The organism is Prosthecobacter fusiformis (genome assembly GCF_004364345.1).
Lineage (GTDB): Bacteria > Verrucomicrobiota > Verrucomicrobiia > Verrucomicrobiales > Verrucomicrobiaceae > Prosthecobacter > Prosthecobacter fusiformis.
Map to the genome: position 1 here is coordinate 461370 of NZ_SOCA01000001.1, position 115343 is coordinate 576712.

General features: G+C 56.8%; 106 protein-coding genes (2 of these 106 cut by a window edge). 45 read left to right on the plus strand and 61 right to left on the minus strand.

The window, feature by feature from the left end:
* From argS to EI77_RS01600, 3 genes are all read right to left on the minus strand, one after another.
* Positions 1–850, minus strand: partial view of an arginine--tRNA ligase gene (gene argS, locus EI77_RS01590; protein WP_133793001.1) — the 5' portion only. Its footprint begins 911 nt before the window's first position; only the first 850 of its 1761 coding nucleotides appear in the window; its start codon is at positions 848–850; the stop codon falls past the left edge of the window.
* 62 nt (positions 851–912) lie between these two features.
* On the minus strand, positions 913–1284 hold the full coding sequence (locus EI77_RS01595) for a metallopeptidase family protein (protein ID WP_133793002.1): 372 nt from the start codon (positions 1282–1284) through the stop codon (positions 913–915).
* 11 nt (positions 1285–1295) lie between these two features.
* The gene (locus tag EI77_RS01600; protein ID WP_133793003.1) at positions 1296–1757 is read right to left on the minus strand and encodes a hypothetical protein; all 462 of its coding nucleotides are present in this window, start codon (positions 1755–1757) and stop codon (positions 1296–1298) included.
* A gap of 88 nt (positions 1758–1845) precedes the next feature.
* On the opposite strand from EI77_RS01600, the gene EI77_RS01605 reads away from it, so the two are divergent.
* The 4 genes from EI77_RS01605 to EI77_RS23950 all read left to right on the plus strand — a co-directional run bounded on the left by EI77_RS01605 (position 1846) and on the right by EI77_RS23950 (position 10877).
* Entirely contained in the window at positions 1846–2283 is a 438-nt protein-coding gene (locus EI77_RS01605) for a DUF2452 domain-containing protein (protein WP_166646960.1), read from the plus strand.
* A gap of 72 nt (positions 2284–2355) precedes the next feature.
* A complete protein-coding gene (locus EI77_RS01610) occupies positions 2356–3606 on the plus strand; it encodes a valine--pyruvate transaminase (protein ID WP_243838635.1) in 1251 nt (416 codons plus the stop codon).
* A gap of 55 nt (positions 3607–3661) precedes the next feature.
* Positions 3662–5335 carry an FMN-binding protein gene (locus EI77_RS01615; RefSeq protein ID WP_133793005.1) on the plus strand — a complete coding sequence of 558 codons (1674 nt, stop codon included), beginning with the start codon at positions 3662–3664 and terminating at the stop codon, positions 5333–5335.
* A gap of 121 nt (positions 5336–5456) precedes the next feature.
* Positions 5457–10877: a S8 family peptidase gene (locus EI77_RS23950; protein WP_133793006.1), complete on the plus strand. Its 5421-nt coding sequence runs from the start codon at positions 5457–5459 to the stop codon at positions 10875–10877.
* 346 nt (positions 10878–11223) lie between these two features.
* Here the strand turns inward: EI77_RS23950 and EI77_RS01625 are convergent, their stop codons facing one another.
* The 4 genes from EI77_RS01625 to EI77_RS01640 all read right to left on the minus strand — a co-directional run bounded on the left by EI77_RS01625 (position 11224) and on the right by EI77_RS01640 (position 16418).
* Positions 11224–12306 (minus strand): transporter substrate-binding domain-containing protein, encoded by a 1083-nt coding sequence (locus tag EI77_RS01625; RefSeq protein WP_166646961.1) that lies wholly within the window; start codon positions 12304–12306, stop codon positions 11224–11226.
* A gap of 905 nt (positions 12307–13211) precedes the next feature.
* On the minus strand, positions 13212–14951 hold the full coding sequence (gene ilvD, locus EI77_RS01630; RefSeq protein ID WP_243838636.1) for a dihydroxy-acid dehydratase: 1740 nt from the start codon (positions 14949–14951) through the stop codon (positions 13212–13214).
* A gap of 69 nt (positions 14952–15020) precedes the next feature.
* On the minus strand, positions 15021–15623 hold the full coding sequence (locus EI77_RS01635) for a class I SAM-dependent methyltransferase (protein ID WP_166646962.1): 603 nt from the start codon (positions 15621–15623) through the stop codon (positions 15021–15023).
* A 147-nt stretch (positions 15624–15770) separates the two neighbouring features.
* Positions 15771–16418, minus strand: a complete 648-nt coding sequence (locus EI77_RS01640; RefSeq protein WP_133793009.1) for a LamG domain-containing protein — start codon at positions 16416–16418, stop codon at positions 15771–15773.
* Positions 16419–16496: 78 nt separating this feature from the next.
* Here EI77_RS01640 and EI77_RS01645 point away from each other — a divergent pair, with 78 nt between their 5' ends.
* The 7 genes from EI77_RS01645 to EI77_RS01675 all read left to right on the plus strand — a co-directional run bounded on the left by EI77_RS01645 (position 16497) and on the right by EI77_RS01675 (position 22064).
* A complete protein-coding gene (locus tag EI77_RS01645; RefSeq protein ID WP_133793010.1) occupies positions 16497–16841 on the plus strand; it encodes a nucleotide pyrophosphohydrolase in 345 nt (114 codons plus the stop codon).
* Positions 16831–17901 carry a 16S rRNA (cytosine(1402)-N(4))-methyltransferase RsmH gene (gene rsmH, locus EI77_RS01650; RefSeq protein WP_133793011.1) on the plus strand — a complete coding sequence of 357 codons (1071 nt, stop codon included), beginning with the start codon at positions 16831–16833 and terminating at the stop codon, positions 17899–17901. Before EI77_RS01645 ends, rsmH begins: the two co-directional genes overlap by 11 nt.
* A 34-nt stretch (positions 17902–17935) precedes the next feature.
* A complete protein-coding gene (locus EI77_RS01655) occupies positions 17936–18550 on the plus strand; it encodes a redox-sensing transcriptional repressor Rex (RefSeq protein ID WP_133793012.1) in 615 nt (204 codons plus the stop codon).
* A 97-nt stretch (positions 18551–18647) separates the two neighbouring features.
* Positions 18648–18992 (plus strand): hypothetical protein, encoded by a 345-nt coding sequence (locus EI77_RS01660; protein ID WP_133793013.1) that lies wholly within the window; start codon positions 18648–18650, stop codon positions 18990–18992.
* A gap of 162 nt (positions 18993–19154) precedes the next feature.
* A complete protein-coding gene (locus EI77_RS01665) occupies positions 19155–19526 on the plus strand; it encodes a hypothetical protein (protein WP_133793014.1) in 372 nt (123 codons plus the stop codon).
* 99 nt (positions 19527–19625) lie between these two features.
* Positions 19626–21776, plus strand: a complete 2151-nt coding sequence (locus EI77_RS01670; protein ID WP_133793015.1) for a multicopper oxidase domain-containing protein — start codon at positions 19626–19628, stop codon at positions 21774–21776.
* Positions 21777–21821: 45 nt separating this feature from the next.
* Complete coding sequence (locus tag EI77_RS01675) at positions 21822–22064, plus strand: hypothetical protein (RefSeq protein WP_133793016.1); 243 nt, start codon at positions 21822–21824, stop codon at positions 22062–22064.
* Positions 22065–22072: 8 nt separating this feature from the next.
* On the opposite strand, the gene EI77_RS01680 is transcribed toward EI77_RS01675, so the two are convergent.
* From EI77_RS01680 to EI77_RS01715, 8 genes are all read right to left on the minus strand, one after another.
* The gene (locus EI77_RS01680; protein ID WP_133793017.1) at positions 22073–22600 is read right to left on the minus strand and encodes a response regulator transcription factor; all 528 of its coding nucleotides are present in this window, start codon (positions 22598–22600) and stop codon (positions 22073–22075) included.
* Positions 22597–23901 carry an ATP-binding protein gene (locus EI77_RS01685; protein ID WP_166646963.1) on the minus strand — a complete coding sequence of 435 codons (1305 nt, stop codon included), beginning with the start codon at positions 23899–23901 and terminating at the stop codon, positions 22597–22599. Before EI77_RS01685 ends, EI77_RS01680 begins: the two co-directional genes overlap by 4 nt.
* A gap of 71 nt (positions 23902–23972) precedes the next feature.
* Positions 23973–25292, minus strand: a complete 1320-nt coding sequence (locus tag EI77_RS01690) for a c-type cytochrome (RefSeq protein ID WP_133793019.1) — start codon at positions 25290–25292, stop codon at positions 23973–23975.
* 11 nt (positions 25293–25303) lie between these two features.
* Entirely contained in the window at positions 25304–26746 is a 1443-nt protein-coding gene (locus EI77_RS01695) for a cytochrome c (RefSeq protein WP_133793020.1), read from the minus strand.
* Positions 26747–27050: 304 nt separating this feature from the next.
* On the minus strand, positions 27051–28376 hold the full coding sequence (locus EI77_RS01700) for a dipeptidase (protein WP_133793021.1): 1326 nt from the start codon (positions 28374–28376) through the stop codon (positions 27051–27053).
* A gap of 28 nt (positions 28377–28404) precedes the next feature.
* Positions 28405–29049: a M50 family metallopeptidase gene (locus tag EI77_RS01705; RefSeq protein WP_133793022.1), complete on the minus strand. Its 645-nt coding sequence runs from the start codon at positions 29047–29049 to the stop codon at positions 28405–28407.
* Between the two features lie 9 nt (positions 29050–29058).
* Complete coding sequence (locus EI77_RS01710) at positions 29059–29505, minus strand: hypothetical protein (RefSeq protein WP_133793023.1); 447 nt, start codon at positions 29503–29505, stop codon at positions 29059–29061.
* Between the two features lie 135 nt (positions 29506–29640).
* Entirely contained in the window at positions 29641–30666 is a 1026-nt protein-coding gene (locus EI77_RS01715) for a lysophospholipid acyltransferase family protein (RefSeq protein WP_133793024.1), read from the minus strand.
* On the opposite strand from EI77_RS01715, the gene EI77_RS01720 reads away from it, so the two are divergent.
* Positions 30667–31671 (plus strand): M20/M25/M40 family metallo-hydrolase, encoded by a 1005-nt coding sequence (locus EI77_RS01720; RefSeq protein ID WP_166646964.1) that lies wholly within the window; start codon positions 30667–30669, stop codon positions 31669–31671.
* 36 nt (positions 31672–31707) lie between these two features.
* Here EI77_RS01720 and EI77_RS01725 read toward each other — a convergent pair whose 3' ends face one another.
* Together EI77_RS01725 and EI77_RS01730 are read right to left on the minus strand one after the other, a co-directional pair.
* Positions 31708–33267: a sulfatase family protein gene (locus EI77_RS01725; protein WP_133793026.1), complete on the minus strand. Its 1560-nt coding sequence runs from the start codon at positions 33265–33267 to the stop codon at positions 31708–31710.
* Between the two features lie 59 nt (positions 33268–33326).
* Complete coding sequence (locus EI77_RS01730) at positions 33327–35774, minus strand: Amuc_1098 family type IV pilus outer membrane protein (RefSeq protein WP_133793027.1); 2448 nt, start codon at positions 35772–35774, stop codon at positions 33327–33329.
* A gap of 267 nt (positions 35775–36041) precedes the next feature.
* On the opposite strand from EI77_RS01730, the gene EI77_RS01735 reads away from it, so the two are divergent.
* Positions 36042–37289: a hypothetical protein gene (locus tag EI77_RS01735; RefSeq protein WP_133793028.1), complete on the plus strand. Its 1248-nt coding sequence runs from the start codon at positions 36042–36044 to the stop codon at positions 37287–37289.
* A gap of 7 nt (positions 37290–37296) precedes the next feature.
* On the opposite strand, the gene EI77_RS01740 is transcribed toward EI77_RS01735, so the two are convergent.
* The 4 genes from EI77_RS01740 to pssA form a co-directional block, all read right to left on the minus strand.
* Positions 37297–37677 (minus strand): RidA family protein, encoded by a 381-nt coding sequence (locus EI77_RS01740; RefSeq protein WP_133793029.1) that lies wholly within the window; start codon positions 37675–37677, stop codon positions 37297–37299.
* Positions 37678–37696: 19 nt separating this feature from the next.
* Positions 37697–38902 (minus strand): glycogen synthase, encoded by a 1206-nt coding sequence (gene glgA, locus EI77_RS01745; RefSeq protein ID WP_133793030.1) that lies wholly within the window; start codon positions 38900–38902, stop codon positions 37697–37699.
* Between the two features lie 102 nt (positions 38903–39004).
* Positions 39005–40216, minus strand: coding sequence for a glycosyltransferase family protein (locus EI77_RS01750; protein WP_133793031.1), 1212 nt, complete (start codon positions 40214–40216; stop codon positions 39005–39007).
* A 38-nt stretch (positions 40217–40254) separates the two neighbouring features.
* A complete protein-coding gene (gene pssA / locus EI77_RS01755; RefSeq protein WP_243838637.1) occupies positions 40255–41121 on the minus strand; it encodes a CDP-diacylglycerol--serine O-phosphatidyltransferase in 867 nt (288 codons plus the stop codon).
* Between the two features lie 84 nt (positions 41122–41205).
* Here pssA and EI77_RS01760 point away from each other — a divergent pair, with 84 nt between their 5' ends.
* Both EI77_RS01760 and EI77_RS01765 read left to right on the plus strand, forming a co-directional pair.
* Positions 41206–41769 carry a rhodanese-like domain-containing protein gene (locus EI77_RS01760; protein WP_133793032.1) on the plus strand — a complete coding sequence of 188 codons (564 nt, stop codon included), beginning with the start codon at positions 41206–41208 and terminating at the stop codon, positions 41767–41769.
* Positions 41766–42659, plus strand: coding sequence for a hypothetical protein (locus tag EI77_RS01765; RefSeq protein WP_133793033.1), 894 nt, complete (start codon positions 41766–41768; stop codon positions 42657–42659). The genes EI77_RS01760 and EI77_RS01765 overlap by 4 nt, the downstream gene beginning before the upstream one ends.
* A 16-nt stretch (positions 42660–42675) precedes the next feature.
* Here the strand turns inward: EI77_RS01765 and proB are convergent, their stop codons facing one another.
* Positions 42676–43458, minus strand: a complete 783-nt coding sequence (gene proB, locus EI77_RS01770; protein WP_133793034.1) for a glutamate 5-kinase — start codon at positions 43456–43458, stop codon at positions 42676–42678.
* Between the two features lie 115 nt (positions 43459–43573).
* Here proB and thiH point away from each other — a divergent pair, with 115 nt between their 5' ends.
* Both thiH and thiS read left to right on the plus strand, forming a co-directional pair.
* Complete coding sequence (thiH, locus tag EI77_RS01775; RefSeq protein WP_133793035.1) at positions 43574–44719, plus strand: 2-iminoacetate synthase ThiH; 1146 nt, start codon at positions 43574–43576, stop codon at positions 44717–44719.
* 19 nt (positions 44720–44738) lie between these two features.
* Positions 44739–44939 (plus strand): sulfur carrier protein ThiS, encoded by a 201-nt coding sequence (gene thiS / locus EI77_RS01780; RefSeq protein ID WP_208300238.1) that lies wholly within the window; start codon positions 44739–44741, stop codon positions 44937–44939.
* A 27-nt stretch (positions 44940–44966) separates the two neighbouring features.
* Here thiS and EI77_RS01785 read toward each other — a convergent pair whose 3' ends face one another.
* The gene (locus EI77_RS01785; protein ID WP_133793037.1) at positions 44967–46583 is read right to left on the minus strand and encodes a formate--tetrahydrofolate ligase; all 1617 of its coding nucleotides are present in this window, start codon (positions 46581–46583) and stop codon (positions 44967–44969) included.
* A 132-nt stretch (positions 46584–46715) separates the two neighbouring features.
* Between EI77_RS01785 and EI77_RS01790 the strand changes: the two genes are divergently transcribed.
* A complete protein-coding gene (locus tag EI77_RS01790; RefSeq protein ID WP_133793038.1) occupies positions 46716–47630 on the plus strand; it encodes a metallophosphoesterase family protein in 915 nt (304 codons plus the stop codon).
* A 48-nt stretch (positions 47631–47678) separates the two neighbouring features.
* Here the strand turns inward: EI77_RS01790 and EI77_RS24070 are convergent, their stop codons facing one another.
* Together EI77_RS24070 and EI77_RS01800 are read right to left on the minus strand one after the other, a co-directional pair.
* Positions 47679–48119 carry an HNH endonuclease gene (locus tag EI77_RS24070; protein WP_133793039.1) on the minus strand — a complete coding sequence of 147 codons (441 nt, stop codon included), beginning with the start codon at positions 48117–48119 and terminating at the stop codon, positions 47679–47681.
* 8 nt (positions 48120–48127) lie between these two features.
* Positions 48128–48373 carry a hypothetical protein gene (locus EI77_RS01800; RefSeq protein WP_133793040.1) on the minus strand — a complete coding sequence of 82 codons (246 nt, stop codon included), beginning with the start codon at positions 48371–48373 and terminating at the stop codon, positions 48128–48130.
* Between the two features lie 108 nt (positions 48374–48481).
* Here EI77_RS01800 and EI77_RS01805 point away from each other — a divergent pair, with 108 nt between their 5' ends.
* Both EI77_RS01805 and EI77_RS01810 read left to right on the plus strand, forming a co-directional pair.
* Positions 48482–49081, plus strand: coding sequence for a nitroreductase family protein (locus EI77_RS01805; RefSeq protein ID WP_133793041.1), 600 nt, complete (start codon positions 48482–48484; stop codon positions 49079–49081).
* A complete protein-coding gene (locus EI77_RS01810) occupies positions 49074–49622 on the plus strand; it encodes a DUF456 domain-containing protein (RefSeq protein ID WP_133793042.1) in 549 nt (182 codons plus the stop codon). Before EI77_RS01805 ends, EI77_RS01810 begins: the two co-directional genes overlap by 8 nt.
* Before the next feature lie 10 nt (positions 49623–49632).
* On the opposite strand, the gene EI77_RS01815 is transcribed toward EI77_RS01810, so the two are convergent.
* Positions 49633–49974: a hypothetical protein gene (locus EI77_RS01815; RefSeq protein WP_133793043.1), complete on the minus strand. Its 342-nt coding sequence runs from the start codon at positions 49972–49974 to the stop codon at positions 49633–49635.
* 181 nt (positions 49975–50155) lie between these two features.
* Between EI77_RS01815 and EI77_RS01820 the strand changes: the two genes are divergently transcribed.
* The 7 genes from EI77_RS01820 to EI77_RS01850 all read left to right on the plus strand — a co-directional run bounded on the left by EI77_RS01820 (position 50156) and on the right by EI77_RS01850 (position 56193).
* Positions 50156–51310: an energy transducer TonB gene (locus tag EI77_RS01820; protein ID WP_133793044.1), complete on the plus strand. Its 1155-nt coding sequence runs from the start codon at positions 50156–50158 to the stop codon at positions 51308–51310.
* Positions 51291–52031, plus strand: coding sequence for a MotA/TolQ/ExbB proton channel family protein (locus EI77_RS01825; RefSeq protein WP_133793045.1), 741 nt, complete (start codon positions 51291–51293; stop codon positions 52029–52031). Before EI77_RS01820 ends, EI77_RS01825 begins: the two co-directional genes overlap by 20 nt.
* Positions 52028–52447, plus strand: coding sequence for an ExbD/TolR family protein (locus tag EI77_RS01830; protein ID WP_133793046.1), 420 nt, complete (start codon positions 52028–52030; stop codon positions 52445–52447). The genes EI77_RS01825 and EI77_RS01830 overlap by 4 nt, the downstream gene beginning before the upstream one ends.
* 83 nt (positions 52448–52530) lie before the next feature.
* Positions 52531–53094, plus strand: a complete 564-nt coding sequence (def, locus tag EI77_RS01835; protein WP_133793047.1) for a peptide deformylase — start codon at positions 52531–52533, stop codon at positions 53092–53094.
* Positions 53095–53186: 92 nt separating this feature from the next.
* Complete coding sequence (locus EI77_RS01840; protein ID WP_133793048.1) at positions 53187–54620, plus strand: neutral/alkaline non-lysosomal ceramidase N-terminal domain-containing protein; 1434 nt, start codon at positions 53187–53189, stop codon at positions 54618–54620.
* Between the two features lie 66 nt (positions 54621–54686).
* Positions 54687–55196: a hypothetical protein gene (locus EI77_RS01845; RefSeq protein WP_133793049.1), complete on the plus strand. Its 510-nt coding sequence runs from the start codon at positions 54687–54689 to the stop codon at positions 55194–55196.
* 52 nt (positions 55197–55248) lie between these two features.
* Positions 55249–56193, plus strand: a complete 945-nt coding sequence (locus EI77_RS01850; protein WP_133793050.1) for a hypothetical protein — start codon at positions 55249–55251, stop codon at positions 56191–56193.
* A 149-nt stretch (positions 56194–56342) separates the two neighbouring features.
* Here EI77_RS01850 and EI77_RS01855 read toward each other — a convergent pair whose 3' ends face one another.
* Positions 56343–57665, minus strand: a complete 1323-nt coding sequence (locus EI77_RS01855; protein ID WP_133793051.1) for a homoserine dehydrogenase — start codon at positions 57663–57665, stop codon at positions 56343–56345.
* A gap of 111 nt (positions 57666–57776) precedes the next feature.
* Positions 57777–58517: a hypothetical protein gene (locus tag EI77_RS01860; RefSeq protein WP_133793052.1), complete on the minus strand. Its 741-nt coding sequence runs from the start codon at positions 58515–58517 to the stop codon at positions 57777–57779.
* A 166-nt stretch (positions 58518–58683) separates the two neighbouring features.
* On the opposite strand from EI77_RS01860, the gene EI77_RS01865 reads away from it, so the two are divergent.
* Entirely contained in the window at positions 58684–59655 is a 972-nt protein-coding gene (locus EI77_RS01865; protein WP_279586895.1) for a lysylphosphatidylglycerol synthase transmembrane domain-containing protein, read from the plus strand.
* Here the strand turns inward: EI77_RS01865 and EI77_RS01870 are convergent.
* Positions 59640–60926, minus strand: a complete 1287-nt coding sequence (locus EI77_RS01870) for an NAD(P)/FAD-dependent oxidoreductase (protein WP_133793054.1) — start codon at positions 60924–60926, stop codon at positions 59640–59642. The two genes, EI77_RS01865 and EI77_RS01870, sit on opposite strands and share 16 nt — an antisense overlap.
* Before the next feature lie 128 nt (positions 60927–61054).
* Between EI77_RS01870 and trpC the strand changes: the two genes are divergently transcribed.
* Entirely contained in the window at positions 61055–61837 is a 783-nt protein-coding gene (trpC, locus tag EI77_RS01875; protein WP_133793055.1) for an indole-3-glycerol phosphate synthase TrpC, read from the plus strand.
* 53 nt (positions 61838–61890) lie between these two features.
* Here trpC and murA read toward each other — a convergent pair whose 3' ends face one another.
* The 8 genes from murA to EI77_RS01915 form a co-directional block, all read right to left on the minus strand.
* A complete protein-coding gene (murA, locus tag EI77_RS01880) occupies positions 61891–63153 on the minus strand; it encodes a UDP-N-acetylglucosamine 1-carboxyvinyltransferase (RefSeq protein WP_133793056.1) in 1263 nt (420 codons plus the stop codon).
* A 193-nt stretch (positions 63154–63346) separates the two neighbouring features.
* Entirely contained in the window at positions 63347–64195 is an 849-nt protein-coding gene (gene prmC / locus EI77_RS01885) for a peptide chain release factor N(5)-glutamine methyltransferase (protein WP_133793057.1), read from the minus strand.
* Positions 64196–64249: 54 nt separating this feature from the next.
* Positions 64250–65326, minus strand: a complete 1077-nt coding sequence (gene prfA / locus EI77_RS01890) for a peptide chain release factor 1 (RefSeq protein ID WP_133793058.1) — start codon at positions 65324–65326, stop codon at positions 64250–64252.
* A 113-nt stretch (positions 65327–65439) separates the two neighbouring features.
* Positions 65440–65682, minus strand: a complete 243-nt coding sequence (gene rpmE / locus EI77_RS01895; protein ID WP_133793059.1) for a 50S ribosomal protein L31 — start codon at positions 65680–65682, stop codon at positions 65440–65442.
* Between the two features lie 125 nt (positions 65683–65807).
* On the minus strand, positions 65808–66443 hold the full coding sequence (locus EI77_RS01900) for an LON peptidase substrate-binding domain-containing protein (RefSeq protein ID WP_133793060.1): 636 nt from the start codon (positions 66441–66443) through the stop codon (positions 65808–65810).
* 184 nt (positions 66444–66627) lie between these two features.
* The gene (locus tag EI77_RS01905; protein ID WP_133793061.1) at positions 66628–67611 is read right to left on the minus strand and encodes a PDZ domain-containing protein; all 984 of its coding nucleotides are present in this window, start codon (positions 67609–67611) and stop codon (positions 66628–66630) included.
* A 21-nt stretch (positions 67612–67632) separates the two neighbouring features.
* On the minus strand, positions 67633–68100 hold the full coding sequence (locus tag EI77_RS01910) for a hypothetical protein (RefSeq protein ID WP_133793062.1): 468 nt from the start codon (positions 68098–68100) through the stop codon (positions 67633–67635).
* Position 68101: 1 nt separating this feature from the next.
* Positions 68102–68677 (minus strand): RNA polymerase sigma factor, encoded by a 576-nt coding sequence (locus EI77_RS01915; RefSeq protein ID WP_133793063.1) that lies wholly within the window; start codon positions 68675–68677, stop codon positions 68102–68104.
* A gap of 193 nt (positions 68678–68870) precedes the next feature.
* Between EI77_RS01915 and EI77_RS01920 the strand changes: the two genes are divergently transcribed.
* Positions 68871–69995 carry an Ldh family oxidoreductase gene (locus EI77_RS01920; protein WP_133793064.1) on the plus strand — a complete coding sequence of 375 codons (1125 nt, stop codon included), beginning with the start codon at positions 68871–68873 and terminating at the stop codon, positions 69993–69995.
* A 12-nt stretch (positions 69996–70007) separates the two neighbouring features.
* A complete protein-coding gene (gene uppS, locus EI77_RS01925; protein WP_133793065.1) occupies positions 70008–70736 on the plus strand; it encodes an undecaprenyl pyrophosphate synthase in 729 nt (242 codons plus the stop codon).
* A gap of 63 nt (positions 70737–70799) precedes the next feature.
* Here uppS and EI77_RS01930 read toward each other — a convergent pair whose 3' ends face one another.
* Positions 70800–71579: a hypothetical protein gene (locus tag EI77_RS01930; RefSeq protein ID WP_133793066.1), complete on the minus strand. Its 780-nt coding sequence runs from the start codon at positions 71577–71579 to the stop codon at positions 70800–70802.
* Between the two features lie 148 nt (positions 71580–71727).
* Here EI77_RS01930 and EI77_RS01935 point away from each other — a divergent pair, with 148 nt between their 5' ends.
* Positions 71728–73197, plus strand: a complete 1470-nt coding sequence (locus EI77_RS01935; RefSeq protein WP_166646967.1) for a glycoside hydrolase family 10-like protein — start codon at positions 71728–71730, stop codon at positions 73195–73197.
* Position 73198: 1 nt separating this feature from the next.
* On the opposite strand, the gene EI77_RS01940 is transcribed toward EI77_RS01935, so the two are convergent.
* From EI77_RS01940 to EI77_RS01950, 3 genes are all read right to left on the minus strand, one after another.
* Positions 73199–74683, minus strand: coding sequence for an endonuclease/exonuclease/phosphatase family protein (locus tag EI77_RS01940; RefSeq protein WP_208300239.1), 1485 nt, complete (start codon positions 74681–74683; stop codon positions 73199–73201).
* A gap of 176 nt (positions 74684–74859) precedes the next feature.
* Positions 74860–76296 (minus strand): efflux transporter outer membrane subunit, encoded by a 1437-nt coding sequence (locus EI77_RS01945; protein WP_166646968.1) that lies wholly within the window; start codon positions 76294–76296, stop codon positions 74860–74862.
* Between the two features lie 132 nt (positions 76297–76428).
* Positions 76429–76698, minus strand: a complete 270-nt coding sequence (locus tag EI77_RS01950) for a hypothetical protein (protein ID WP_133793070.1) — start codon at positions 76696–76698, stop codon at positions 76429–76431.
* A 98-nt stretch (positions 76699–76796) separates the two neighbouring features.
* Between EI77_RS01950 and EI77_RS01955 the strand changes: the two genes are divergently transcribed.
* Both EI77_RS01955 and EI77_RS01960 read left to right on the plus strand, forming a co-directional pair.
* Positions 76797–78305: an alkaline phosphatase D family protein gene (locus tag EI77_RS01955; protein ID WP_133793071.1), complete on the plus strand. Its 1509-nt coding sequence runs from the start codon at positions 76797–76799 to the stop codon at positions 78303–78305.
* A gap of 72 nt (positions 78306–78377) precedes the next feature.
* Entirely contained in the window at positions 78378–79262 is an 885-nt protein-coding gene (locus EI77_RS01960) for an NAD(P)-dependent oxidoreductase (protein WP_133793072.1), read from the plus strand.
* Positions 79263–79290: 28 nt separating this feature from the next.
* On the opposite strand, the gene EI77_RS01965 is transcribed toward EI77_RS01960, so the two are convergent.
* Positions 79291–79638, minus strand: coding sequence for a VOC family protein (locus EI77_RS01965; protein WP_133793073.1), 348 nt, complete (start codon positions 79636–79638; stop codon positions 79291–79293).
* 44 nt (positions 79639–79682) lie between these two features.
* Between EI77_RS01965 and EI77_RS01970 the strand changes: the two genes are divergently transcribed.
* From EI77_RS01970 to EI77_RS01985, 4 genes are all read left to right on the plus strand, one after another.
* Positions 79683–80090: a (deoxy)nucleoside triphosphate pyrophosphohydrolase gene (locus EI77_RS01970; protein WP_133793074.1), complete on the plus strand. Its 408-nt coding sequence runs from the start codon at positions 79683–79685 to the stop codon at positions 80088–80090.
* A 190-nt stretch (positions 80091–80280) separates the two neighbouring features.
* Positions 80281–80796 carry a hypothetical protein gene (locus EI77_RS01975; RefSeq protein WP_133793075.1) on the plus strand — a complete coding sequence of 172 codons (516 nt, stop codon included), beginning with the start codon at positions 80281–80283 and terminating at the stop codon, positions 80794–80796.
* A gap of 63 nt (positions 80797–80859) precedes the next feature.
* Complete coding sequence (gene rfaD / locus EI77_RS01980) at positions 80860–81864, plus strand: ADP-glyceromanno-heptose 6-epimerase (RefSeq protein WP_133793076.1); 1005 nt, start codon at positions 80860–80862, stop codon at positions 81862–81864.
* 378 nt (positions 81865–82242) lie between these two features.
* The gene (locus tag EI77_RS01985) at positions 82243–83631 is read left to right on the plus strand and encodes an MATE family efflux transporter (protein ID WP_133793077.1); all 1389 of its coding nucleotides are present in this window, start codon (positions 82243–82245) and stop codon (positions 83629–83631) included.
* Here EI77_RS01985 and EI77_RS01990 read toward each other — a convergent pair.
* The 4 genes from EI77_RS01990 to EI77_RS02005 are packed head-to-tail and all read right to left on the minus strand — an operon-like array spanning position 83628 to position 88042.
* Positions 83628–83933 (minus strand): hypothetical protein, encoded by a 306-nt coding sequence (locus EI77_RS01990; protein ID WP_133793078.1) that lies wholly within the window; start codon positions 83931–83933, stop codon positions 83628–83630. The genes EI77_RS01985 and EI77_RS01990 overlap by 4 nt on opposite strands.
* Before the next feature lie 49 nt (positions 83934–83982).
* The gene (locus tag EI77_RS01995; protein ID WP_133793079.1) at positions 83983–84918 is read right to left on the minus strand and encodes an ABC transporter permease; all 936 of its coding nucleotides are present in this window, start codon (positions 84916–84918) and stop codon (positions 83983–83985) included.
* Positions 84915–85835 carry an ABC transporter permease gene (locus EI77_RS02000; protein ID WP_133793080.1) on the minus strand — a complete coding sequence of 307 codons (921 nt, stop codon included), beginning with the start codon at positions 85833–85835 and terminating at the stop codon, positions 84915–84917. Before EI77_RS02000 ends, EI77_RS01995 begins: the two co-directional genes overlap by 4 nt.
* A 50-nt stretch (positions 85836–85885) precedes the next feature.
* Positions 85886–88042 carry a thioredoxin domain-containing protein gene (locus tag EI77_RS02005; protein ID WP_133793081.1) on the minus strand — a complete coding sequence of 719 codons (2157 nt, stop codon included), beginning with the start codon at positions 88040–88042 and terminating at the stop codon, positions 85886–85888.
* Positions 88043–88150: 108 nt separating this feature from the next.
* On the opposite strand from EI77_RS02005, the gene EI77_RS02010 reads away from it, so the two are divergent.
* Positions 88151–88849, plus strand: coding sequence for a plastocyanin/azurin family copper-binding protein (locus tag EI77_RS02010; protein ID WP_166646969.1), 699 nt, complete (start codon positions 88151–88153; stop codon positions 88847–88849).
* A gap of 121 nt (positions 88850–88970) precedes the next feature.
* Here the strand turns inward: EI77_RS02010 and EI77_RS02015 are convergent, their stop codons facing one another.
* Positions 88971–90440, minus strand: a complete 1470-nt coding sequence (locus EI77_RS02015) for a DUF1501 domain-containing protein (protein ID WP_133793083.1) — start codon at positions 90438–90440, stop codon at positions 88971–88973.
* A gap of 171 nt (positions 90441–90611) precedes the next feature.
* Here EI77_RS02015 and EI77_RS02020 point away from each other — a divergent pair, with 171 nt between their 5' ends.
* A complete protein-coding gene (locus EI77_RS02020; protein ID WP_243838638.1) occupies positions 90612–91286 on the plus strand; it encodes a DUF1287 domain-containing protein in 675 nt (224 codons plus the stop codon).
* Between the two features lie 9 nt (positions 91287–91295).
* Here the strand turns inward: EI77_RS02020 and EI77_RS02025 are convergent, their stop codons facing one another.
* Entirely contained in the window at positions 91296–92057 is a 762-nt protein-coding gene (locus EI77_RS02025; RefSeq protein ID WP_166646970.1) for a heme-dependent oxidative N-demethylase subunit alpha family protein, read from the minus strand.
* A gap of 89 nt (positions 92058–92146) precedes the next feature.
* On the opposite strand from EI77_RS02025, the gene EI77_RS02030 reads away from it, so the two are divergent.
* Complete coding sequence (locus tag EI77_RS02030) at positions 92147–93775, plus strand: serine hydrolase (protein WP_133793085.1); 1629 nt, start codon at positions 92147–92149, stop codon at positions 93773–93775.
* Between the two features lie 6 nt (positions 93776–93781).
* Here the strand turns inward: EI77_RS02030 and EI77_RS02035 are convergent, their stop codons facing one another.
* From EI77_RS02035 to EI77_RS02090, 12 genes are all read right to left on the minus strand, one after another.
* A complete protein-coding gene (locus EI77_RS02035; RefSeq protein ID WP_133793086.1) occupies positions 93782–95218 on the minus strand; it encodes a sensor histidine kinase in 1437 nt (478 codons plus the stop codon).
* A 4-nt stretch (positions 95219–95222) separates the two neighbouring features.
* Positions 95223–95873, minus strand: a complete 651-nt coding sequence (locus EI77_RS02040; protein WP_133793087.1) for a response regulator transcription factor — start codon at positions 95871–95873, stop codon at positions 95223–95225.
* Between the two features lie 7 nt (positions 95874–95880).
* Complete coding sequence (locus EI77_RS02045; RefSeq protein ID WP_133793088.1) at positions 95881–97089, minus strand: ABC transporter permease; 1209 nt, start codon at positions 97087–97089, stop codon at positions 95881–95883.
* Between the two features lie 13 nt (positions 97090–97102).
* Entirely contained in the window at positions 97103–97807 is a 705-nt protein-coding gene (locus EI77_RS02050) for an ABC transporter ATP-binding protein (RefSeq protein WP_133793089.1), read from the minus strand.
* Positions 97804–99138 (minus strand): efflux RND transporter periplasmic adaptor subunit, encoded by a 1335-nt coding sequence (locus EI77_RS02055; protein WP_133793090.1) that lies wholly within the window; start codon positions 99136–99138, stop codon positions 97804–97806. The genes EI77_RS02050 and EI77_RS02055 overlap by 4 nt, the downstream gene beginning before the upstream one ends.
* A 21-nt stretch (positions 99139–99159) precedes the next feature.
* Positions 99160–100665 (minus strand): efflux transporter outer membrane subunit, encoded by a 1506-nt coding sequence (locus EI77_RS02060; RefSeq protein WP_243838639.1) that lies wholly within the window; start codon positions 100663–100665, stop codon positions 99160–99162.
* A gap of 30 nt (positions 100666–100695) precedes the next feature.
* On the minus strand, positions 100696–101379 hold the full coding sequence (locus EI77_RS02065; RefSeq protein ID WP_133793091.1) for a hypothetical protein: 684 nt from the start codon (positions 101377–101379) through the stop codon (positions 100696–100698).
* A 216-nt stretch (positions 101380–101595) separates the two neighbouring features.
* On the minus strand, positions 101596–102642 hold the full coding sequence (locus EI77_RS02070; RefSeq protein WP_133793092.1) for a Kelch repeat-containing protein: 1047 nt from the start codon (positions 102640–102642) through the stop codon (positions 101596–101598).
* 91 nt (positions 102643–102733) lie between these two features.
* The gene (locus tag EI77_RS02075) at positions 102734–103024 is read right to left on the minus strand and encodes a cupin domain-containing protein (protein WP_133793093.1); all 291 of its coding nucleotides are present in this window, start codon (positions 103022–103024) and stop codon (positions 102734–102736) included.
* A gap of 77 nt (positions 103025–103101) precedes the next feature.
* Positions 103102–104430, minus strand: coding sequence for a GntT/GntP/DsdX family permease (locus tag EI77_RS02080; RefSeq protein WP_166646971.1), 1329 nt, complete (start codon positions 104428–104430; stop codon positions 103102–103104).
* A 32-nt stretch (positions 104431–104462) separates the two neighbouring features.
* Positions 104463–105080, minus strand: coding sequence for a GNAT family N-acetyltransferase (locus EI77_RS02085; protein ID WP_133793095.1), 618 nt, complete (start codon positions 105078–105080; stop codon positions 104463–104465).
* A gap of 71 nt (positions 105081–105151) precedes the next feature.
* Complete coding sequence (locus tag EI77_RS02090; RefSeq protein WP_133793096.1) at positions 105152–110152, minus strand: PVC-type heme-binding CxxCH protein; 5001 nt, start codon at positions 110150–110152, stop codon at positions 105152–105154.
* Positions 110153–110690: 538 nt separating this feature from the next.
* Between EI77_RS02090 and EI77_RS02095 the strand changes: the two genes are divergently transcribed.
* Together EI77_RS02095 and EI77_RS02100 are read left to right on the plus strand one after the other, a co-directional pair.
* Positions 110691–111689 (plus strand): sugar phosphate isomerase/epimerase family protein, encoded by a 999-nt coding sequence (locus EI77_RS02095; protein ID WP_133793097.1) that lies wholly within the window; start codon positions 110691–110693, stop codon positions 111687–111689.
* Positions 111690–111787: 98 nt separating this feature from the next.
* The gene (locus EI77_RS02100; RefSeq protein ID WP_133793098.1) at positions 111788–112231 is read left to right on the plus strand and encodes a hypothetical protein; all 444 of its coding nucleotides are present in this window, start codon (positions 111788–111790) and stop codon (positions 112229–112231) included.
* 38 nt (positions 112232–112269) lie between these two features.
* Here the strand turns inward: EI77_RS02100 and EI77_RS02105 are convergent, their stop codons facing one another.
* Positions 112270–114000: a hypothetical protein gene (locus EI77_RS02105; protein ID WP_208300240.1), complete on the minus strand. Its 1731-nt coding sequence runs from the start codon at positions 113998–114000 to the stop codon at positions 112270–112272.
* A gap of 110 nt (positions 114001–114110) precedes the next feature.
* Here EI77_RS02105 and EI77_RS02110 point away from each other — a divergent pair, with 110 nt between their 5' ends.
* Entirely contained in the window at positions 114111–114407 is a 297-nt protein-coding gene (locus tag EI77_RS02110; RefSeq protein WP_133793100.1) for a pentapeptide repeat-containing protein, read from the plus strand.
* Between the two features lie 27 nt (positions 114408–114434).
* Positions 114435–115343 carry the 5' portion of a class I SAM-dependent RNA methyltransferase gene (locus EI77_RS02115; protein WP_133793101.1) on the plus strand. Its footprint extends 306 nt past the window's final position, so only the first 909 of its 1215 coding nucleotides appear in the window; the start codon lies at positions 114435–114437; its stop codon lies beyond the right edge, outside the window.

Sequence of the window (115343 nt, forward strand, 5' to 3'; positions counted from 1 at the left end):
CTTCGCTCAGGGTCGCGATTTCACGTGCCAGCAGATCCGTCACCAGCGGGGCCAGGGCGTCGTTATAGAAACTCTCACCCAGGTAGTGGTCGAACTCGATGTCCAGGGTGCCATACACCTCCTCAAGCTGCACCAGCGTCAGGCGGACGCATTCCTTCCAGATCTCCAGATTCTCCGCATCACCCTGCTGGAGTTTTACCAGTTCAGTTTTGCACAGGGTAAGCACAGCCTCGTCTTCCTTGGCCTGTGCATTGATGAGCTTATAAGTGCGCACCAGTTCCTGGATCGGGTGCTTTTTCAGTTCCTCATGGTTCAGCTGGGTCTTCCAGCCATGAATGATCATGCCAAACTGCGTGCCCCAGTCCCCCACATGGTTATCCGTGATGACTTGATGCCCCACGAAACGCGAAACACGGGCCAGACAATCCCCAATGAACGTACTCCTGATGTGCCCCACATGCATGGGCTTGGCGATGTTCGGCGCACTGAAGTCGATGACGATGGTCTTCGGCTGTGCGACTTTCACCACATCGCAACCTGCGTCAGCGGTGATAGCCTGCACCTTCGTAGCCAGGGCCACAGGGCTGATGCGGAAATTCAAGAACCCAGGACCTGCGATGCTCACCTCGCTGCACAATTCATCCACCGGCAGCGCCGTCTTGATCTGCTCTGCCAGGGCACGCGGATTCGTCTTGAGCTGTTTGGCCAGGATCATAGCCGCATTGCTCTGGTAATCCCCAAATCGTGTATCGGATGCCAGTTCAACAGAAACGGAAAAGCCTTCTGGCAAAGCAATGCCAGCGGCGGTGAAAGCAGCCTGGAGACGATCAGTGAGAGCAGCGCGAAACATGGGGTGGTGAAGATAGCGACTTCTGGCAAAAGTCGAATACGGATTGCATCCGGCCCATCAGCTCAGCCCAGTCCGCGTTCTTCCACCTGCTCTTCGTCATAGCCCAGATAGTGCCCCAGCTCATGCAGCAGGGTCACGCGCACCTCGTCTTTAAAGGTCTCCGTATTGCCCTCGGTATAATCCCACAGATTATCGAGAAAAAGACGGATGCGCGGCAGTTGATCCGGTGTGCCAGGCTCGCCATCCAGCAAAGAACAACCTTCAAACAGACCCAGCAAGTCATCTTCGATCTCCTCCCTGCAGGCAATGCAGTCGGACATGAAAACCGGCTCAATGACACAGGCCTTCGCGGCCTCCCTCACAGTCGTAGGCAGGCTGTGCAAAGTCTCACTGATCACACTTGCAGCCAGGGTATCCAGCCTTCCGTCACGCATGGCGACGGGGATCACTGGTCGTAAAGAGTGCCTGCCCGGCGTTGATTGAAGTCCGTACCGCCCAGTTCCTGCATCAAATTACCCATGGCCTGATTACCGATGCCGTTCTGGCGTTGGGCATTGTACACGGAGCCCTGAAGGGTGCCCACACCCGGAGGAAGATTCTTCTGAGGCTTGTCGGGCGTTGGGATCGCATGGGCCTTCATATCGCTCTGGACCAGCGCATGCCGACTCCAGGCCATGGTATCCACCCGGTTCTGCACTCGCTTGTCGAGCGCGCTCTTGGCGATGGTGTATTCCTCTCCAGAAAGAGTGCCGGTGCGACGCTGATCCTCCAGCATCACATATTCCTGGCGATACTCCGCACGCACGTTGCGCTCCAGTTCATCCAGCTTTTCAGCCGTGGGTGTACTGGAGATGCAGGCACTGAGCAGGACAGTCAGGCTCAGGCAAAGGGCGGGGCGGAGGGGCATAAATATCAATGTAATATCATCCCGGATTTTTTTCAATTCAAACCGCCATGCCCCTCCGTGTCGTAAAGAAGGGACCACTCCCGATCCCATGGCCCATGACCCTATCGACAGCGACCTCGCCCAGACTGCCCCTCGCGGCAATTTCCTGCACTACCCCTCCTCCCGTCTTGGGGCAAAGATCATTCCCCAGGACCTGACCAATTTTAAAAGCCGGGGCGTCTCCCGCGTGGAGCGGGAACTCCAGCAGGAACTCATCGAACTGCGGGAAAAATACCTCAAGGTCATCGACTCCTTCAATTGGAACAAGCTCATTTACGAGGCCCACTTCGGCTTTGAGCCCGTCATCGGGGAAGTCTATCACCTTTATGCCGTCGAAGGAAAACATCACTTAAGCATGATCGAGCCGGAATCCTGGCATCAGAAATGGATCGGCACCTTCCGCCTCAATGCCGACGGCCGCTGGCAGCTCGAAAAAGTCGCAGACGATTTTGACCTCCGCGGCTGGATTTCCACGCATGTGGAATGACGAATCCACATGTCGAATGACGAATGAACTCGCATGCAGCATCATCCTGCGTTCATCATTCGCCATTCCATCATGTCCATCTTTTCCAACATCGGCCAACGCCTCTCCGGTCCCTGCGGCATCCAGGAACTGATGGATGACCTGGGGGAAGCCCTCTCAGTCACCCCGGATATGCGCATGCTCGGCGGTGGTCAGCCTGCCGCCATTCCTGAGGTCCAGGCCCTCTGGCGCGAGCGCATGCAGGCCATGCTGGATGATGGCAGCCTGGACAAAACCTTGCTGAATTACGATCCCCCAGGAGGCAATCCCCTGTTCAGGGAAATCTTCGCCGCTTTCCTCAAGCGCGAATGCGGCTGGGACGTCACTCGCGAAAACATCGCCGTCATGCCCAGCAGCCAGAGCGCCTTCTTCCTGCTCTTCAATCTGCTGGCAGGCGACACTCCGCAGGGTAAAAAACGCATTCTTTTTCCCCTCCTGCCAGACTACATCGGTTACGCCAACCAGGCACTGACGGAGGGCCAGTTCATCGCCTGCCGCCCGGTCATCACCGAACAGGGGCCTCACGAATTCAAATATCATGTGGACTTTGACCGCCTGCGGCTGACGCCGGACATCGCCGCCATGTGCGTCTCCTGCCCGACCAATCCCACTGGAAACGTCCTCACGGAGGCGGAGTTTAACCAACTCCGTGATCTGGCCCGCCAGCATGGCATTCCCCTCATCATCGACAATGCTTACGGGCACCCTTTCCCGGATGTCATCCATGGCAGCTTTCGTCCCAAGTGGGAACCCGGCATGGTCTTCAGCATCAGTCTGTCCAAAGTCGGCCTGCCCGGTGTGCGCACTTCGGTCATCGTGGCGGATCCCACCATCGTCAAAGCGCTCTCCAACATGAACGCCATCGTCTCCCTGGCCAATGGCAATGTCGGCCAGGCCCTGATCGCGCCGCTGCTCCAGGATGACCGGCTTTTGCGCCTGGGGCGCGAGGTTATCCGCCCATTTTACAAAGAACGCTCGGACACGGCCAAAGCCGCCCTCTCCCACGCATTGGGGGACAAGGTCCCCTGGGCTCTCCATGCCCAGGAAGGAGCCTTCTTCCTGTGGCTCTGGCTCAAAGACCTGCCCATCCCTGCGGCTGAACTCTACCGCCGACTCAAGGCCCGCAAGGTCCTCGTCATCCCTGGCCATTACTTCGCCTTCGGCCTGGATGAAGAGTGGCGGCACCCCCATGAATGCCTGCGCCTCACCTACAGCCAGCCAGCCCACATCGTCCAGGAGGGCCTGGAAATCCTGGCCGATGAGGTGAAAAAACTACGCGCCTGATCTTCTATAGCCAATCGCTCTGCCGATAAAATGGGAGACAAACCCTCTGCCCCGCATGCCTGCACTGCCATATCGTTCCACCCTTATCCGCCTCTGGCGGATTGGGCTGCTGGTGGCTGCGGTATTCGTCATTCGGGAGGCCGTTCAGCAACGGGCCGCTGAGGAAGCTGTCTCCGCATTGGAACCCGAACGCATCCGGGATTTCTTCCCTGCCGCCGCCACCCTCGGAACGCCCCTTCCCACCAGCGGCTGGCGACCCGTCTTGGATACCCAGGAAAAACTGCTCGGCTATGTTGCCACCACCGCGCCAGAATCTGACAAAATCATTGGTTATTCCGGCCCCACCCATTCCCTGCTCGTCTTTAATACTGAGGGCGTGCTTACCGGCATTCGCGTGCTAAAAAGTCACGATACTTCAGACCATCTCGCCGAAGTGATTGCCGACCGGAAATTCTTTAAACAGTTCATTCCCGATCCCAAAACACGCGAGCGCCCCCCAGGCCCCCTCCACATCGTCACCGGAGCCACCCTCACCAGCGCCGCCATTGCACAAGGCGTCATGGGCAAGCTCGGTCAATCCGCAGGCACCTCCCTGCGTTTCCCGGATGAAATCACCCTGGCTGAGGTGCAGTCATTGCTGCCAGAGGCCGCCTCCATGCAGCCTTCCACCGGGTATCCTGGCGGTTTTCAGATTCTCAATGCTGAAGAAAAACCCATCGCTCTGGCCGTCCGCACCTCCCCCGTCACGGATACCTTGATCGGTTATAAAGGCCCGACGGATACCCTCATGCTGCTGGATGCCCAAGGCAGCGTTTTGCAGAAAATCGCCCTCCGCCGCAGTTACGATACTAAACGTTATGTCGGTTACATCACCGGGGATCAATACTTCCTGAATCTATTCAACAACCGTTCCGTGGAAGAACTCGCTACCCTGGATTTCGATAAAGCGAAAATTGAAGGCGTCTCCGGGGCCACCGAAACAAGCTGGTCCATGGCTGAAGGCCTGAAAAAACGCGCTCAAAATCTCCTGGAGCAGCGGTCCGCAGGTTGGCTCCGCCAGGTGCACTGGCGCTGGCAGGACTGGGGACATCTCGCGGTCATCACCTCCGCCTTGATCATGGCCTTCACCCGCCTTCGTGGTCGCACCTGGGTGCGCCACACGCACCACACCCTGCTCGTCATTTACACCGGATTCATTGCGGGCGAGCTTCTTTCCCAGGGCCTGCTCGCAGGCTGGGCCGCCCATGGCACCCCCTGGCGCAGTGCTCCTGGCCTCATGCTCCTCGCAGCCGTCGCCCTGCTCGGCCCCGTATTCACTAGCAAGCAGCTCTATTGTCACCACATCTGCCCGCATGGTGCCCTGCAACAGCTCATGGCCCGGCGGCTGCGCTGGCAGTGGAAAATACCCGCCTGGCTGGACCGAGGGCTATCCCGACTGCCCTTCCTGCTTCTAGCACTGGTATTCCTCATCGTCATTTTTGGTTGGGCCGTCGATCTGAATGATCTGGAACCCTTCGATGCCTATGTCTTCCGCGTCGCCGGTTGGGCCAGCATCGCCATCGCCCTCATCGGCCTGCTTGCCTCTCTCTTTACCCCCTTGGCCTATTGCAAATATGGATGCCCTACCGGAGCCGTCTTTAAACTCATCCGCTTCACCGGTGATGCAGACCGCCTGGGTATGCGAGACTGGATTGCCGCCTGCCTCATTGCGATAGCCGCATTAATTTGAAAGTATAAAATCGGGGCTGCATTTACTGTCTTTACAGACACACCCCAGTTCAAGTAACCTTTTGAAAGCTGGCCTCCACCACTAGCCTAACCACCCTAGACCGTCCCCACTCTCTTCCTGCATGAAAAACTCCGCCAGACGTCTCCTCACGGTGGCGGCCCTGGCGCTTCTGGGCATCGCAGCTTGGCAGACGTGGCCATCCCCACAGCCGGAGCGGAATTTCGCCAGCCAGCTAGTTCAGGGCAAATCATCTACGATGGACCGGCCTACCGATCCCGCCCCACCTCGAACCTCCGTTCCCCCGCTCTTCCCGAAAGCTCAAAACGGCACCGTCAAATTAGAGGAGCCCCCTCAAAAGCAGGATAAATTCGCCAACAACATCGTCCTGGCCCAAAAAGAAACCGTCCAGGAGGTGAATGGCATCCAGCAGGTCAAACGTGTTCGCCTGATCCGCGATCCCTCTTTTAAATACCCCATCCTGCGGGTCGAGGATGAACTGGTCCGTGGCCCTCACGGAGACCGCTTGGTCCGGCAGGTGGCCATGGTCGGAGATCACGTCCTGGTAAAGACTGCCGATCCCAAGATCAGTGAAGCCAGCTTCCTCGCAGCACTCGCCGCCGATGGGGCCACCATCCGCCGGAAAATGCCCGCCTCCGGCACCTGGCTCGTCGCTTTTTCCCAGCCAGACCTTAAGACCGTCCCCCAGCAGGTCGCCCGCCTCAGCCAGATGAAGTCCCTCGTCCTCTATGCCGAGCCGGATTACATCATGAGCGCCAATACCGTCCCTAATGATGCCTCCTTTGGCGATCTCTGGGGCATGAACAACACCGGCCAAAACAGTGGCCTCGCCGATGCAGACATCGATGCCCCCGAAGCCTGGACGCTCTCCACCGGCAGCCATAGCGTTAAAGTCGGCGTCATCGATTCCGGCATCGATCTCACCCATCCAGACCTCCTTACCAATCTCTGGACCAATCCCAACGAAATCGCAGGCAACGGCATTGATGATGATGGCAATGGCTACATTGATGACACCAAAGGCTGGGACTTCGTCAACGACGACGCCATTCCTCAGGATGACAACGGCCACGGCACCCACTGTGCAGGCACCATCGGCGCAGCGGGCAACAATGGCACCGGCGTTGCCGGGGTAAACTGGGCAGTCTCCCTCATCGGCCTTAAATTCCTCAATTCCGCAGGCAACGGCAGCCTTTCCGATGCTGTCGAAGCCATCACTTATTCCACAGCACTCGGCGTCACTCTCACCTCCAATTCCTGGAGCGGCGGGGAATCCTCTCAGGCCATGAAGGCTGCCATTGATGCGGCAGGCACCGCTGGCATCCTATTCATCGCCGCCGCAGGAAACAGCTCCTCCTACGTCGAATACTACCCCGAATACCCGGGCCGGTATAACAGCACCAATCTTATCTCCGTCGTCGCCACCACCCGCCAGGATACCCTCGCGGATTTCTCCAATTACGGCCCCGTCTCCACAGACCTCGGCGCTCCCGGCCAGGACATTTACAGTACCGCGCGCGGCGGCGGATACAAATACGACAGCGGCACCTCCATGGCCTGTCCCCACGTCGCCGGAGCATGTGCCCTGCTCAAGGCTTTCCGTCCTTCGCTCACCGCTCAAAACATCCGCGACCTGATTCTTAAAACCGTCGATGTCATCCCCGCACTTACCGGCAAGACCGCCACCGGTGGCCGGCTCAATCTTCACAGCGCCCTCCTCGCCGCCGATGACATCCTCGTCACCCCCGGCAATAACCTCATCGCCGTCGGTGACCTCGGCGGCCCCTTCACCCCCTCATCAAAAGTTTACACCGTCAGTAATGACACCCAATCCACCGCCACGTGGACAGCCTCCGTCAACCAGCCCTGGGTCACCATCTCCCCACCCACCGGCATCCTTTCGGCAGGTGAAAGAATGTCCCTGACTGTGACCCTCAATGATCTGGCCAATGACCTGCCCTCCGGCACTCAGATCGCCACCCTGACCGTCGCCAACACCGGCACCGGGCGCACTCAGACCCGCAGCATCGTCATTCAGGCAAATTCAGTCCCGGTGTATGACTTTACCCTGGATACAGATCCCGGCTGGACCCGCGATGGCGAATGGCAATTCGGCCCCCCACTGGGCGGCGGCGGCAATTCCTACGGTTATCCAGACCCCAAAAAAGGGGCCACAGGAAACAACGTACTCGGCATCAATCTGGCCGGTGATTACTCCGTCGCTGTCGGCACACCTCAATACCTCACCGCAGGTCCCTTCGACTTCACCGGCCACCGGGATATCCGCCTCCGCTACCAGCGCTGGCTGAATTCCGACTACCAGACCTGGGTCTATGCCACCGTCCAAGTTTCTAACAACGGCAGCACCTGGAATACCGTCTGGTCCAATGGCACCACCGCCTTTGGCGACAACGCATGGACTCTCGCCGAGCATGACCTCTCCAGCTATGCCGATGGCCAGCCTGCCGTTTACATCCGCTGGACTCATCAGGTCGCCAGCAGCGGCACCTACCCCTATTCAGGTTGGAACCTGGATGACATCCAGATGGTCGGCTCCCTCAAGCAGCAGATGGTCCTCACCCTCCCATCCTCCATCACTGAAGGCGGTGCAACAGCCCAGGCCAAGGTCACCCTCACACCCGCCCCCGCCACAGATCTCACCGTTACCCTCACCTCCAGCCGCCCAGGCCAGGAGCTCAGCCTGCCGGATTCCGTCACCATTCCCGCCGGGGAGGAAGAGGCCACTTTTGATGTCTCCGCCATCCAGGATGCACTCGCCGATGGCAGTCAGGCCATCACCCTCACCGCCACGGCCGCTGAGTATCCCACCAGCACCGCCACCATCCTCGTCCATGATGATGAACAGGCCACCCTTTCCCTCGCCCTCCCCACCACCCTTCAGGAAGGCAGTGGCGAGGTCCAGGGCCTGGCCAGCATCAGCCTTCCCGCTCCCGCCGCCGCAGATATCCTCGTCCAACTCCTGTCTAGCGATACCACCGAGCTTCAGGCCCCCGCCTCCATCCGCATCCCCCTCGGCCAGCAGAGCATCTCTTTCCCCCTCACCTTGCCGGATGATGCCATTCTAGATGGCACCCAGTCAGTCACCCTCACCGCCTCCGTCACCGGTTGGCCATCCGCTCAGGCCACCCTGCTCGTTACAGACAATGAGGACACCCTCCTCACCCTCACCCTGCCTGCACAGCGCCTGGAAAGCGCAGGCCTTCTCCCTGCCGCCGCCAGTGTCAGCACCTCCGGCATCCTCGCCGTCCCCCTCACCGTCACCCTCCTCAGCCAGGATACTTCTGAGCTCACCCTCCCCGCCTCCATCATCATCCCCGCAGGCTCCTCTTCAGCAGCCTTTGATCTCATCTTGCAAAACGATGACCTCAATGATGGGGACCAGACCGTCCAGGTCACCGCCAGCAGTCCTGGCTTCACCAGCACCACCTCCTCCATGAGCGTGGCCGATGATGAAGTCCCCGCCCTTCCCGTCCTGCCCAGCCCCGCCGATGGTCAAAACCCCTCCCCGCCCAATACCGGCCTCGCCTGGGAGTATGATCCCCACAGCGGCAGCATCCCAGAAAGTTACCAGGTCTATTTTGGTACCTCGGCTTCCCCCTCAGAGCTCCTCGGCACCACCACTTCTCCCACCTGGCCCCTCCCCCTCCCACGGCTCATCTCCGCCACCACCTATCACTGGCGCGTCATCTCACGCCGTGGCAGCGTCACCCGCACCGGCCCCGTCTGGTCCTTCACCACCCCCGTCGTCGGCCCCCTTCACCATTTCGTCTGGAATCCCACCCCGCCTGCCGTAGCCCGGGGCGTCCCCTTCCCCGTCCGCGTCACGGCCGTGGATGAAAACGACATCCCCCTCGCCCGTTACGAATCACGCACCCCTTTGACCGCCCAGGTGGAGCAGCCAGAGACCCTCACCGGCACCGGCACTTACCCCTGGGTCTTTCCCCTCTCCACCAATTACCACGATGCCCGCACCCAGTGCATCTATACCCCGGCCGAGGCTGGCCCCGCAGGCCGTCTCACCGCCCTCGCCCTGGAGGTCAATCTCCCTCCCGGCCAGACTCTCACCCAGTTCACCATCCGCCTCCGTCACACCACCAAGACGGATTACCTCAACGGCGGCCTCACCTGGGAATCCACAGATTGGACCACCGTCCATACAGGCGATGAAACCCTCACCACCCCCGGCTGGACCTGGTTCGTTTTCTCCACCCCTTTCGACTACGATGGCACCAGCAACCTCATGGTGGACTTCAGTTTCAATAATAGTGACTACAGCACCGATGGCACCACCCGCACCACCATCACTTCTGATTACCGCACCCTCGCCTTCCGCACTGACAGCATCTATGGCGACCCTCAAACCTGGACGGACACCAACCCCGAATCCCTCGCCTACAACGGCCTCCCCAACCTCCGCCTTCAGCGCGCCGATGTCGAAATCCCCTTGAGTCCGGAAACCAGCGGCCCCTACCTCTTTTCAAGTTGGAGCGGACAGATCACCCTGCTGGAAAATGGCCAAGCCCTCCGCCTCAAGGCCAAAGACCCTGACGACCCTTCCATCTTCGGCCTCTCCAGCCTCATCAATGTCGTCGAGGTCGCAGACTTCATGATTGATCCCGAGCCTCCCTTCTCCGGCGGCACCACCAATCAGATCACCGGCTCATCACTTGGGGACGACTATACTTATGAATTTCAGCGCGCCACCAAGTCCGATTTCAGCGATTCAGCTTCCAGCGGATTCCTTTCCACCCCATCGCATACCTTCCCCAACCTCATTGATGGCAAGCTCTACCACTACCGCGCCCGCTCCCGCCTCAGCGGTGCCGCAGGAAAATGGTCCTCTGTCGAGCGCACCACCCAGGATGCCACCCCGCCCAGCATCACCTTCAGCGCGCCCGCCGGCAGCGTCACCTCCCACGCCAATGTCAGCTTAGGCGGCACCGCCAGCGATGCACTCAGCGGCATCAGCAGCCTCACGGTCAATGACATCATCAGCATCTCCACGGAGGCATCCACCACCTGGGCCGCCCCCGCCCTGCCGCTCTCGGAAGGCCTCAATACCTTCACCCTCACGGCGGCGGACAAAGCCATCCCACCCAACATCTACACCACCACCTGGACCGTCACCCGCATCACAGACCCACTGGCGGATACCAACCAAAACGGCCTCTCCTCCCTCCTGGAATACGCCTTCAATGCCTCAGGCAGCACCTCCGGTCAGACCCTTCCCACCCTCTCCTTTGAGAAGCATCCCGAGACAGGTAAAAACCACCTCATTCTCAGCTATCGCCGCCTCATCCTCAATCCCTCCAACATCAGTTACATCATCGAAACCAGCACCCGCATGGATGACTGGCAGCCCCTGGAAAACTCTCCAGAAGTCATCTCCACCACCCCCACCGGCGATACTATGACGGAGCTTGTCAAAGTCCGCATCCATCCCCCCATGGAAGACCACCCCCGCCGCTTCGCCCGCCTCCGCATCGAAGTCCCCACCCCCTGATCACTCCACCTTCTCACCAAGCCCAATGGCTTGATAAAAGAATACGTGGCATCAAATCGCCGGGCCAACACAAGCCACAACTAAAGTACTCCAGAGCTTTAGCTCGCCCATGCCCCGCCATTGATCCGGCTCACGATTTCTCCACACCGGCTGGTGGACTCAAGCCTAAGTCCTCATGAGTTTGATAGGCATTCCCATCCCTCTTTCCCCAGCCGCAGAGCGGCGTCCGCATTTTAGCCGCACCTTTTAAAAGCGCGGTTTCTCCCCCAGCACCGCCTTCACTCATCACGTCGCAGCGCGACGCCCGAACTGCCGCGATTCCACCAGTCCATCACGCTAAATCGTATTACTGGTCCTCACCAAAATACTTCGTCCGCAATTCATTGCTCACCCCACGCTCCTGCAGGGTCAGGATCGCCTGGTTCAGCCGCTCTCTCAACAAGCTGTCCTGCTGCAGGGCGAAGGCATAGTTCTGCCGCTCAAAGACCGGCCCCACCATCATCAGCTTTTCATCCTGCGTCTTTGCCGCCTCATACTGGAGCACCGGTGCATCATACACCACCGCATTCACCTTCCCGTCCTTCAGCGCCGCGATGCATTCGCCGATGGTCGCCTCCGGCTGCACCTTCGCACCTTTGGCGGTCAGCCACGTCTCCGCCGTGCTCCCTTTCACCGTCGCCACTTTCCGGCCCGGCAGGTCCCCTGGTCCATTGATATCCCCCTTCAGCGTATTGATCGTCAGCGTGGTGGTAAAAGAAGCCGTCAACAAAGACACCAGCACGATGCTCAGCAGCATCCACACAATCGCCACGATCCGTCCGCCCACTCCCACGGGCCCTTTGTTGTCCGCCCCGCCCACCAGCAGCGTGCTGATCGTCCACCAAAAGGATTCCCACATGCCCGTACGATAGCTTTCTGGCCACTGGTCCCCGTTTACCGGGTGCTCATAGCGCCAAACCAAATGTGAGATCACGAACATCGTCGCCAGCAGCAGCGCAAACATGCCGATCAGTTCCAGGTTAAACAGATTCGCCAGCATCGGCAGGATATTATCCGCAAAACTTCCCCCGGCTCCAGCAACCAGCACCTGCAAACCCGACTCATAAAACGGCTGCGAAAAATCAATCACCGCCTCACGCTGCGCCGTCACGCTCAGTGCCCCTACGCCCACATCCGCCGTCTTGTTCTTCAGCGCATCAATGATCTCCTGCGCATTGCTGACCACCTTCACCTCATACTGCACGCCCGTCTCCCGCGCCGCCTGGTCCCACAGCTCCGCCGCATATCCCACCCGGCGGCCAGTTTTCTCAAACGAGAACGGCTCCAGATCACGCGTCACCACCCGGATCTTCCCCACAGCACCCGCCGCCCCAGTTTGCACCGCCTCCTGGCCCCTGAGCCCAGAAACCCATCCGATGGAAACCAACACAACCGTTAAAAAAGCAAAGCAATGACGCATATTCCGCCTCTACGCTTTTCAACACTCACGTCAATCACTCCCTAAAGTATTTCCACCCAAAACATAAAGTAAAAGTACGACAGCACCTTTGTCCCCAGAAGCGCAAGCGCCTGTCCCATGGAGCGCGGGCGTCCTCGCCTGCCGTCTTGTGCGTCCCGCGCAAGACCGTTCTAACCGCCCCGTCCGCCATGAAAAGCCCACTTCTCCATCGACATTCAAAAACCCACCATTCAAGCCCATAGGACTCATTAGTCCCATCGGACCTATCCGAAACGCCCCCTCCCAAAAATCCTGTCAATCCTGCCATCTTGTTAATCCTGTAAAAAAGCCCTCTTCCACCCCCAAGCCCGTCCCCCCAAATACCCCTCCACTAAAAGTAGCCCGCTCAGTCCCCTGAGCGGAAGCCACCCCGAAGCCCCTCCAGCCCTCTTACCACCAGCCCACCATCGAAGCCCCCCCAAGCCCCCCAGCCACTCCACCCCCCACTTAGCCCAAGTCGCCCCATCACCCCCTTGCATTCCCCGCCATCCCGCCCCGATGTTTACCCCCATAGCAACCCACACCGCCGTCTTCCTCGCAACCCCAAACATCCAAAAACATCATTAAACATAAACACGCATGCCCATCAACCACCCTGAAATTCAGTCAAAATTACCACTCTTCCCCTCCCCATGGGGACGATGGGGACCTCCATGGGGAAAATCACCCCCATGCCCAACCCACTGATGATCAAGGCTTTACAACCCAAAATCCCCAGATGGGGAAAAAACGCATTTCCTCCCCATCCTGAGATCATCCCGCCTCAATAAAGGCAGCCGTAAATTCCAGAATCACCTCCGTAAAAACTGGAATCTCGATCCGTGACCGCTAAAACCTCAAAACTGCTTATCCGTCACAGCACCTTCACTGGCACTCGTCGTCAGCGCAGCATACTTGGCCAGCACCCCACGGGTATAGCGCGGCTTCGGCTGCTTCCAGCTTTTCAGACGCTCCGCCAGTTCCTTGGCCGGAATGCCCAGAGTGATCGCCCGCTTCTCGGCATCAATGGTGATCTTGTCACCATTCTTGATGACTGCGATCGGACCACCGACAAACGCTTCCGGCGTCACGTGACCCACCACAAAACCGTGGCTGCCACCGCTGAAACGGCCATCCGTGATCAGCGCCACATCCTTGCCCAGGCCCTTGCCCATGATGGCGGAGGTCGGGCTCAGCATCTCGCGCATTCCTGGACCGCCCTTCGGCCCTTCCATGCGGATGACGATGACATGGCCCTTTTTCACCTTGTCATTCAGGATCGCTTCCAGCGCCTTCTCCTCGGATTCAAACACGATGGCCTTGCCCGTAAAGGTCAGACCTTCCTTGCCGCTGATCTTGCCCACGGCGCCTTCAGGGCAAAGGTTGCCTTTGAAGATGACCAGGTGGCTGTCCTTCTTGATCGGGTCGCTCAGCGGCCGCACGATCTGCTGGCTCTTCGGCCACACGATCTTGGACTTCCTGACGTTCTCTTTCATCGTCCGACCTGTCACGGTCAGGCAGTCACCATGCATCAGACCTTCCTCCACCAGGATGCGCATCAACGGCACTGTGCCGCCGATTTTGACCAGGTCATTCATGAAATATTTGCCGCTAGGCTTCAGGTCCGCCAGCACCGGGGTCTTCTTGCCGATGCGGACAAAGTCCTCAATCGTCAGTTTCACGCCCGCGCTGTGGGCCATGGCGATGAGATGCAGCACCGCATTGGTGGAGCCGCCCAGCGTGATGATCAGCGTGATGGCGTTTTCAAAAGCTTCCTTCGTCATGATGTCACGCGGGGTGATGCCCAGCTTGATCATGTTCATGACGGCCGCACCGGCGTCGAAGCAGTCGATCAGTTTGTCATCGCCCACGGCCGATTGCGCACCGGAGTTTGGCAGGGACATGCCCAGGGCCTCAATGGCGCTGGCCATCGTATTCGCCGTATACATGCCGCCGCAGGAGCCTTCACCGGGGATGCTATTCTCTTCGATGTCGATCAGGTCCGCATCCGTGATCTGGCAGTTGGCATGCTTACCCACGGCTTCAAAAACGGTCACAATATCCGCATCCTTTTTCTCATGGCCCACACAACCAGGGAGGATGGTGCCGCCATAGACGAACACGCTCGGGCGATTCAACCGGGCCATCGCCATCACACAGCCTGGCATGTTTTTGTCACAACCGCCGATGGCCACAAAGCCGTCCATACCTTCGCAGCCCACCACCGTTTCAATCGAATCCGCGATCACCTCACGGCTCACCAGGGAATACTTCATCCCTTCAGTCCCCATCGAGATACCGTCGGAAATGGTGATGGTGTTAAAGATCAGGCTTTTGCCGCCAGCCGCATCCACACCCTTGGCCGTTTCCTTGGCCAGCCGGTCGATGTGCATGTTACAGGGCGTGACCATGCTCCAGGTGCTGGCAATACCGATCTGCGATTTCTGAAAGTCTTCCCGCTTAAAGCCAACCGCATGCAGCATGGCGCGGCTCGGTGCCCGCTCCACACCGTCCACGACGATGGCGCTGTGTTTACGATGAAGGGATTCAGGTTTCTTGGATGCTGCTTTCTTGGCCATGATAGGGTGGGCGCGCATACTGCCAGCAGCATCCCCCGCTTGCAAGCAGGGAACCGCAGGGATCATCACACTCGCCGACCTCCGCAATCAGCGCCTGTCAGCCCTGCCCTTGCGGACAGCGATATAGGATTTGGGGAAGATCCCCAGCAGCCTTTCCGTCAGGATTTCACAGTCCGGAAACAGGATGTCCATTTCCTTCCGCGAGATCAGCCGCAGAGTGTGGATCTCCGAGTCAATCTGCTCCTGCGTGGGCCTTTGCACCCAGCCCCAGAGCGTGACCCAGCGGATCAGCCGCCTCTGCCATTTTTTAGGCAGATGATGAATGTAAAGCCCCAGATAGTGCGGCTCAATCGGGCATTCGTAGGCAGGCGTTTGAATCCACAGATCCTTCCCCACACGTCTCGCCTCTCTGGCAAATGCCTGCTGCTCCTCCCAGGTGCGCACATGCTCGATCACGCTGTTCGAAAACAGAATGTCGTATGCCCCATCCTCTGCCGTCAGTGCACAGCCATCTCCGACCAAGACCCGGATCCCATGCTTTGGAAAGCTGGCAGAATCCCACGCCACTTCATGCACATTCAGACAGTCAATCCCGCCTGCGACCGCTTCATACCGCGTCCAAAAGTCAGGATAGCCACCAACATCCAAAATTCGATCTTGGGAATGAGGGTGCAGAGTAGTCCGAAACATCTCAAATCGCCTTCGGCGGAACCGCCTCATAAAGGGGGCAAAGATTTGGTAGATATTCAGACTCATGAAAAAAACGTGGTCGCATTCAAGAGCCTGAGGCAGGGCCTTGCAAGAAAGCCTTTCCTTAAATCAAAAAGCGATCCTTCCTCAAGGAATCGTTTCTATCACAACACGGCGGACTCGCGCCTTCGTCCCCCAAGTGGCAAAACCAAAAGGCAGGCAGTGGTCGATAAATCCAGGCCGCAATGTCACCTGGCGGCCTTTAATGCTGGCATTCACCACGATGCGCCCATCTACCCAGGCTCGAATATCATCTGGGCGCACCTCCACCCGCACTTGATACCAGCGGTTGTTTTCAAAGCGCTGTTCTCCGCGCGTCTGGTTCTCCCCGGCATCTCTAAAATCAATGCTGGATATCCCCGTCACCGTGCCGCCCCAGCCGCCGATGACAAAGGTTGCGTGAGATTGATGGCTGCCCACGGGAAAGGTCACCATGCCAAAGATGTCATCTCCCTCCACGCGCATGGCTTCATATTGGATCGTATAACCCGTCGAAGGCAGGGCGGCATCCCAGCCTGTCCATTTCGCCCCCGTCATCGGCAGCCCCGCATTCAGGATCAGCTCCTCTCCCTTTACTTCCACCTTGCCCTCATCCGGGATGCCCGCCTGCTGCCACTGACCAGCGGAGGCTGCATCCAGGAGATTCCAGGACTGGACTTGCGCCACCTGCGATTGCTTTGCAGGACCGCAGGCACTCAGACTTCCCAGCAGAATAATCAGGCAGAAACGATGCATTCATCTTCCATAACGCCTGCCACTGCTTTTGGCGATGCTTCTGCATGGACTCCGGCTGGATGCGGTGTTTCATGCGCCATGACCATCGAAGCCCTGACTGAACGCATCTGCGCCTTCCGCGATGCCCGCGACTGGCAGCAGTTTCACAATCCCAAGGACATGGCCGTCGCCATCGCCGCTGAGGCAGGTGAACTCATGCAGCATTTCGTCTGGAAAACCCAGGAACAGACCCAGCAGGTCATCACGGATAAACGCGCCGAAATCACCGATGAGATCGCCGATGTCGGCATCCTACTCTTTGAGCTGGCCCACAATCTAAACATCCCCCTGGCCCAGGCCATGCAGGCCAAACTGGAGCGCAACGAACTGCGTTATCCCGCCGACAAAGCCCGCGGCAACAACCTGAAATACAATGAACTCTGAGGCCGACACACCTCCGCCGACACCGGCTGTCCATAAACGCCGACCCCGGTATAGTGGTAAGAATCCGCGCCGCTTTGACCAAAAGTATAAGGAACTGAATGCGGATCAGTATCCTCAGGAAGTGGCCAAAGTCCTGGCCTCAGGCAAGACTCCGGCAGGCCAGCATGTGCCCATCATGGTGACTGAAGTCCTGGAATGCTTGGCACCTCAGCCCGGAGAATTCGCTATCGATTGTACCCTCGGATACGGCGGGCACAGCCGCGCCCTCTGGCAAAGCCTCCAACCGGGTGGCCATCTGCTCTCCCTGGATGCGGACCCGATTGAGCTGGAGCGTACTGAGGCACGACTCCGGGCCGTGGGGATGAATACGGATACCTTCACCGCCCGCCGCTGCAACTTCGCCGGCTTGGCCAAAGCTCTGTCTGATCAAGGCTGGCTTGAGGGTGCCGATGTCATTTTTGCCGACCTGGGACTCTCCTCCATGCAGATCGATAATCCCGCCCGAGGCTTCACCTTTAAGCATGATGGTCCCCTAGATATGCGCCTGAATCCGCAGCGTGGCAAATCTGCCGCCGAATGGCTGGCTGAGATAAGTATAGAGAAACTGACCCAGATTCTCATCGAGAATGCCGATGAACCCCGGGCTGACCTCATCGCCCGGCATTTGTATAAAGCCGGACAGCAATCTCCCATCACCCGCACCAAGGCCCTGGCGGAAACTATACGACAGGCCCTTCCTCGCACCCTTCCCGCAGACGATGCGGATACCACCGTGCGTCGGGTATTCCAGGCCATTCGTATCCTGGTGAATGAAGAATTCACCGTCCTGGATGGTCTTTTGCGCGCCCTTCCCGCAGCCCTCAAACCCGGAGGCCGCGTCGCCATCCTGACCTTTCATTCTGGGGAAGACCGCCGCGTCAAAAAAGCTTTCCAAGAAGGACGGAACACTGGCTTATACGCGGAGGTCACTCGCGAAGTCGTCCGCGCCAGCCTGGAAGAACAGCGTCAGAACCCCCGTTCCTGCCCGGCCAAACTGCGCTGGGCAATCCGCGCACACTGATTGACAAACGAGCCAATAACGTGAAATTTCACGAGTGCCTAGAATAGACATCCCCCGCAAATCTATTTACCGCCTCTCCATTTATCAGCGATGCCTAAGCAAGCTGCGCGAGAATGATGTGGATACGGTATCTTCAGAAGCTTTGTCCAAAGCGGCTGGTGTAAAACCGACCCAACTCCGCAAGGATCTGGCTTACTTTGGCCAGTTTGGCACACGTGGCCTGGGGTATAATGTGGATGTCCTCAGCAGCACCATCTCTGAAGTGCTCGGCCATAACCGCCTGCAACCTGTGATCCTTGTGGGCGTCGGTAATCTCGGCTCCGCTCTGCTGCGCTACGGCGGTTTCCGCAAGGAAGGTTTCGAAGTCGTAGCCGCCTTCGATGTCTCACCCAAACGCCAGCCTGACCTGGCCATCCCGATCCTGGGCATCACCGAAATCGCCGACTTCATCCGCACCAATCAGGTCAAGATGGCCATCCTGGCCGTGCCCGCCAGCGCCGCTCAGAGCGTGACCAACCAGATGGTGGAGGCCGGCATCCAGGCCATCCTTAACTTCTCCCCCTCCGTGCTTGATGTGCCCGAGCATGTGGTTGTCAACAGCGTGGACCTTGCTGTTGAACTTGAAAACTTGAGTTACTTTATCCGATAATCCTTTTTCTCGAACCGGTGATCCGGTTTGAGTAAAACTACGCCTGAGACAGTTCAGGCCATCCAACACCCAGCACCCACCCTCGATAAACCAAACGATGAAATCCACCCTCTTCATCCTGGCCCTGACCGGACTCTCCCTCACCGCTGCTAAAGCCGGCGAAATCGATACCGTCATGAAGGAAGCCATGAAAGGCACCAACAGTCTGCATTCAAAAGTCGCCACAGGCAAAGGCACCCCGGCAGATGCACAGAAGCTACTCGCTTACTTCAAGACCCTTCCTTCCGAAAGTCCCCCAGAAGGCGACGAAGCAAGCTGGAAGGAGAAGACTTCCACCCTCATCGATGCTGCCCAAGGCGTGGTGGATGGCAAGCCTGGTGCCACCAAGACTCTCCAGGAAGCTGGCAACTGCAAAGCCTGCCACAGCGTGCACAAGGGTTAATCCAGTATAGAATCTTGCGGGAGTTCCGGCCCTGAGGAACTCCCGCCTTATACCGGACCGCAAGATGCAGGGAATAAGGCGCAATCGTATACCTCTTATGACTGTGGATTCCAGACAACCACCGCTGGCTTTATCCGTATTGTAGGTTAGACTCTCCTTGTCATGTTCCGGTCACTCATCCTCTTCATCGCGCTACTGGCGCAGGCATTGCCTGTGTTTACGGTGGCCCGTGAGGTAGATACTCCGGCATGCAGCATGAGTTGCTGCGCGACCGTCGCCAAGCTTGAGGCGGATACTTGCGGTTGTGTGGAAGCGCCGGATTCGCCTTCCCTCCCCGCTCCGGCGAATACCCCACCTGCCCATAGTCGGGACCTGCTGGCCCAACCTTTATGGACCGCCCTGGCGGAACCTTTTACTCTTTCCTTTCCCCCAAGGAACGCGACTGTCTCTCCAGTCTGGTATCGGCATGAGCCGCAGGCTTTGACCCAGCCGCACGTCCGGCTGCCGGTCCTGTTTTGCTCATTGCTGACCTGAGTCCGCGTCCTCACAGACGCATTGTGCCCTCATGCCATCCTGCCCTTGGGAGAGACATGCCGGGTATAGGTTCACTGAACCATTCAAGACTCAGCTTTCATGAAGATCCTCCTCTGCCTCGCAGCCTTCTGGCTGCCCCTGGCCATCTACTCCTGCGACGACTGCAAGAAGAAGCGTCCCACCACGGGACCCGTCGTCGAATACGACCTATACATCACTGAACAGACGGTCAGCCCGGCTGGCAAACCTATCCGTGGTCTGACCGTCAATGGGGGTATACCCGGCCCAACCCTGCGCTTCCGCGAGGGGGACTTTGCCCGTATCCGGGTGCATAACCAGCTCAAGGATGAAGAGACCTCCACGCATTGGCACGGCCTGCTGCTGCCCAATGAAATGGATGGAGTACCCCATGTGACCACCCCGCCGATCCTGCCGGGGCAGACGCATACCTTTGAGTTCGAGATGCGGCATAGCGGCACGTATTGGTACCATTCCCATACCCACCTCCAGGAACAGAGTGGCGTCTATGGGTCCATCGTGGTCCTGCCTCGTGGCGGAGAGCCGGTGCAAGCTGACCGCGAGCAAGTCTTGGTCCTGTCGGACTGGACGAACATTGACCCTCATGAAGTCCAGCGGATGCTCATGCGCGGCAGCGATTACTTCGGCCTCATGCGGCGGAACTCGCAGTCCATCCTGGGCGCAGCCAAGCAAGGGATGCTGAAGGATTACTTTAGCCGAGAGTGGTCACGCATGATGCACATGGATGTCTCCGATGTGGGGTATCATGCCTTCCTGATCAATGGCCAGCGCAGCACTGAGATCAGCGGGAAACCGGGTGAACGTATCCGACTGAGGCTGATCAATGCAGCGGCGGCGACATACTTTTACCTGCATTCCTCAGCGGGGCCGATGACCATCGTGGCAGCGGACGGACCCCCTGTCCAACCCGTTCAAGTGGAGCGTCTGTTCATGGCCATTGCCGAGACTTATGACGTGATCATCACCATCCCAGCCAGCGGCCGGTATGAACTGCGGGCGACTACCCAGGATGGCAGCGGACATGCTTCCGCTTTCTTTGGTGAAGGCAAACTGACACCCGCCAATGATCCACCCCGGCCTAACCTTTACCAGATGAATGAAATGCTGAAGCTGGCCCTGGAGGAAAAGGATGATGACCCGCGTGCTTCATTGAATCTGCCGCGTCCAGGCTCGCCCTACCGGCTGCTGAAAGCCACTCACAACACCACCCTGCCCGCCAAGCTGCCGAGGCGGAAAATCACCCTGCATCTGACCGGAGACATGAACCGCTACATCTGGGGATTCGATGGCAAGACCATCTCGCAGGAGCCTTATGTCATGATCAAAAAGGGGGAGATCTTTGAGCTGGAGCTCATCAATGACACGATGATGCATCACCCCATTCACCTGCATGGACATTTCTTCCGCTTGCTGATGGGTCAGGGGGCACGTTCACCTTTAAAACATACGGTGGATGTTCCTCCGATGAGCAGCCGCATGTTCGAGTTCGAGGCGAATGAGGAGAAGGACTGGATGTTCCACTGCCATATTCTGTACCATATGATGAGCGGGATGGCGCGGGTCTTCCGGTATGAGGGTGAGGGGGCATCGGCCCCGTCTTCCAGGAACGCCCACTCGCTGGCGCGAGCAGCTACAGACGGGGACCACTCGCTGGCGCGAGCGGCGACAGGTGAAGACCATAGCCTGCATCATGGGGCGGGGTTGGGAGAGCATAGCCATGACATGGCATATGTGTGGGGTGCGGCCTCGATCCAGAGCCATATGAGCGAAGGACTGCTGACCTGGATGAATCCGAAGAATGATCTTTTGTTAGGCTGGGAAGTTGGCTGGGAAAACGTGGATAAGACCGAGTATGAGGTGGATGCCTTTTATCAGCGTTACTTCAATGCTAATTTCCAGGCCTTCATTGGGGCACGCTTCACCAATGAGGACGCTGTGAAGAACCGGGCCGCCATCGGCTTCAACTACCGGCTGCCGCTGATGGCCTGGGCGGAAGTGAGCCTGGACAGCGAGGGGGATGCCCGGATCGCCCTTTCGAAACGTTTCCAGCTTACCGCCCGATTGGGGGTGTTTGGTGAGGTGGAATATGACACTCACACGCGCTGGGAGTGGTCCGCAGGAGCGGACTATACGCTCACCCGCCATACCTCATTGATCACTCAATACCATTCGGAATACGGCCTCGGGGCCGGTGTTCTCATCCGCTTTTAACAAGACCCTTTCCCTGCCTAACAAAAAACACAAATAAACACCATCATGAAAACAAAAATCACCACCGCCTTTGCCATTGCCCTTTTCAGCCTGGCGATAACCTCCTGCTCCTCCACCAGCGGAGCCAAGGCTTATCCACTGGATACCTGCATCGTTAGCGGCAACAAGCTGGGCAGCATGGGCACCCCGATCACCAAGGTTTACCAAGGGCAGCAGGTCAAATTTTGCTGTGCGCCTTGCGTCGAGGAATTTGATGCCAATCCGGCCAAGTTTATGAGCAAACTTTGAGCCATCCGTCAATCCAACGGCGGCATCTTCCCCAGCTTGCGCTGCAGCGTGCGGCGGTCTATTCCCAGGGCCGCCGCCGCATGGGAAATGTTACCATCATGATCATGCAGCACGCGCTGGATGTGCTCCCACTCCAAGCGGGCGAGGCTGGGCAGATCACTCTCCATCGGAGCAACCTGTGAGCTGCCTTTTCCCAGAATGGCAGCCAGCACCTGGTCTGCGCTGGCAGGCTTGAGCAGGTAATCATCGGCCCCGAGCCGGACCGATTCCAAGGCACTGGGGATGCTGCCGTAACCCGTGAGGATGATGAGGCGGACCTGAGGAAGCAGGTGGCGCAATTCAGAGATGAGCAGCATGCCGTTGCTGCTGCCCAGGCGCATATCCAACACGATGGCACCCGGCATGGAGGCGCGGGCATGGATCAGTGCGGAGGCGGCGTCTGCGGCTTGGAAGACCTCACATCCACGACGTTTCAATGCCATCGCCAAAGTGGTGCGAAAGCTGTCGTCGTCTTCGATGAGGAGGACTTGCGTCATGAGCCTTGGGCAGGTGAAGGTTGCTGTGGCAAGCTGAGTGTCACTGTAGCTCCTCCAGAGGCTCGATTGCTCACATGGACGCTGCCATGCTGCATGGCAGCGAGGCGTCTCACAAAGAACAGGCCCAGCCCCATGCCTGAACCGGACGGGCGGGAACTGCGGAATGGCTCACCCCAGTGACGCAACATCTCTTCACTGAAGCCGGGACCTTCATCTTGCACCGTGAAATTCACGAAGCCATTTTCCAAGACCACCGTCAACCGGACTGGTGAAAGTTCAGAGGAAGAAAGCAGGGAGTTGCGAAGCAATACTAGAATTGCTTCACGAAGTCCGGCACTCATGACTGTGGCATGGCCTTGAGTCTGCTGGATTTGTACACGCTGGCGCTGAGCATGCGGCAATTCATCCAATGCGGTCTGAACGATCGCAGAGGCGGAAACCCGTTCGGCAGAAAGACCAGAAGCTTCCTGCCCCAGCTCACGGAGACGGACGAGGACATGCTGGCAGCGTGCTGCTTCGCGGGCAATGATCCCAGCGGCATCCTCATTGTCCTTTCCCTGCATTTCCTCCGCCGCCAAAGCGATGGTACCCAAGGGGGTGGCCAGCTCATGCGCAAATCCCATTGCCAAAGCAGCCACGGATAGAAAGCGGTCGCGAGACTCCAGCTCGGCACGAAGACGTGCGCGCTCCTTCTGCTGACGATGAGACCAGTGGCGCAAGGAGAGCAGCAACGTGATCATGACAATGCCGACGAATACGATGGCAACGCCCCGCCCCTCCTGAAGCAGCGGCTCGGGGACGGAGGTGCCATCCTGCATCGTCAGCGGTTGCGAATATTGCCAAAGCAAAACACAACAGGCCGCCATGAACGCCCCAAGGCCGATGACGGCCGAGGAGCGCAGCGCTACTGCGGCGAGGGTAAGCTGGACGAGAAAAAAGATCGCAAAGGGATTCTCCAGGCCGCCGGTCCAGTATAACAAGAAGGAGAGCAACATGGCATCCGCCATCAAGACGTGAAAAAAGCCGCCTCGCAGACGCCCGCCTAGAGCACGCATCCACCAGACGAGGACGGCATTTGAAACCAGGGTGATGCCGACAGCGATGCCACAAGGCCACCAGGGCACGTCTACCCCCAGACGGTCCACAATGAGCAGTGTGCTGCATTGCCCCACAGCCGCCAGCCAGCGGAGATGAACCATCCAGCGAGAGGAGAGGTCCACGCCGGACCACACCTCACTCAGGCCAAGCCAGCGTTTCCAGCCGACTCCTTGATGTTTGGAATGGTGTGTGTGCTTATCCATTGCTGAGCCCAAGCTAATGCTGTCATACCCCTTGTCCACCCAAGCGGCGATTGGCCACGGTGGATGCGCCATCACTTCGCCGCCTTGCCTTTTTCCAGCATGAGCTCAGCAATCATACGCAGGCTTTCATCTCCCAGGTGGGCAAAGGGAGGCATTTGCGGCAGCTCAGGACGCTTTTTACCCGGGGTCTTGGCCCAGGCCACGATGCCATCCGGGTTGCCTGCGTAGATCTCAGCGATCTCAGTGAGAGGAGGTCCGACGAGCTTGATGTTCGGGGCATGGCATGCTGCGCAGTTCATGAAGAGCTGATCCGCCGTCTGCTGGACAGGAGGGGTAGATGACAGGTTTTGATTAAATTCCGCCAAGGCTGCGGCATAACGGGATGTGCGTTCCTGAATATCCGCCTGGTGAGGTGCCAGAGCGGCCTGACGATAGACGTGACGACCAGTACCCATGCCAAGCACCACAAAGCTAAACATGATGCAGATGAGCACATAGAAGCGGCCGATGTGTTCATCCCCAGACCGTAACTCTTTAAACAGCACCAGGAGGGTAAGGAAACCGAGTGCGGCCCCCGAGAAGATGATGACATAAAGCCTGGTGGTGATGCCTACAGCCGGAAGAGTGAAGAGAAGCAGAGGACCCAGGACGAACTGGGCAAGGGTGACCCAGGCGGTCACTTTATAAAAAAGACGACGCAGATCCGGCCGACTAAAGCCAGGGGTGTGGCCGATGTCGTGCCCTGCGCGGCCTAACCAACCGGCGAGAAACAGCCCGGTCATCGCGATGCTGGCTGCGAGGAAGTGCAGGTACCGAGGAAGCACATTGCCAATGCGGAGGCTGGAGAAGAAGCCGCGCACTTTTTCCCACTCCCCAGGGAAGAGCATGAGATTGACATTGGCCAGGAAGATCAGAGGCACAAAGAGCAGAAGCAGAGTGGCCGAAAGCCCGACCCACAGATGCAGTGTCTTCCACCCGCCCTGTGACCATGACTCCCATTTATATTTATGAAGATAGGTGAGAAGGAAGGCCACTGTGACCAAGGGAACAATCATGAGCCAGGCATGGCCGGTGAGTGCATTGGCCGAGTACCATTGCATGGTGTACACCAGGTTGATGCACAAAAGAGGCCCGATGCCCATGACCACGGCGAGGCTCTTATTGACCGTTACGGTCTGGGCGATGGAATGAGCAAGGCTGTCCCAGCGGGGTGACTTGCGTCCCAGGCACTCAAAAAAAGTGACCAGCACGGAACCGCCGACCATGAGGTTAACAAAAAGGATGTGAACGAGGAAAAATATCACCAGGAAGCTGATGAGCACCCATTCCGGCAAAGGCAGGGGGAGGGGCAGATCACGAGGGACGGGGGTGGTGGCAAGGAATGCGGTCATGGTGAAGAAAATCAGGGTTGAGCACCTGCGGCTGCAGCCGCCTGAGGAGAGATGGAGATGCCGACGCTCTGCACGCCGGGAAGGGACTGGCGTGTGGAGCGCAGGTGCTGGAGGTAGGCCACGAGAGCGGATGCCTCTTTGTCATTACCCGGGAACGGGGGCATGAAGGTGCGGGTCTGATGCATGCCTTTGATGAAGATCTCCATGCCTGAGCTGTCCCAGTCTTTGTCCACGCCATACATGATGCCGAATTTTTCGATCACGCCATTGAGGCCGGTGGTGCTGTGACAGCGGGAGCACGCGAGCATGAAGATGTCCTGCCCGCACTCCACCTTGTTGGCATCCGTCACCTGACGATGTTTTACATAGGTGGCATGTTTGAGCAGGCCCTCACTCTGCAGGAAGGCGAGCTCGTCTTTGTGAACGCCATTGGAGTACATGTATTCACCGATAACCCAGGGCTTGCGCATGAACTCACGAGCCCGCTCGAAGTGCCCGAGCAGCCAGATGCCCATGAAACTGGGGATGAGGAGCGCCCAGCGAGGGATCATGAAACTGGTGCCCAGCCCACCGATGCCGATGACGGCAAAGGCCAGTACGGTCCAGCCAAGCAAGGTCTCAAACTTCCCATGCCAGCTCATGAACTCCTGGGTGAGCAGGGCCACGGAGCTGTTTGCCTTCATGGCGTCCGGGATGGCGTTCCAATACCAGGTGCCAAAGAGGAAGGTTCCGAGCAAGGCGACGAGTACGACATGGGAGAGGCGGTAAACGATCCAGTGGCGCAGCTTGCGCTGGGGGTCATCACGCGTGCCCTTGCTGACCCTGGTAAAAAAGAAGGTGGCGAACCAGAGGAATACAGCCCCCGTCATGAAGGCGAAGCAGGTGCGGAAGCCAAGCTGGGGGAGGTAGAGAGGATTGGTCATCGCATCCCAAAAGGCACGGGTTTGATTCCACTCTCCCGGCTTCATCATGAAACCCAGGACGGCGACGATCAATGCCATGGTGATCCAGGACATGATGCTGAGGGCGATGCCGATGCGGATATGACTGCGCTTTTTTTCGGGGGTGTTGGCCTTCTTCCAAGTCAAAAACCAAGCCATGATGAGGGCGACCTCACTGATGAACACCAGCCACTCGGCGAACCAGCCCCAAAAGAAAACCCGGAGCAGTGAGCCAATGGCAAAGGGGGCGAATAAGGAGGTGGAAAGCCAGATGCCCACGCCGGTCATGGCACCGACCGTGGTGGTGACAATGAAGACAACGAAGGTGATTTTGTAGGCGAGCTGATCTACATCTGGGCGGTTGTTTTTGTGAGCCCACCACTCCATCCAGGTGAGCAGCGGATACGCCCCGACGGCCAGCGGGTGATTGATCAGCACATGCAAACTGGCGATGAGACCGATGATGAGCCGACCACCGGCGAGGTGGTCCATGTAAAACGAGGGAAAGTCCATGACGCACGAGACTTCGCACGCTGCCGGATTTTAAAAATGTGGCGAAATGCCGCACCTGTCCCGTGGGGGCGAAGCCTTCCGGCGTCCCTCCGGGACGCGGAGGGCTGGGGGTGTGGAGGCGTGGGGGTGTCCGGTGGTTCCCGGACGCTACGCGACCTCCACCACCGGCTCATATCCCTGCTCCCTCCGGGAGCAACGGGGAGGTGCGTCCTTTGAATGGGGGATCGACTATTTGGAAATAGCGGGCCTTATCAAGGCGGGATTTGGGCGAGCTAAAACTCTGGAGTACTTTGGCGGCGGGTGGCTATGCGCCAAGCTCTGCGAGGAGTGCTTGATTGAGGCGGATGCCGGCTTCGAGGTTGGCGATGGGGAAGTTCTCGTTGGGGGCGTGGGCCTGGCAATCTGGAAGAGCGAGGCCGAGGAGCAGGGTATCCGCTTTCAGGACGTCTTTGAAGGCCTGGACGATGGGGATGCTGCCGCCTTCCCGGATGAGGGCGATCTTGCCACCAAAGGTCTTGGTCAATGCACGCTGGGCGGCTTTACCCAGGGGGCCCTGGGGGTCCATGAGATAGGCCTGGCCAGTGTGGCCACGCTTGATCTCCAGCCTGACGCTGGCGGGGGCTTTCGACAGGAGGTAGGCGGTGGCAAGGTCCAGAATCTGTTCGGGATTTTGGTCAGGGACGAGACGGAAAGACAACTTCACGAAGGCTTCACGAGGAATGACGGTTTTAGAACCTTCCCCCTGATAGCCGCCGCCGATGCCGTTCACTTCAGCGGTGGGGCGTGCCCAGCGGCGCTCGCGCTCGGTGAATTCAGGCTCGCCAAAGAGGGCGGGCACTCCGGTGAGGGAGAGGGTCTCGGCATCGCCATCACCAAGCTCAGCCCAGGCGCTGCGTTCCCAACTGGCCAGAGGCTTGACGTCATCATAGAAACCGGGAATGAGCACCCTGCCCTGATCATCATGCAAGGAGGCAGCGAGGCGGGCGGCGATGGTGGCGGGATTGGCCACGGCACCGCCGAAGATGCCAGAATGAAGGTCAATGCTGGGACCGTGGACTTTCAATTCCATGCAGGCGATGCCACGCAGTCCATACGTGAAGGTACCGATGCCGGGGCCAACCATGCCGGTATCCGAAATGGCGACGACATCGCAGGCGAGCTGCTGGCGATGAGCCTCCAGAAAGGGTTTTAAATTGGGACTGCCGATCTCTTCTTCCCCCTCAAAGAGAATGGTGAGATTGACGGGCAGATCTCCATGTTTGGCGAGTGTTTCAGCCAGACCGGAAACGTGGGCGATGAGCTGGCCTTTGTTATCCGTGGCTCCACGGCAGAAGATGACGCCATCGCGGATGGTGGGCTCAAAAGGTGGGGATTTCCATTCAGCGAAGGGCTCAGCCGGCTGGACGTCGTAATGGCCGTAAAGCAGGACGGTACGGCGACCGGCGATGTGCTTGTTTTTTGCGACGATGACAGGGTGCCCGGGGGTCTCATGCAGGGAGGTGGTGAGGCCCATGGAAGTGAGCTTGGCCACGAGCCAGTCTGCACAGGCGCGGGTATCTGCGTTGTGCCGGGAGTCGGTGGAGACGCTGGGGAAACGCAGGCAGGTAAGAAGATCGTCGAGAGCAGACATGGCGGGAGGAATACGTTTGAAAGTGGCTTCAGGGCATCATTGCAGGCGGCTCACCGCGTAGCTGCTTCCAGTTATTGAAAGCGAAGATGGCAAAAAAGATGACGACAAAGATCTGTCCAAAAAACACGGCTAAAATACCAAAGCCGACCGCACAGACGATACTGATGGTGAGGGCGATCTTTTGCCGCTGCGGTCCCAGCAGGGCCTGCATGATGTGGCCGCCATCCAGGGGGATGATGGGGAAAAGATTCAGCACAGCCCAGATGATGCTGACATTCACAAAGGATTTCATGAAGTGCAGCCCAAGCATGTCAGCGGGACGCCAGGCATCCATGATCCACCACATGACGACTCCGGCGGCGATCTGAAGGAATGGCCCGGCAGCGCTGACGAAGAAGCTCTCGCTACGGCCGAAGCGGCGGTCTGGCATGGCGTATCCGCCGAAGCTGTGAAGAACAATTTCCACCCTGCGTGCGCCGTAGTGACGCATGGTCAATGCATGACCTAGCTCATGGATGAAGATGGAGAGGAATCCGGCAACGACCCACACGAGCACCCGCTTCATGGCCTCGGGATCATCGGTGGCGCGGAAGACGCCGCCCAAAAGGGCCATGGTAAGCCAGAAGACCCAATGAATGACGATGGGGAAACCGAGGAAGTTAAAGCGCAGCATGGCGGGGCATCAGGCTGCCTGCCGCACTTCCCAGGTGTGGATGGCGGGATTGCAGATATCGCGAACGAAGGGTTTTGGGTCCGCTTTGTCGCCGAAGACATAGACGCGCTTTCGCAGGGTGAGACGCGTGAGTTGAAAGGATGGGTTTTCCAGGGCGCGGTAGTAATTCAGGATCATTTCCTTTTCCAAATCCAGTGCGCCGCCCTTCATGCCGTATTCCAGGGTGAAGCTGGCTTTTTCAAAAGCGGAGCCTTCACCATCGCGGAGTGTCTGGCTGATGGGATCCAGAAGGACCTGGCGCACAAAGGCTTCCAGGGCAGCTTCATCCCCTTCAAACTCCACTTTATAAACGGTAGTCTCCCGGAAGGTGAGCTTCTGAGGAAGAGGGGCGTAAAGGAGCTTCTGGCAATCGCTTTCGTGATCGAACTGGCCGAGGATTTCGAAGAATTTGGTCATTTGTGATTGAAGAAGTGGGTAGCAAGGAAGAGGCGGGGTGCAACGACGGAGTCACGACGGGGCCGGTTCATTCGCCCGGATTCAGCGATGCCCGGCTATTCATGGCCGAAAGGGCTGGGCATCGTGCCGTGTGCCTCAGCTCACTTTTTCCTGGGCGATTTGGATGTTCATTGCCTCCAGCATGGCCGTGAATTTGCGCGAGGACTTGGCGTATCCCGGGTAATTTGGATACACATCGCGGGTGGGCAGGTAGCGCCAGTGTTTATACATCCAGAGCCAGCATTCGGGGTTTTTACGGATGGCGGCTTCAAAGTGATCCCAGATGCGCTGGGTGATGGCGGTGATATCGTCCTCCGGCTGTGGGCGGATGGCCTCAAAAATGGAGACTTTATACCGGCCATCCGGCAGGGGCTGGCAGACACCGGTCATGATGGAAAGGCCGAGGCGCATGGCGAGCTGGACATGCAGGGTAGGCACGCAGGTGAGGAGGCCAAAACAACGGATGGCGGTAGAAACCTTTCCAGCGGGGATGTTGAGGTCCGTCAAGAGAGCGGCGTGGCCTTGTCGCTTGAGGGCTTTGGTCAGCTTCAGGATGGCATTTTCCTGGGGGATGACGGTATGGCCGGAATGCTCACGAAGGCGTTTAAAGATGGCGGTGAGGCCCACGTTATCAAAATCCTGAGCGACGACGGTGAAAGGTATGCCACGAAATCCCCAGATGAGGCTGACGAGCTCAAAGTTGCCAAAATGGGGGGTGACCCAAACGGCACCGGTTTCCCGAGCCTGGGCCTCGGCGTGGGAATCGCACATTTCGATGGTGATGTGCTGCTGCCAGGTCTGCGAGGTGAGGGAGGTAGCCCAGAAAAGATCCAGGAAAGTGCGGGCGAAGTTTTGGTAGGACAGCCGGGCGATGCGGCGGCGGTCAGCCGGGGTGTATTCGTCTTGGAAGGCGACGCGGAGGTTTTCCAAAGCGGCATAGCGCCCCTTTCGATCCAAATAATAGGCGGCAGAACCGACCCACCGGGCCAGGGCCAGGATGAGAAATCTGGGCAGACGGGGCAGTAACCAGGCCGCAGAAGCGACCAAAACAGTTTCGCAGAAATATCGGAGCTTCTTCACCTTGGCGTTTGTGGGATGGGAAAAGGTCGTTACGGTAAGCACATGGCAGTGCCCAACCTCACAACCATTCTCAAGCGAATTCTAAAGCAGCCAACCGCTCCTTTCCACGAATACCATGTTCGTGCAGAGATCGAAGCCCTGCTGAAGGGATGTCCACACGTCAAAACGAAGCGTGACAAATACGGGAATCTCATCGCCACCTATAAAAACGGCAAAAGCAAAAGCAAACCGACCTGGGTCCTGGGGGCGCATATGGACCACCCGGCCTTCGTGAAAGTACCGGGGAGCAAGGGTAAGGATGAATTTGAATTTCTGGGTGGGGTGCCCAAACCTGAGGTGGAGGCGGGCATCAAGCGTGGCCTGCGAGGCAAAGCCAAGGGCGATATCGCGACCTGGGTTTTCCCGGTGAACGTGACGGACGACAAGATTGAGGCGACTGCCTGTGATGACCTTGTGGGTTGTGCCGTGATTGTGGCGACCTTTTGGGAATTGGCGGAGCTGAACCTGAGCACGACCTTTCATGCGGTCTTTACCCGTGCGGAAGAAGTGGGTTTCCTGGGAGCCTGGCACATTGCGCAAAAGTGGCCGTTTGAGACAGACGATGTTTTCCTTTCCATCGAAACGAGCCGCCCTGTGAATGGTGCGGTGATGAGCGGTGGACCGGTGGTGCGTGTGGGTGACCGCCTTTCCATCTTCGACAGTGAAGGGACGGCGGTGCTGATGACCACGGCCAAGGAGCAGGGCATCCGTGTGCAGCGGTGCCTGCTGGACGCTGGTGCCTGTGAAGCTACGGCGATGCAGGCCGCTGGCATCCGCAGCACGGGCATCTCCATCCCGCTGGGCAATTATCACAACATGGACGCGAACAAAAAGATCGCCCCTGAGTATGTGATGCAAAGCGATGTTCGCGACTTGATCAATCTGCTAAAGGCGCTCGTGGCCACGAAGCATGACGGCATCGGCGAACGCAGCATTCGTGAGCGTGTGGAAATGCGCACCGAAGAATACGCAGCCCACCTGAAGGCTGCCAACAAGCACTTCAAATAAACAAGGCCTGAGGCCGCGCAAGGCGGCTGCAGGAGATTATTCCTTGGCCGCTGCCTGCATCTGCCGGGTAGGCGGCAGGTTATCGGCGTATCCGGCACGGGTGCGACGCAGTTCATCCACGGTGGCAGTACGCAGTTTTTCCAAGGTGGCGCGGTGTGCGGGGCTATCCGCGAGATTGACCAGTTCCTCGGGATCTGCCTGCAGATCGTATAGCTCCTCCGTCTCTCCAGGTGTGAGATAACGGATGTATTTATACCGGCCGTCGTTGAGAGCGGCATACCAGGGAACGTCGTGGTAGGAGGCCTGGGCAGGGTCGGTCTTCATGATCTGGGTGACATCGGAGCCGAATAGATTTCCTGTGGCCTCATAAAAACAGGGGTAGGGCCAAGCCGCGCCGGTGGGATCTTTTAGCAGGGGGGTGAGGTCGCGGCCATGAAGCTCCCAAGGGAGGGTGATTCCAGCAAAGGCACTGAAGGTGGCGACGAGGTCGGTACCATGGACGGGCTTGGTGCAGACTTTTCCTTCCGGCAAGGTACCTGGCATGGAGATGATGAGGGGGCTGCGGTAGGAGGCATCGTAGGGGGCGAGCTTTGTACGGAGGCCATGCTCACCGGTAGCGAAGCCCTGATCCGCCGTGAGGACGACGAGGGTATTTTCAAGCTGGCCACTTTCTTTGAGGGCTTTTAGGACTTCAGCCACGCCTTCATCCAGGGACTGGGTGCAATCATTGAGCTGGTGAATGTGGTCTTCATAGGGACGGGCTTTTTTGGCATTGTCCCCGAAGGTTTCTCCGCTCTTTTGGGGGACGATGCGGCCATCGTTGTCTTTTTTCCAGGCCTGGGTTTTGTCCAGGTATTCGGGCTTGCCAGGACGTGGGGCGAGGATATCGGCAGGAACGGTGACGGGATCGTCCTTATGAAGACCTTTGTGGCGTTTGGCGGGGGTGGTGGGTCCGTGGACGCCACCGTAGCAGAGCCAGAGGAACCAGGGCTTGGCGGGATCACGATGCTGACCACGAATGTATTCAGAGGCCCAACGGGTATAGTTATCGGTGGAGTAGTCTGGGTTGGGAGCATCGGCTTTGACACCATTGATCTCCAAAATCTGGCCCTCGTAATAAGCGCCAGCATTTTCGGGATATTTGGGCCGGTTCCAAACGATCTGATAATCCCAGTCGCGGCCAAAGCCGGAATCTATACCAGTGTGCCACTTGCCAATATGGGCGGTGTTATACCCATGCTGACGGAATACGGCGGGAAAGAAAGGTGTCTGCTGCGGATCATAGACACTGCCGGGGTATTTCCCGCTCATGCGCATGGACTCAATGCCATGTGGATGCCGACCTGTGAGCATTGTGGCCCGGGAGGGCATGCACCAGGCACCCATGTAAGCATGGCTGAAGCGAATGCCTCGTGCTGCGAGCGCATCCATGGCGGGTGTTTTCACCCCAGGCATGGCCTCCGGATAACAAGAGAGTGTCTTGTAGGAGTGGTCGTCCGTGAAGATGAAAAGGATGTTTGGCGGCTGGGGTGCAGCCAATACCGTGCTGGCGGAAAAAAGACAGGCAAGGAGCAGGAGCCAACGGCGGGATTTCATGGACGATTAAACGCGGAAAACCGGTTCACCTCTCATGCCCGCCACGGTTTTCACCGCTTTTACTTTGCCTGCACTTGGTTTACACGGGCACCGGAAGGATCGACAATATGGACCGTAACAAAGAAGACCGCATGGCGCATGCGGCGTTGTTTGACATTGCTCCTGAAGAGGCGGCCAAAAACGGGCATATCTCCAAGAAAAGGCACCTTGTCATTGATGACTTCTTCACGGTCTGTCACCAATCCCCCAAGAACGATGGTGGCACCGTCCCAGACCTTAACGGAGGTCACGACTTTCCGGGAGTCAAAAACGGGTTGGAAAATCAGGTTAGGCGTCAGCTCGTAAAATTCGTTATCGGTGATGGTATTGATGGGGGAGCCGTAATTTACAAAGCCGGAAAATTCGACAAACTCAGGACTCATGGTGAGATCCACGGAACGGTTATCATCTGCAATGACGGGTTCTATGTCCAGAACGATGCCGGTCTTGCGCATTTCAAACGAGGTCGGGGTGCTGGGCGTGACAACCGCCGGAGGCAAAGGCATGGGGATAAGTTCACCCGTTTCTGCATCAACTACGTTGGTATTGCCGACACTGGTGGGGATCTGCGGAGGATCAAACTCAGTCGGATAAATAAGTTCACGGACGATTTCCAGGCTGGCTTTCTGTCCGCTGCGTGTGACCAGGCTGGGCTGGGAGGCCATATCGATGCCCGACTTTTGATCGAGAGACCGAATGACCAGTTGAAACTGGGGACTGGAGAGTACTCCACTGAGGGAGAGAACGCCCGGAGAGCGTCTGGAGGCGGTGGTTTCGGTACCGAAGAGGACTCCATCAATGCCGAGCAGGCCCAGATCCCCGGAAGAACGCAGGCCGGCAGTGACTGGGTTGGACCCAACCGGACCGGCGGCGGTTTGAAATGGAAAATCACCATTCTGGAAAGCACCTGCATTACCCGTGGTACCACCGGCGAGCTGAGCGGCTTGTGAAGAAATACCGAAATTGCCAAGGAGCCAGTCAAAGCCCAGCTCGGACAGGCGGTTATCACCCACTTCCAGGAACTTTACATCAATGATGACCTGCTTAGGAGAGCGGTTTTGAGCCTGCTCGACGAGCATGTCCACGAGCTCCATGTTTTTCGCCGTGTTCCTTACGATCAACATGCTGGTGGTCGGGGTGAAGCTGGCACTGGCCCCCTCTCCAAAAGTTACGCCGTAGCTTTGAAGGAACTCCTGAGCGCCGAGACGGCGCACTTGCAAGCCGCCAGGAGCCGTGGTGGCTTGAGTGCCTGAGGCAAACGGATCTGGCGAAGTGGTGCCAGCGGCATCACCGCCGACGGGGGCATTGGAAATGAAATCGGGGGGGACACGATAGGATTTGGAAATCATGAGGTCCGCATCCTGGGTCAGCGAGATCAACCTCACGGCATACTCTTCGACCCGATAGGTGAGCCCTACCATCTCGGTCACATACCGGAGCACTTCTTCAATCGGCACCAGTTTCAGGTTGAGGGAAATGGGACGCGTCATCTGCTCCGGAGGAACGCTGATGACGAAATCCACCCCTTTGCCGGCAGGATCCAGGTCACGTGAACGAACACGGAGGTATTCCACCACTTCCTCAATGGAAGCACCGCTGAAATCTATGCGATTGATGATGAGGTCCCGCAATTTTTGCTGGATGGCCTCACGACCCACAAGAGCACCTGTGGCACTGATGCCCGACCTGCCACCATCAAAGAGATTGGATAGATCCGCACCGCTAGGAGGAACTGCTTTCTCCCATGCACCACTGACGTCGTTCAGCATTTTGCTACGGGTGTGATCCTTGGCGGCTTCAAAATACTGGGCGCGATTTTGCTCCACTTTTTGAAGGCCACGGCGAGCGGCTGAATTGTAAGCATCCAGGCGAAGGACCTCTTCATAGGTCAAAATAGCCTTATCATATTCGCCGATCTCACGCTGGGAATTGGCAAGCATGAGAAGCTTTTCAACCTCAGCCACTTTGGCGATGTGGCCTGGAGTGAGTGCAGGCGGGTAACGGTCCGGATCTTCAAGCCGCTGCCTTACTTTGGCGATGCGTTTATCATGCTGAGCGACACCGGGCTGGTCCAGTTTTTCAAGGATCACTACGGCAGCAGGGTAATCCCCCGCATTCATCAGTTCCGTCGCGCGGGCGAGGCCGGCGCGCAGATAACCATCCAGAGCGACGGCACGAGTCTCCGCAGCCAAAGGCACATCCGGAATGGCATTGAATGCTGTTTCAAAAATCTTTAAAGCTGCGGCCGTATCGCCATTGCGGAGGAGGGTTTCAGCCTCCTGCATGAGGGCCTGCTGAGTGGTGACCGTGGTGGAACGGCGTTGAATTTCCTTTTCAGCCAGCCCCAGCGTGCCTTCGCCAGCCGATGCAGTGGGCAGGAGGAAATGCAGACTGCCAGCCATGGCCAGACTGAAAACGGCAGTTTTGACTGCGTGCTGGCGGGTGAGACGTGGATTCGGACGATGCATTCGGAGTCTAAGGGGGGCGGGCGAAAGGCGAGGAATATCAACTTTTCAGGTCCAGCCCAAGCATTTTCTCTGCTGACGGTCACTTTCCTGGATTATAAAGATTGTGCTAGTGCACGTGTGAGGATTATTTTTGACTCCCAGCACGAGTCTTTAAACACTGCACAATCCTCGCTGTCATAACCGCCATCCATGTCCCTGTTCCGAGAATCCCCCCTTCTCCATCCATTGTCTGCTTCTTTTCGATGCTTATTCTGCGTTTTGGGGGTCGTGGCAGGCAGTCATGCCCCCTTGGTTCATGGCCAAATCAATGACCTGAATGATCTTCGTCAGCTCCTGTCGCAAAATGAGCGCACGACGACTTCGACTGGCGTCGCTACTCCAGCCGTGGTGCAAAATCCGAACACGTTTTATACGTCACCGGGTCCTTGGGGAAAACTGCGTTGCTCCTATATCTATTTGGAAGCTCCAAAAAGCCTGGTGGACAGCTTTCCCCTGCCCAATACACGTCCGCGCTGGACGTTTCCCGAAGAAGCACTGCCAAAACTTCCTGATTTTTTTCGCAAGGCCTCTCTTTCAGAAGCCTTGATCACACTGCTCCTGGACCCTAGCCAAGTGGTGAAAGAAAATGGGTATGCGCATCTTTTCCCTCCGCTTCCTGATCTGGAGGCCATTTCTGCGGAAACCCGGGCGATTATTTACACGGAGTTGTCCAAATATCCGCCGAATGAATTTTGTGTGGACCCGGTCCTGATCGTCGGACAGACGGTGGCGGAATGGTACCGCACGAGCAAACTGCGCCCTGGTATTATCTCAAAAATCGAGCAACTGTCCTACAAACGCGGGGATACGATCGCCTTCAGCGATGTGGGTGCCATCCTGAACTATGCGGAATCTGACTCCGAAGCGCGCGCGATCTTCAAGGCCTTTACACGTACCCGCTCTCTGATGGTCAAGGTGGAGGTGGATCACAATACCAATGTGGATGAGCTTGTGAGTTACTGGACGCTGGGGATGGGGCTGAGGCGGAAAGACATTGAGCCGCTGGTACAGTCTATCATTGATACAGATGGGGTGGAGGCGCTGCCTCTCTCCCATTTGCTGCCTTCGCTCGTCCGAAAGCTGATGTATACCTACCCTGGGCTGGACCTGGCCAAGCACGGAATGTTGCCTGACTGCCATTGGACATCGCTCAATTTCTTCAATTACGAGCCGCATGAATACCTGCTGGACTCGCGACTGGCCACCAGTGCGGTGTTAGAGAATTTTGAACCCGTGGAACCCCCTTACAAATATGGGGATGTACTGTTCTTCCTGAGCAATTCTACAGGTGATGCATTCCACTCCTGTGTGCATCTGGCGGACGGCATTGTGTTCACCAAAAATGGTCGCAATCTTCTCTCCCCCTGGCTGTTGATGAAGCTGGAGGATGTGAGCAAAATCTATCTTTACCGAGGGGATGGACGCATTCAGGGGTTCCGCCGAAAGAACCCGGACGCATCCATTCCATCGCAGTAGCTGTGGCTTAGGGGAGTTCGACGATCACTTCGATCTCCACCAAAGCGCCGAGGGGCAGTGCTGCCACCTGGATGGTGGAGCGGGCTGGCTTGTGGCCGCTAAAGGCTGCCTCATAGAGAGCATTGACTTTGGGAAAATCGGCCATGCTTTGCAGGAATACGGTGGCTTTTGCCACGTAGGTGAGATCCAGTCCCTGACTGGCGAGCAGGGCTTTGATATTGGCGAGGACCTGCTGGGTCTGGCCTTCGACATCTGTGGCTTCAATCTTGCCGGTGGCGGGATTGATAGGGATCTGGCCGGAGCAAAAGAGGAATCCGTTGGAGCGAACTGCCTGGGAATAAGGGCCGACGGCGGAGGGGACTTCAGGGGCGTTATTGATGAGTTCCATGATGGGGAAAAGAGGGGTGTCAGGCTTTCACAAGGGTTTCATACAGGGCCTTGGTACGCTCAGCGATGCTGGTCCAGCTAAAGCGTTCCACGGCACGTTTGCGACCGGCAAGCCCCATGCGACGGCATTTTTCAGGATCGGCCATGAGGCTGTTGATGCCCTCCGCCAAATCCCGAGCAAAGTGATCAGGATGCAGTGCTTCAAAGGGGCTTTCCGTCTGCTGGTCCAAGGGCACAAGGATGCCTGTTTCACCGGGTACAACGACTTCCTTAATGCCACCCACCGCACTGGCAACGACGGCGGTTTCACAGGCCATGGCTTCGAGGTTGATGATGCCGAAAGGCTCGTAAATGGAGGGGCAGCAGAAGACCTCCGCATGGGAATACATGGCGATTTTTTCCTGCACGGGTAGCATGGCCTGAATCCAGACGATGCCGCCTCTTTTCGTCTGTGCAGCGGTCACCGCAGCCTGCATTTCAGCGGCGATTTCCGGGGTATCCGGTGCACCGGCACAAAGAACGATCTGAAACCCGGGATTCATCTTCTCGATGGCACGCACAAGATAGATGATGCCTTTCTGCCGGGTGATGCGGCCAACGAACAGGACGTATGGCACATCTGGATCCACACCGTGCTTGCGCAGCACCTCAGGAGCTTCCATGCGATGGTATTCATCAGGATCAATGCCATTGTGAATGACGTGAATTTTATGCGGATCCAGCGGGAAAAAGCGCAGAAGGTCGCTCTTGGTTTCCTCCGATACGGCGATGACGGCATCCGCCATTTCCAGAGCGGTCTTTTCCAGCCAGACGGTAAAATCATAACCGCCGCCTAATTGCTCGCGCTTCCAGGGACGAAGAGGCTCCAGAGAATGGACGGTGAGGACCATGGGCAGGCCATAGTTGAGCTTGGCCAGGATGCCGCCGAAGTGGGAATACCAAGTGTGAAGGTGTACGACCTGGGCATCCACATTGCGGGTATTGAAGTCGAGACAGCGCTGCACCGCACCGAAGACAGACTTTAAGTTAGGCGGGGAAGTCCATCCTTCAGCATCCAGACTGACTCCTTTCACACTGAGATGAGGCTCGGAGCTATCCTGGTCGCCAAAGCAGCGAACCTCCACATCCATAAGTTTGGCCAGCTCGCGGGTAAGGTATTCAACATGTACCCCGGCACCTCCGTAAATGTGAGGCGGGTATTCGTTGGTGAGGAAAAGTGACTTCATAGCAGCAAGCTGCTTTCTAGCCCAGTCCTGCCTACTGGCGCAAGAAGAAGAGCGATGCGCTGCCCGTCATGAACATCACCATGCACATTGCATCCCGGCGCTTCACAAGACGGTGGAAGTGATCTGCTCCCCTAAACCAGGAAGCTGCTCAAGGGCGTGGGCAGGCGAGGGCCTCATACCGGGGACATTCAGTCCTTTGGCAGCAATGCTGACCACGAGCTCTTCCAGCGCCTCCGTAAAGGCGCATATGGCCAGGCTTTCTTCCTCATGGTCAAAGATGAGACCATTGAGGAGGGCTACATGCTCATAACGCTGCATCCATTCCTGCGCCCGGTGACTGGAGTAACGCTCCAAAACAGAGCGCATCAGAGACTCTGCGGCATGCTCTTCTGCATCGCGCAAAATTTGATAGGTCAGACAGCGCACGACATCGGCAGCGGCGGCCACGAGACCATGCTCCAGGCCAGGATTGACAAGCTGACGGTGACGATGCTCGAAGTGAAAACCGAGGTCCACCTGGCATTGCTCCGCCGGAGTCAGATGGCGATGGGATTCACAAAGCATGGCGATTTCCAGCCCCCAAGCGGGAGGCAGGCTAAATCCAGCCAGGGTGTCAAGGTCACCCGCAAACTCTCCCGAAAGGGGATAACGAAAACTCTCCAGGTGCTCCAATAGAGGCTTCACCCCGAGGACATCCTGAAAGGCCTGAATAAGGGGAAAAATGAGGAGGCGGGTGACGCGGCCATACAGGCGGTCTGCCACACGGCTGTAATAGCCTTTGGCGAAACGATATCCGAGACGGGGATGAGCGACTGGAAAACACAGCTTGGACAGCATGGAGGTGCTGTAATTCAGGATGTCTGTGTCATGACTGATGACGATGCCTTTGTGCCCGGCTGCCTTTAAGCAGGCCAGACCCATCCAGATATTGGCCCCTTTACCCGTGAGGGTGCCATCCCAGCCTTTTTCCGCCAGGCGATGGTGAGCGGCCTGGAGGGCGGGGCCGTCATTCCAGAGAACGTGCACTTTTTTTCCTCCGGCGGAGTCATTGCAGAGGCGGAGTGCAGACTCGACCTGGCTTTCCTCCATGCCATTCATGGTGAGCAAGATCTCGCTGATGTAGGGGATCTGAGCCACCTGCTCAAGGATGGCGGGCAAAGCAGGGCGCTGAGTCTCAGCGAACAAGGCCGGAAGCAGGAGTACCACCGGGTTATTTTGAGTCAGTGTAACGAGTTCTGCATCTCGCGCCGTCGCGTCTGGCGTGGCGAGATGATGCAGGGTGGGCAGTCGTGCGTGCTGATAAAAATCCGCCATCCTAAGGAGTGTCTGTCAGGGCCGTCACGCGCATGTCGTTAGATCTGGGACGCAGGATCTTCCGGCCCGGCGTCCTTTTTAGGAAGGTCTGTCTGGGTGGTGATGGGATCATCGGGTGTATCCGCAGCTTCGTATTCGATTTCGATTTCCTGCCTCCAGCGGCGAGAAACCCAAGGGCGCACTAACCCATAAAGCAGGTAGCTGACGAACAGAACGGAGGGCATCCACTGCCAGTTCCGCACAGCAAAAGCAACGACGATGATGGAGATGAGCACCCAGGCAGGGGAACGGCGGGTACGCCAATTGATGGACTTGAAGCTCGGGTATTCGAGGTCGCTCATCATGAGCCAGGAAAGCAGGACCATGAGAACGGCCAGACCATATTTCCAAGTGCCGATCTCTTTATTCCCCTCATCCAGCCAGAGCATCAGCAACGTGAGCGAGGCGATGACGCCGGCTGCTGCGGGAATAGGGCAGCCACGAAAGTGCTTGCTGTTAGTCTTGTCATCACTGGCCGCAATGCAATTGAAACGGGCCAAGCGCATGGCTCCGCAGACGAGGTAGGCGCAAGCGATGAGCCAGCCCAGCCCTGCGGGTTTTTCGATGCTGGAAAGCACGATGTCATGCACCAGGAGTGCGGGGGCGACGCCGAAGGAGACAATGTCTGCGATGGAGTCCAGCTCCCGACCAAAGGGAGACTCCTGTCCCCCTAAACGGGCAACGCGACCATCTAAGACATCGAAGAGGCAAGCTGCCAAAATGGCGATGATGGCCCAGTAATAATGCTCGGTAATGGCCCCTTCCCGTCCTTTAAAGATCTGCAAAATCGCGACAAAACCGGCCAGGATATTTCCGGCCGTCATCATCGTGGGGAGCACATAGATGCGAGGTTCGCGTTCGAGCATAAAAGTGGATTGTAGCGCACTGCACGGGATTGCCCACATGAACTTTGCAGTTTCGTCACATCCGGCGTGCGTTATTTATGAACCATGACCGCCCCGGCTCTGCCCCCTCTTTTGCCAGAAACAACCCTTTCCCAGGTACTGCAATCCTATCCGGGGGCCCAGCGTGCACTCTTCGCCCGGTATCACATCGGCGGCTGCAGCAGTTGCGCATTTAGTCCCACGGAGACGCTGGCCCAGCTCTGTGCCCGCAATGAGAACCTGGATGTGCAGGAGGTGATCTCGCACATTCAGGATAGCCACCAGGGGGATGTGACGCTGCAAATTTCCCCCGCTGATTTCGCTGAGCTGCGGCGGGAGACACCGGAACTGAAAGTCCTGGATGTGCGCACCCGCGAGGAACACGAGGCCGTCACTATTCCAGGCTCCCTGCTGATGACGCAGGAGCTGGTGCAGGAGGCTTTTTCAGCGTGGGATAAAAATGCGCCGGTGATTCTCTATGATCATACGGGCTCCCGCTCCCTGGATGCGGTGGCGTATTTTATCGGCCATGGCTTCACAAATGCCCGGTGCCTGGCGGGAGGAATCCATGCTTATAGCCTGGAGGTGGACCCTTCCCTGCCCCGGTATAAGGTGGAGATCGAAGCATGACGGATACGATCTCCAGCAAACGCTGGTCACGCCAGGAGTGGCATGCCCGGCGAGATGCTCACCTGGGCCGCGTGGCGAGCCTGGCGGATGATTTTGTGCAAAGACGGAGCTGCCAGGGGAAGCATCCTGTCCACGATTTCCTCTTTACGTATTACAACTTTTCGCCCGCGAAGCTGAAGCAGTGGATGCCGCCTCTGGGTGTCTCCCTGGAGGTCCATGAAGAGGATATGCAGACCCTGCCATGGCTAGGATCGGAGCGCTTTATCCGGCATGGCGGTGAAATAACTCTGGATGAAACGAAGCTGGGGTCCCACACTCGGGACCTGGCGCGGTGGGTGGGCCAGCTATGCGCGAATGTCCTGGAGCGTGCTCCACGGTTTCGATGCTTTGGCCTGCATGAGTGGGCCATGGTTTATCGCCAGACACGCGAGCAGATCCGCCATCAGGGATATGAGCTGCGGCTGGCCCCGGAGGTGATGGCGCAGTTTATCGAATCCCAAAGCATCGGCTGCTCCCACTACGATGCGTTTCGCTTTTTTACGCCGGAAGCCAAGCCGATGAATGTGCTGCAACCTGTGTTAGAAACACGTCTAGAGATGGAGCAAGGGGCCTGCCTGCATGCCAATATGGACCTGTATAAATGGGCGACGAAACTCTGGCCATGGATCGGCTCGGACCTGGTGGGCAAGGTCTTCGCCCTGGCCTGCGAAGGGCGCGACCTGGATATGCGAGCGAGCCCTTATGACCTGAGACATCTGGGGTATGAACCCGTCTGCATCGAGACGACGGAAGGAAGGCTGCGTTATGAGCAGGAGCAGCGGACGCTGGCTGAGAAAGCGGTGCCGCTGAGAGAGGAACTGAGGATGGCGGCGGGAAGGCTGGTCGCTTGACTTAGCCAGTGCTGGGTTATCGCTTCACCAAAAAGCGGGTACAAACACCGCCGCCGGCAACGACTTCCGGGAGTTGCTCGGCATGGCGGCCGCTGGCGATGATGCACTGGACACCACCGTTAACGGCGTCCTGCACGGCGCGGAGTTTTGAAATCATACCACCGGTACCCAGCTTGGTTTTTTCTTCCTGGGCATGATGGATGACCACATCCACATCATCCACAACGGGGATGGGGCCTTCTTCGGGCTTGGACATATCCCGCAGCAAGCCTGGGGCGCTGGTGAGTAGAATGAGCAGGTCTGCACTCCAAAGGCGGGCCACGCGGGAGGAGAGTTTGTCATTGTCGCCAAAACGGAGTTCCTCAATGGCGACGCTGTCGTTTTCATTGATGACGGGGACGACCTGGGGAAATTCCAGCAGGCGCTCCAGTGTGGTTTTCACACGGCGGGCGCGGTCGTAGTTTTCCAGATCTTCATGAGTGACCAGGAGCTGGGCCACATGGAGGTCGTAGTCTCGCAGCAAATTCTCATAGGCATGCATGAGGTGGGTTTGCCCCACGGCGGCCAATGCCTGGAGGGTGGTCATGTCCGTAGGACGCTCGGTCAGGTCCAGGGGTTTCAAGCCGGAAGCGACGGCCCCGCTGCTGACGACGACGACGCTGTGACCGGCACGTTTCAAAAGAGCAACGGCTTCCACGAGCTTGCGCAGTTGCACAGGGTCAGGCTCCGGAGCATTGAGCTTGGTCAAAATGCCGGTGCCAAATTTAAGGACAATACGCTGAGGAGCCGTCGTGGACATGGAAAGAGGGCGCGCAGTATGACGCAACCTCTTCGGCAGGCAATGGATGTTTTGCCTGATGACAGCATGTTGCACCCCCACCAGACAGGCGTATATGAATGGTCCGACCTTTCTCATGTTGACCACTTTTACCCCCGTCCTCGATGCTCTCCCGGCGCGCAAGTCGCCTCTGATGGAGAGGTTCTGGAGTTTGCTGGAAACGAAATCACCGTCCCAGATCGAGGCCATGGCCCGTGAGTCCCAAGCAGTTACGCGGCGTAATTTTGGCCGAACGATGCGGATGTTTGCCCCGCTGTATGTTTCGAATGAATGCGTGAACAACTGCTCCTACTGCGGTTTTTCCCGTGACAATACGGGCATCATGCGGGTGACGCTGACGGTGGACCAGGTGGTGAAAGAGGCGCGACACCTGACGGCGCAGGGGTTTCGCAATATTCTGCTTGTGGCAGGGGAGCATCCCCGTTTCGTGAGTGAAGGATACCTGGAGGAATGCATCCGGGCCATTCGGGATTTTGTGCCCACCATCGGCATTGAAGTCGGGCCGATGGAGGCTCCCGAATATGAACGCATGGTAAAGGCAGGCTGTGAAGGGCTGGTGGTTTATCATGAGACGTATGACCGGCCGCTGTATGCGGAAATGCACACTGCTGGGCCAAAGAAGGATTTTGAATGGAGGCTGGCGTGCCCTGAGCGCGGTTATGAAGGAGGCTTCCGCCGAATCGGCATTGGGGCTTTGTTCGGCCTGAGTGACTGGAGGCTGGAGGCTCTGCGTCTGGCGGCTCATTTGGAGCACCTGTATAAGCACTGCTGGAAATCCAGCTTCACGGTGGCCTTTCCACGGCTGCGCCCTGCGGCGGGTGGATTTCAGCCGAAGACCGGATTTCCTGACTGGGCGCTGGTGCAGACTCTGTGCGCGTTTCGCCTGACTTTCCCGGAGGTGGGCATCGTGCTGAGCACACGTGAGCCAGCGCCGCTGCGTGATGCCCTGGCCCCGCTCGGCGTGACGACGATGAGTGCAGGCAGCCATACGGAGCCGGGCGGATACACGGGGGCGGGCAATGACGACCTCCACCACACGGTGCGGGGCAAGCGGGTGGACCTGGAAGCAAAAACGGAAGATGCGAAGGCTGAAGGCCAGTTTGGCATAGCCGATGTGCGCACGCCTGCCGAGGTGGCAGCCATGCTAAAAAAACAGGGACTGGATGCCGTGTGGAAAGACTGGGATGCTGCGATCCTGACTGATGGGGCACTGGCAGCCTAACTTTAAGTACTACATAGTCATGACGATCACTCTGAATGGACAAAAGCGGGAAATCCCCGCTTCGATGCCCTTGACCAGTCTTTTAGAGACTCTGGACCTCGCGGGAAAACCGGTGGTGGTGGAGCATAATCAAGTGGCTCTGCTGCCGAAGGAAATCCCGATGGCCCAAGTGAATGACGGCGACGTTATCGAAATCGTACAAATCACCGCTGGAGGCTAAAACGGGAATCTGAAGCGATAAGATGGGTCAAATCCCGCTGATGACGCCGTCGGTGCTGACTTGAATGCGCTCCGCCGCAGGAACTTTAGGCAGCGCGGGCATACGCATCATGGTGCCGGTGAGGGCAACGAGGAAACCGGCGCCATGGGCGATCTCAAAATCACGCACGGTGATGGTAAAGTCACGCGGACGACCAAGCTTTTTGGCATCGTCGGAGAGGGAGTTCTGCGTCTTGGCCATGCACAGGGGCAGATGACCGAGGTTGTTGCGGGAATAGAGGGCCAGTTTCTCCTTCGCGGCGTCCGTGAGAGTGACCCCGGCAGCCCCATAAACACGGGTGACGATGGCATGCAGCTTTTCCTCCACAGGTGCATCGGCCTCGTAAAGGAAGGGTAGAGGTGCGGACTCCGCCGGGAGTGAGGCAAGGAGTTTTTCAGCGAGCTCAATGGCCCCCTCCCCGCCCTGGCCAAAAACATCCGCCGTGGCAGAAGGGACGCCACGGGCTGTGCAGAAATCATGCACCAGGGCGATTTCATCCTCGCTGTCAGTGGTGAATTTATTAATCGCGACAATGACGGGTCGCCCAAACTGGGCAGCGCTGTCCAAGTGTGCCGCGAGGTTTTCTAGTCCCCGAGAGAGAGCGGCGGGATCTGGCTGGGTAAGGCTGTCGAGCTGGACGCCGCCATGCATTTTCAAGGCACGGACGGTGGCGACGATGACGATGGCCTCAGGCTTGAGGCCGGACTGGCGGCACTTGATGTGCATGAATTTCTCTCCACCGAGGTCGAAGGCAAAACCGGCCTCGGTCACGGCGAAGTCGGCATGGGCAAGGGCCATGCGGGTGGCGAGGACGGAATTGCAACCGTGGGCAATATTGGCAAAAGGGCCGCCATGGAGGAAGGCTGGAACACCTTCAACGGACTGGACCAAGTTGGGCTGGAGAGCATCCCGAAGAAGGGCGAGAAGGGCACCTGTAATATTGCATTCTTTAGCAAAAACGGGGGTGCCTTCGGAGGTGAATCCAATGACGATGCGGTCCAGGCGCTCGCGAAGATCGGCGAGGGATTCCGAGAGGCAGAGGATGGCCATGACCTCGGAAGCGGCGGTGATGTCAAAACCTGAACTGCGTTCGGTAGGCTTGCCGACGCTGGTGCGGATGCTGCGGAGGGCACGGTCATTGACATCCAGGACTCGTTTCCAGAGCACGCCATCCGGCTGGAGGCTGGTCTGCTGGTTGAAGAGCTGGTTATCTATCACCGAGGAGAGGAGATTGTGCGCGCTAGTGATGGCATGAAAGTCCCCGGTGAAGTGGAGATTGATGGACTCCGCAGGCTGGACGGTACTGTGCCCGCCGCCTGTGGCCCCTCCTTTGCGCCCGAATACAGGGCCCATGGACGGCTGACGCAGGGCCAGCGCAACGCTTTGGCCGATCTTTTTCAAGCCCTGTGCCAGACCAATGGACATGGTGGTCTTGCCTTCACCCGCAGGGGTGGGGGTGATGGCTGAGACAAGAATCAGCTTGCCCTTTTGGGGACGGTTTTCCAGGGCCTTCAGGGATACCTTGGCCTTGTCCCGGCCATAGAGGGAGAGGTGATCATCCGAGATACCGAGAGAGCGGGCAACTGCTGAGATTTCGTGAGCCATGCGCGGGAGAGAGTGCGGCGATCATGCCAAGCGCAGGGGTAAAAGAAAGGCCGATTTGCAAGATGCGACTGCCATCTTGCCTCTGCAGGAGCCGCTCGCTAACCTGTATGGGAAAATCAATTTCACATCACCATGCCTATCAGCCTTCCAGCCCTCACCCGTCGTCAGTGGATTCAAGGCAGCCTGGCTGCGATGCTGACACCAACCTGGGCTGAGGCGGCGGATAAACAGGCACCGAATGAGACCTGGGCGCTGTTTTCAGACACTCATATCCTGGCCGACCCCAAGGCTGAAGCGCGTGGAGTGATCATGGCGGATAATTTGACGCGCTGCGCTAATCAGGTGCTGAAATTGGCCAGCAAACCCTACGGGGTACTGGTGAATGGCGATTGTGCTTTCCTGAAGGGCGAGCAGCCGGACTACGCCACCTTCATCGGCCTCATCCAGCCATTGCGCGAGGCGGGCATCCCAGTGCACTGCACGCTGGGAAATCATGATGACCGGAAAAACTTCACGGGAGCGATGACGACCGTGCAGGATCCACGTCCGGTCGAGGGCAGGCATGTGAGCGTTTTTTCCAGTGCGACGATGAACTGGGTGCTGCTGGACACCCTCGATCAGGTGAACAAAACGCCTGGTCTGCTGGGTGATTTACAGTTGGGATGGCTGGACCGCACCCTGGCCAGCCTGCCTGCCAAACCGACGGTGGTGATGGCACATCACAATCCGCAACAGCCGCTCACCGCAGAAGGACAGAAGCATACCGGCATGATGGATAGCGAGGCGTTATTCAAAGTGCTGGCGAAGCACAAGCGAGTGAAAGCCTTTGTGTATGGTCACACGCACAACTGGTCCCATACCCGTGATGAGGTGACGGGTATTCATCTTATCAACCTGCCCCCCGTGGCCTATGTCTTTGGACCGGACCGGCCTAATGGCTGGGTGATCGCCCGCGCGTCAGCAGAGAAACTGGAATTCGAACTGCGTGCGCTAAATCCTGCTCACGCACAGCATGGGGAGAAGGTGGAGGTGCTGTGGGAGAGCTGAGGGGTGAATGTCCGAGGAGAAGCTAAGGCACACCGTGCATTACAAACATTATAATTTTGCGAGCCTAGCAAGTGCAGCTTGAGATGGAAATCGGCCAGAATCCACAAGCAACTGCCTGAGTTGCAATCTCGGGCCATCATTAATTCTGAGAAGCTTTAGAGTCCCTGCCGCAGAAAGGCTTTTTGCTCTGATCACAATCCCGTCCAAAGCAAAGTGTTCAGCCCAAATATCAATACGTGGATTGAATAAACGGACCATTTTACCATTCACCAAAGTGGATATGTCACTACCTTTGGCCCTGTTACAGGGAGGACAGCAAAGACACAGATTGTGGTCATCAGTCGGACCATCATGCTTTTCAGCGATTACGTGATCCACGTGGAATCCGTAGGCTGAATCCGTCTCATGTAAAAGACAGTATTCACAAAGTCCAGACGCCCGCGAAGTGACCAGTCGGCGTAGCTCTTCTGATATCCAACTGCCACTCATTCTTTCGTTCAGGCAGCAGTCGTAAATTTCAAATTTTTTCGAGCTCTAGCTTTTGCCAAACTCATCAGTCGCTCAATCTCCATCAGCCGATCCAGCTCTTCGGTTTCTTCAGGAAGTAACCCCTCACACTTTTCTTTCCCGATCAAATGTTCGAACCGGACCAGTGCTTCATGACTGGGCTGAAACGCAATCAGGGACTCTGGCGTGACTCCAGCCGCCAAAAAATCGATGGCTTCGTCATAAGCATTATTCATGTCCAGAATTTAGATAAATTCCGGCGCTGGGTCAACTTCGGATATGAACAGTAATATCCACGCCACTCCGGCAGTGGACGGGGGCTTGTGTCCGCCTTACTCTGGGGCATGAGTTTGCCATCCCTGACTGACACTTCTACCCTGATCCGACATCGACGATCCATCAAACCGGTGGATATGGATGCAGCGCGGACGGTGGAGCCTGAGTTGGTAACGGAGTTGATCGAAAATGCGACTTGGGCACCAAATCATGGGATGACGGAGCCGTGGAAGTTTCACGTGTATAGCGGTGCGGCCAGGCAAGGGCTGGCTGAAGGGCTTAGCTCCATCTATCAGCGCACGACACCAGCGGCTGATTTCCGTGAAGATAAGTTTAAGAAGATGGGTGAAAACCCTCTGCTGGCTCCGGTGATCATCGCTTGTGTGATGGAAAGAAGTGGTGGCGGGAAGATTCCAGAGATGGAGGAGATTGAGGCGGTTTCCTGTGCGATGCAAAATATGATGCTCAGCGCCACGGCGGCGGGCCTGGGTTCTTTTTGGTCATCCCCGCCAGTGCTTGAAACGACTGATTTTCAAAATTGGTTAGGCATTCGCAGTGAGGATCGCTGCATGGGGCTGCTGTATCTCGGCTGGCCAAAACCCGGTCTCGTCTGGCCGCGCAGTATGCGCCAGCCGGTTTCATCCAAAATTACCTGGCATCATGATTGAATGGCTCACCTCCATGTGGGAAGCGGTTTCCCAGGCATTCCAAGGCATCCCGTTTGAGGTGATGGGGGTATGGACGCTGACGGTATGCCTGCTGCTGGCGGGGTTGATCGGCTCAGTGCTGCCTCTCGTTCCCGGTCCGCTGCTGCTTTTCATGGCCGGTATTATCCATACCCTGCTGCTGCCGGAGGCAGGCATGAGCTGGCAGGGCATCGTGCTGCTATCCGTCTGGCTGGTGGTGGCCTATGTGGTGGATTTTGCGGCCGGGGCAATGGGGGCTAGATGGTTTGGGGCCAGTCGCTGGGGGATCGCCGGTGTCTTTGTGGGAGGCATTGTGGGGCTATTTTTTGCTCCCCTGGGATTTATCCTCGGCCCGCTGGCTGGCGGACTGCTTTTTGAGCTGTTGTTTGCCAAAAAGCGAATGGCCCCGGCGGTGAAGTCCACCTGGGGCACACTGCTTGGTACAGGAGTGGGGTTGATCGCACGGCTGGCAATCAGCTTTGCCATGGTGGCGACAGTGCTGATGGACATCCTGTGGTGGTAAGCGGTTCCGCTTACTTCTTGCGGTGGGTGATTTGCACCCCCATGCGGCTCTGGACCGGATTGGCGGACTGACGCCCTGAAACGGTATAGATGACGCCGGGCTCTTCAGGCTTGCGATTACGGTCCAGGAGTCCTGGGGAATCAGGATCGCCAGAGCGGCCAAAGAGGCTGCCATCGGCAGTGCGGGGAGCATCTGTCGTGTCGGACCGGAGGCGCTTATATTGCACACCCATACGGGACTGTACCGGGGTGCTAGCCCCGTAATACTTGCGACCATCTTTCTCCTCTGTGCTGCAACTGGTGCACATCAGGGACAGGGTAAAGAGGACTAAAGAAGAGAGAGTAAGCTTCATGGTCTAGATGATGAGAAGGCTGACGTCTTAGCACAGGACTGCCAGCGTGGAAGAGGAAAGTGCATGACCCAAGCGAATGGAATGATCATTTCTCGCCAGGTGCTTCCGCAGACAAGGTCAGCCATGACATTCCTATTCCCGCGGTTGCTTCCGAGCGTGGCTGCGTCATCATATAGCCTCTGTGACACACGCGCACGACAGGCATCTTCAGACAGGCATCGTCGGCTCTCTGGTGATCCATGCCCTACTGCTGCTTTTTCTGGCGTGGGTGCTGGGGACTCAGAGTGCCCAGGATTTTTTCCGTGCGGAGGAGGCGAGTAAGGAAAAGGAACCGGAGGTCACGCTGATCTTCCCAGATCAGCTCATCATCCCTGTGCCGCCGCCCGTGGAGGAGAAACCGCAGCTTTTTATCCGCACGACACAGAATGAGGAAGCGACGGTGAAACCGCTGAATGCGCCGTTTCAATCTGACCGCAACACAATCGCCGCGAGTGAAAAACCCGCAGTGGCCGGATCCACAGTCCCCATGCCCACCCTAGACGGGACTGCGCCTGACATCCGTGAGCTGGCCAACCGTGACTACAAGGACGGTGAGATCAAAAATGATTCCGCACCCAAGGCTGCAGCCACTCCGCCCACGCCAGCACCAAACGTCCTGAAACCACAGCCCCCCCAACCGCCACCGCAGCCACAGACGGCGATGGCTCAGCCTGCCCCCACTCCGCTGAAAAAGATGATGGAGGAGATGGATAAGGAGATGATTCGGAAAGACGAAAACCGATTACCCTTGGAAGTGCGCAAGCCGGATGATAGTCCGCCGGAAGCACCGCCGGAGCCTCCTACAATGGCTGTGCCGCAGGTGCGCATCCCAGAAGATACGCCGCCACAAATCGTCAAAGCAGTTCCCGTAGAGGAACCGGTGGAGATGAATACACCGAAGCCGGACGAGAAGGCTTTTTCCCCCTTCACGCGGACGAGTAAGACCGATGGTGGCATCAACCGGGAAGGTGCAAACGCCGTGGATGCTGAAGCCACGCCGCTGGGGATTTATATGCGACAGGTCACTGGAGCAGTGGAAAAGAAATGGCATCTCTACGTCCGGCTGGGCAAGGATTCCGTCACCTTTGGCCGGGTGCGTTTTCGTTTTTTCGTGGATAAAAAAGGCACGCCCCAGGATCTCAAAATCCTCTCCGATGCACGTGATGCCGACCCACGCATGAGAGAATTGACCTTGCGTGCTATCCTGGATGCGCAAATACCTCCGATCCCTACCGAGATCCTCCCCACACTCGATGACGGACGAGTGAAGATTGAATATGAAGCCATTATTTACTGACCTGACATCCCTTCTTCCTATCGCTGCTGTAGACGGGCCCAGCGGCTTTTCCTTGATCTGGGATTTCCTGGCTATTGGCGGCTTTGTGATGCTATTCATCGTGCTGTGTTCCATGGCTGCGGTGACCGTCATGATCTCCGCCTGGCTGCGGCTGCGTGACCACTTAGTACTTCCCGCCTCAGTGGCCGCCCACCTGCGCGCGCTACCGGGCTATGCGGCTAAGGGAGACATTAAGCCGCTCCAAGAATTCCTAGAGCGCGACCAATCCCTGCTGGCAAGGCTGGGTGCGCTGGCTATCAGCGGCACTTTTTCAAGCCGTCAGGAGTGTGTGGAAACGATCACTGCCAGGGCCAAGGAGGACCTGCATCATCTGGAGCGCGGGGTCTCCGTTTTGGAGGTCATGGTGACCGTGGCACCGCTGCTGGGCCTGCTAGGCACCACGGCCGGTCTGGTGGGCATGTTTTCCGCCTTTGGCAGCGAAGCTGGCCCGGATACGGCCACCATCGCCAAGGAGATCGGTGTGGCCCTGCGCTGTACCATCGCGGGACTTTTTGTGGCCGTTCCCTCCGTGCTGGCGCACACTTATTTCGTCCGCCGTCTGGATAACATCGCTGTGCGCCTGGAGTCCATCCTGCATGAGACTATCCAGACATTCTTCGCCCACTTTGAGGTCAAGCACACCCACGACGTGCGCACTCCTGAACCCGAACGCCTGCGATGAACCTCCGTCCCCGCCGCAGACCGGTCCCCGCGATCCCCATTGTCTCCTTGATCGATATCATGGTGATCCTGCTGATCTTTTTCATCGCCACGACCAGTTTCAATGAAGAAAAGAAGCAGGTGAAAATCACCCTGCCAGAATCAAAGTCGCTGGGGGAAGCTGTGCCCAAACAGGATGTGCGCAAGACGCTGACTATCACTAAAACACAAGACCTGATCCTGGATGGAAACCCTGTGGATGCGGCCCAACTGGCGGCAGCCATTATCAAACTCAAAGAGCAAAACCCAGGCATCAAACTGGAATTGCAAGCGGATACGGAGACCGCTCTGGGGATGCTGATGAAGGTCTGGGATGCGTTGCGGGAGGCGGGTTATTCGATCAATGACGTGCCGGCCCGCATCCAGAGCACGAAGTAAAACCTGTTTTCCAACGTGCAGTTTGCGTTTAAAACAAGACTTCCGCCTTCTGCGCCCCACCTGATATTTGCTACCGATTTCCCATGGTCCTGCCCATCGTCCGCTATCCAGATCCCGTCCTTCGAGCCAAATGCCGTCCAGTCACGGAGGTGACGGATGAGATACGCAAATTCTCCACGGACATGATTGAAACCATGAAAGCAGCCAACGGCGTGGGCCTGGCAGCGCCCCAGGTGGCCCGTGACATCCAGCTTGCGGTCATTGATGTTTCCCACAATCCACAATGCATCAGCTACCTGCGCATCAATGGTGAAGCGGCGGAAATGCCAGCGCATATGCCGGTCATCTTTCTCAACCCACGTCTGGAACTGGGCAAGGACAAGGAGGTGGATGAAGAAGGCTGCCTCAGCTTTCCCAACCTGCGTGGAGACATCCGCCGCAGTGAGGATGTGAAGGTGACCTTTCAAACCCTGGACGGCGAGACCCAAACCTGGGAAACGGATGGCCTGCTTGCCCGCGCTTTTCAGCACGAGATCGACCACCTCAACGGCATTCTCTTCATCGACCGTCTGTCTGCGACGGCCAAGGTCGGGCTGAAGCGCAAACTGGGGCGCCTGATGCAGGAATGGACCGAGGAAGATGAATAATCCTGCCGCGGGTCTCTAAAGAGGGCAATCACGACGCAAAAGTATCAGATTCCTGCCTTGGAATCTACGCCAGGATTTCGCAGGCTGAGCGAATGCGGTCAATTTTTTCACAGGCGAAATGGTTAGGCGTCATGTTATTTGGCTGGGCCGCCGTGGCCTTGACGGCGGCTGAAAAGGCAGGTTGGAAAGTCGGGGCAGCCAGCGTGGACATCACACCGGAATATCCGGTGCGCCTCAGCGGCTATGGCAGCAGAACGGGACCGCATGAAGGCATTCAAATGCGCCTTCATGCCAAGGCGCTGGCCCTGACCTGGGACGCATCCCCTGCTGCCATCATGCTGACAGTAGACAATTGTGGAGTGCCTGCCACGATGCGTGCTGAGGTGCTGCGTCGGCTCAAAGAGGCAGGGCAGGCCATTGAGGATGCACGCTTTTCCCTGCACTCCAGCCACACGCACTGTGCGCCCGCCCTTCCGGGTTTATTACCCTTTTTGTTTGGCGAAGAACTGCCGGAGGATGAGCAGGCGGCGATCAACCGTTATGGCGAGGAACTGACTGGCAAGCTGGTGAATGTGGTGAAAGAGGCACTGCACAAGCAGGAACCTGCCAGAGTGGAGTGGTCCACAGGAAAGGTCCTCTTTGCCATGAATCGCCGTTTCAAAACGGAAACGGGTTACAGCAATAGCCCCAATCCATATGGCCCGGTGGATCATGCATTGCCAGTGCTGAAGGTGACTGACGCCAGCGGGAAGCTGCGCGCTCTTTTTACCAGCTATGCCTGCCATTGCACCACCCTATCCATCAATAAAACACACCCTGATTGGGCAGGCTGCGCACAGAAGGAACTGGAACTTCGGTTCCCGGGTGTCGTCGCGATGACGGCGATCGGCTGCGGGGCTGACCAAAACCCTTACCCCCGCCGTGACCTAGCCCACGTGGAAAGGCATGGGGTGGATCTGGCAAAGGAAGTGGTGAGGCTGATCAATGAACCGATGAAAGCTGTCCACGGCCCGCTTTCCTGTGCCAACCAGGAGGTAATGCTGCCCTTTGACACGCCCCACGACCGCGCCACCTGGGAGCAAAGCAGCCTGGATAAGAATAAAGCCACGGCACGGCATGCGCGACATTTTCTGGACTGCCTGGACCGTGGGGAGGCGATTCCAGCCGCGCTGGCCTATACGGTACAGGTGTGGAGCTTCAGCGATGACCTGCTGACCATCAATCTACCGGGAGAGGTCGTGGTGGACTATGGGCTGCGTTTCAAAAAGGAATATGATCGCGCAAGGACCTGGGTGAATTCCTATACGAACGACGTGCCCTGCTATATCCCCTCCCAGCGCGTTTGGGAGGAAGGTGGATATGAAGCTGCTGGGGCGATGGTTTATTATGGACGACCGAACCGGTTTGCATCCGGTGTAGAAGAAATCATTGCCCAGGCCGTGAAGGAACTGGTGCCTGCGGGCTTTGTTCATACAGCAGGGGAAAAGATCCCAGACACACCCGCCCCCGTGCCTGCGTCCAAATAAAGGCCAAAAGCCACTTAAAATGGCTGGCCCTTGCTGATAAGAAGGCCGCATGATAGATCCCGGCATATGCAATGTGTAACCGATATCGAGATAGACGCCTGGCTGCATCAGCACTCGATTCCGAAAGATCCATATAGCGGCGATACGTGTCCAGAATTCTACGTTCAATTCTCTGCGCCTTCTACTCACAGGCAGATGGAGGCCTTTGCCCGCCACTATTTTCTGAACATCAGCCCAGATGCAGAATCTCTGATTCACATGACCGATTGGGGGCTCTATGAGCCCAGCCAGATGATCGCAATCACTGGGATACGCGGCAGCCGAGGTGAAGACAGGTGGCTCATTGATGCGCCAGGACATCGTCTGACATCTGAAGAGGTCGAGCTTGGAATCTCTCTGTTTAGCCTCTCCGCTTCATTTGCCTGGAGTTCGTATGTGTATTCACCCTCCCATTGCTCGACCCTTTACAATTGGGAGGGAGACATTTTCGATTTCTGGACTGACAGCGTCGAGGTGTTTGCAGAGATGAAACTCCTCCTTACGCAACATAACCTCACGGAAATAACAAGAGGATAACAATGAGGGTGGAGTACCGGACCGTATTGTTTACCCTCAAACAGTAACCCAAATGAAGACCGCAATTATTTTTTGGCTCATCCTCGTCGCGGGCGTCGTCGCAGCAGATCTGGACCTGGCCAATTTAAAGGACCGGCAAAAGGAGGGAAAGCCTGTCATTCCTGAACGTCTGACTGCGCTTATTGGTGATGCCAACCGGGTGGTGGTGATCGAGGAGGGGCCATCTGGAGAAGAAAGGAAGCTCTATGAATCACGAGAGAGGAAAGATTTGGATGCCTTGTCGAGTGCCCTTGTCGTTATCAAACCGGATGAATGGTTTCACTGCATGTGCTTGGGAAGCCCTACCATCAATCTCTACAAGGATGAGGAGCTTATTGGCCAAATCTCGAATCATCATGGACAATCTGTAAGGTGCTCTCTGTGGAGTAGCGATGCCGTCATCGCAGATGTCGAGAACTGGCTGAAGTGGTTTGACGACCGGAAACTCGACGGTCCAAGAAAAGAAGTGGAGGAAAACCGAGCGAGGCAAGACCAGCATGAGCGTGACTGGAGGAAATGGGTGGCGGCAATTCCCAAGGGCCTTGAACCGGTGTGGGAGGATTCGTTTAGCCAATTCCTAGTTGTAGATACCAAGCCTCTGATCAATGCATTAAAAGTTTCCATCCCCAAGAAGGAAGACCAGATTTTAGCACTGCTGAAATGGTTCGGTTGTGGCGCGGGGCCGTGGTCAGGATTTCCCTCCTACGAATCGGTGGCCGAGGAGTTGCTGCTTACCTATCAGGTTGACGAGATTGTGTCAGCCATCGAGGTCCGCAAGCTGATTCCCGAGCAAGTGGAAGGTGCGGCCAGGCTTTTTGGAGGATGGGATTTCTCACGGAAGCACCCGAAAGGTCTCGCCGAAGTTCCTGACGTGATTAAGCGGACTCTGTGGGATCAGGTTAAGGACACCAACGACAAGGACAAGTTGGAACGTGCTAGACGTGCATTCAAACCTTGAAGCTTTCCCCAGACACACTGCGCCAGAAAGGCCCAGTATAACAAACAACACTCGCACAAAATGCAGATCTGCAATGTGGACTGTCCAGGCGTTCATACCCCTTCCATTCATGTTGCAAAGGAAGATCCTGATCGCAGCCAGTATGTATCTTAACCCTGCAATGTTTCCACCCGCATCCAGCTAGGGTTACCGCGCACACAAGTGAGAGCTTTCAGAGCATCCAGCGCCTGGAGCATATCACTCAGGAGGGCATCATGCAGCATCAGCACCAGGCTGGTGCTACCGCTGGTGTCTTCCAGGTCTTCAGGCTGGATCATGGAGGAGATGCCAATGTTACGCTGACCGAGCACCGTCGCCACCTGGGCGAGCACGCCGGGGACATCATCCACCGTCAGGCGCAGGTAATAATGCGAAACGGTATCCTCAATGGGTTTGCTTTTCCCATACAGGCCATGCGGAACGAAGCCGCTGTGGCGTGAGCCGTACATGAGCACGGCGGCGGCTTCACAGAGGTCGCTGATGACACTGCTGCTGGTCGGGTCCTGCCCGGCACCACGGCCATAAAAGAGGGTCTCACCAACGATGTCCCCGTTTACCAGGAGGGCATTGAAGCTGCCGCTGACATTGGCCAGCACGTGAGAAAGAGGAACCAGGGTAGGCTGAGTGCGGACTTCCACCAGGCCCTGCTGATCGGCCCGGATGACAGAAAGCAGCTTGATGGTGTATCCCAGACGTTTGGCGAATTTAAAATCAAGGATGTCGATTTTATCCACGCCCTCCACATGCACGCAGGAAGTGGGAATCCAAAACCCGTAGCTGAGGGAGGCCAGGATGATGGCTTTGTGAGCGGCATCCCATCCACTGACATCCAGGGTAGGATCAGCCTCGGCGTAACCTTTTTCCTGCGCTTCACCGAGGGCGGCCTCATAGCTCAGCCCGGCCTGGGACATGCGGGTGAGGATGTAATTGCAGGTGCCGTTGATGATGCCGTGAATGGACAGGATGCGATTCCCAACGAGGCCTTCCTGCAGCACCTGAATGATGGGGATGCCCCCTGCCACGGCCGCTTCAAAATAAATCGGTACGCCGCACTGCTCCGCCAGGGCGAAGAGTTCCTGCCCACGCTCAGCCAGAAGGGCCTTGTTTCCAGTCACGACGATTTTTTTCGCTCGCAGGGCAGCGCAGACGAGGTCGTAAGCGGTGGTGGTGCCGCCAATGAGCTCCACAATGACCTGGATGTATGGATCCTCGATCAAGTCCTGCCAGCGGGTGCTGAGCATATCCTCAGGAACAAGCACATCGCGTGCACGGGAGAGATCCCGCACGATGACCTTCTTTACTTGGATATCGGCACCAGTGCGCTGGCGGATGAGATCGCCATTTTGTTCCAGGTTTTTAAACACCCCGGCACCCACATTCCCCAATCCTGCGAGGCCGATGTAAATGGTGCGTGGGGGAATGGAAACGGACATGATTATAGGAAAAGAAAAGGGCAGCTAGAGATGCACGGGGAACACGTCAGGGCAAGGACTTCGACAAAGTCCCTGCAATCCCGAGCTAAAGAACTGATGGGCTGCCAAGCCCTATTGCGCAGGCTTTAACTGACGGGCGGTGTAATACTGGGTGACTGCATAGAGCAGAATGAACAGGGCCAAAAAGGCCTCTTTCAGTTCACCCACTTGCAAACCGAGATAGGTGGGAAGCACGGCATCATAATGGTTGGCAATTTTAGCAGGGATACCCACAGTATTTGCGAGGATACCGACGAAGGCTGAGCTGAGAGAAGGCCAGAGCCAGAACTGCAAATGAAAGGACTTCATGTTGTCACTCACAAAAGTAGGCTTCAGCCGCGTGCAGATCCATGGAATGATCAGTCCACCGACGATGCAACCAGTGGACAGGGCACCCCGAATAACCTTGGTGAAGATGAATTCCACGGTGCCTGACAAGTTATGAATGTTGGTTTCGCGCTGGCGATTGATGCTTTTCCAGTCATCAGGCGTGTCGAATCCAAAAAAGTGCTGCCCCCAACTGATTTCCTCCCCCAGGAAAACAAAGGCCCCTAGGGCCAGGACCAGCAGCCAGCAACCATGGTATTTGCCGATCCTAAGCGGGAAAGTGCGGAGATAGATGACAAATGCAGAGAGCAGGAAAACAGCGGTCAGATTTTCCATCAGCCCGTATTCGCGGTTTAATCCCGCCTCCCAGTTTAATGCAGGAATCAGCAGAAATAACGGGTAAATCAACATCGCAACCGGCATCCCAAAGGCCAACCACTTGGGCAGGGACTGGCCGTAAGAAGCGCGGGGGTAAGTAGGTGACAATGTAGGATCTGTTGTTCCAGTCATATTAATGAATGTGCCAAAATTGCTACAGAGCACTAAAACGCATCCATCTGAAAGCAAAGCAGATTTCATCTTCTACTGTGACAAATCGAGGTCTTGCTCTCTAGGCTTGCACCTTCAGTCGCGAGGTTTTAAAAAGTCTGGTATGCAGCCTGAAGCGGAAAATTCCCCCTGGCGAAGAATTCTGTTCCTGAGTCTCCGGTGCCTCTTTGCAGCAGGGCTGCTTTTTTGGGTGTGGACCCGGCTTGAGAAACAGGGAGCGGGTGATTTTTCCTGGAGCCATGTGGACCTGGGCTGGTTGTCACTGGCCTTTGGGCTGGGAGGAATCTCCGTCCTTGGCTGGGCAGGACGATGGTGGTGGTTTCTCCGCGTTTATGGAGTGCGGGCGCGTTACAGGGAACTGCTGCGGCTGACCCTGTTCGCCGATTTTTTTAATCTTTATTTTCTTGGTCCACTGGGCGCGGATGGCATCCGCCTGTTACTCCTGTCACGGAGCTTTCCAGACAGACGTGGAGCGATCGTGGGCTCTCTCATTCTCGACCATGTGGGAGGCATGTTTGGAGGCGCTGTGCTTTATTTTTGTTATTCGCGCTATGCAGACGTGCCGGGGGCAGTGGCGCAAGCTGCCAATTTCACCCTTATTCTTTCCATCTGTGTGACTTTCCTGGGACTGGGGGTGATCATGGAGCCATGGATTCAGCAGGTAATCTCGCGCATCCCTGGACTGCGGCGGCTTTCCGTCCGGGCGGCTCCGCTCTATGCGGGTAAATTTCGGCATCCATGGCTGTTGGCGGGTTTTGCCGTTTCCATCATCGGCACCGCGTGTGCCTATGCGGCGTATTGGGCGGCTGCCTGCGCCCTGGAAGCCAGGCTGGGCCTGCGCGGCATGTTTGGCCTGATGCCTTTGGTGGATGCCCTGGCCTCATTGCCCATCACCATCAGCGGCATCGGCGTGAGAGAAAGCCTGCTGGTGGAGTGGCTGGGGGACGATCAAGGAATTGGAGCAGCGAAAGCTCTGGCCATCTCCCTGCTGGGCTTTGCCGCCCTGGGCTTGTGGGGGCTCATCGGCGGCATCTGGCTAGCATTCTGGCGGCGCAAAAATCACACCACCGCATAATCTGACGGCTCTTCGCCATAGATGGCGAAACGGGTCATGAAGCGAAGGAGGTTGCGGCTATAAGGATGATTCGTTAGACCGCCGCCGGCCATGCCGGAGATGTTTTTCTCAAAATGCCGCTGCATGATCATGCTGATCTTACCCGGAAACATCTGAGAAATTTTGGTGCCGGTGCGCTGAAGGGCAAAAATGTGGCCGCCGTAGAACATGTCCACCAGTTCCTGCCAAGCACCGAGCATGTCGCGGAACCAGTCCAGGTACTGTTGGAAGGCTTTATCCCAGTCATCCTGGCGGTTCTGAAGGATGGCATCCGCAAGCTGCTCCGCTGAAACCATGGCCATGCAGAGACCTGGGGAAAGCATTGGGTCCACGAAACCAAAGGAATCCCCAACGCATACCCAGCCGTCGCCATGTCCTTGCTCGGAGATGAGCTGGTAATTGGCATATGTCGTGACCGGAGTGATGCGCTTGCGGTTCGGGCAGGCATCGGCCAGGGGCTTATTCTGATCGATGACGGCTTCCAGTTGCTCCTCGGGAGTGCGTCCGTACTGCTTGGCGTGGTCTTTATCGAAGACGACGCCGATGCTCAGCGCGTGACGCAGCGGGATGCGCCAGGACCAGCCATGCTTCAGGCGGGTGATGACTGTCTGACCGGAAGGCACAGGCATGGTGCAATTTTCATAATGGGCGAAGTGGGAGACATCTTTGCGGTCGCCGATGGCTGCACGGATGCCGAGCAGCTTGGCAAACAAACGGCGGCGGCCACTGGCATCCACCAGCAGATCCGGCTGACGACCTTTCCAATCCGGCACCAGGGCCAGTGTTTCTGCGCTGAGGCGCGGCACCTTTTCACCACGCTCCGTCAGGCCCACTTCCAGCTTTACATCGCAAGGGATGAAACGTGCACCGGCATCCAGAGCCGTCTGATGAACCAAGTCATCAAACGGACGACGCGGAACATTGTAAGCATAGGTGGGAAGCACCCCGCGCATGGCGGTGAAGGAAAGCTCCAGCGCATCATTTTCATCAAAAATCCAGGTCACACCTGGTTTGTAGGTGCCCAGTTTAGCGACCTCATCCTCAATGCCGAGGCGGCGGAAGACATTGACCAGCCGGGGAACCAATGACTCACCCACGACCATGTCCGGGCGCTTTCCGTCATCAAAAAAGACTGCATCCACGCCTTCTTTGGCCAGGAGACAAGCAAGGGTGGCACCGGCTGGGCCAGCACCGACAATACCGACACGGAAAGGTTTGGAGGCGATCTTCATAGTGCAGTCGAATGCTTAAAATAGGTGCGCCACCGCCAGGTGCAACCCTGAGAGCATTCTGTCTAACTTTTTAACGCTGAAAGCTGCAACTTGCACCACGCCGGATCGCCCCCATCTTCCGCCCCCCTATGAATAAGCTGGACGAAATCATCGCGCACAAGCGCACCGAAGTGGAGAAACTGCTGCCCCGCATGGAAAAGCTGCGTGCAGCCGCCGCGCTCCGCGATGATTTCCGCTCCCTGGAAGATGCCTTGCGTCTGGACCCGACAAGGCTGGGTATGATCGCCGAAGTGAAACGCGCCTCCCCTTCCGCAGGTACTATCTCGGCAGACTTTGATCCGCTGACCATTGCTCGCGGCTATGAAAAAGCTGGTGCCACCGCGCTGTCCATCCTCACGGATGAAAAGTATTTTCAAGGCCGGCTGGAATACCTTTCTCTGATCCGAGACCAGGTGGACATCCCCTGCCTGCGCAAGGACTTCATCATCCATGAAGCGCAGATCTTTGAAGCCGTCGTGGCGGGAGCCGATGCCATCCTCCTGATCGTCGCCGCGCTGGATCAAAAGACCCTCGTCCACCTGCTGGATGTGGCGCATACCTTTCAACTGGATGTGCTGATGGAAGTCCACGACCTACCGGAACTGGAACGCGCCCTGGATACCGATGTGCGCATCCTCGGCATCAACAACCGCAATTTGAAAAGCTTCACCGTGGACATGGCCACTACTGAAGCCCTGGCCGAAGAAGTCCCGGACGACATCCTCCTCGTCTCCGAAAGCGGCATCAAATCCCCCGCCGACGCCGCCCGCCTAGCCGAAGCCGGCGCTGACGCACTTTTGGTTGGGGAAACGCTGATGCGCAGCCAGAACATCCTCGTGGACCTGCCGCTGCTGAGGGCGATGAAGCCTTGAGGAGGGCGAGTAGCCTCGCTTCGCTCAGCATACTCGTGCTCCATGCATCGATTTCACTCCTTCACCCGCTCCAACTGCGCGCCCAGGGCAGCGAGCTTGTCGTCCAGGTGCTCATAACCACGGTCAATGTGGTAAAGACGGTTGATCTCCGTCTTGCCGCTGGCGATGAGGCCGGCGAGGACAAGAGCGGCTGAGGCGCGGAGGTCGCTGGCCATGACGGGAGCACCTTTGAGGGCATTGCCGCCACGGATGCGGGCGGTGGCTCCCTGGAGGTCAATGTTGGCCCCCATGCGTTTCATTTCCGCCACATGCATGAAGCGCTGCGGGAAGATGGTTTCAGTAATGTTGCTGCTGTCACCAATGGCGCAGGCCAGGGCACAGAACTGGGCCTGCATGTCCGTGGGGAATCCGGGATAACAAAGAGTGGTGAGATCAAATCCCTTGGCTTCAGGATTTGGGGAAATGGTGATGCTGTCCTTGCCGATCTCGATGGGGAAACCGCATTTTTTCAGCATGTCGGTCACGGCCGTCATGTGCTCCGGCATGACGCGCTTGAGGGTGATGCCATCGCCGATCATCGCACCGGCGCAGAGAAAGGTGCCGGCCTCAATCCGGTCCGGGATGACGGTATGCTCAGCGCCGTGTAATTCTTTGACGCCTTCGATGACAATGCGGTTGGTGCCTGCGCCTTCGATCTTGGCACCCATTTTGATGAGGAAATTGGCGAGGTCCTCCACCTCAGGCTCGGCGGCTGCGCCTTCGATGATGGTGGTGCCTTTGGCCAGGGTAGCGGCCATCATGACATTATCCGTGCCCAGGACGGTGGAGCCATGCTTGCCCATGAGGTTCATCGGCCCGCCTTTGAAGCCTTTTTTCGCATTCACGCTGATGTCTCCTCCATCCACAGTGATGACGGCTCCGAGGGCCTCCAGGCCTTTAAGATGCAGATCCACAGGACGGTCACCAATCACACAGCCACCCGGAAGGGAGACGACGCATTTTTTCAGGCGACCTGTAAGCGGGCCCAGCACGCAGATGCTGGCGCGCATCTTCCGCACCAGTTCATAGGGAGCGACGGATTTGATTTTTTCCGCCTTCACCACCACGACGCCGCTGGCGCGCTCCACCTCGGCTCCCAGTTCCCCGAGGATGCGAACCATGTAATTGGTATCGCTCAGATCGGGCACACGACGAATGGTGCAAGTCTCCTTGGTCAGCAGTGTGGCCGCGAGAATAGGCAGAGAGGAGTTCTTGCTGCCGCTGATATTGACGCGGCCTTTGAGAGGGGAACCGCCGTGAACGATGAGTTTTTCCATGTTGCCCGTCTAAGTGCGCCGGGGACGCTCTGGTGCAAGAGGAAGATTCATCTCAATGTGAAAGCGACGCCCACGGGACCTGCCGCCAGAAAAAAGCTACCGTGAAAGCCAGTTCCCAAACGACAGATCCCGCAGACATAGGGCTTTACCGGAAAGGTTTCCGCCAGTTACACATTTTTGGAAAAAAATTAAATCAGACGACTGGGGGTGCGTCAGCAAAGACGAAACGCTCGACTCCGGCTAGGTCGGCCTTCACCTCTGCGGCTCCATAACCGAGTCCACTGGCGTGACTGGCTGTCAGGTGCCCCTGATCATGCCCAACCTCCAACGCTATGAGTGCGCCTGGAGCCAGCCTGGAAGGCGCATCTGCGAGGAACCGACGCACCATGTCCAAGCCGTCGGCACCGCCATCGAGTGCCAGGATGGGATCCCTCCTTACCTCACGACTTAATGAAGGTATTTCTCCAGTCGGTATGTAGGGCAAATTGCTAACCACAAGGTCAAATGTCCCGCTGATTTTTTCGAAAAGATCACTGCGTAAAACCTGTAAACGCTCCAAGCCCAGCCTGCTTGCATTGAGTCGTGCCAGATCCAGCGCCTCCTCAGAAATATCGGCCAAGATCACTTGGCTGTCTTTCCACGCGCTCGCCAAGGTCAGGCCGATGCAGCCGGAGCCAGTGGCCATGTCCAACACGCGGGCCGGAGGTGATTTCCCATAGCGTTTGATCAGCAGATCACAGAGGTATTCTGTTTCCGGCCGAGGAATGAGGGCACGATGATCGCTAATGAGTTCCAGCCCAAGAAAGTCCACTGTTCCCAGCAAATGCTGGAGGGGTTCGCCATCCGCACGTCTTTTGGTGAGTCCACGCAGCTTTTCCAAATCTACCTCCTGCAGGATCTCACCAAAACGCAGGTATAAATCCAGTCTGCGACAACCCAGCACATGTGCCAGCAGGTGCTCCATATTCAGCCGAGCCTCATCCACGCTATGCTTCTCCAGATAACCTGTGCCAGCGCGGAGAGTATCAAGGAGGGGTTTCATCAGGAATACAGAGACCTCGACGTAGTATCGGCTTTGTCTGCTGTCAAAATTTGCTTATTTCAACCCAGCCTCCGCTAGCCGCTCCTGTAGATCACTGGCCAAGAGGCTGTCCACGATCTGGTCCACGCGGCCTTCCATGAACATGTCCAGGTTATAGACGGTCATTTCGATGCGGTGATCGGTCACGCGATTCTGCGGATAGTTATACGTGCGAATTTTTTCTTCGCGACCACCGCTGCCGATGAGGTTGCGGCGGTGGGCGGAATACTTGGCAGCCTCTTCCTGCTGCTTCTTTTCCAGCAGGCGAGAGCGCAGGATGGTGAGGGCTTTTTCTTTGTTTTTGATCTGACTGCGACCGTCCTGGCAGCGAACGATGGTGCCAGTAGGGATGTGCATGACCTGCACAGCGGAGTCCGTGGTATTCACCCCCTGGCCACCGGCACCGGAGGAGCGGCAGACTTCGATACGGACCTCATCCGTTTTGAGTTCAAAATCCACCTCTTCAGCCTCAGGCAGCACGGCCACTGTGGCAGCAGAGGTGTGAATACGCCCCTGTGCTTCTGTGGCAGGCACACGCTGGACGCGATGAACTCCGCTCTCATACTTCAGCACACGGAAGACATCTTCCCCGCCGACTTTCATGACGATTTCTTTAAATCCGCCGACATCCGAAGGACTGGATTCCAGCGTCTCCACCTTCCAGCCACGAGTTTCGGCAAAACGAGAATACATGCGCACAAGATCCGCCGCAAACAGCGAGGCTTCATCCCCTCCCGTGCCAGCGCGGATTTCCACCAGGGCATCTCGGCCTTCCAGGGGATCCGGCGGGAGAATGGAAAACTGTACTGATTTCTCCAGTTCTTCGACGCGCTTTTCAATGAGCGGAATCTCAGCCGCCGCCATCGCTGCAAATTCTTCATCACCGGCTTTCAGCATTTCCTGGCTGTCCGCCAGTTCGGTGAGCTGCTTTTGATATTCATCCCAGCTTTCCAGAAGGTTTCCTAACGTCCGATGTTCCCGGGTAAGTTCCCCCGACTTTTTCGGATCATCAAAGAAGCCCGGCTGGCCCATGAGTTCTTCGAGGAGCTCAAAACGGGTGCGTTTCGTGGCGATGATGGGGGCGTAATCCATGATAGGAAAAGGTCAATAAAGGAACGTCAGTGCGGCGGCGGGCAACGGGAAACAAAAAACGGTGCCGAGCTCGGAGGCACGGGCACCGTTTTCTGGTAAAAAGGAAATGGAGGCTAAGCGGAAACGTCGCTGAGCTTTGGAGCAGCGCGGCGGACGCGGGTGCTGCCGTAACGCTGGGCGAATTTGTCCACACGACCGGCGGTATCAATGAAGCGCTGCTCACCTGTGAAGTAGGGGTGGCAACCGGCGCAAATACCGATCTTCAGGTTCTGCACCGTGGAGATGGTCTGATAAACCGCACCGCAGGTGCAGGTGATCGATGTTTCGTAAACCGTAGGGTGGCCTTGTTCTTTCATGGGGGTAGTGGTCTGATTTCCACGTGGAACTGACGAGGGGCAAGGAGCGCCGCTTTCGCCGGAGCGTGGGGGCTAAGAGATTCGCACAAGCGGGCAAAGGGTCAACTGCATTTTCAGGCTTGTCGTTAGTCCTCGGCCTGCAACCGCTCCAGTTCAGCGATCAGGATATCATAACGTTTTTCCAGCACTGGCTCAATGAGAAGGCTGTGCTGGATGGGCGGACGACGGACAAAATGATAGGCGAGGATATCGCAGACAAGATCCGGGCATTCGATTTTTAATAAGGCTGTGCGGAGGTTGCGCATGGCATCCCCGGCGCAGGAGGTGGCATCCGGCAAAAGATCCAAGGCACGATCTTTTAACTCATCCACATAGCCAGCTTCCGTCTCAATGACCGTGGGCATCGGTTCGATGTCGGCAATCACGAAGGGTTTTTCCTGATGGGTGTTTTTAAAGCGGATCCTACGCATGCCCTGGAGCATGACATGGGAGGTGCCGTCCTCCTGTTTCTTGCAGGCTCTGATCAACCCGGCCGTACTGACGGGTAGCAATTCGTATCCATCCTTGGCCGTGCGCACACGGGTGCCGATGCAAAACATACGATCCGTTTTCAGTGCGTGGGCCAGCATCAAGCGATAGCGCTCTTCAAAAATAAACAAAGGCAGCAGGCAGCCGGGGAAGAGGTAACAATCCCCCAACACCATGACCGGCATGGTATCCGGCAAATGGAAAGAGGGGTGATTCTGGCAATTGACGTCCATAGGGCAGCTTTGATGCGTGAGAGTTACGCATCAAAGTGCAGGTTGGCGCAAACTGTCTTGCAGAGAAAATCAAGACTTGCCGCCATACGAATCCAGGCACCCTAAAGGCGGACGAATCTTGATCTGGCCTCTAAAAAAGCTTGTGCATGAGCTTGGGAACGTGGCCGCACCGGACACCGAGCACTTAATCGCTACCGCGAATTTCCTCCAGTTGCCTCAGCTTTTCCTGCATCGGTGCGGGAATGGAACGACGCTCATCGGGGTTACTGACGTCCCAGCTTGTTTCTACACCTTCCTTGGGCTTGGCGGAAAAAATCATGCGTTCACCTTCCTGGCGAAGACTGTAAATGCCGCTGTCATCACTGCGGGTGACGTTGGCAGATTCACGGGGGCGGCCGGGACTTGGTGGACGGTATGCCGAGTCAGGCACAGTGCGAGGTTCTGTGCGGGAATCGGAGTCACTACGGCGTCTCCCGCCATCCCATAAAGGAGAGGTGGGGGGCGTGCCGTTATTGTCTTCACGACGCCAATCGCGCATCCTTTCCTGATATTCCCGCATCTGCTTCTGATAACGCTCTAGGGAATCGCGCATGTCATTCATGTCAGGGCGGTTGCGGTCACCGCGATAGAAAGGCTGAAAGTAATCATCGCGGGGATCTCTTGATTCCACAGGCATCATCCGCTCCTCAATCCTGACAGTGACTTGTTTTTCCACGCCAGCAGAAATGAGAGTCATCGACACCAGATCATCTTTCTTTTTGCTGCGCACCAGGGTCTGGAGCTGCTCCATATTCACCAGTTTTTGATCTTCAAAACGGATCAGGATGTCGTCATCCTGGATGCCAGCAGCCTGAGCAGGAGTATCCGGCATGACCTCTTGTACGAGAAGGCCAAAACCTTCGGATAGGCCGAAATGAGCGCGTAATTCACGCGGCACATTTGCAGTCAATACTCCAATGTAAGCCGTTGGTTCCTCCTGCCCTTGGCGAAGACCACGGGGGCGACCGCTTGTCGGCGGAGGTTCACGAGAAGGGGGCGGGGATGGATCAATCGCCTTCGGCGCTGATTCGGGTTCAAGAGGCATTGGCTGCTGCTGGGCATTAAGCGGGTTGTTCAAAAGCGCCAGCAGTCCGGCCATGGCCAGCAAAGCTGCATGGAGGGGTTTCATAATATTAATATTGGTTAGTCTTTATTGGAAAGAGACCGGCAGCACGACACTTTCTTCGCGCGGTCTTTCCAAAGTGATGTGAGCACCATCGCGGGGATCGATCCATGCGTGGCGCTCCATGGAGGTTAGCCTCACACGCTGCTCAGGCAGGCGTGAGTTTGAGTTGTACTGGATGCCCTCATTTCGAGCATCCACCACTTCACGAATAGTGGTCACGGGCATCACATAAGGATCGGGGGCGGATGCCACTAAGGCAGATGGGCTGTCAGCATCGTTGCCAGAAAAAACGCTCATCACCAACACCGCCGCAGCGGCACCGGCGGCAGACCAGGATAGAGGAGCCAGCCAGATCGGACGAAGGGTGCGCTCTGACCGGAGCATCCATTCCCGGTCTTGTTCCAGCTCCTTGGCGATGCCCTGGCTCAGAGACGCCGAAGGGCCGCGAGGCTGCAATTCAGAAAGCAGAGTTTCGATTTCGTGTTCGTTCATATCAGGCCTCCTTGGCGAATGGAAAAGGTACGACGTTGGTGGCGGCGGGAGTGGAATCGATCACCAGGTCCCCGCGGCGAGGTGCCAATTTTTTTTGCAAGGACTGGAGTGCATAACGATAACGTCCCGAAACGGTATTGATAGACTCCCCCATGGTCGTGGCGATTTCCGCAAAAGTCAGGCCGCCCCAAAGCTTTAGCGTCACGACTTCACGCTGATCTTCAGGCAGGGTCTGCATGGCCTCCTGGATGATCAGCGCCGTTTCTTTCTGCTCCGGGCTGGTATCGAAGACTGGGGCATCGCCCATAGGCAGGGCCACATTGGACGCAGCCTCACGACGGCTGCGCCGGGTATCACTCCGGCGCTGGTCCAGGGCAATGGTGCGAACAGCCGCATATAGAAGGGGGATGTGCTCCTCATTCCCTTCAGGAAAACGTTTCCACCAGCGTACGAAGGCCATTTGCACGACATCTTCCGCATCTGCCCGGCTGGGGCAGAGCTGGACAGCATAGAGCAACAGCTTCGGAGCGACCTTGTCGAAGCAGTATTTCCAGGCATCTATAGTGGCGGCTTCCATGTGGGGGAGAGTTTCCAGGGGCTTAACGTCACCCCCTCTTGTTTTTGTATGATGAGGGACGTTTTTGCTGAAAGTCTGTTCCGGAATCGTGGAAGATGTGTCAGCAAAGGCTGCTCATTCGGCATTTCTGGGCATCCTCTCCACTTGCACGCCCCCCTGCCCAGTTTTAAAGCACTCTTTCTCCAACCCTGCCATGTCCACCACGTATCACGTCCTTCCCACTGCCGCTCACAACGACCTCGTCCGCGCCGCCTATGTGCATCGCGGTTACACTGCCGCTGAGGCTGAAGACGCCGCCCGTTTTTGCGAAATGGCCTCCGCCCATGGCATCCGCACGCACAATGCCATCAAGGCTCTGCACCTGGACCATCTCTTTGGCAGTGCCACCGGCGGATGCAAACCCGGTGCCGAAGTGAAGGTGATCGAGAAAAAATTCGCTGCCAGTGAGGTCTGGGACGCTCAGCTCAAGCTGGGCCAGAGCGTGGCCTTCAGCGCTATGGAGCGCTGCATGGAAATGGCGGATAAATACGGGATTGGCCAGGTCAGCGTGGACAATGCCTTCCATTACCTTTGGGGTGGTGGTTACGTGATGGATGCGGCCAAAAAAGGTTACATTGCTTATACTAACTGCACTTCCACGCTGGGTGAGGTCGTCCCTTTCGGTGGCAAATTTCCGGTGCTGGGCACCAATCCTCACTCCTGGGGCCTGCCTACCCAGGACGCCTGTGGCTTCCCCATCGTTATTGACTGGGCCACCAGCACCGTCGCCATGGGCCGCGTGCAGCAGCTCAAGCGTGAAGGCAAGCCGCTGCCTCCTGGTGCTGCCGTGGATGCAGAAGGCAATCCGACCACCGACGCCAACGCCGCCCAGTGGCTGCTTCCCTTCGGCGCACACAAAGGCTACGGCCTCTCCCTGCTCATCGAAGTGATGGGGGCCATGATCGGCGGTTCCCTGCCCACCCTGCGCGGCGGCGGTGCCCACCCCACCATCAAAGGCCAGCCCACCCCGGCAGGTGAAAAACGCACTGGCAGCTTTTATTTCCAGGTCATCCACCCGGATGCAATCAGCAGCGGGCTCTTCGCCCAGGGGCGTGACTTCAACAGCAATATGAAGGCGGTCATTGATGACATCCTGGGCCACGGTAACGAAGGATGCATGCTTCCCGGCCAGCCCGAGGCGCAAAACGCTGCTCACACCGCCAAAGCCGGTGGCCTGCTCTTCAGCACCGCTGAAGTCGAAGCGCTCAACGAGATCGCCGATGAAGTCGGTGCCACCCGTTTTGACGCCGCCTCCCTGCCGACCTACGATACGCCGTAATCACGGCCTGCCATGCCTCACGCAACCACTGCTGACGACCTGAAGTCCATCCCGCGTCACATTGCCATCATCATGGATGGCAATGGGCGCTGGGCCAAGGAACGCGGTCTGCCGCGTACTGAAGGCCATCGCGCCGGAGCGGATACTGTAAAACGGGTCACCGAAGGGTGTGGCCAGTTAGGCGTGGAATACCTTACGCTGTATGCGTTTTCTTCAGAAAACTGGAAACGACCCAAGCGGGAAGTGGATGCGCTGATGAAGCTGCTGGAGCAATTTCTCCGTACCAAAACGGCTGAAATGAAGGAGCAAAACATCCGTCTGCAAGCCATTGGCCGCCTCCATGATCTGCCGAAATCTTGCCAGGAACAGCTCCACCGCTCAGTCGAAGCTACATCTCAAAACAACGGCCTCACCCTCATCCTGGCCCTCAGTTACGGCGGGCGGGAAGAGATCATTGATGGCGTCAAAAGTCTGATCGACAGCGTCGAGCGTGGTCACTTGGATAAGGCCATGATTGATGGGGATGTTTTCAGCAAACATCTCTACACACGCTACTATCCGGACCCTGATTTGCTCATTCGTACCAGCGGCGAAATGCGCATCTCGAATTTCCTGCTCTGGCAGCTCAGCTACACGGAGTTTTACGTGACTTCCAAACTTTGGCCTGATTTTGACCAGGAAGACCTCAAGGATGCTATTCGTGATTACAGCAAGCGCCAGCGTCGGTTCGGCGGGGTATAACGGTATTCAACAATGGATGGCCACTGGGACTGAATACGACAGACCGCATACTGCAGCCCCATCTTACACCCCAGGTTTCACCCATGGCGCTGGAGGAGCCTCGGGCTGCTGTAGGGCCTCGGTACGGTGATTTTGCAGCACCGCTTCAGCTTCAGCGGCCTTGAGCATTTCAGAACGGATATTCATCGGCACGGCATTCTCATTGAGGGCGGGCAGGAGTGGATTTGGCCCGGCTGTCCAGGGTCCCGTATCCGGCAAACTGTTCGACAACATCGCATTTGGGTTCGTCACGCGATGCAAACCGATGACTCGTAAACGTGTGCCTAAAAAGTAAAAAACGGTATCGTCAGACAGGCCTTCAATGATGGTACCACCGCGTTGTAAAATGGGCTTACCGCGCAGTACTGCCTCATCACCATTGATGTAGGCCTCCTGGCAAAGGATTTTGGCGGAGTCGTCCGCTCCAGCCTCCAGATAGACTTTTCCCCTGGCCCGCACTTTCCGCGCCCGGCCTTCTTTGTCGGATTTGAGCACCTCAATGCTTTCCGCAGCTACCCGCCCATTGACGCCCAGGTCCAGGTTCTGCCCGGAAATCGTTTTGGCTTCCGCGTAATCCATGCTGAGCAAGAATGCCAGATCCACCGGGGAGGTATCGGTTCCCGGAGCCAGATCTGCCTTGGCCAGCATCAGTTCTCCTGGCTCCTCACTGCTTTCGCTGCGGTTTACTCCCTCAGGTTTAGAGGATTCCGAAGAGGGGTTTTTGAGGCTTTTGCATCCAGATAACAGCAGGATTAGCACGGGCAAGGTGCTAAGCAGCAGAGAACTGGTGGATGAAGCCGACATGGTCGTGACCTAAACGTGTGGTGGAAAAGGGTGCGTAAGATGATACGTCTGAAGTGTCTGATTTGGGGGTACCGAAAGAGCTAACACAGGCGTCTACGCTCCCTATTATATGACTCAGACCGATCCTCGTCGAGATTCTTGTCAGCCCATGCGCAGCCTTTTTTTACTTTTCCTTCTCACCAGCCTACCGGCACTGGCCCAGATCTCCGTCCCCCTGCCCGCACGGGAATTGCGTGGTTCCTGGATCGCCACCGTGCATAACATCAACTGGCCCAGCGAGCCGGGTCTGCCTGCCACGCGACAGAAGGAGCAGCTCCAGCGCCTCATCCAAAGTGCCCATGACCAGGGGCTAAATTGTCTCATTTTTCAGGTCCGTCCTGCGGGGGACGCCCTTTATGAATCCAATATCGAGCCCTGGTCCCCCTACCTCAGCGGACTCATGAGCCTGGCACCGTCACCTAAATGGGACCCTTTGGAATTTGCTATTCAGGAAGCTCATCGCCTGGGGATGGAACTGCACGCCTGGTTCAATCCCTACCGTGCGCTAGCCGGGGACAAACACACCCCCAGTGCCGATCACATCCGCCGGCGTCATCCAGAATGGACTGTCAAATATGGCCGCGACTGGTGGATGAATCCCGGCATCCCTGAGGTGCGCCAGCGTGCTGTGGATGTCATGCTGGATGTGACCCGCCGCTACGATGTGGATGGCATCCACATGGATGACTATTTTTATCCCTACCCCATCCCCGGTGCCGATAAAAAGCCCATCCCCTTCGATGATGCTGCCACTTATGCCCAATACAATGCACTGGGCGGCATGCCGCTAAGCCTCACTGCCTGGCGGCGTCAAAACGTGGACGAAACAGTGCGAGCGACCTATGCCGGTATCAAGGCCATCAAACGGACCGTCAAGTTTGGCATCAGCCCCTTTGGCCTCTGGCGGCCTAACTTCCCCGAAGGCACTGGCGGTGGCCTGGACCCGTATGAGGAACTGGGTGCCGACAGCCGCAAGTGGCTGCAACAAGGGTGGGTGGACTACCTCACCCCCCAGCTCTACTGGACCATCGACCGGCCTAAGCTGGGCTTCACCACCTACTATGACTGGTGGCTGAATGAAAACACGTTAGGCCGCCATATCTGGCCTGGCATGAACAGCAGCAAGGTCGGGGATGACCGCAATGCGGGGGAGATCCTCAAACAGATCAGCGTCCTCCGTGAGCGCGGCCTGCGCATGACACCCGGTCATTTCCACTGGAACTTTGGCGCGCTGGACAAGGACCTGGGCAAGCTCGGCACCCTTACCAAAGAACGCGCTTATAATATCGTCGCACTGCCACCTGCCAGCCCATGGCTGAGCAACGTCGCACTGCCCGCACCGCTCATCGAAAAACTGGCCGAGGGTAAACGCTTCCGCTGGGGATTCAGTGATCCGCGCTGGGAAAATTACAGCCGCTGGTGGGTTATCCAGGCCATGATCGAAGGCAAATGGCGCACCCTTGATATTACATTCAAAGACCAGCACGAGCTTGACTGGCCAGCCAAAGCCACCGCCGTGGCCGTACGAGCGGCGGGGAAATCATGGGAGATTGGTGAAGCCGGGGTGGCCAGGAGATAATCTATTCAATTCCAGGAGGCTCCTGCATCGGAATATCCACCACGCAGGGACTGTGGTCCGAAAGCCTGACTGTCAGCCCCTCAATCATGCCGCTGAGCGTTTCGCCAAAATGCGGTGCCAGCCGGTAGTCGAAATCGTCAGCACCCTGCGCAGAAGGCGGTACCTTGACGAAAATCCAGTCGAGCCGTGACCTTCCGATGGGACCGATGGGACGTTGTACACTGAAGGTGGGAGTTTGGCCTTTGATGGCTTTTTCGTTCGCGTTAGCCAATTTGGCAGAAATGCCGTTGATGGATCGTTCTTTGTCTCCTCTGAAGTCAAACTTTCCGCCGTCCGCAAAACGATATTCCTCGATAAGGTTGAAAAGTCCACGCGTCTTGTTAGGCAGTAAAACGGGAATGTGCGGAGCCAGAGGACTGTGAAAATTTTTGGCCGTATTCAGCAGTACCCGACCAGAATTGACCGCGACAGGTGCAGCCATAAGCAGATTCATGCTCACACCTAACCATGTTTGTGAACTGGAGGTCGTGCGTGAAAAGACCCGCGTGATGGAGGTAGGACTCAGATCCTCATGAGCGGAGTTATGATCCCCGGCCATCACCACGGCATTTGGAATATCGCGCATGTAGGACAGGATTTCCGCCATCTGCGCCTCCCGGTCTCGCGGACGCGCTTTGATCTCCAGATGATTATTGATTACAGAAAGCGTGTTTCCAGGCACGCCAGGAACATCCAGATCCACACGGAAAAACACCCGCCCGCCGATCTTCATCTCACGCACAATCTGATTTTCAAAAACGATCTCGGTGGCCAAACGGCGCATCCCCTCGACAACATCTGTCCCGGCTTTCTCACCTGCATACCAATCGTATGGCTGCACTTTTAGCTGAAAACTATGCGCATTGATGATGGGATACCGGGAGAGAATGGCCAAACCAAACAGCCCCTTGTATCGCGCCTCATCCGGCTGGTGACGCACCTCTCCGCCACGGCCATGCGCGATGGGCTCCAGCCCCAGCATCACCGGATCAATTTCCAGTTGCTGCGGTGCAAACGCGTAGTTCATCCCCAACGCCTTCGCCAACTCACGTGCGGCATCCCGATAACCTGAACGGCTGATGCCGATGTCCATTTCCTGCAGAATGATGACATCCGCAGATGCCAGGCGTGCCCGCTCACGCAGCAGTTCTGTATGCGCCGCACTGCCCTTGGGTGCCATCTTCTCATTCACCAGGGATTCAAAAAAAGACTCGGAGGCCAAGGCTGACGTCACCTCCTTCATGCGCAGGGACTTTTCCACATTCCAGGTGGCTACCCGGAGGAATTCTCCCTGATGTTCATTCCGCAAACGCAACGGCCGTTTCCCCTGATAATAAGCCTCGTTCGAGATGATGGGACTGTTAAGTAATTGATGAACTTTGGCTTCCAACGCGCCACCCGGCCGGGGCTCCTTCACGAGTTGTTGCAACTCAGCAAAGGATAACATATTCACGCCCTTGTAGCGTGGATATGGAGCCTGGGAAAACCGGGTCACGGGGATGAGAGGGCCCGTCACCTGCGTCTGGGCAGCATTTTTTTTGGGATGAGTCCCGCACGAAACCAGCAGGCCACCAGCCAGCATGGAGATGAAAAAAGGCGCCGCTGAAAACTTGGCCGTCATCATTAAAATTCCCCCCCCAGTGCCAGATGCAAATCCGCACGGTTGCGCAAGCGCTGCGCCTGCACACTGATCAAAGCACTGCGGGCGTCGAAAGCTCGCTGGCTGGCATCCAGCAAAGTCAGCACATCTGAGAGGCCCTTTTCATACTGCCCCAAGGCCAGTCGTTCCGAGCGCTCAGCCTCAGTGGAGGCTCGAGCAAGCGCCTCCGCCTGCGCCTGTAAAAAGCGGTCCGCTGCCAGGGCAGTCTCCACTTCCTGAAAAGCCACGAGCGCGCTGCCTTTATAGGTGGCCAGCAACTCTTCATAACGTGCCCGCTCCAGCCGCACTCCAGCTACCAACCGTCCGCCTTGGAAAAGGGTCTGCACACCATTGGCTGCAATGGCCCAGATCGCGGAATCTGGTGCCAGCAAATTGTCCATATCCTGAGAGGTCCGCCCGCTGTCTCCCGTCAGCCGAATGCTCGGCAGGAAAGCTTTTTTCGCAGCACTTTCACGGCGCAGAGCCGCCTCCAGTTGCCGCTCTGCCGCACGCAGGTCTGGCCGACGCAGCAACAGCTCTGACGGCAGCCCGGCTGGAATGCTCCGCGCCAACGTCGGCAAAGCTCCCATACCGGCTTCCGCACCCGCTGGATACCCGCCCAGCAGGACCTCCAGTGCACGCCGGGACTGGTCAACCGTCGCACGGCGTTGCTGGAGGGTGGATTCCGTACGTGCCAGATCCGCCCGTGCCAAGCTCACATCCAGTGCTGCCCGATCAGTATCCAGTCCCCGGTCCAGTTGCTTTTCCAGAATGCCCAGTTGCATCCGCCGGGTCTGCACATTTTGCTCAGCCAGCCGGGTCAGTGCTTGGGCCTCAGCCAGCGTCGTCGCCGTCTGCACCGTATTCGCCGCCAGGGAGAGCCGCGCTGCGTGGAAGTTTTCTTCAATCGCCAGGCGATTTGCCTTCGCCGCGCCCCGCTCATCCGCAATGCGACCCCAGAAATCGATCTCCCAGGACATATTGAAGGTTAGTCGGAAACGATTATTGATCGGTGTCAGGCCAGGAAACCGCTGGTCTCCAGGACTCTGCGAGCGACTGGCATTGTAGGCACCACTTAATGCCGGAAACAGATCCGCCCCCGCCTGGACCGTTTCAGCCCGCGCTTGCTTCACCCGTTCCGCAGCAGCCGCCAGATCTGGATTCGCCGCAATGGCCTGGGCCACCAAGGTACGCAGCCGCGCACTGTTAAAGTCTGCCAACCATCCTATGGAAGCTTTTTCCGGCAAGGAGGGCAGAGCTGTCCAGTTCTCTGGGGCCATTGCATGAATGGCATGCGCATCTTTTTTCAGCCGCTTGCTGCCCAGCGGTGGCAATAGCCCGCAAGAGACAGACAACATCAGGCTCAAGGCCAGCAGTCCCTTTTGCAGGGCAGGCGATGTCCAGGAGGGGGGAAGCGGCATCCGTTCCATTTACCCGCTTTGCATCACGCTTCAACCTCAACACCACGCAGGCTTTTCCTGCACAGCGCTACATGGCCAGAAAAAAGCCCGGCATCACTGCCGGGCTTCTCAAAATGAGGCTATCTCCAGAGCTTAGGCCTTGGCGATGCTGGTGATTTTGCCGTGCTCGCTGTCCACCTTCACGTTTTCACCGACCAGCTTTTCAGCTTCGTCAGCGCCTTTGGTGGAGGGTGTCAGGGTCAGCTTGGCTTCTTTGCCATCTTTGCCTTCCACGACGACAGCCTTGGTGGCGGCGTCGAAGGACTTCAGTTTGCCTTCATTGGTGACGACTTTGCCACAGCCTGCGTAGGCGGAGCCGAGAGCCAGGGAAACGATGGCGAGGGTAGCGAATGCTTTTTTCATATTCGTAGAGGATGCTTGTTGGATGAGTGCAACCACTGGCGTTGCTATTGAGTAAACGATTGTTCATACCTTTGGTTTGCATACAAGCCTGAATTTTCATGAAAACCTGCCTGCGCATCACTGCCGCCTTTTTCCTATTTACCTTTGTGTGGGCTCATCCCGTCCCGGACATCCCGGTGCGCACCTATTTCACCCCGGAGGGTAAATGTACCCTGACTGTTGAGGTGGATCCGCGCTGCTTCGCCGCAGATCCCAATGCTGCGGCTTCTCTCATGCAGCCTATCCTGGCGTCTTTGAGTCCGGCCCGGGTGGCGGAATTGAAGTCCCAGGCTCAGGCGCTGGTAAAAAAATACGTCGAGTTCCATTTCGAGCCGTCCGGCCCCATTCAGCCTGATTTCACCTTCGAATTCACCGGCCATGACCGCGCCCCTCTGGATAGCGAGGATGACATCGTCGTCCTCACCGGCACCTGGGAAACGCAGGTACCCGCAGGCAGCACCGGGTGGCGTATCCGCGCGACCAAGGATACTCCGCTGGCCGTCGTCTTTCGCAATTACCTCTCCGGGGTGGAGCACCCCAAATTTTCCGTTCTGTTCCCAGGTGAGATCAGTTTCCCCTTTGATCTCAATGCTCCGGCCCAGCCTCTCCAGCACATCGTTTTTGGCTCCTGCCTGGACCTCACTGTCCATCCCATGCTGGACCGCACCCTCACCCTGCCCATGGATCTCTTCCTTTTCATGGGGGACAACATCTATGCGGATACCCAGGACATGGCCAAGATGAGGGAGAAATACATCGCCCTCGGCCAGAGCACCTTTTTCCAGGGCCTGCGCAGCCGTGCACCCGTTCTTGCCACCTGGGATGACCACGATTTTGGCGTCAATGACGGCGGGGCGGACTACCCGATGAAAAAGGAATCTCAGAAGGAGTTTCTAGACTGGTTGAATGAACCCGGTGGATCAACCCTCCGCCAGCAGGAAGGCGTGTATCAAGCCCGCACCTTTGGCCCCGCAGGAAAACGCACCCAGGTCATCCTGCTGGACACCCGTTACTTCCGCAACCCGCTGAAACGCGTCCCGAAGGCACAAGGCAGCAATGGTGGTACCGCTATCCCAACGGACGACCTCAGCACCACCCTTTTGGGGGACGCTCAGTGGGCCTGGCTGAAAAAGACACTCCAGGAGCCTGCCGAGCTCCGCCTCATCATCTCCAGCATCCAATTTGCCGCTGAGGCCAGCGGGAGTGAAAGCTGGGCCAATTTTCCTCATGAGCAAAAACGCCTCGTGAAGCTCATCGCCGATACCCAGGCCAAAGGCGTCCTCATCCTCAGTGGTGACCGCCACTGGTGTGAAATGTCCGCTCTCACCCAGGAGGTCCCCTACCCTCTTTATGACTTCACGGCCAGTTCCATGACTCAGATCCACAAGCGCGGCACCCCCACCCCGAATGCGAACCGAGTCCTGCCAAAAACCTTCCACCAGCCTAATGTCGGCACCCTTGATATTGACTGGGCAGCAGCCGATCCCACCCTCACCCTCCGCATCCTTGATGAGCAGGGTGCTGCACAGATCGAAAAAGTGCTGCCTCTCAGCGAGTTGAAACCGTAGCCTGAAGAGCTTGCATCACGAACGGCCAACGCCAAAATCAGCCCACATTTCAACCACCCCTTTCTATTTTATATGAGCAAAACCATCGCCTTTGTCGGAGTCGGACGCATGGGAGCCAACATGGCCCGCCGTCTCAAAGATTGCGGATACAGCATCACCGCCGTCTATGACAGCCACCGCCCCATCGCCACCGCTCTCGCCGATGAACTTGGCTGTTCAGCACCGGAAAAACTGGCGGATGTAGCTGCCGCTGCAGACATCATTTTCACCGTCGTCACCAACGATGAATCCATGCGCAGCATCTTCTTCGGGCCTGGAGACAACCTGCTGAAGGAGCCGACTGGAAAAACCTTCATCAATTGCGCCACCGTCTCCCCAGGAATCCATCGGGAGGTCTATGAGGCCGCGAAAAACGCTGGTGCGCACAGTCTGGAAGCCAGCATGGCCTCCAGCATCAGCCACGCCCGCGAAGGAAAGCTTTATCTCATGATGGCGGGTGATGAATCCGTATATAACGACGTGCTGCCCGTCCTGGAGCAGATGAGCGTGAACCGCCGCTTCATCGGCGGCCCTGGTCGAGCGGCGGAAGTGAAGGCTCTCGTCAACATGGTCATGAACATCAATACCGCAGGCCTTGCCGAAGGTCTCGGCCTCGCTGCCGCGCTGGGGCATGACCTGGACATGGTCCGAGAGGTCTTCAGCCAGACCGGTGCCAACAGCCGCGTCCTGGAAACAGACAGCGCCGATATGGTGGCCCGCGAGCATGATTGCTGGTTCTCCGCTGAGCATGCTGCCAAGGACAGTGGCATCGCCGGAAGCATGGCGGAGGGTGTCGGCCTCAACTTGCCGCTGAATCTGGCCACCATCGCTCAGTATAAAAAAATGGTCAGTCTGGGCCTGGGTGGCCTGGATAAATCCGGCATTGCTGAACTGACCTTCAAAGGCAGGCACGCCTAAATCGGCTGGGTGCAGTCAGGGATTCATCTCACCCGACATATTGGGTGATGAATCCCTCATTTCCCTCAGGATCACGGAAGCGGCCAAGCAGGATTGGCTCCCCTTCCCGCTGCACCGGGCTGTCCAAAATCTTGCCTCCGGCTTTGTCGATCAGCGCGGCCACCTCAAAGACGTCCTCATACTGCAGGCTCAGCCCGGTTGGATTGACGGATCCGTCATGCCCTCCATGCAGTGCCAGGATGGCATCGCCACACGCCAGTTCCGACCAGAATTCACTCACGAATACCTCCTGGAATCCCAGGGTGCTCGTATAGAACCGGACTGCACGGCGCATGTTCACCGCCAGCAGCATGAATTTGACTTTCTCAGGGCGCATTATTCAAGTATGCCCCGCAGCAGCCGGTCGTCAGTCAAAATCATATGTCATCTTCCCTCCCGCCTGTGGATGTTGTCTGCGCCGTGATCCGTCGTGGTGATCTCATCCTGCTGGCCAAGCGCCCACCGGGCAAACGACTTGCGGGAATGTGGGAGTTTCCTGGTGGCAAAGTGGATCCAGGAGAAACGCCGGACCAAGCGCTGCATCGGGAAATCATGGAGGAGCTGGGCTGTGAACTCACGATTTTACAGGCCGGACCTGCCGCGCTGCACGAATACGAATGGGGCTCTATACGACTTTTCCCTTTTTTATGTGAACTCAAAAGCGAGAGTTCAGAACCCTGTCCTCACGAACACAGCGAGCTGATTTGGGTTTTTCAAAAAAAACTTTCCCGCCCCGACATGGCACCGGCGGACGAGCCGGTCATCAGATGGGTGGCGACCTTGGCCTGACTCTTGCGTCATAACACCTTGGTTACAAGAGTGTTGCGCATTTTGCATTACGTCTCTCTGGTTTCACAGCGATAGTGTAAAAGGGCAATGCTTTAGATATATTTATATTAATAATATTTTAAACGTTTTCTATAATTATTTGATATTTAAATAAACCATGACAAAATCCTGACAAGTTTCCACACTCGCCATGCACACTCCCGCCCCCCTCGTTAGTCCAGAAACGGCATTTGCCAGTTATGATCTTGTGAGCTTTGGAAAAGTTCTCGTGCCTGCTCACCCTCTGCGATTTGGTTTCCAAGTGGACATCGTCCCATCCCAGAGCGTCTGTAAACAAGTCGTCTTTGCATTGGTGTCCAGCGAGCTGGAGATCCAAAATGGTGTCAAACGCAGCCACGGATTCGCGGTGAGGGTGGATATAGAAACAGGTGAAATCTGGGATCTGCTCAATGATAGCGGCCTTGTCGGGTGGATCGAACAGCCAATGGACAGCTTTACGGATGAAGAACCCCTGCTGTTAAACTGGGAGATTGAGCACTACGGCGCAGCGCTCATTCCTAAACTCAAGATCGCTAGCGAAGTCTTCCTGTACCCCGCTCTGCGCCATACTCCCGATATGGTGATGGATACGGTCGCCGGAAATGAAACAGGTAAAGGCCCTCTCACGACCTTCATCCATCCGGCTGTGTGGAAAGAATCCCTCTGAGATCACTGAGGAAGAGATAAGTGAAGAGTTGCGGAATCCGTTCCTCCTCGCTATCGCCTTTCAATGTCTCTCACTCCAGAAAGCCGCATTCTTGTCACCGGTGGCGCCGGATTCATCGGCAGCGCCCTTATATGGGAACTCAACCGTCGCGGTTGTGAAAACATCATCGTTTCTGACCGTCTCTGCACCGACGAGAAATGGAAGAATCTCGTCCCGCTTCATTTCCATGATTACGTGGATGGTGGCGACCTGGAAAAACACATCCGCACTGCGCCCGAAAGCCTGGGCCATTTTGATGTCATCCTCCACCTCGGAGCCTGCTCAGCCACTACTGAAAAGGATGCGGACTACCTGATGCGGAACAATTACGAGCTCACCAAGATCCTTTGCCAGTGGGCTCTGGCTAACGGCACCCGCTTTGTTTATGCCTCCTCAGCCGCCACTTATGGCGATGGTGCCCTGGGCATGGATGACCAGCTCGCCGACCTGCACTCTCTACGGCCGCTGAACATGTACGGCTATTCAAAGCATCTGTTTGACCTGCATGCCAAGCGCACGGGCATGCTGAGCAAGATCGTTGGCATGAAATACTTTAATGTCTATGGCCCCAACGAGGACCACAAGGCAGACATGCGCAGCGTCGTCCACAAGGCCTATGGCCAGATCCTGGACAAAGGTAAAGTGCAGCTCTTCAAATCCCATCGTCCCGACTACAAGGACGGTGAACAGATGCGCGATTTCCTCTACGTCAAAGATGCCATCCAGATGACCCTTCACCTGGCGGAGAATACTCAGGCCAATGGTCTCTTTAACCTTGGCTCCGGCCAAGCCCATACCTGGGTCCAGCTCGCTCAGGCCATCTTCGCCGCCCTGGGCAAGGAGCCGAACATTGAATTCGTGGATATGCCTGAACATCTCCAATCGAAATACCAGTACTATACCTGTGCGGACATCACCAAGCTTCGCACTTTCGGGTATACCCAAGAACTGTTTACCCTGAATGAGGCCGTGCGCGATTATGTGCAGGGCTATCTCACGGGCGATAAACGCCTGGGTGACGAAAAATAGAGGCGTAACGAACATTAAAGAATAAAACCGAGCCAGTGGGAGCCGTTTGAGTTCCACTGGCTTCTCGGTTCAGTACTCAGCTAGATGAGTATAAATACTGGGATTCAGCCTCCACCCTTCCAGGGTGCTTGAGGCAGGGGAGAGGTGTCAGGGATTGACATTTAGTTCTTATCATGGAATAGGTGAATACATGATTCTTGTCATCCGCCCCAAATTTAACTCCGTGCCAGGTGATCGCCTGGCAGGAGAAGGGCCGGTGGCAGGCTAAGCGGACGAATCTGACGACGCTTCCAACCACTCCCCTTTTGACCCTGGGGCGGTGGTTTTTTTGTGCCGCTGCCTGTCTGTACTTTTCCAACCTTTCGCGCGGCAGCGTTTATGCACTCTTCCCTTTCCACCCCTTCTGTTTCTTCGACCCCAATTACTTGGCCCAGCTTTGGCCAGGAATGCCGGATCACTCTCAAACTGGCAGTGCCATTGGTCTCAGGACAACTGAGCCAGATGCTCATGGGCGTGGCTGATACGGTCATGATCGGCACTGTGGGTGTGCTGGCTCTCGGCGCATCCACTTTTGCGAATACTTTGTTAGCCGTTCCATACGTGCTGGGTATCGGGCTGCTGAGTTCGGTTTCCGTGCGTGTCTCGCAAGCCCATGGAGCCAAGGCTCCAGAAGAGGCGCGGCAAACGGTGCGGCATGGCACGTGGCTGGCGCTGGGGCTGGGACTGCTGGTGGTCTTGGGCACGGTGGCTCTGATCCCGATGCTACCTCATTTTCAACAGCCTGCAGAAGTGGTGGAGCTAGCGCCGGTCTATCTGCTGACCTGCGCTATTTCACTGATCCCGGCACTGATGATGATGGTGTGGAAGAACCATGCCGATGCACTGAACAAGCCCTGGCCCCCGTTCTGCATCATGGTTGGCAGCGTGCTATTGAATGTGCTGCTGAACTGGCTGTGGATCGAGGGACATGCAGGCTTCCCGGCCATGGGGCTGGAGGGTGCAGGGTATGCGACGCTGACGGCGAGGATCATCGGCGCGCTTGCCCTTTTTATCTGGTTGAACCGGAGTCCGACTGTCCGGGAATGGAGTCCGGTGCGCTGGCTGGTGCGGACGCAGATGCAGGGGTTTTCTTCTTTGCTGAAAATCGGCCTGCCTGCGAGTTTTCATCTCTTAGCCGAGGTCACGGCCTTTGTGATGGCCTCCCTGATGATCGGTTCACTGGGAGTTATTCCTCTAGCAGCGCATCAGGTAGCCATCACCTGCATCGCCACTGCCTTTATGGTGCCGCTGGGAGTGGCCATGGCGACCACCGTGCGCGTGGGCGAAATCGTGGGAGCGAATCAGCGGGCGCGGTTGCACCGAGTACTGGTGGGGAGCTGGCTTTTTGCCACGCTGTTTATGTCAGTATCCATGGGCGTGTTCTTTATCTGGGGTCAGCCCCTGGCAGCGCAATTTGTGAATGATGCCGGGGTCATCGAGGCGGCAGCAGCACTGCTGGTGGTGGGTAGCCTTTTCCAACTTTTTGATGGCCTCCAGGTAGTCTCTGCAGCCGCCCTTCGGGGAGTGGATGATGTGAAAGTGCCCGCATGGATCGCCGTGCTGGCCTACTGGACCATTTCTCTACCTTTAGGCTGGCTGCTAGGCCTCCAGATGGGCTGGGGCGCGACCGGCATCTGGGCAGCCCTGGCCGTGGGCTTGGCGATTGCGGCGGTAATGCTGATGTGGCGGGCTTGGCGGTTGCTTGGGGTATACAATGGGAAAATTTAACCAAAATACCCATAGGCAGTTAACCGATCACGAGCCACCGCCCTCTCATTCGCGGAAAACAAGTCTTCATATTCAGGCTTTAAAACCAATACTTCCATTGAGTTTTCTAATTGACCTTCTTTCTTTAACCGCGCGAAACCGTCCGGAATCATCCTTTTATTTAGCCAAAATTTAGCCGCGTCCACACCACCTGATCGCTTTACTTTGGCGAGAAAACGTTTTGCCCAATAGCCCGTACCACGACCAACTTTTTCGTAAATGCCAAGCATGTCATTGTGAAATGATTCTTTTGTCGCAGCCATTTTAGAAATTACTATCTCGGCATGTTTTATCTAGCCTCGAAATCATTTATTACAAGTTTTCCGATTTCGGATCCAGCGCATCTCTTAAACCATCGCCGATGAGGTTGAGCGCGAGGAGGGTGGCGCTGAAGAAGAGGCCGGGGCCGATGAGCAGCCAGGGGTAGGTTTCCATGCTGTCGGCCCCTTCACGGATGAGGACGCCCCAACTCGCATCGGGGGGCTGGATGCCGAGGCCAAGAAAGCTGAGCATGGCTTCCAGCAGCATGACACCTGGGACGGTGAGGCTAGAGTAAATGATGACCGGACCCATGACATTCGGCAGCATGTGCCTGAACAGGATGTGCCAAAAACCAGCTCCGCTGGCACGGGCAGCGAGGACGAATTCCAGGTTTTTTAAAGCGAGCACCTGTCCTCTTACCACTCGCGCCATGGTGAGCCATTCCACCGCACCGATGGCAATAAAAATGAGCCAGAATTCACGCCCGAAAATGACCACCAGGATGATGACAAAGGTGATGAAGGGAAAAGCGTAGAGGATGTCCACCAGCCGCATCATGAGAGCATCCACCCGGCGACCAGAAAGGCCGGCGATGAGGCCGTAACCGACACCGATGACGGAGGCAACACCCGTGGCCAGAATGCCGACAAGGAGGGAGATGCGTCCGCCCACAAGGATGCGCGTGGCGAGGTCGCGACCTAAGGGATCCGTGCCTAACCAGTGGGCGGCAGAAGGGCCAGTCGCTTGGAGATTAAGGTCTTGATCGTTTTGACCATAAGGGGACAGGAACGGTCCAAAAACGCAGATGGCGACTAGAGCCACCATGAAAAGCATGGCGAAGATTGTGACGCGGTTGCGGGTGAGGCGACGCCAGGCACGCTGTCCGGGGGATTGGGGGGGCAGTGGGAGTGAGGCCGTCCTGGCCTCATATGAGGGCGGGACGCCCTCACTCCTTGTTGGGACCTCGCTTCTTGGGGCTTCACTCATGATTTGAAGCCGATGCGAGGGTTGAGGAGTGCCTGAAGGAAATCCACCAGGAGATTGAAGCCGATGATGAGAACGGCGTAAAAGGCGGCTGTGGCCATGGCGAGCACGAAATCTCGGTTCACAGCCGCCCCCACGAAATGCTGGCCCAGGCCGGGTAGTTGAAAGACTGTTTCGATAATGATTGAACCGGTCATCAACCCCGCAGCGGTAGGGCCAAGATAGTTCAGCACTGGCAAGCAAGCGAGCTTGAAGGAATGACGAAAAACGATGGCCATCTCCGAGGCACCTTTGGCACGGGCAGTGCGGATGAAATCCTGCACCAGGGTTTCCCGCAAGCCACCACGGGTAAGCCGGGCAATGTAGGCGCTGTAAATGATACCTAACGTCAAGGATGGTAAAACCCAGTCATCCCAGTCATACCAGCCGGAGGCATTGAACCAGCGCAGTTTCAAGCCGAGAACCAGCGCAATCAACGGCCCCAGGACCATGCTGGGCGTACAGATGCCCAGTGTAGCGATGACCATGCAGACGCGGTCATCGAAGGTATTGGCACGCACAGCGGCCAGTGCGCCCATGGGAATGCCAAAACCAATGGCAATGACCAGCGCCGCCAGTGCAACCATGGCGGAGACCGGAAAAGCCTGCACGATAATCTCATCCACACCCCGGCCAGGATTCTTCGAGGAGGCGGGGAAATTGAACGTGGCAAAGCTGACCAGATGCCGCCAAAGCTGCACATACACAGGCTTGTCCAGCCCGAGCGCGATGACCTGTTGCTCACGAATGTGCTCGGGGATGTTCCTTTCACTCTGCATCGGTGAACCGGGGGCCATTTTCAGCAACGCAAAGGTGATGCAGAGCACGCCGAAAATAACGACGAGACCCTGCATAAGGCGGCTGATGAGGAAGCTGAGCATTGGGGGAGATTCAACAGGGAAGCGGACGCAGCATCAATGCCAAATCACCTTCAAGCCAGAAGCTTCTCCAAGGCTTCCTTTGTGGTGACCGGAGCCTGGCAGGCATAGTTCTGGCAGACGTAGGCGGCGGCCTGTCCCCCTACCGGTGCCATGGAGGAAACAGCTTCATTTTTTCCACCCAGCCAGGCTTGGCCCGCTCCGCCGTCGGCATGGAGAAGAACGGCATGGGGCAGGAGGCGGCGATGGATAACGGCGGCGAGCGCTTGAAAACCCGGAGAGGTTTTGTCGCCCGCTAGGACGATCTGCTGCTTTCCATGCTCCAGGAAATCGGCGGCCATGACAAGCACGGGCACAGCTGAGGGGCTTTCCTGAAGGGTCTTGCCAAACAGGGTGATGATCTTTGCGGCCTGATCCGCATAAGGCTTGCTGTCCAGCATAGCAGCGAGGCGCACCAGATTGAGCGCCGCGAGGGAATTCGGCGAGGGCTCGGCACCATCGTAGTCCTCTTTGATTCGGAGGACGGAGTGGGCCATGTCGGTATGGACGCTGTAATAACCCCCGTTTTCCTTGTCGAGGAATAGGCTGTCCATTTCCTCCTGGAGTGAGGCGGCCCATTGCAGCCACTTCACCTCAAAGGAGGCCTGATAAAGATCCAGCAGCCCATGGATGAGGCAGGCATAATCGGTCGCGAAACCCTTGGGCCCACGCTCCCCTGCACGCCAGCTCCGGTGTAGGTCTCTACCTGGAGTGGCGCAGAGTTCATCATGGAGAAACTGAGCGGCCTCCCCGGCGAGTTTGAGAAAGCCGGTTTCACCCAAGGCAGCCCCGGCGCGTGACAGGCCGGAGATCATGAGGCCGTTCCAGGCAGTGATGACCTTGTCATCCAGATGCGGACGGGGGCGCTTGGCGCGGGCTTCGAAAAGCAGCTTCAACCCACGGGCCTGGATGGCCAAAATCTCCTCTGGGGTCTTCTTGAAAAACTCTGCAGTCTTCTTGATGGAATAAGCTCGGAAAAGGGTATTGAGGCCCGTGAGTTCGCCATGCGCATCGCTCTCGGGCCGGGCATTTCCATCGCGGCGTGCACCAAAGGAATAGCGGAAAATGCTGCCTTCCTCCTTGCCGAGGATCTCGTCTATCTCGCTAGCTTTCCACACATAAAAGGCACCTTCTTTTTTATGGTCGTCGCCTTCCTGGGCGTAGCTGTCGGCATCCTCGGCGGAAAAGAAGCCACCTTTTTCGTGACGCATATCCCGCTGGACATAGGTGACGATGTCCCGAGCCACATCTGCTAGAAAGGGTGATTGGGTGATAAGGTGGCCATCTGCATAGGCCCAGAGAAGCTGGCCCTGGTCATAAAGCATCTTTTCATAATGCGGGATGTGCCAGTAGCCATCCACGGCATAGCGGTGCATACCGCCGCCAACGTGATCCCAGATGCCGCCATTGGCCATGGCGCGAAGGGTTTTCACAGACATCTCTGCAGCCCAGTCGGCCTCGCTTTTACGCGCCTCATCCTTTTGCCAAGCGTGGTGAATACGCAGAAGCAGGTTGATAGAGCTGGAGCGGGGAAATTTCGGCGCACTGCTGAATCCGGCCTCATGATAATCGTAATTACTGGCGAGGTCGTCGTAGGCCTTTTGGACAATGGCATCCACTTCCACCTCACCACCGGTATTTTCACCATCCAGGTATTCCTGAAGTTTGGAAATGGAGCGGTCCGAGCTGGCGAGGACTTTTTCGCGGTCTTCCGTCCAGGCTTTGTGGAGCTCGATCAGTAAATTTTTAAAACCAATGCGTCCCTGGGCATTTTCCGGGGGAAAATAGGTGCCACCGAAGAAAGGCTTTAAATCGGGGGTGAGGAAGACGGACATGGGCCAGCCACCGCCACCGCTGGCGGCCTGCACATAGGTCATGTAAGTGAGGTCCACATCCGGGCGCTCTTCGCGATCCACCTTCACAGCGATGAAGTTTTCATTGATGTAGGCAGCGATTTCCTCGTTTTCGAAAGATTCCCGCTCCATGACATGACACCAGTGGCAGGTGGAATAGCCGCTGGACAGGAAGATGGGTTTGTCCTCTGCCTTGGCCTTGGCGATGGCCTCATCCCCCCAGGGCAGCCAGTTGACGGGATTGTGGGCATGCTGGAGCAAATAGGGCGACTTTTCGCGGATGAGGGCGTTGGTGTGTTTGGGGGCTGGGTCGCTCATGATAATGAATGAAACGTGGCGATGGGGGCCGGGGTTGCAAGCGGTGGACCGCTTGGTGGTTGCGTTTGGGGCGGTATGTGCTTGTTTCCGGCTCCGAAAAACCTAGCCATGTCTGCGCACCCCCATCCCACTTCCGAAGAATCCGGCTCCATCTGGAAAATCCTCAACGTGATCATTGCCATTGTCGTCGGCGGTTTCACGCTGTTCTGGGCCATTACCTTCCTCATCGGCGCCAAGGCTGAGACTTCCGGCTGGAATAAGGTGGAAGCAGTGACAGAGACCGCGCCTGCGGCAGAAGCTGCTGCACCCGCTGCCACTGAAACACCAGCCGCCGCTCCTGCAGCGACGCCCGGCACAGCGCCAGCCCCGGCTGCACCCGCCACTGCTGAAGCGACCGCCCCAGCCCTGACTCCCGCCCCTGAAGCCGCTCAGATTGCCCTCAAGGTGGATGTCGCCAACCCACTGGCCTACGACATCAAGGAATTTTCTGTGAAGTCCGGACAGGCCGTCAAGCTGACCTTCAACAATGTCCATCCCGCCGTCCCGCAGCCGCACAATGTGGTCATCGGCGTGAGTGGCTCCAAGGACAAGCTGCTGGCTCTGGCTATGCAGATGGCCACATCCCCCGATGGCATGGCCAAGGGCTACATCCCAGAATCCCCTGACATTCTTTTCCACACGAAGCTGCTTCAGCCTGGCCAGAGTGAGACTATCGAATTCACCGCACCTGCCGCTGGCGACTACCCATATATGTGCACCTTTCCAGGTCACGGCATCATCATGAATGGCATCATGCGGGTGGAGTAACCGCCTTTCGATTTACAAAAAAGCCCGGGTGATGAACCCGGGCTTTTTTTGTCGCTGATCTCCTGGAAGAGGGCGGGCTGTTCCGTGGATCGCATCACTCGGAGAGTGATGCCTACTGTACTCACGCGAAGAGCTTCGTTACGGGCTTGGCTTTCACTAGCTCGCGGGGCTGGTTGAGGTGGTTGTAAACGATGGTTTCAGGATCAATGCCCACGGCATGGTAGATCGTGGCCAGGAGTTCTGTCGGATGAACAGGATCTTCGGCAGGTGAGGAACCGGTTTTGTCCGACTTGCCATGGATGTAACCACGCTTGATGCCGGCCCCACCGATGACCGCCGTATAACAATAAGGCCAGTGGTCGCGGCCATCAGCGCTGTTACCATTGCCTGAGGTAGATACTCCCTTTTCTGGGCTGCGGCCAAATTCACCTAGAGCAACGACGAGTGTCTCATCAAGCAGGCCGCTGGAGTCCAGATCTTCAAAAAGGGCGCTCAGCCCCTGGTCCAGCATCGGTCCGCTCTGGCTTTTCATGCGCTGAGTCAAGCCCACGTGGTGGTCCCAGGAGTGATTGTCTGAATTGGCGACTTTAGGCCAGATCAGTTCCACCACACGCGTGCCAGCTTCAATGAGACGACGTGCCAGCATGCAGCTCTGGCCAAAGGTATTGCGACCGTAGCGGTCACGCAGCTTTGGAGATTCACGGTCAAGCGCGAAGGCATCTCGAGCACGACCGCTAGCGATGAGGTTGAGGGCCTGGTCATAGTAGCTGTCCAGGCTCATGTCCTTCACAGCCGCTTCAATCGTGGGCATCTGATCATTGATGGCATCGCGCAACTTGGCACGGCGCTGGAGGCGGACGCTGAAGAGGTCCGGGCGGAGCTGGAGATCCTCGATCTTAATCCGGTCCATCTTGCCCATGTCCAGGTCATCACCATCGGGATACAGCGTATAAGGATCGTAGGCTTTGCCGAGGAAACCAGCGGTGCCGCCTTTGCCGACGACGTTGGATTCCTGAAGGGGACGCGGCAACATCACGAAGGGCAGCATCGGCTCATCCATGGGCTTCAGACGGATGATGTTGCTGCCGAAGTTGGGGAAGTCCTTGGCGTTCGGCGGCTCAAGCTGGCCGGATGGGCTCACTTTGTCCGTCGTATAGCCGGTCATGATCTGATAGATGGCGGCGGTGTGATTGAACAATCCGTTAGGCGTATAGCTCATCGAATTGATCATGGTGAACTTGTCATTCACCTTGGCCAACTGGGGGAGGATCTCCGTGAAATGGTGGCCAGGGACCTTGGTCGGAATGGTCTTGAAAGCCGAGCGAACTTTGTCTGGCACATTCTCTTTGGGATCCCAAAGGTCAAGATGGCTGGGACCACCCTGGAGATAGATCATGAGTACATGCTTAGCTTTTCCCCAGCCTACACGACCAGCGGCGGGGGAATTGACAGAGGCGGCCTGTGCACGGAACATGCCGTTCAGCGTGAGACCCATCATGGAGGCACCGCCCACACGCAAGATGTCACGGCGGGTCATGCCGAGGTCTTTATCACAAAGGTCTTTGCCGAGGGCTCCAGGAATGCGAAACATGGCGGTAGGAGGATTGAATAGGAACGATGAAGCTTACCAGTCCCGGCCTAACAAAGCCAAGAACAAAACGAACACACGCGGATACGACCCCGCCTTCGCATTCTTGCGGAACCCAGGAAGATGCTCGTCATCTCATAGGAAAGTCCATTCATCCAGGTGGAATCTGCCATCATGTTGAACATCTTTCATTCAGCCGCCATCCAAGCAGTCTCTCGCATGCGTCTCTTCCCCATCGCTATTCTTGTCCTGCTCGCTTCAATCTGTAGGGCAGATCAAACTGAACTTGCCGCAGCCTCCAGGTCACGGCTTCCCATCGGAAATAACAGCTTTGCCGTGCGGTTATGCCATGCAGCGCTGGACCGGACGGCCGTGACTGTCAGATACGATGGCGCGTATTTACGCATCCCCTACCCTGGCGGTGACGTCCCTGCCGAAACCGGTGTCTGCACGGATGAGGTGATACGCAGTTACCGGGTCCTGGGATTTGATCTCCAAAAACTGGTGCATGAGGACATGAAACGAAACTTTTCCGCCTATCCCAAAAATTGGGGCCTACCCAAACCGGACACCAACATTGACCACCGCCGTGTGCCGAATTTGCAGACCTTTTTTAAACGCAAACGCGCCGCCCTACCCACCACCCAAAATCCCGCCGATTACAAACCTGGAGACCTTATCACCTGCACCGTCGCAGGTCGGCTGCCACACATCGCCCTCGTGGTGCCTGCGCCAGACGGAGGAGATACTCCCTGGATCGTCCATAACATCGGCAGCGGACCGATGCTGGAAAACCGCCTCTTTGAATTCCCGCTAACCGGACACTACCGGTGGCATCCTGAGAAGTGAACCCTCAGTTTACAGCCCCTCTAAATCGCGGATCAGCGAAGCGCGTGATTTGGCCAGACCTTTGTAATCAGCAACGGTCGGCTCCATCGTTTCCAGGGATTTCAGCAGCCCTGCCACAACCCCAGGAAGAGTGACGAGTCCATCCAAACGATGGTTGCTGACACGGATGCCAAAGAGAAGGGCGCGGCTCACAGGCAAGCGTGTGAGAAACTGACGCTCCAGGCGCAGCCAAGTGCTGTCTAGCCTGGCGGCTTCTGTAAGCCCGGGCAATCGACGAGATGGATGATGATTCAGCTCCGCATCCGCGCTCAGCCCCCAGTTATCTCTCTCCCACGCCAAGTCCGGCTGAATCCTCGAAAGAAAAACCTGGATGGATTTCCCCAGTTCCGCTTCAAGTCCTGGCACCGGGCCATGCACAGCCGATAGCGGCAAGCCCAGCTTCTCCGGCAATGACCATGAGGAAGGAAACACCACCTCTCCTCCAAGGACATGTGGCTCATTGAGAACACCCTCAGAGAGCAGCACCCAATCAGGTTCACATTGCGAGGCCTGCTGACGAATCCACCCCCGCGCTTCCTCCATGGCGACACTCGCCTCTGGAAGCTGTACTGAATAAAGGTCAGGGGCCTCGGCCAGCCATTTTTCGCGCTGCTGCCGGACTTCTCCCGATACATCCTGAACGGACCAAAAGTCAGCGGCATCGCCAACTCGAAGTCCCATCTGGAAACGATGGTCCACGGTGGGAAAAAGACGCTGCCAATCTGGATACATAACACAGGCTAGCATAACAAAATGAGGATTCCGCTCTCAAATGAGTCCAGGCTTGCCTAACAGGCAGGGATTCATTTACGGTCATCCTCATGCGCGTTCTGCTGCCTCTGCTGTTTTTTCCCCTCCTGCTTTTAGCCGAGGACAAGCCATTGGCTGAAGTAGCCAAGGAGGCGGCAAAATCCCTCAAAGCAGGGGGTATAGCCACAGCAGAAAGTCTGGACGGAAAAGTCACCTTTGCGGCCTTCAGTTCATCCAGAAAAGATGAGGCAAAGTATGATGAAAACATGCTGTTTGAAATCGGATCTATCACGAAGGTCTTCACAGGTCTGCTGCTGGCCCAGGCCGTGGTGGAGGGGAAAGTAACCTTGGACACGCCGATATCGGAGCTACTCGATCCTGCTTTTACATTTGCGGATCCGCGTATCGCAGCCATCACGCTCAAACAACTGTCCACCCATACCAGCGGACTTCCACGGCTGCCGGACAATCATGGTCAGGGCGTGGTCGGCGACGATCCCTATGCCGGGTATAACGAAAAGTTGCTCTATGAATTCATTGCTAGCGCCAAACTGAAAGGCAAGGCCCCCTATCCCTGCAATTATTCCAATGTGGGTGTGGGACTGCTCGGGCATTTACTGGGCAAGGTTTATGCGATGTCCTGGGAAGAAGCCATCGTTGCTAAAATCTGTACTCCCCTGGGACTGCAGCACACACGGATGACCATCACCAGCCTCAATCTGCCACTCGCCACTCCATATGACGGGGCGAAGAAAAACGTCTCCTGGCACCTGAATGCGGTGGCTGGTGCCGGTGCCCTGCGGGCCACTGCGGCGGATCTTCTTAAATTTGGGCAGGCCATGGCGAAACCGGAGGCTACCCCTCTCGCCAAAGCCTTTGCACTGGCCTTGCATCCGCATGCGGATGCCGCAGGCCCCACCAGTAAAATCGGCTTGGGACCTTTCATGACCACACGCGATGGACTAACTATTTACGACCATGGTGGCGGTACCGGAGGTTATCGATCTGGACTGCAAGTCATCCCGGAAAAAAACATCGTCCGCGTGGTCCTCATCAATAACACCACCCTCGATCCCAATGCGCTGATCCTGGATACCCGCATCGAGCCGCCACGGGTGATGCCCAAGGAGGTCAAGCTCGACGCCGAGGCCCTCAAAGACTACCCAGGGGTTTACATCCTGGACCCCAACGCCCGCTTCACCATCCTGCTGCACAAAGGCCAGATTTGGAACAGACTGACGGGCCAGGCATTTTTACCCATGTTTGCCAAAGACAAGGACCAGTTCTTTTTCAAGGCGGTCAATGCCGAGATCCGCTTCAGTCGTGAAGGAGATAAAATAGTCTCCCTCACCCTCTTCCAAAATGGTCGCGAACTGGTGGCCAAACGCAGCGACTTACCCACGCCGACCATTGCCCTGCATACTGCCGAAGAATTGAAACCCTATGCCGGAAAATATTTTATATTCGGCCTGACCGAATTGAATGTCACCCTGCATGGCCGCACCCTGTATGCTCAACTGTCAGGCCAAGAAGCCGCACCCATTTTCGACATGGGCAGAGACCGCTTCGAATTCGATGTGGTGGAAGCCGCGATCACCTTCACTCGTGACAAGGATGGAAAAATCATTGGCTTGATCCTGGCGCAAAATGGCGGGCAATTCCCTGCGGCGAGGCAAGAGCAGCCTCCCGCCAAGAAATGATACCATTTAAGGCAGACTCACCTCAAAACATGCCCCCTGACCAGGGCTGCTCGTGACCTGAATGCTGCCGCCATGATTTTCCACGATGGCTTTGGCAATGGCCAAGCCCAAACCTGTGTGACCGGAGCTACCCGTGCGGGCCTGGTCGGCACGGTAAAAGCGTTCGAAGATATGAGGTAGATCAGCGGCAGCAATGCCAGGGCCATCATCACGAACCGTGAAGACAGCCTGCTGGTTTTGTGATGAGCATTCAACCGTCACATGACCTCCATACTGAAGAGCGTTCGTGACGAGGTTGCTAAGCAGGATCGATATGGACTCAGCATCGCACTTACAAGGGGTGGGAGAGAGTCTGGATTCCAACCGCAATCCACGTTCTTGAGCCAGAGGCTGGAGATGGCCGATCACCTCTTGCAAAATCACAGCGAGATCACAGGACTGATACCGGGCTTGTGTTTCGTGATTCTCCTGGCGGGCGAGGAGGAGCAGAGCCTCGACCAACCGGCGCATGCGTTGAGCCGTCTCGCCGCAAGTTTGCAGGGCGTCGCGATATTCCTCAGGGGTGCGTTCCCGTTTCAGTATCCTTTGTGTCTCCGAGAGGAGGATGGTAATGGGCGTGCGCAGTTCATGCGAGGCATCGGCAGTAAACTGGCGCTGCCTTTCAAATGCCGCATGCAAACGCTCAAAGGTACGGTTCAGCACCTGGCTGAGCTGACCAAGTTCACTCGCCGTTTCGGTGATATCAATGCGCTCTTCAAGATTGCCTTCCGCGATGCGTGACGCCGTTTTGCTGATGGACTCAATGGGCCGTATCGCACGGCCGGAAAGCCACCAGCCGCCAATCAATCCGAAGAGCCACACGCCGAGGCCGACCGCCAGATGCAGCCACGCCATGCCCTGCATTTCATGCAATTCCGGTGTGATGTCACGTCCCACCACGATCTTCAACCCGTGCACGGTGCTGCGCAAATTTTCACGCCGGCTGTCCACGCCCCGAGCCTCCTCGACCACGTCGTTTTCAGGAATCGGCAGGAATCTCATGTCCGAAGGGGCATTGTCCGATTGTAGGATGATTTTTCCATCTTTGTCCCGAATACTGAAGTAGGCGTAACCAGGCTCTTTGCCGTGAAATTGGGAAGCCATAACATCCGGCAGTTTCACTGGCTTTGTGGTGAGCTTCTGGACAAATTCCGCAAAGGACAAAAAGGGACGGTCTAACTTTGCAGCTGAATTGACCGTATCCACCGGAATGCCCTGGACCGCGTCCATGAGTGACCGGATCAGAGTGCGCTCCAAGCGGCTCAGTTCACGGTCAATCCGCTGGTTTTGGTTTTCCAGGGCGAAGTGATAAGCCGGCCCAACGGAGGCGGTCACGACAAGCAAAAGGAGCAGGCCATGCCAAGCCTGCAAACGCCAGCGAAGGGATTGAAAAAGCGTCTTCATGATTTCAGGTCATGCTGTAACCGTGGCCACGACGAGTCGTGATGACATCCGCCCCGAGCTTTTTACGCAGGTTGGAAACATGCACATCCAGCAGGTTCGACAGAGTGGCGTCATCTTCGTCAAACAGGTGCTCGTAAAGAGTCGTGCGGCTGACCACCTCGCCCCGATGGATGGCCAAAAATTCTAACAAAGAGTATTCACGCGCCGTCAGAGCCACCTCCTGACCAGAGAGCAGGACCAGCTTGGCTACGGTATCTATGACAAGGCCACCGATATCCAACACAGGATGCGTCTGACCCGCCGCACGGCGGATCAATGCACGCAAACGAGCCAAAAGTTCATCAATATCAAACGGCTTGGTGAGGTAATCGTCCGCGCCTTTATCGAGGCCTTTCACGCGATCCTGCACCGTGTCCTTGGCGGTAAGCATCAGGACTGGGGTTTTACAGGCTGGGCGAAGTCGCGCGAGCACCTCCCAGCCATTCAAGCGCGGCAGCATAACATCCAGCACGATGGCGTCATAGCCGTCATTCCTCGCTTTAAAGAGACCGTCTTCACCATCTTCGGCGGTGTCCACCGCATAGTTTTCTTCGCGCAAAGTCGCCGCCAGACTGCGGAGCAGGTGCGGATCATCTTCAATGACGAGGATTCTCATGAGGATGTTATTCGTGGCGCAGAGCCTCAATGGGATCAAGCCGTGCGGCACGCCGGGCGGGCGTATATCCAAAGATAATCCCAACAGCCGTGGAAAAGAAAAAGGCGATTACATTGATGCGCGTATCAAACAAGAATGGAACATCAATGAGCTGAGCCAGGGATACGCAGAGTCCCAGTGCCAAAGTGATGCCAATGACGCCACCGATGGAAGACAGGGTGACAGCCTCCACCAGGAACTGCAATAGGACCTCACGAGAACGGGCACCAATCGCTAAGCGGATGCCGATCTCACGTGTGCGTTCCGTGACCGAGACAAGCATGATATTCATGATGCCAATGCCACCCACCAGCAGGCTCACCCCCGCCACAGCAGCCAGGAGACTCGTCATCATTTGGGTAGAGGAACTCAATGTTTCGGCCAACTGACGCGTATCGCGAATGGAGAAATTATCGTTCTCATTTTGTTGCAGGGTGCGGCGCTGACGCATCAAAGAGGTAATGTCGTCGATGATAATATCCGCATCGGTCCCGTCCTCGGCAGAAATCATAATCTCACGGACATCGTTGGAGGAAGTTCTGCCAATAAGCCGACGCTGCAGGGTCGTCAGTGGCACCACAATGGTGTCATCCTGGTCTCCGCCGAAGGATTGCCCCTTCGACACCAGAATGCCAACGACGGTGCATGAAGCTTTGCCCAGGCGCACCTTCTGTCCCAAGGCGTCTTGAGAACCAAACAGCTCTTTTTTGACCGTGGATCCAATGACGCATACAGCCGCTCCAGTACGGTAATCTTGATCATTGAAAAAGCGCCCTTCAGCAATGCTCCACTTACTGATGGTGAAGTATTCAGGCGTCGTTCCAGTGATCTGGGTCGTGCGCGCATTCTGCAAATAGATGCTGCTGAGGGTTGAGGACATGAGGGGTGCCACGGCAGTAAGCCCTGTGATTTGAGTGCGAATGGCATCCGCATCCTTTTGCGTGAAGTTGGGGACTCCAGAGGAACGCGGTCCGAAACCGGTCCCTGGTCGTAACGTTAGCAAATTGCTGCCCAGATTGGAAATCTGGTTCTTCACCGCCTGGGTGGTGCCCTGGCCCAGAGTGACCATGGTGATGACGGCAGCGACACCTATAATGATGCCGAGCACAGTCAAAAAGGCACGGGTGAGATTTCGACGAATCTCGCGGAGAGCGATAGAAAAAGCGTTCCAGAGCATGATCGTTTATTGGTTAGTCCCGCCGAATGTCTGATTCGATTTGGCCGTCTTTGACACGGACCGTCCTTTTGGCATAGGCAGCCACTTCATCTTCATGAGTGACCATGACCACGGTGATACCTCGGTCCTCATTGAGCCGCGTCAGCAGTTCCATGATTTCCTCGGTAGTGGTGGTATCGAGATTACCGGTAGGTTCATCGGCAAACAACGTGCTGGGTTGAGTCACCACTGCCCGGGCGATGGCCACACGCTGCTGCTGACCTCCAGAAAGTTCCGCAGGGGTGTTGCGCAATTTTGTGGGTAATCCCACTGAGGAGAGGGCTTCAACAGCCCGTTCACGCCGTTCTTTTTTGGAAATGCCACGATACAGCAGGGGCAGTTCGACATTCTCCAGAGCGCTCGTCCGTGCCAGAAGATTGAAGCCTTGGAAAATGAATCCCAACGCATGACGGCGCAGCAAGGAGCGCTGCTCTGCATTCAATGTCTCCACAGCGATACCCTGATACAGATACTTCCCGGAAGAGGCTGTATCCAGACAGCCTAACAAATTCATCAACGTGGATTTACCGGAACCACTAGGCCCCATCACCGCGACAAACTCACCTTTGTTGATGGTCAGGTCCACACCTCGCAGAGCCTGAAAGGCCGCATCCCCATGGCCATACGTTTTGGTCAGACCATGCAGTGAGATCAATGATTTTGGAGATGCCTCTTTCATGGTTTTGGAATGCTATTGGCCCGGGTGATAACAGCCATGCCTTCGCTCAGCTCTTCGCCCGAGATTTCGGTAAAGCGACCATCTGAAAGACCGACTGTGACAGGAACCGCCACAGGCTGTCCATCGCGCAGGACCCATATCTGGGAGCGCCCAGATTTTCCTTTACTTGGCGCGGGGCCATCAGAATCACCGGGGGGACGAGGCCCACCGCTGCCAGAACGACGAGGACTAGGAATGAGGCTTTGCACAAAGGATTTCTTTTCGCCACCCCCCATGGCAGGGTGTGAAGATGAGACCGAAGGATCAAACCTCAGAGCAGCAGTCGGGACGATCAGTACATTCTCACTTTGCGCCACATGGATGTCGGCAGTGGCGGTCATCCCTGGACGCAGGCTGAGATCTTTGTTGGAGACTTCGAGCTCAGTTTCATAAGTCACCACATTGTCCGTCACGGCGGAGCCATATGAAACGCGAGTCACTTTGGCCGAATAAGTCCGCTCCGGCCAGGCATCCACGGTAAAGGTGGACTTTTGGTCCTTTGCCACACGTCCAATGTCAGCTTCAGCCACGGCCACTTTCAACTTCATGTGCTCCAGATTCTCGGCAATGACGAATAGCTCTGGGGCTGTGAAGCTGGCTGCCACGGTCTGCCCCGGTTCCAGGCTGCGTGTCAGCACGATGCCATCAATAGGAGAGCGCAGAACAGCATTTGCCTGGTCACTTTCATTGGCCTTCAACTCCGCTTCTGCCTGCTCGACTGAGGCTTTGGCACTGCCCAAATCTGCATTCGCACGCGCCACCGCAGCCGTGGCTGTCACCATATCCGCTTTCGAGGGCGTACGCCCTCCGCTGAGTTTATGGAGTTCCTGAAGGCGGGCCAAGGAGGCTTCATTCTCCGTCAGGGTGGCCTGCACTTGGCTTACCTTTGCTTTCGAGGAATTCACGGCAGCACGGCTGTTGTCAATGTCCTGCTCCAGCCGACGAATGGTGATCTTAGCCAGCTCCTGCCCCTGCTTCACCCGGTCATTGATGTCCACATACACTTCCTCAGCGTTACCGGAAAGCACACTGCCAATAGTAACTTCATTGGTGGGTTCCAGATTTCCTGTAGCGGTGATTGTTAGGCTGATGTCACCGCGATTGAGCGGCTCCGTTACATAGGCCAACGGAGCCACGGCTGGCTGGCGCATTTTGCTCCAGACGAAATAGCCCGCTGCCATGAGAGCGACAAGACCGATGGTCCAGGCAATCCATCTGAGTGAGGATCGTGTTTTTTTGACGCCGATGAGCGTGCTTAGATCATCGGAAGGAGTGGCTGTCAGTGTTTCCATAAACGTGGGGGATTTGAGAAATTAACCTTGGCTGGACCAGCCGCCGCCTAGGGCTTTGTAGAGCTGGATGTGGGCACTGGCACGGTCGCCAATGGTGGCTGTCTGCTGCTCCTCAAGGCTGAGAAGGGTGCGCTGTGTATCAAGCACTTGTAGAAGATCCACCTGACCTGCTTCATAGCTCTGGCTGGCAAGGGTCGCCGCTTCCTTGGCGGAGGCCACGGCACCATTCAAAGTACTCAACCGCTCTGCTGTACGGTTCACTGCAATGAGAGCATTCTCCACTTCTGAGAGTGCTTGTAAAACCGTGGACTCATACGCTATCAGCGCCTGTTTTTCCTGTGAACTCTGAATATTGATTGTTTGGGTGATGCGACCTGCATTGAAGATGGGTGCAGAAAGGTTACCGAGGACACTGGCAGCGGCGACTTCTGGAGAAAACAGACTGCCAGCTTTAAGTGCATCCACCCCCAGGGATCCGCTGAGACTAAGGGTCGGATAACGCTCTCTCTGCGCCGATTTGGTTCTGGCCACTGCGGCCTCCACCCCACGCTCTGCCGCCCTCACATCTGGGCGTTGGCGCAATGTGTCTGCTGGAATGCCGATGGCCAGCATGGAGGGTGGTTGAGGAATGCGACGTGCTTTGGCAAGCATCGAATCCAGTGAGCCGGGTGTCTTCCCTGCTAGCAGAGCAAGGCGGTTCTTTGTCTGCGAGATCGTTTGCTTTAACGTGGGAAGGGTGGCCCGTGCCTGTTCCAGAGTACTTGCTGCCTGCTGTGTTTCAAAGGTGGTACTCTCACCCGCCTCCTCACGCCAGCGGGTGATCTGGACAGTGTCGCCCCGGGTAGAGAGATTTCGTTGATACACTTCAAGTTGGGCTTCAGCCGCACGCAAGTCCACATAGGCCTCGGCCACTTCCGCTGCCAGCGTTACCTGGGCACCATAATAATTTTCTGTGGTTTGCGCGAGATCCGCAGACGCCGCTCGGACGTTCTGGCGGAGTTTGCCAAAGAGGTCCAGCTCCCAGCTCACATCCACAGAGGCTCCATATCCCTCACTGGTGGAGACGCCGGCCAGCTTGCTGTCGGTACGTTCCCCCCGACCGGAAGCACCTGTACCTATAGACGGGAAAAGAGTGGATTTTTCCACACCCCGGCGGGCACGCGATTCGTCAATCCTGGCCATTGCTGTGCGCAAATCTGGACTGGATTGCAAAGATTCAGCGATGAGCTGGTTCAATACCGGATCGTTAAAACGCTGCCACCACTTGGCCAGCGCACCCGTGTTCAAAGGGACGGATGATGAGCCTTTCTCCTGCCACTTGCCGGGGACGGCCAAATCACTTTCATGCCGCTTGACGGAGGTACAGGCCGCCACAAAAAAAGCGGCCGCCACGCTTGGCAGACAGCGTAGGAGACAGGGGAGGATCTTGAGATTCATGGCGCACAGGTCGTGGATGTGACCTGGCTGCAAGGTATCCCGACAACCTTTAGAAAACATGAAGAGGCGGAAGAAAGATGAAAAAATCATCCTGCTTCCGCCTCAAGTTGGTTTGTGATCTTACTCCGTCTTTTTCACCGTCCAGTACAGCGAGGCGCTGTGGCTGCTGATGGCGAAGGGCACCCCGTTGAAGAACCCTGGAAGTTCTTCGGAATAACGGGCAACGGTGAGCAGGTATGGGCCTGGCTTGGACAGATCGGCCACACGGACCAGACCTTCGGCATCAGTCACCAGCTTCTGCTCATCCCCTTTAGGAGCATGTAGTCCCACCTCAATGCCTCCTAGAGGCTTGCCACGGAAAAAGACACGTGCTTCACCAGGCTGGCCGGTGGGTACGATATCCAGGGTCATGGTAGGCTTTCCCTCACCCGCACCTTCAGGCTGCCAGCGGCTGTAGAAGATCGGTGCACGGGCAGGCTTGTCCTCATGCAGTTTACGCACTTCAAAATGCGCCTGTGCAAAAGCGGGCTTGGCAGCGGACGCCTTGCCCAAGAAAAACTGGTCCTGCTTTTTGACGACGTCGAAAATCTCCGGCTTGCCCTCAGCATTGAGGGTAAAACCGGAAACCAGGGCAAATGAGTCCAGGTGTCCAGGGGAGACTTCGAAGTCTTCACCCCATTCGGCAAAGCGCACACAGAGTTGATCTCCCGGCAGATTCTCGATCCAAACGGAGTGGGCAAAAGCAGCGGAGGGCAGCCAGGCGGTGAGGCTAACCACAAGGTAGAAAAGGATGGGGCGGAACATGGTAATATTATTGTTGGTTAGACTTTTTCTTTGAGATGGAGCAGGCCTTGTCGATTGGCTCCTCGGCATGAATGGCAGCCGTGAAGGCAATGGCCACGCATTAGCGAATGAGTAACATTGGCCGGAAAGAACGTTTTTCATGGGACTCTATCTAAAGCCTTAACAGGCAGATTCACCCGCCACCTCTTGTCACATCCTGTCGTTGGTTTGCGACGGTTACTTTTTCTGAACTGATTTACCTTGAAGGTGCTCAGGCTCACTGCCCGTCACATTCTCATCAGGAAGCACCGGGCTGTCGGCACTGGGCAGCACAATGCTTTCCGGGGCCGCTTTTTTTCCATCGCGACTTTCCCCACCTATCGCAAAAAGCCTGCCCGCACCACCGGGGACCAGTCTGTGAAAAAACCGTGGATGCTTTAGTTTCACCACACTCACCCATTCATTATTTCGTAACTCCAGCAGCATACCGGCAGCACCACTGGCGAAAAGACGCCCTTCATGAGACACGGCAGCAAAGCCAAACCCGCCCAGCTTGTCCTGAGGCAGGGGCGGGCCCTCGCTCCATTGTCCGGTGGTTGTATCCAGGACCGAGACGACAGGCGTCAGTTCATGGTCCTCATTCATACCACCGATGGCATAAACCTTCTTTCCAGCCGCCTGGACGGCCAGCGCACGCCGTTCAAAGGGTTGCGGATGCGACTGCCACGTGCTGTCAGCTTTCGACAGATCCAGCGTCAGATAAGTGTCATGCCATTTGGCCTCGTTGGCCTTCTGGTTGTCTCCACCCAGCGCCCAACCGCCGATCACATAAAGTACATGGCCCACCAACACACTGTCATGGCTGGAACGACGGTCCGGCATTTTCGGCAGGGCCTGCCATTTTTTATCGCTCGGCTCATAGCGGGAGACCGTATCGCTGGACCAGAGGTCCTGCTTTTCCCCTTTGGCATTGCGGGCCGCCATCCCGCCGATGCGCAGTACGCCTTTATCCGTAGCGATGAGGGAGGCCCCTTGGGCAGGCTCATCAGCCTGTAGTTTCTCCCATTTCTCCAGCCCTGGCTGCCAGTGAAAAAAGTCTCCATGTACTTCCTCGCGGCTGTATTTATGCCGGGTGCCGCTGTGTCCTCCGTAAAAATAGACATTGCCAGCCTCCGTGACGGCGGCTCCAAAACTGGCGACTGGCAGCGGCAGATCCGGAGGAACATCAGCCCCGGCATAGACCGCTAGCGGCATCAAAAGAAAAGCCAGGATAGAAGTTTTCATTCAATGATGATGAGCTAAATGTTAGGCAAGAACAGTCAAAAAGCGCAAAAGAAAATGCCAAAGACTGCCCTTCTAAAACGTCCGCGAACGGTCAAGTGGCCCTGGGTTTCAGCAGGAGCATGACATCGGCTTCACTGCTGGTAAAAAGGCGCAAGCCACTGGCCTGAGGCACTTCGACCTGATCCCCGGCCCTGAGTTCACGCTCACGGCCATCAATGCGTGCGCTCGCCTCACCAAAGGTGATGATGACGGTGGCATCTTGAGGGAAAATGGCCTCGAAACACCGACAGCCTGTTTTTAGCCCCAGCAGATGCGCCTGCACACAGTCATTCCAGAACAAGCAGCGGTGGGCATGATTACCAAAGTCAATGTTCCGTCTCATGCACAGATCATCGCGCCTTCTTGCAGCCAGTGCTGTGGCGCAATTGCGGTGCTTTGACGGTGAAATGATGCAGGCGATTAAAAAACCATGTCCAGGCCCCAGGCGACAAATAGTCCTGTGATGCCCACGAGGGTCTCCGTCACAGTCCAAGTGCGCAGCGTCTGGCCCACCGTCATACCGAGCGTTTCTTTAACAATCCAGAAACCGGCGTCATTCAGATGGGACAGGAACAATGAACCGCAGCCAATGCCGACGACCACCAGTTCCGGGTTCACATCTGGATTCCCAATGACCAAAGGAGCCACTAGGCCGCTGGCAGCGGTGATGGCGACCGTCGCCGAACCGGTGGCGACTCGCACCAATGCTGCACAGACCCAGCCAAACACTAAAGGAGGCAAATGAGCCGCCGACGCCATCTGACCAATGGCATCGGCTGCGCCACAATCTCTGAGCACACGATTGAATCCACCCCCACCGCCGACGACGAGCAGGGTCATGCCCACAGCGGCGATGGCCTTTTCACCAATTTTAAGGGCCTCAGTGCGGGAAAACCGAAAAGCGACGCCGGCAAAGATGACCGAGATGCCAAGAGCCAATGTCGGATTACCGATGACCGAAGTAAAATTTCGCACAGGATGCCCCTTGGCGAAAAACAGCTCCGCCACGGTCTGGCTCAGCAGCAACAGGATGGGCAGAGCTAAAGCAGCACTGGTAATGGCAAGAGATGGCTTCTCACGGCCAGCCACGCTGGGGTCCACGGGAGGTGGCTCAGGCGTTTCCACATTCACATGGCGCACGGCCCAGCGGGCAAAAATGGGACCGGAAACAGCTGCCACCGGCACAGCAGCCAGCAAGCCCCAAAGAAGCACTTTGCCCAAGTCCGCCCCCAAAGCATCCAGCGCCACCACAGGCCCCGGATGCGGAGGCATGACCCCATGCATGATCGAAAGCACTGCCAGCATTGGGATGGCCAGCTTCAAAAAGGGTTCTTTTGTCTCACGGGCAAGTGTGACCAAGATGGGGACCAGCATGACCAGCCCGACCGCAAACCAAGTGGTGAGGCCGATACATAAGGCCAATACCATCAGGCACCAGTGAACCCGCTTGGGACCAAAGAGGCGGATGAGGGCCTTGGCCAGAACTTCCGCCCCGCCCGAGGCAGCGAGCAAACCGCCCAATATCGTCCCCAGTCCCAGTACACCCGCAATGCCACCCAGTGTGGCTCCCATGCCATCCTGAAAGGAAGTCATCGCCTTTGCAGGCCCCATCCCCGACCCCAGCCCAATGACCAACCCAGCCATGAGCAAGGCCAGAAAGGCATTCATCCGCAACCAAGCGATGAGAATGATGAGCACGGCAACAGCCGCAACAGAGAGAAGGAGGAGGTTGATGGATTCGGGAGTCACGGCGGAAAGAAAGACAGAAACGTGCGGGCTGGTCAATCCTTCAGCGTCTTTTCTTCATTCATCCATTCTCGCACCTGGGCCAGACGGACGCGTAGGCTGTTGCCCGCATGGCTGTGTTCCAGCAAAGACTCGTCCAGAATGAGTGTCGTGATCCAATGTCGTGGTGCCTCCTGCTCCATCGCCCCAAGCGCATCCCACCATGCCCGCATGGCCACATTTTCATGCAGCACATGACCGACAAAACGCGTGATACCGAGCGTCAATGCATGCTGCCAGATGACCGCCAGTAAAAGCGTTGCGACACCCCGCCCCTGAAATTCGTCGGCTACTGTAAAAGACACTTCCGCTGCCTGCGTATCCTCTTTTAACCGCCAGAAGGATGCTCCGCCGATGCCAGGTATATCCTCCCGTGTCTGATGTCGCGCGACCCAGGCCACGTGATCCTTCTGATCTGGGGAGCAGATTTGGTCTATCAAACGCGGATTCAGTTCCCGCACACGCATCCAGAACCGAAAGTACCGTGCCTCCGGTGAAAGACGGCGAAAAGCCTCCGCAATGAAATCCCGGTCCTCAGGCCGGATGGACCGCACACTCAAAGGCGTGCCGTCCGCCAAGGAAAGACTGAGCTCGCGATGAGGGTCGAAGGGCATGGCACATCCTGGCCCAGGCAACAAGAGTTCTCAAGATGATGCATTGCTACATCAGTAACCATAAGGTCAGACTACTTTCCAGAAGCCCACCTAGCAGCATTGGTCAGTATCTTCTTGAAAGCCTCCAGGTCATGCACACGCTCATCATGCCCCAGAGCAATTCCAACGATCCGGGCCGTCGGATGTTGGGTGATCCAAATACTGGGATGCGGCTTGTTAAACTTGTCGCTGGGACTTGTCTCGGCCAGCACCTCAATGGGGGACGTGCCTGCGGGAGTCTTTTCCGGCTCCGCATTCACGTAATAGAGTTCATCCTCCACCTTGAAACTGGCAGGCACGCCTTCCATGATGGGGTGCGCCTTGACGGTTTTTACATCAAAAGGATGGATCTTGTCATGACCGCGTGCGCCACCACCGACGATCTGCGCGTTTAATTCCGGCCAGGTGGCATAGCCATACCAGGTGCCAGGGTGAAACATGATGATCCCCTTCCCTGCGGAGGCGAAGTCCATGAGCGCCTTGCGATAAGCGGCGGTGTCGAAGAACTTGCGGTTCACGCTGATGATGGCGACATCGGCATTGGCCAACTCAGTAGCCGCCTGATCGCGGTCTTCGGTATAGTGGACACTGAAACCGGCGTTCTTCAGGGTGACCACATCGGTCGTTCCGAAAAAGGTGGCGAAGTTATGCGATGAACCGCCCCCAATCACCAGCACCTTAGTTTTGCCAGCCTCCCACTGGGGAGAGTTGGCCGGAACCAACGGACCATCACCTTTGCCACCAGTCTTAGGCTCCTGTTGTTTAGTCCCGGCTTTAGCCGGTGCATTGATTCCGCCTGAAGACGGGACTACAGAACCCATGCCCGGGCCTTTCCCTTTGCCCTTCTTTGGAGCACCTGCCTTTGGCTGAGGTTGAGGACGTGTCGAGGTATCCGTGCTGCCTGCGGCGGGGCCTTTGCCCTCAATGTCAGCAGTGATGGCGACAATCACAGGAGCCGTCGGATTTCCTTCGGGACTCTCAAGCAGGAGCGTTTTGACTACCCCCTTTTTACTCAGTTCAATCGAGAGCAAGCGCATCTGCTGTCCATCCGTGATGCCTGGCACAAACTTGGAACCTGGGACTTCAACATTGCGGACATAGTCTGAAAAATGCACTCCATTGAGGAAGGTGAACTCTTCTTTCTCGCCGCTTTCATAAACCACCGTGGCCTTCAGGGCGGGAACTTCTGCCTTCACCGCAGGCCAGCCCCAACCGGAGATGCCGCTGAGCAATTGCAGGCGTTTTGTCGCCACATTCACCGGCACCTCCACCTTGTCAGGGTAGGTTGAGCTTTGGCTCTTCGGCGGACCACCTTTGAGTACAATCAGGTTGGCTCCGGTGGCGTTTTTAGAAGCGTCTTGAACAAAGAACGGGACGTTTTCGATCTGCAAGTTGCCATACCTGGAAAGCCTGACTTGGCCCTGATTAGAAGCAGGTCCGGCGAAGATGCCCCCACGGCTGTCGGCGGTGTAAACATCCGCCAGATGCAGGATGCGAAACTGCTTCATCGCATCGCCACAGATGTAGGCAAGGATGTCACGCAATGCATCCGGGCCGAGGGCTTCCAGACCTTCTGGCATGAGGCTGCGACGGGTGTTTTCTTTCTTCTCAATGTCAGTCTTCGCAATCTCTCGCACTCCTACCTGCGTGGCCAGGGTGACGGTGGCGCTGTTCTCACTGGTGACGACACCCTGCAACGCTTCACCCTTTTTCGTGATGACGTTAAATGCCCAGAAGCTGGGGTCCACCTCGCGGTTTGGATCCACAATGTGAACAAGCAATTCCGCAGGCCCATGGGCACCCATACCATCAAGAGGCGGGCCCACAGGAGCACCGATGTCTCCCAGCTTATGACACACCGCACAGGCAGCACTGAAGAGCATCTTGCCATTGGCCACATTACCGGGCTTTTCCACTTCGGGTATCAGCTTGGCAATGATGCCATCCTTGGCAGCATTGTTGATTTTAAACAGTTCGTTAGCCTCGCGGGCGATTCCCTTGTTCGGATGCGAGCGCATACGAGCGATGTCCCCCGGAGCGAAGTCGGTGACCGGCACCAGGCCTTTCTTCACGCTGCTCAGGACCTCGCGGGTCCACTCGGGACGCTTGATCAGGACTTCAAAAATGGCGGCCTTCATTTCCGGCTCCACATCCACATAGGCATCCATCAGGCGTGGGGCCACATAGGCATCTGGGCGATCTCCTATCAGACGAATGATGCCAAGGCGATACTCGGACGTATTGGCAAACTCTTTGTTAGCTGCGGCAGGATCCTTTTTGCGATCCAGTTCCATAGCTGACTCCGCGATAAAATCATCGGCGCTGCCTCTTCCACTCGCGCCCAGCAATCCCGCCACAGCCGCCAGACGATCCTGCACCGGAGCGTCCACGTCCTTCATCAAAGCCATGAGCTTTTGAATGACGGCCTTTCTTTCCGGCTGAAGTTTGTTGTCCGCATCCAGCTTTGCCACCAGGGGCAAGGCAGCAGCGGCTAGCGATGGCTGGGCGAGCAGCTTTTTCAGCGACTCTGTCAGAGCAGGCGTAAGCGCCGGAACATCTTTCAGTTCCTGGGCAATGCCGCTCAGGATGGTGATTTTCAGGTGGTCAGCCGAGGCAGTCGCCGATGCGCAGAGGGCGATCAGCTTCTCCGTATGGGCAGGCAATGCGGAAGGCAGCAAAGCGGTGATCAGCGGCTCGACTCCAGACAGGCTTGAATCAGCCAAAGCGGCTTCAATAACCGTCAAGGGCTGGTCCATGCAGGCGGCGATGAGGGCCGAGCGGGTCCAGTCATCCTTGGCTGCGGAAAAGTCCTTGAGCGCTTGGGTGCGGCCAGCCGAAGACTCCACAGCGGCAGCCGCGGTCTCATAAGCTTTCTCAGCCGCGCTCCCCTGAGCTTTGGGCTCCGCATTTGCACGGTACGTCACAGCTTTGGTGACCTTCTTCGCCAGCTTGTGCTGCACCTTCCAGATGCGACCGTAATAATGATCGCGGTCTGGACGAACGGCGGCGTTGGCGGGACCATGGGTGGGGCCGCGAGTATCATTGTGGATGATGGCCTGGTTGCAGAAGTCCACGACGTACAGTGCGCCATCGGGACCGGTGCGGACCTCAATGGGACGGAACCACAGATTGGTGCTGCGGATAAATTCGGTCTGCTCGCGGCCGGGTTCGCGATGCGCCTTATAGGTGACGCCATCCGGCTCCACCATGAAGTGGCTGACGATGTTCAGCGTCGGCTCAGTGGTGAAGTAACCGTAGTTCCACTTCTCTGGCCAGGCCCCGCCTTCATAAATGGCGCAACCCGCAGCGGCGGTGTAGCTCCCCACTTGGTCGATCTGCACATAGGCCTGTTGTTCCCAGTTCATCGCGGGGTGGGCAGGTTCTTTTGGCAGCATGCCGTTCGTGCCCATCACGCCGGGCAGCTTGCCCTTGGCCAGCACATATTCTGGCAGGACCACATGGATGAAATGATTACCGCTGGTGGGCTGGGTATAAAATACTTCACCGCCCGCAGTGATGTCTAGCCCCCAAGTATTGCCACCACGTGAGGCATACTGCTCAATGGCGCTGCCATCTGGTTTGAACCGGACGACGCCTGCACCGATGGGGCCGAAACCTTTGCCGCCATCGCCCGACCTTGCATCCTCCGTGCTGGAATAACCATGCGTGGCATAAACCCAGCCATCCAGGCCCCAGCGCATGTTATTGATGACGGCGTGCGTGTCACGGTTGCCCAGATTGGTGTAGAGCTTGCTGCGTTTGTCGGCCTTGTCATCGCCGTCAGTGTCTTCAAAGAACCAGATGTCCGGTGCAGCGCAGACAATGATGCCGTTTTTATAAAAGACACTGCTGGTGGCCAGTTCAATCTTGTCAGCAAATACCTGCTTCTTGTCCATGACGCCATCTCCATCTGTATCGGTCAGGATAGAAACACGGTCCAGCGGCTCACGCTGATATTCGCCCGGTTTGATCGACCCGGAATCCTTCCAGGCTTCGACATTGGACTGACGTAAACCGTTAGGATACTCAGGTGTCTCAACCACCCAAAGCCTGCCTTTTTCATCCCAATCAAGGTTCATCGGTTTATTGATGAGCGGCTCGGCAGCGACCAGGGACAGCTCAAACTCCGGATGGATCTCCAGATGCTTTGGCATCTCCTGCGGACGGGGCACACCGCCTTCGGCATAACGTAAAGCATCGCCGAGTTCCTCCGGCTTGCACAGCTCATCCACATTCGCCCGCTTCCCTGCCCAGGCGATGCCGCGCAGGATGGCGGTGCGCAGACCTACATGACTGAAGTTTTTATACCAGTGACCGGGGATGCAGGTAAAGGCGCGGTAGTTAGCCTTCTCGTAAGTCCACATCTGCGGCTGGATGTCATAGATATTCACCGCCTTCTTTTTGGCCACCGCCTCAGCTGCCCGCTGCTGGGCTTCCTTGTTTCCCTTGCCTCCAGTATCGGCGGCTTTCGGTGTGTAAGCAGCCGCCAGAATCTTCACCTCAGGCAGCATGTCCATGTCATAATAGATCTCGTCATCGAGGTCGAAGTTGGAGATGTCCTGCGTGATGGGATTATCACGATCCGTGAAATACAGGCTCATCGGTGCTTCCAGCCATTTCGTGCGGCTGAAATTCCACGAACCGCCAATGATCGACTTAAACCAGTCATGGTCTCTTGAAACGGCAGCGGCATGGATGACGACAAGGCCCCCGCCACGCTGGAGGAAGGTCATCAGGTTTTTCCGCTGCTCTCCAATCTGGATGTTGCCGGCCTCCTGGGCATGCAGAATGAGCACGTCGGTGTTGTCGAGCTGCTCTTTGGTGGGAAAATCCAGGCCGCCGCTGGCTTTAGCCCCGCGCTCATTGAGCAGGGGCAACCAGTCTTTGAGGAACTGCTCATGCTCATGAGCCCCTGGGGCATGAGTTTTTTTGCCCCCGCGTATAAACACGCGGAGGGGATCCGCAGCGACGGACAAATGCAGAAAGGCGAAGGATGAAAGCAGTATAGCTGCCTGTTGGAGAAATCGCTTCATGATGGTGATTGATGCTAGGCTATAGCAACGTCCGCTGTGAAGCCCCTTCTAAGCACGGGGGACTATCGGGAATGCACATGAAACCCGGAGAGCTCAAATGGGGAAATTGGGACGATTCTACTTTTATCCCCATGTGGGGAAGAATCGTCATTATAAGTTGATAATCAATGGATTGGGATGGGGATTTCCTGGGGATTTAGATCCCCATGGAGTTCTTGAGAATGAGGCTGCAAGAGATTTGTGACCGGCAATGCAAGGCATGGTGGGAAAGAATGCAGGTGGGTGAGTGGCAGCGGAGCGGCGACTTTCCGTCAAACTGCGCAGGGCAGTGTCCGGGACTGACCTCAACGGCGCAAGGAGCTAGCCCCCCTACTTAGACGAAGTCGGGAATAAAGTTTCAGTGGAGGCCCCTGGCCATTCCAGCGAAGCCAGGGCTGACATTTCGATTGCCAAGGCTTCTGTGCTAAAGACAATTGCCATACGTCGTTTTCGTTTTAATCGACCTCATTCCCCAACCAAACCCCAACCTCACATTCCTATGGGCAGACCCGTCACACTCTTCACCGGCCAGTGGGCCGACCTCTCCTTTGATACCATGCTGCAAAAGGCCAAGGCCTTCGGTTATGACGGTGTCGAGCTCGCCTGCTGGGGCGACCACTTTGAAGTGGCCAAGGCCGATCAAGCCTACTGCGATGCCAAGCGCGCCGCTATCAAAGCCGCCGGTCTTCAGTGCCATGCCATTTCCACCCACCTAGTCGGCCAGGCAGTATGCGATAACATTGACGCCCGCCATGCGCAGATCCTCCCAGCGGCCATTTACGGCGACGGCGATCCCGAAGGCGTGCGTCAGCGCGCTGCTGAGGAGATCATCAAAACCGCGCATGCCGCCAAGCGTTTCGGTGTGAATGTGGTGAACGGCTTCACAGGCAGTTCCATCTGGCACTTGGTGTATTCCTTCCCACCCAACCTCCCCGGCCAGATTGACGCCGGTTACGCCGACTTTGCTAAACGCTGGATCCCCATCTTCGACGAGTTCCAGAAACTCGGCGTTCGCTTTGCCCTCGAAGTCCACCCGACCGAAATCGCCTTCGATATCTCCAGTGCTGAGCGCGCTCTGCAGGCTGTGGATTACCACCCTGCCTTCGGCTTCAACTATGACCCCAGCCACTTCGGCTACCAGGGCGTGGACTATGTGAGGTTCCTCTACAAATTCAGCGATCGCATTTATCACGTGCACATGAAGGACGTAGCCTGGAACCTGGGCGTGGACGCTGGCGTCTTCGGCGGTCACGTGGACTTCCATAAACCAAGCCGCTACTGGGACTTCAAGTCCGTGGGCCGTGGCAACATCAACTTCGAGAAGATCATCCGCGCATTAAATGACATCGAATACGGTGGCCCCCTCAGCGTCGAGTGGGAAGACGGTGCCATGGACCGCGAATTCGGTGCCACCGAGTCCGCCGCCTTCGTCAAGAAGCTCGATTTCCCGCCCTCGAAGATCATCTTCGATGCCCAGTTTGCTGAGAACAGCAAGTGAGATACAAGTGATCCCTCTCCGGGAGGCACCTTATGCCTTCCGGGAGGGTTATAGGTTAAGTCGTGCCGATGGACTTATACGAGCCAACGCCTGGAGCGATGACTGAGTTTTTCAGACTTCGTCTGGCATGCCGCATCTGCTCGCTCGACGAGATTGAAACTTGGGCTAACAACCAAATTGGCAATCTTGAACAACCACCCTTTCTCCTCTGTGAACTGGCCACTGCATCCCAATTGCAGCGAGCAGACGTCATCAATGCACTGATGTGTTATCCTCGGTCCACCAAAGAGAAAGACTCAGCATGGCTTCTTCTGTGTCGATTTCTGTACACCGATTTGTCGCAAGAACACAGAGGGGTAGAAGAAACAATAGCCGCGCTCTGGACTCTAAAACAATTACACGAGATTCCCGGCCATATAGAGAGTGAAGTTGCCTGGGTAGAAGACGCATTGTCCCTGGCCAGGGACGGAATCTATGGCGCAATGGAGGATGTTACCACAAGCACGCTGACAATGCTAAGGCAGCAATTTGAAAGAGTGTGAATGGGCTCAAGCTTAATATTTGAGAGCCATAAATCGTCCTACCCACCCTTCTTCAAGCTCGCAATGGCCGCCACCATCACCCGGGCGAAGATGTAATTTTGCAAAGGGCGTTTGCGGAGGGATTCCACCTGCTGGGCCCACAGGCGTTCGAGTTCGGCGGTGGCCTCCGGCGTCATCGCAGCAACGGCGGTGGTGAGACCGAGGGTCATGGCATCAATGTCCCGGCGGATCTGCACCTCATCCAGATCACCGCCGAAACGGCGGGCGAAGTTTTGCGCCATCTTTTGCGCGGCAGCTTTGTCTCCTTTATTCACCAGAACGAGCAGCCGAGCGCACTCCATATAAGTGACCGAACTGCGGCGCTGGGTCTCGGCGGAGAAACGGATGGCTTCATCCCATTTCTGCACCGCATTGGCAGCCAGTGACAGCGCGTAGGTGTCATAGGTGATTTTGGGGTGCATTTTGAACCTCTCCTCCTGCCGGGCCATGGCCAGGCTGACACTGGCCGCCGCCTCAAGGGGCTGATTCAGCGCCATCTGACAGGCAGCCAGATCCATGTAGGACTCAATGCCGCCCCACTCCAGCTTTCCTTCCGTGGCACGCTTCTGATTAGCGGTGAAAATTTGCGCCGCCTGGGCATAGTTGCGCAGGCCAAATTCGGCTGCCCCTAGCGCCCTGTAAAAAGCATAGGGAACGCGAGCATCCCCGCCAGGAGGCGGCAGATGAGGAGCCACTTCGGCCAGGGTGGCCTTTGATGCGGCAAAATCGCCCATCTCCCCCTGGCTCTCTGCGAAGTCCGTGCCGATCTCCAGCAGTTTCGCCTTGTCACCGCCGAAGCCGGATTTCGCCAATGCATAAGCACGGGCGTGCCAGGCGGCAGCCTGGTCATAGCTGCGTTCGTATCCACGAATCTTGCCTATTTCATTGTGCGCGTAGAGAACCTGCTCAGACGATTCGCCATAGACGTTGGCCGCATTGTACAGGGCATATTGCTCCTGCGCGTAGGCCAGGGCCGGATCGCCAGCCCGGAGCAGCGGACGGTTAAAATGGGCCGTGCGATGCGCAAAGTCCCTCATCTTGCTCTGCCCAGTACGAAACATCCCCACCAGTTCGGTTTTTACCCCAGTGCCCAAATGCTTTCCGCTCAGGTACCAGCCGCCGGGGCGGTGACGTGAAAGGAGCACAAAACCAGCTTTTTTATCCGGCAGCTTCAATCCCAGCGCATGAGGGTAAAAAGCAAAGCCCTCATTGACGGCCAAGACCGCACCACTGTCGTCCAGCACCTCCATCTTGTCCGCTTGCACGCGCATCTTTTTCCAGAAAGGATTGTCTTTAAACGTAGCTTCCAAAGGAGGATCGGCAGCCCCAGCAGGGAGTTTCACAGGAACGGTAGCACCAGCGATGTCGAATTCGCTGATGTCATTCATGTTCGCCAGCACAAAGGTCTTGAGGTCTTCCGAGAAAATGAAAAGAGCCATGCCTCCGTTGTTATAGTCCACACGGATCACGCCTGGCTCCAGAATGCTGACGTTCTTCAGCGTGCCGAAGACTTTGTTATCCCCGGCCAGCAGTTCAATCTTGTCCGCATAAAAGCGCAACCGCGGATAATTGGTGAAGGAGCACTCCCAGGTGGCATTGCCCAGCCCTGTCATGAAGGCTTCTTTGCTTTGGAGGTAAGGTGGCTGTTGGGCATGACCACACACTGGCAGACCGGTCACCATCAAAACAGCACAAACCCAGATGGGCACAAAGGGTGATAAAAGTCTCATTGGTTAGGCGTGATTACTTGCGGCAGGTTTTGAATTAGAGGTTTCGTAGATTTTCGTCAATCCTGAAGCTCACCTCTCCGTTCTTAATCAATTCCACCCCACTCATAACAGTGAACTCAAAAACTGAAAATGCTGATCTTTCCGGCACAGAATTGATCAATACCAATCTCAGCGCTGCTCAATTTCTCGATGTCAATCTGGCTGGAGCCCGGTTTGTGGATGTCAGCCTAGCTAACGCCCGTTTTGAAGACGTGGCCCTGACAGGGGCCATGATCCGCAACGCTAACTGCTCAGGCCTTTCCATCGAAGGAGCCAATTATGAGGGAATGCTTATTGAAGGCATTCTTGTGACTGAACTCCTGCGTGTTTACGCCGCCAGCCTGCCTCAGGGCCACACCCCCGTTTGACCTCCCTCATGGCTCTGCTACAGAGTAATGATGGTCCCTCGCAAGTTTGTCGCCCACCCCTTTGCCTATCACCAGGAGCTCGATGTCCGCATTGATAACCTGACGAATGAGGGCAGTGGCGTTGCGCGGGTCGATGGCTGGGTGGTTTTTGTGCCCTTTGCCCTCCCAGGGGAGCTGGTGCGCTGCAGAGTCTTCCGCAATCACAAGAATTACAGCAATGCCGACCTCGTGGAAGTTTTGGAACCTTCCTCGGAGAGAGTGGCCGCCCCCTGCCCCCTTTTTGGCACCTGCGGCGGCTGTCAGTATCAGCACCTGGACTATCCTAAACAGATTGAGTGGAAACGCAGGCAGGTGGAGGAACTGCTGAAGCACATGGCTAAGATCGAGCACCCCGTGCTGCCCGTCATCGCCTCCCCGAAACAGTACGAATACAGGTCCAAAATCACTCCCCACTTTCATAAACCCAAGGCGGGTGAAATTGGTGCCATCGGCTTTCTCCGAGTGGGAACACGCAACGCCATGGTGGATGTGGAGCAGTGCCCCATTGCCATGCCGCAGCTCAATGAGCAATTAACCGTTGTTCGTGCCCAAGCCCGTGCCAATCAGGATTCTCTCAAAAACGGTGCCACCCTGCTGATGCGCGCCGCCGTCAATGGAGTGCTCACCAAAGCAGATCAAATTGCCATTGAGCAAGTGGGGGATGTTAAGTTCGAATTTCAGGCCGGTGATTTCTTCCAAAACAATCCTTTCATTCTGGCGGACTTTGTCGGTTATGCCGTGGATGAGGCTAAGTCAGCGGGTGCCCGCTTCCTCGTGGATGCCTACTGCGGCAGCGGTCTGTTTGGCATCAGCGCCGCCCGCCATTTTGAAGAAGTCATCGGTGTGGAACTCTCCGAAAGCGCCGTGCGCAAAGCCGCCCACAATGCCGAGATCAAC

Bases quoted from the DNA above. Each gene is read 5' to 3' on its own strand.
- EI77_RS01595 (WP_133793002.1), bottom strand. From the start codon at position 1,284: ATGCGTGACGGAAGGCTGGATACCCTGGCTGCAAGTGTGATCAGTGAG.
- EI77_RS01600 (WP_133793003.1), bottom strand. From the start codon at position 1,757: ATGCCCCTCCGCCCCGCCCTTTGCCTGAGCCTGACTGTCCTGCTCAGT.
- EI77_RS01605 (WP_166646960.1), top strand. From the start codon at position 1,846: ATGGCCCATGACCCTATCGACAGCGACCTCGCCCAGACTGCCCCTCGC.
- EI77_RS01610 (WP_243838635.1), top strand. From the start codon at position 2,356: ATGTCCATCTTTTCCAACATCGGCCAACGCCTCTCCGGTCCCTGCGGC.
- EI77_RS01615 (WP_133793005.1), top strand. From the start codon at position 3,662: ATGCCTGCACTGCCATATCGTTCCACCCTTATCCGCCTCTGGCGGATT.
- EI77_RS23950 (WP_133793006.1), top strand. From the start codon at position 5,457: ATGAAAAACTCCGCCAGACGTCTCCTCACGGTGGCGGCCCTGGCGCTT.
- ilvD (WP_243838636.1), bottom strand. From the start codon at position 14,951: ATGCGCGCCCACCCTATCATGGCCAAGAAAGCAGCATCCAAGAAACCT.
- EI77_RS01635 (WP_166646962.1), bottom strand. From the start codon at position 15,623: ATGTTTCGGACTACTCTGCACCCTCATTCCCAAGATCGAATTTTGGAT.
- EI77_RS01640 (WP_133793009.1), bottom strand. From the start codon at position 16,418: ATGCATCGTTTCTGCCTGATTATTCTGCTGGGAAGTCTGAGTGCCTGC.
- EI77_RS01645 (WP_133793010.1), top strand. From the start codon at position 16,497: ATGACCATCGAAGCCCTGACTGAACGCATCTGCGCCTTCCGCGATGCC.
- rsmH (WP_133793011.1), top strand. From the start codon at position 16,831: ATGAACTCTGAGGCCGACACACCTCCGCCGACACCGGCTGTCCATAAA.
- EI77_RS01660 (WP_133793013.1), top strand. From the start codon at position 18,648: ATGAAATCCACCCTCTTCATCCTGGCCCTGACCGGACTCTCCCTCACC.
- EI77_RS01665 (WP_133793014.1), top strand. From the start codon at position 19,155: ATGTTCCGGTCACTCATCCTCTTCATCGCGCTACTGGCGCAGGCATTG.
- EI77_RS01670 (WP_133793015.1), top strand. From the start codon at position 19,626: ATGAAGATCCTCCTCTGCCTCGCAGCCTTCTGGCTGCCCCTGGCCATC.
- EI77_RS01675 (WP_133793016.1), top strand. From the start codon at position 21,822: ATGAAAACAAAAATCACCACCGCCTTTGCCATTGCCCTTTTCAGCCTG.
- EI77_RS01680 (WP_133793017.1), bottom strand. From the start codon at position 22,600: ATGACGCAAGTCCTCCTCATCGAAGACGACGACAGCTTTCGCACCACT.
- EI77_RS01685 (WP_166646963.1), bottom strand. From the start codon at position 23,901: ATGGATAAGCACACACACCATTCCAAACATCAAGGAGTCGGCTGGAAA.
- EI77_RS01690 (WP_133793019.1), bottom strand. From the start codon at position 25,292: ATGACCGCATTCCTTGCCACCACCCCCGTCCCTCGTGATCTGCCCCTC.
- EI77_RS01695 (WP_133793020.1), bottom strand. From the start codon at position 26,746: ATGGACTTTCCCTCGTTTTACATGGACCACCTCGCCGGTGGTCGGCTC.
- EI77_RS01700 (WP_133793021.1), bottom strand. From the start codon at position 28,376: ATGTCTGCTCTCGACGATCTTCTTACCTGCCTGCGTTTCCCCAGCGTC.
- EI77_RS01705 (WP_133793022.1), bottom strand. From the start codon at position 29,049: ATGCTGCGCTTTAACTTCCTCGGTTTCCCCATCGTCATTCATTGGGTC.
- EI77_RS01710 (WP_133793023.1), bottom strand. From the start codon at position 29,505: ATGACCAAATTCTTCGAAATCCTCGGCCAGTTCGATCACGAAAGCGAT.
- EI77_RS01720 (WP_166646964.1), top strand. From the start codon at position 30,667: ATGGCAGTGCCCAACCTCACAACCATTCTCAAGCGAATTCTAAAGCAG.
- EI77_RS01725 (WP_133793026.1), bottom strand. From the start codon at position 33,267: ATGAAATCCCGCCGTTGGCTCCTGCTCCTTGCCTGTCTTTTTTCCGCC.
- EI77_RS01730 (WP_133793027.1), bottom strand. From the start codon at position 35,774: ATGCATCGTCCGAATCCACGTCTCACCCGCCAGCACGCAGTCAAAACT.
- EI77_RS01740 (WP_133793029.1), bottom strand. From the start codon at position 37,677: ATGGAACTCATCAATAACGCCCCTGAAGTCCCCTCCGCCGTCGGCCCT.
- glgA (WP_133793030.1), bottom strand. From the start codon at position 38,902: ATGAAGTCACTTTTCCTCACCAACGAATACCCGCCTCACATTTACGGA.
- EI77_RS01750 (WP_133793031.1), bottom strand. From the start codon at position 40,216: ATGGCGGATTTTTATCAGCACGCACGACTGCCCACCCTGCATCATCTC.
- pssA (WP_243838637.1), bottom strand. From the start codon at position 41,121: ATGCTCGAACGCGAACCTCGCATCTATGTGCTCCCCACGATGATGACG.
- EI77_RS01760 (WP_133793032.1), top strand. From the start codon at position 41,206: ATGACCGCCCCGGCTCTGCCCCCTCTTTTGCCAGAAACAACCCTTTCC.
- EI77_RS01765 (WP_133793033.1), top strand. From the start codon at position 41,766: ATGACGGATACGATCTCCAGCAAACGCTGGTCACGCCAGGAGTGGCAT.
- proB (WP_133793034.1), bottom strand. From the start codon at position 43,458: ATGTCCACGACGGCTCCTCAGCGTATTGTCCTTAAATTTGGCACCGGC.
- thiH (WP_133793035.1), top strand. From the start codon at position 43,574: ATGTTGACCACTTTTACCCCCGTCCTCGATGCTCTCCCGGCGCGCAAG.
- thiS (WP_208300238.1), top strand. From the start codon at position 44,739: ATGACGATCACTCTGAATGGACAAAAGCGGGAAATCCCCGCTTCGATG.
- EI77_RS01785 (WP_133793037.1), bottom strand. From the start codon at position 46,583: ATGGCTCACGAAATCTCAGCAGTTGCCCGCTCTCTCGGTATCTCGGAT.
- EI77_RS01790 (WP_133793038.1), top strand. From the start codon at position 46,716: ATGCCTATCAGCCTTCCAGCCCTCACCCGTCGTCAGTGGATTCAAGGC.
- EI77_RS24070 (WP_133793039.1), bottom strand. From the start codon at position 48,119: ATGAGTGGCAGTTGGATATCAGAAGAGCTACGCCGACTGGTCACTTCG.
- EI77_RS01800 (WP_133793040.1), bottom strand. From the start codon at position 48,373: ATGAATAATGCTTATGACGAAGCCATCGATTTTTTGGCGGCTGGAGTC.
- EI77_RS01805 (WP_133793041.1), top strand. From the start codon at position 48,482: ATGAGTTTGCCATCCCTGACTGACACTTCTACCCTGATCCGACATCGA.
- EI77_RS01810 (WP_133793042.1), top strand. From the start codon at position 49,074: ATGATTGAATGGCTCACCTCCATGTGGGAAGCGGTTTCCCAGGCATTC.
- EI77_RS01815 (WP_133793043.1), bottom strand. From the start codon at position 49,974: ATGAAGCTTACTCTCTCTTCTTTAGTCCTCTTTACCCTGTCCCTGATG.
- EI77_RS01825 (WP_133793045.1), top strand. From the start codon at position 51,291: ATGAAGCCATTATTTACTGACCTGACATCCCTTCTTCCTATCGCTGCT.
- EI77_RS01830 (WP_133793046.1), top strand. From the start codon at position 52,028: ATGAACCTCCGTCCCCGCCGCAGACCGGTCCCCGCGATCCCCATTGTC.
- def (WP_133793047.1), top strand. From the start codon at position 52,531: ATGGTCCTGCCCATCGTCCGCTATCCAGATCCCGTCCTTCGAGCCAAA.
- EI77_RS01840 (WP_133793048.1), top strand. From the start codon at position 53,187: ATGCGGTCAATTTTTTCACAGGCGAAATGGTTAGGCGTCATGTTATTT.
- EI77_RS01845 (WP_133793049.1), top strand. From the start codon at position 54,687: ATGCAATGTGTAACCGATATCGAGATAGACGCCTGGCTGCATCAGCAC.
- EI77_RS01850 (WP_133793050.1), top strand. From the start codon at position 55,249: ATGAAGACCGCAATTATTTTTTGGCTCATCCTCGTCGCGGGCGTCGTC.
- EI77_RS01855 (WP_133793051.1), bottom strand. From the start codon at position 57,665: ATGTCCGTTTCCATTCCCCCACGCACCATTTACATCGGCCTCGCAGGA.
- EI77_RS01865 (WP_279586895.1), top strand. From the start codon at position 58,684: ATGCAGCCTGAAGCGGAAAATTCCCCCTGGCGAAGAATTCTGTTCCTG.
- EI77_RS01870 (WP_133793054.1), bottom strand. From the start codon at position 60,926: ATGAAGATCGCCTCCAAACCTTTCCGTGTCGGTATTGTCGGTGCTGGC.
- trpC (WP_133793055.1), top strand. From the start codon at position 61,055: ATGAATAAGCTGGACGAAATCATCGCGCACAAGCGCACCGAAGTGGAG.
- murA (WP_133793056.1), bottom strand. From the start codon at position 63,153: ATGGAAAAACTCATCGTTCACGGCGGTTCCCCTCTCAAAGGCCGCGTC.
- prmC (WP_133793057.1), bottom strand. From the start codon at position 64,195: ATGAAACCCCTCCTTGATACTCTCCGCGCTGGCACAGGTTATCTGGAG.
- prfA (WP_133793058.1), bottom strand. From the start codon at position 65,326: ATGGATTACGCCCCCATCATCGCCACGAAACGCACCCGTTTTGAGCTC.
- rpmE (WP_133793059.1), bottom strand. From the start codon at position 65,682: ATGAAAGAACAAGGCCACCCTACGGTTTACGAAACATCGATCACCTGC.
- EI77_RS01900 (WP_133793060.1), bottom strand. From the start codon at position 66,443: ATGGACGTCAATTGCCAGAATCACCCCTCTTTCCATTTGCCGGATACC.
- EI77_RS01905 (WP_133793061.1), bottom strand. From the start codon at position 67,611: ATGAAACCCCTCCATGCAGCTTTGCTGGCCATGGCCGGACTGCTGGCG.
- EI77_RS01910 (WP_133793062.1), bottom strand. From the start codon at position 68,100: ATGAACGAACACGAAATCGAAACTCTGCTTTCTGAATTGCAGCCTCGC.
- EI77_RS01915 (WP_133793063.1), bottom strand. From the start codon at position 68,677: ATGGAAGCCGCCACTATAGATGCCTGGAAATACTGCTTCGACAAGGTC.
- EI77_RS01920 (WP_133793064.1), top strand. From the start codon at position 68,871: ATGTCCACCACGTATCACGTCCTTCCCACTGCCGCTCACAACGACCTC.
- uppS (WP_133793065.1), top strand. From the start codon at position 70,008: ATGCCTCACGCAACCACTGCTGACGACCTGAAGTCCATCCCGCGTCAC.
- EI77_RS01930 (WP_133793066.1), bottom strand. From the start codon at position 71,579: ATGTCGGCTTCATCCACCAGTTCTCTGCTGCTTAGCACCTTGCCCGTG.
- EI77_RS01935 (WP_166646967.1), top strand. From the start codon at position 71,728: ATGCGCAGCCTTTTTTTACTTTTCCTTCTCACCAGCCTACCGGCACTG.
- EI77_RS01940 (WP_208300239.1), bottom strand. From the start codon at position 74,683: ATGTTATCCTTTGCTGAGTTGCAACAACTCGTGAAGGAGCCCCGGCCG.
- EI77_RS01945 (WP_166646968.1), bottom strand. From the start codon at position 76,296: ATGCCGCTTCCCCCCTCCTGGACATCGCCTGCCCTGCAAAAGGGACTG.
- EI77_RS01950 (WP_133793070.1), bottom strand. From the start codon at position 76,698: ATGAAAAAAGCATTCGCTACCCTCGCCATCGTTTCCCTGGCTCTCGGC.
- EI77_RS01955 (WP_133793071.1), top strand. From the start codon at position 76,797: ATGAAAACCTGCCTGCGCATCACTGCCGCCTTTTTCCTATTTACCTTT.
- EI77_RS01960 (WP_133793072.1), top strand. From the start codon at position 78,378: ATGAGCAAAACCATCGCCTTTGTCGGAGTCGGACGCATGGGAGCCAAC.
- EI77_RS01965 (WP_133793073.1), bottom strand. From the start codon at position 79,638: ATGCGCCCTGAGAAAGTCAAATTCATGCTGCTGGCGGTGAACATGCGC.
- EI77_RS01970 (WP_133793074.1), top strand. From the start codon at position 79,683: ATGTCATCTTCCCTCCCGCCTGTGGATGTTGTCTGCGCCGTGATCCGT.
- EI77_RS01975 (WP_133793075.1), top strand. From the start codon at position 80,281: ATGCACACTCCCGCCCCCCTCGTTAGTCCAGAAACGGCATTTGCCAGT.
- rfaD (WP_133793076.1), top strand. From the start codon at position 80,860: ATGTCTCTCACTCCAGAAAGCCGCATTCTTGTCACCGGTGGCGCCGGA.
- EI77_RS01985 (WP_133793077.1), top strand. From the start codon at position 82,243: ATGCACTCTTCCCTTTCCACCCCTTCTGTTTCTTCGACCCCAATTACT.
- EI77_RS01990 (WP_133793078.1), bottom strand. From the start codon at position 83,933: ATGGCTGCGACAAAAGAATCATTTCACAATGACATGCTTGGCATTTAC.
- EI77_RS01995 (WP_133793079.1), bottom strand. From the start codon at position 84,918: ATGAGTGAAGCCCCAAGAAGCGAGGTCCCAACAAGGAGTGAGGGCGTC.
- EI77_RS02000 (WP_133793080.1), bottom strand. From the start codon at position 85,835: ATGCTCAGCTTCCTCATCAGCCGCCTTATGCAGGGTCTCGTCGTTATT.
- EI77_RS02005 (WP_133793081.1), bottom strand. From the start codon at position 88,042: ATGAGCGACCCAGCCCCCAAACACACCAACGCCCTCATCCGCGAAAAG.
- EI77_RS02010 (WP_166646969.1), top strand. From the start codon at position 88,151: ATGTCTGCGCACCCCCATCCCACTTCCGAAGAATCCGGCTCCATCTGG.
- EI77_RS02015 (WP_133793083.1), bottom strand. From the start codon at position 90,440: ATGTTTCGCATTCCTGGAGCCCTCGGCAAAGACCTTTGTGATAAAGAC.
- EI77_RS02020 (WP_243838638.1), top strand. From the start codon at position 90,612: ATGTTGAACATCTTTCATTCAGCCGCCATCCAAGCAGTCTCTCGCATG.
- EI77_RS02025 (WP_166646970.1), bottom strand. From the start codon at position 92,057: ATGTATCCAGATTGGCAGCGTCTTTTTCCCACCGTGGACCATCGTTTC.
- EI77_RS02030 (WP_133793085.1), top strand. From the start codon at position 92,147: ATGCGCGTTCTGCTGCCTCTGCTGTTTTTTCCCCTCCTGCTTTTAGCC.
- EI77_RS02035 (WP_133793086.1), bottom strand. From the start codon at position 95,218: ATGAAGACGCTTTTTCAATCCCTTCGCTGGCGTTTGCAGGCTTGGCAT.
- EI77_RS02040 (WP_133793087.1), bottom strand. From the start codon at position 95,873: ATGAGAATCCTCGTCATTGAAGATGATCCGCACCTGCTCCGCAGTCTG.
- EI77_RS02045 (WP_133793088.1), bottom strand. From the start codon at position 97,089: ATGCTCTGGAACGCTTTTTCTATCGCTCTCCGCGAGATTCGTCGAAAT.
- EI77_RS02050 (WP_133793089.1), bottom strand. From the start codon at position 97,807: ATGAAAGAGGCATCTCCAAAATCATTGATCTCACTGCATGGTCTGACC.
- EI77_RS02055 (WP_133793090.1), bottom strand. From the start codon at position 99,138: ATGGAAACACTGACAGCCACTCCTTCCGATGATCTAAGCACGCTCATC.
- EI77_RS02060 (WP_243838639.1), bottom strand. From the start codon at position 100,665: ATGATTTTTTCATCTTTCTTCCGCCTCTTCATGTTTTCTAAAGGTTGT.
- EI77_RS02065 (WP_133793091.1), bottom strand. From the start codon at position 101,379: ATGTTCCGCCCCATCCTTTTCTACCTTGTGGTTAGCCTCACCGCCTGG.
- EI77_RS02070 (WP_133793092.1), bottom strand. From the start codon at position 102,642: ATGAAAACTTCTATCCTGGCTTTTCTTTTGATGCCGCTAGCGGTCTAT.
- EI77_RS02075 (WP_133793093.1), bottom strand. From the start codon at position 103,024: ATGAGACGGAACATTGACTTTGGTAATCATGCCCACCGCTGCTTGTTC.
- EI77_RS02085 (WP_133793095.1), bottom strand. From the start codon at position 105,080: ATGCCCTTCGACCCTCATCGCGAGCTCAGTCTTTCCTTGGCGGACGGC.
- EI77_RS02090 (WP_133793096.1), bottom strand. From the start codon at position 110,152: ATGAAGCGATTTCTCCAACAGGCAGCTATACTGCTTTCATCCTTCGCC.
- EI77_RS02095 (WP_133793097.1), top strand. From the start codon at position 110,691: ATGGGCAGACCCGTCACACTCTTCACCGGCCAGTGGGCCGACCTCTCC.
- EI77_RS02100 (WP_133793098.1), top strand. From the start codon at position 111,788: ATGACTGAGTTTTTCAGACTTCGTCTGGCATGCCGCATCTGCTCGCTC.
- EI77_RS02105 (WP_208300240.1), bottom strand. From the start codon at position 114,000: ATGAGACTTTTATCACCCTTTGTGCCCATCTGGGTTTGTGCTGTTTTG.